This window comes from Paenibacillus yonginensis, assembly GCF_001685395.1.
Taxonomy (GTDB): Bacteria; Bacillota; Bacilli; order Paenibacillales; family Paenibacillaceae; genus Fontibacillus; species Fontibacillus yonginensis.
The window spans coordinates 2,300,176-2,415,518 of record NZ_CP014167.1; the positions used below are offsets into that span (position 1 = coordinate 2,300,176).

A 115,343-nucleotide genomic window follows, 5' to 3' on the forward strand; every position below is an offset into this window, starting at 1 on the left:
CACGATGTCGCTGCTGTCAAAATGACGCAGGACAGCGTCGTACATATTTTGTGCGGATTGAACGCGCTCCAGCTCGATGCCTTTTCCGGCAGGCGGCTGAACCTGCGTGCTTCCGGCGATCAGCACCACCTCGGCGCCGAGCTCGCGGGCGGCCTCCGCCAGGGCGAAGCCCATTTTTCCGGAAGAGTCATTGGTGATATAACGAACAGGGTCGATTCGCTCAACGGTCCCTCCTGCGGTGACGACCACCTTTTTCCCCGTTAACGGACCTGCTGCCCTTGCCTCTTCCCGAGCAAAAAACTGCTCCACAACCGCAACTATCTCTTCCGGCTCTTCCAGGCGGCCCTTGCCGACATATCCGCAGGCCAGCAGACCGCTGCCAGGCTCGACAAACAGGACCCCCTGCTGCACCAGCTCATTCATATTGCGAACCACCGCGGGATGCTGATACATATGTACATTCATCGCGGGAGCCACCATAATCGGCGCTTCGGTAGCCAGCAAGGTTGTAGATAACATATCATCCGCCAGCCCGGCGGCCATTTTCCCGATCATATTTGCAGTTGCCGGAGCCACCAGCACCAAATCAGCCCAATCGGCCAGATCAATATGCGCGATCACCGAAGGATCTTTTTCATCAAACGTATCCGAGTACACCGGTGCTTTCGACAGAGCCAAAAAAGTAAGCTCACCAATAAATTTTTTGGCCGACTCCGTCATAATGACCCGCACTTCGGCCCCCTGCTTGACAAGCTTGCTGCACAGGGAAGCGGCCTTAAAGGCCGCGATGCCCCCTGTAACGCCCAGCACGATTTTTTTGCCGTTCAACATCCTTATTCCCCCCGCTTTCAAACTGCCTTTCCGGTACGCTTCAAGCCCCTACAGCAGGAAGAAACGCCGCACTCGGCTTAACCGGAGTTACCGCGTTTCCTTCTAGGGGATTTAACCTTTTAAAAAAATAACAACCTTGCGGTTGTCATTATCAGCTACGCTGCAAATTATTCCTTTTCGTTCCCATCTTCGTCCGAAAATTCCCGGCCGTCCCGTTTGATTTTGACAAAATCGCCGTAGATCTCTTCCAGGGCAACACCGACCTGCTTATGGGATTTAGGTCCTTTAAGCTCGGACTTTTCGCCTTCTCTAAGCTGTCTTGCTCTGCGGGATGCCGCAACAACCAGCGAATATTTGCTGTCAACTTTCTCGAGCATTTTATCAATAGATGGATACAGCACTCTCTACACCTCTTCTTCGGGCAGCGCCTTCCGCCCTTTTATTTATGCACTCTACAATGTTCGGCGACAATGATGCTTTCTATTCGCTTGCATGCCAAATCAATTTGATCGTTAACTACAGCATAATCATAATACTCAAGCAGACCCATTTCATCAACCGCCACTGACAAACGGTGATCGATCGTCGCCTGATTCTCCGTTCCGCGGCCTACGATCCGATCTTTCAGCTCCTCCATGGATGGAGGAAGCAGGAACACAAATACGCCTTCCGGAAATTTCTCTTTCACTTTGAGCGCACCCTGCACTTCAATTTCAAGAATGATATCTTTGCCGCTGCCTATGGTCTGCTCCACGAAATCACGCGGAGTCCCATAATAGTTGTCCACATAACGGGCATGCTCCAGCAGCTGATCGTTGTCGATCATGGCTTGGAACTCCTCATGGGTCTTGAAGAAGTAGTTCACGCCGTGTTCTTCGCCCGCCCGCGGCTGACGGGTAGTCGCCGAGACGGAGTATACGAGCTCAGGCATGCGCTGTCTCAATTCTTTGCATACGGTACCTTTCCCGACACCCGAAGGACCGGATAATACAATCAATAAACCTTTAGACATTGTTCTCTCCATTTTACTCGTCATTGTCATCGTCTTTGGTAGATAAACGATGCGCCACCGTTTCCGGCTGAACAGCTGACAAAATGACATGGTCGCTGTCCGTAATAATTACCGCCCGCGTTCTCCGGCCATATGTAGCATCAATCAGCATATGCCGGTCTCTCGCCTCCTGAATAATCCGTTTAATCGGCGCGGATTCAGGACTTACGATGGAAATGATACGATTGGCTGACACAATATTGCCGAAGCCAATATTAATAAGTTTGATTGCCATGTACAGGTTGTTCCCCCTAATTTAGTGCCGTGAGCCTCAGAGCTACTCCAGATTCGCCGCTTGTTCGCGGATCTTCTCAAGTTCGGCTTTCATCTCAACGACAAGGTTAACGATTGCGAGATGATTGGCTTTGGAACCAATCGTATTCACTTCCCGGTTCATTTCCTGGATCAGGAAATCAAGCTTTCTTCCGGCAGGCTCGCTCCCGGACAGCAGTCCCTGGCATTGGGCCAAATGACTGCTCAGCCTTGTCAGTTCTTCGTCAATGTTGGATTTATCGGCAAACACCGCTACCTCCATGTTAAACCTCTGCTCGTCGAAAGAGCCGTCCAGCAGCTCGGCAAGCCGGTTTCTAAGCCGGACGCGGTATTCCTCCACCACATGGGGAGCAAGCTTGACCAACTCGGCATGCAAAGCCCCCAGATGTCCGAACCGCTGCAATAAATCCTCCGCCAGATGATTCCCTTCTTTAAGGCGCATAGCGGAAAGCCCATCCAGCGCTTGTCCAAGCACCTGACGAAGAACGGCTTCCCATTCCTCCTGACTGCCGGCATCATGAGCTTCGGCCTGTTCGGCCGGCATCATAACGCCTGGCATCGTCAAAAGCTGGGCAGCCGTCGGCATGCCCTCTAATCCGAAGGCTTCCATTAATTCTTTCGCGGATTGTACAAAATCCCGGGCCGCAGAAAGATTGAGCTTCTGAGCTCCAGAGCCCTCATCTTCCCTTTCCTTGCTAATAAAAACATCAATTCGTCCCCGTTTGACCCGGCTCTGCACCAGCCGCCGCAATCCGTCTTCATAACAGGTCCACTCTCTCGGCATGCGGAATACAATTTCACAGTACCGGTGGTTGACAGATTTGACTTCACATTGGATCACATAACCGCCAAAACGCAGAACGGATTGACCGAATCCGGTCATACTAAATGACATCGGCATCACATCCGTTACACTATTGTAATTGAAAATTAAGAGTGAAACAAGTAGGAGGCGCGCTCTTTCGACTTCTCCTGCACATATTTCGCCAGAGCCACGCTCATTTCGTAGAATAAAAACGGCGTCATCAAATAGATTCCGTTAAAATGCTCCATGGCCGCGTCCAGCAGCTCTTTGGCAATTTCTACACCCTCCAGCCTGCCTGCTTCCCCGGAAAGTCCGCTCATCCGCGCCCGGATCGATTCAGGCAGCTCGATGCCCGGCACCTCGTTGTGCAGATACTCCGCATTTTTCCCGCTGGCCAGCGGCATGATCCCAATAAAGATCGGGATATCGAGATGCGCGGTCGCTTCCTTGATTCTTACGATCAGCTCGGGATCATAAACCGGCTGCGTCATGACGTAATCGGCGCCCGAAGCCATCTTCTTCTCCAGCCGCTGAACGGCCTTGTCCAGATGCTTGACGTTCGGGTTGAAAGCCGCTCCGACAACAAACTTAGCTTTATGCTTCAGAGGTTTGCCCGAAAAAGCGATCCCCTCGTTAAGCTGCTTGATCATCTTGATGATCTGGAACGAGGTCAGGTCATAAACCGAACTAGCGTCCGGCAGATCGCCGAACCGCGAAGGATCGCCCGTAACGGCGAGTACATGGTTGATTCCCAAAGCGTCAAACCCCATCATATGCGACTGGGTGCCGATCAGATTGCGGTCGCGGCAGGCGATATGCGCCAGCGTGCGCAGTCCGATCCGCTCCTGCACCAAATGGCCCAGCGCCATGTTGCTCATCCGCGCCACGGCGAGGGAATTGTCGGCCATCGTGACGGCGTCCACGCCGGCTTCCTTCAAAGCCGCCGCCCCCTCCATAAATTTGGTGATGTCCAGATCCCGCGGAGGATCAAGCTCAACAATCAGGGTAGGACGCTGTTTGACAAGATCCACAAGCGTCGGAGCCTCAGTCCCCTCCGTTCCCCCGGCTGACGGCTCTCCTGCTTTGCCGTTAAGCTGACGGATAACGGAAACGGTTTCACGCGGCAGCTTCGGCGCAGCCGCAAGCGGCTGCGGGACGTAATCCGCCAGCGCCTTGGCCATCTCGGCTATATGCTCCGGTGTGGTTCCGCAGCAGCCGCCAAGCAGCCGCACCCCCACCGCCGCAAAATCCTTCGCCCGTTCGCCGAAATAAGCAGGCGTCGCACGGTATACATATTTCCCATCCACAAAGCTGGCCAAACCTGCGTTCGGATAAACGGACAAAGGAATCTCAAGCGGGACAGGCAACTGCTGCTGAATAACGCTCATGATGCCCTGTGGACCGGAATGACAGTTGAAGCCGACTACGTCCACGCCTTCCTGCTTCAGAATGCTGAACGCGTCTGTAATCGCGTAACCGTCCAGCGTCCGTCCTACCTGATCGACGGCAAACTGCGAAATGATCGGAACATTTGCGCGTTCCCTGATGCACTTAACCGCAATCTCCATTTCCTCGAGATCAAAAAAGGTCTCCAGCAAAATGCCGTCCACGCCTTCCTCCAGCAGCGCGTCAATTTGCTGGCCGAAATACAGGCCGAGCTCCCGCGCCGAAACGTTGATCCGGCGCCCGCTGCGGATCGAGCCTACCGCCCCGATGACATAAGCCGAAGTACCCGCAGCTGCTTCCCTGGCGATCCGCACGCCTGCCCGGTTGATTTCAGCCGTCTTGGACTCCAGTCCGAATTTGGACAATTTATAAGCATTCGCTGAAAACGTATTGGTTTCAATGACGCTTGCTCCTGCCTGAATATATTGGGTATGCACCTCGCGGATGGCTTCCGGGGAAACCAGGTTCAATTCATCATAGGATATGCCGACGGGATGGCCTAATTGAGACAAATAGGTTCCCATAGCCCCGTCGCCAATCAAGATTTTGCTCTCAAGTGCCTTGCGCAGATCCGTCATAAACTCCCCTCTTTCTTCCGGGCTGAAATTTTATTTAATGTACCATACATTTCATAGAAAAATAAGAGATTCTTTCAGCTCTAAACAAAAACGTTCGGCAAGCAGGTTTCCCTGTCCGCCGAACGTTCAGTTAAAATGCCTCTTAAACAGCCAGCTCGCCCCGGTAAACGGTCTCCGCCGGTCCTGTCATATAAACGTGATTATCCTCCGCGTTCCATTCGATGAACAGGTCGCCTCCGGCAAGGCCGACCCAGGCGCTGCGCCCTGTCAGCCCGTTCAGCACGGATGAAACCAGCGTCGCGCAGGCGCCGGTGCCACAGGCGAGAGTCGGGCCGGCGCCGCGTTCCCAGACGCGCATTTCGATGCGCTCCGGACCGGTAACGGTCGCGAATTCTACATTGGTTCTCCGCGGGAACAGCGGATGCTTCTCCAGCTTCGGCCCCCAGGTATGAACATCGTACATGGGAGCATCCTCCACATAAATCACCGCATGGGGATTTCCCATAGAGACGCCTGTGAACCGGAAGGTTTCGCCCTCTACCTCTACAGGACGGTCAATGATTTCGCTGCCGTCAAGCGTCGTCGGAATCAGCCGTCCCTCCAGAATCGGAGCACCCATATCCACTCTGACCGTCTTCACCTTGCCGTTCTCCACGGCGAGTGTTACCGGCTGCACGCCGGCTCCCAGCGTTTCTATCGTAATGTCCGTACGGTTTATATGCCCGTTATCATAAACGTATTTGGCCGCGCAGCGAATCGCATTGCCGCATTGCTCCGCTTCGGTGCCGTCCGAGTTGATGATGACCATCCGGAAATCCGCCGTTTCGGACGGAAGAATGAACACCAGGCCATCAGCTCCGACCCCAAAATGCCTGTCGCAATATCGAACGGCCAGCTCGGCGGCCTGCCCCAGAAGCTGCTTCATCCCGTAAAAGACGAGAAAATCGTTGCCAAGTCCGTGCATTTTCGTAAATTCCATCCGCTTACACTCCTCAAAGCATGTACTGTTACCTTCATTGTAACGAATAGTGTATGCTTTGCAAACCCGGATGGCTATTCACTTTATGCACGAATATTTGTACTATTCACCGCAGCAGGACGGCCGTTTGTTCCCGCAGGGCGGCGGCGGTTGCCGGACCAGACGCTGCCAGCGCCCATCAGGAAGGTCGGGATGCCTGCCGCTACTAAGGAAATGGCCCATTCGCGGAAGCCGAGCGGAACCGTCTTGAAGATCGGTTGCAGCGGTTCGATGTACATCACAGCCAGCGTCATAAGAACCGAAGACAAGACGGCAAACACCAGAAACTTGTTCTGCAGCATATTGCGGTGAAAGATCGAACGCGAGCTGCGGCAGTCAAACACATGGATAAGCTGAGCCATTACCAGCGTAACAAAAGCAACGGACTGAGCCTTCATCAGCTGTCCCGGGTCATCCGGCGAAATTTGCAGCGTCAGCCAGAAGGCGCCCAGTGTACAAACGCCGATCAAAATGCCCCGGCTCATGATTTTCCAGCCTAACCGGCGGGCAAAAATATTTTCCTTGGCGCCGCGCGGCTTATGCTCCATCAGATCCTTCTCCGGCTGATCGACGCCAAGCGCCATAGCCGGCAGGCCATCGGTTACCAGATTGACCCACAGAATCTGAATCGGCAGCAGCGGCAGCGGCAGACCGGCCAGCATGGCAAAAAACATCGTCAAAATTTCGCCGACATTGGAGGCCAGCAGATAACGGATAAATTTGCGGATATTTTCATAAATATTTCGGCCCTCTTCGATGGCGGACACGATGGTCGAGAAATTGTCGTCGCTCAGGATCAGCGAAGAGGCTTCTTTGGAGACGTCCGTGCCGGTGATGCCCATCGCAATGCCGATGTCAGCCGCCTTGATCGCGGGAGCGTCATTGACGCCATCGCCGGTCATGGCCACCACATGCCCTCTGCGCTGCAAAGACTTGACAATCCGCAGCTTATGTTCGGGCGATACCCGGGAATAGACAAAAACTTCGTCGCTGACCTTATCCAGCTCATCGTCGCTTAAAGAAGCAAGCTGCTGGCCGCTCATTACCCTGCCGCCCCGCGGGATAATGCCCAGATCATGGGCGATGGCTTCCGCTGTAAGGCCGTGGTCGCCCGTAATCATGACCGTTTTGATGCCGGCCTTGCGGCATACGGCAATCGCGTCGCGCGCTTCGCGGCGCGGCGGATCAATCATGCCGGTCAGCCCTGCAAAGATCAGCTGGGACTCGGCGGAATCCTCATCTTTAACCTGGTCATGCGGCCGCACCTCGCGATAAGCCAGACCCAGGACGCGCAGCGCTCCCCGCGCCATCGATTCATTGGCAGCGCCAACCTTCTGGCGCAGCGTGCCGGTCAGCGGGACAACCTTGCCGTCCCACAAAATATGGGAGCAGCGGTCCAGCAGCATATCCGGTGCGCCTTTAACGAACAGCAAACGTCCACCTTGATGAGAGACAAGAACCGACATCCGTTTGCGTTTGGCGTCAAACGGAAACTCTGTTTCTTTGGTATACAAAGCAGACAGCGTGGCGGGCGAATGATCCATTTTCGATGCGAGAGCGACCAGCGCGCCTTCTGTCGGATCCCCCTTCAGCACCCATCTGGAGTCCTTCTGTTCGTTCCCCGAACGTTTGCGGTTTGGCGTTTCTTCCTCGGTTGTTTCGACGATCTCGGCGTTGCTGCACAATGCGCTAATCTGCAGGATGCGCCGCAGTCCCTGCTCCTTGCGCAAATCAACCGGCCGGCCGCCGTCCCAAATATCGCCGCGAGGCTCGTAGCCTTCGCCTGTGACTTTAAATTCCCGGCCTTCGGCCCAAACTTTGGTCACCGTCATTTTATTCTGGGTCAGCGTCCCCGTCTTGTCCGAGCAAATAACGGACGCGCAGCCCAAGGTTTCAACGGACGGCAGCTTGCGCACAATCGCCTTGCGTTTGATCATCCGCTGAACGCCCAGCGCCAGCGCAATGGTAACAATCGCCGGAAGGCCTTCCGGAATGGCGGCCACAGCCAGGCTGACACCGGCGAAGAACATATTGCCCGGAGGCTGTCCATGCAAAATGCCGGCCAAAACGACAACCACCGTCAAAGCCAGCGCCACAACGATCAGAATTTTGCCTAACTGCTCAAGTCTGCGCTGCAGCGGCGTCTCCTGACTTTCCGTATTTTGAATCAGGTCGGCGATTTTGCCCATTTCCGTATCCATGCCGGTGCGGATGACAATCCCCTTGCCGCTGCCGCGGGTAACCATGGTGCCCATGAAGCCGATATTCTTCTGGTCGCCCAGCGGCACATCCTCCTCCGGAATAGCTTGAGCAAATTTTCCCACCGGATGGGATTCACCCGTCAAAGCGGATTCCTCTACATCGCAGCCGGTCGTCTCCAGCCAGCGGATATCGGCCGGGATCCGGTCCCCGCTCTCCAGCAGCACAATGTCACCCGGAACGATCTCCTTTGCGGGAATGACGATTTCCTTGCCCCCGCGCAGCACCTTCGCGCTGGGAGCCGACAGCTGCTTAAGCGCCCGCAGCGACCGTTCCGCCCGGAATTCCTGAATAAAACCCAGAAATCCGTTCAGCACGATAATCGCCACGATCGTAATGGCATCCAGATATTCGCCGAGCAGGCCCGAGATGAGCGTGGCACCCATCAGCACCAGCATCATAAAGTCTTTAAATTGATTCAAAAACAGCAGCAGCGGCGATACCCTCTTGGCTTCCTGCAGCTCGTTCCAGCCAGCCGTCTCCCGCCACTTGTCCGCCTCTTCGGAGGACAGCCCTTGATCCCGCTTCACCTGAAACCATTCCAGCAGCTCTTTCGGTTCAAGGCGGTGCCAACTATTTTGTTCCATGCTCCTTCTTCCCTCCCGTAATTTCTGCGTTCTTGACCGCGTGAAGGCTTTTCCACCTAGGGTAAATGTATTCAGGCCCGTCCCGAAATATCACAGGCACTTAAGTTTTTGCTCCAAGTATGGCATCATAGGGGAAGAAGACATTAGGAAGACAATACATGGATACTAGGAGAATCATTAACTATGGCACTTGACGGCATTGTAACCCGCGCTATCGTGCAGGAGCTTCAGGCCTGCATCGGCGCACGCATTAATAAAATTCACCAGCCCTCCGATAACGATATTGTCATGCATTTAAGAACGAGAAACGGCAATCAGCGTCTGCTGCTGTCGGCCAATCCGACCTATCCGCGGGTGCATTTCACTGAAGCTTCATTCATGAATCCGCAGGAGGCCCCGATGTTCTGCATGCTGCTGCGCAAACACTGCGAAGGCGGCGTAATCGAGCAGGTTAGCCAGGTTGGCATGGAGCGGATTATCCACCTGGATCTCAGACAGAGGGACGAGCTTGGCGACACCTCTCGAAAAAGAATCATCATAGAGCTGATGGGCAGACACAGCAACCTGATTCTGGTCGATCCCGCTACAGGCACGCAGCTGGACGGCATTCACCACGTCACCCCGTCGATCAGCAGCTACCGCGTGGTCATGCCCGGCTTCGCGTATACCGAGCCGCCCCAGCAGAACAAACTGAACCCGCTGGAAACGGACAAAACCCGGTTTCTGGAGCTGCTTCAAAGCGCAGCTGAACCTGCGGAGCCTCAGTGGCTGGTCGAGGCATTCAGCGGCTTAAGCCCGCTGCTAGCCCAGGAGCTTCTCATCCGGGCCGCGCAGGCTCGACAGGCTGATCCCGGAGGAAGCGAAGCGGCAGATGCGTTTGAGCAGAGCTTGTGGAACGCTTTTTCAGAGGTGATGGAACAGATTCGGAGCGGCCGATTCGAGCCGACTTCGGGGGATAATGCCAAAGGCAAAAGCATCTTCTCGGCTGTGGACCTCACGATCATCAAGCCGGACACGAAACGCAGCTACGAAACGATCAGCCTTTGCATGGAGGATTATTACGGCGACAAGGCCGAGCGGGACACGGTCAAGCAGAAGGTCGGCGACCTGCTGCGGTTCCTGCAGAACGAGCGGAGCAAAAACATCAAAAAGCTGTCCAATCTGCAGAAGGACCTGGATGATGCCGAGGATGCCGAGAAATACAAAGTCTGGGGCGAGCTGCTGCTGCCTTCGCTGCATTTGATTACCAAAGGCCAAACCGAGGTCGAGCTCGTCAATTATTACGATGAAGAACAGGGAATGATCCGCGTTCCGCTGGATCCCCTCCTGACGCCTTCGGAGAATGCGCAGCGTTATTTCAAGAAGTACAACAAGTTCAAGAACAGTCTCGCCGTCATCGACGAGCAGCTCAAGAAAACCCATGAGGAAATCGCTTATATGGACGAGCTGCTGCAGCAGCTGGCTTTTGCCAGCATGAATGATATTGAAGAAATTCGCGAGGAGCTGACCACCCAAGGTTATTTGCGTGATCGGGGGCGGAAGAACGGGAAGAAGAAGAAAAAGGATCATCGGCCGACCCTGCATGTCTATACTTCTTCCGAAGGCATCGAAATGGTCGTCGGCAAAAACAATCTGCAGAACGAATACATCACCAACCGGCTGGGAACGCCGAACGACACCTGGCTCCATACCAAGGATATCCCCGGCTCCCATGTGCTGATCCGCGCGCACTCCTTCTCGGACGCCACGCTGGAGGAAGCTGCGCAGCTTGCGGCTTATTTCAGCCAGGCCAAAGAGTCCAGCAGCGTCCCGGTTGACTGCACGCTGATTCGTCACGTCAGAAAACCCAGCGGCGCCAAACCAGGTTTCGTCATTTACGACCATCAGCGCACCCTGTTTGTTACGCCGGATGAGCAGCTTGTCAAATCTCTGCCAAACACGATTAAATAACCCGACAAACTAAAAGTCTTCTGAAAATAAACGAGAGCAGCCGCTGCCGGTCCCCCGGCTTTCGGCTGCTCTTTCCGTTGTTAGGTTCAGGTTTCGGCAATCAAACCTTTGTCCATGCTGTCTTTGAACATTTGCTCCATAGCCGCGCGGTTTAACGGACGGCTGTAATAATAACCCTGAATAAGGTCACAGCCGCTGCCGGCCAGAAATTCCAGCTGGGACTTCGACTCTACGCCTTCGGCCAGCACGGTGAGGCCAAACGATTTGCCAAGCTGGATGATTGATACCAGCAGCGTGCTGTCCTGGGCCGACAGCGGCGTCTCTTGAACAAACGACTTGTCAATTTTTAAGATGTCGACGGGCAGCGTTTTTAAATAATGGATAGAGGAATAACCGGTCCCAAAATCGTCGATGGAGATTTTTATCCCCAGGCTTCTAAGCCTCTCCAGCTTCTCTTTGATCACGACCGGATCATTCAGCATCGTCTCCGTCACTTCCAGCTCCAGGTAACACGGTTCCAGTCCGGAATCCCGCAACGCGTTCTCCACAACGTCTATGAACTGCGGATGTCTGAACTGCACGGCTGACACGTTCACAGAAATCGTGACCTTCGGATAACCTTCATCCTGCCACTGCTTGGCTACCCGGCAGCTTTCCCGAAGCACCCATTCCCCGAGTCTTATAATAAAACCATTCTCTTCCGCTATCGGAATAAACTCCATCGGCGGCACCATCCCCTGATCCGGGTCGTTCCATCGCAGCAGCACTTCCAGACCCGCCAAAGAAGGGGTTGAACGGATGCTGCCTTTAGGCTGAAAATATAATTCAAATTCTTGGTGTTCTAATGCTTTGGGTAATTTCTTCTCGATTTCAATGCGTTTATGTATTTCATCCAGCAGGGAATATTGGAACCATTGAGGTTCGCCCACGCCTGCCTGCTTGCTTTTCTTCAGGGCCAGATCGGCATAATTCAGCAGCATTGGCCCTTCCTCCCCATGCTCCGGATACATGCTGATGCCAGAGCTGAAGCTGAGGCGGACTTCTTCATTTCTTATAAAATAAGGCTTGTGCAGCCCTTCTGCCAGCATAAGCGCCTGATTATGAATCGTGTAACGGGAGCAGTCCTGCGATTTCAACAGCACGATAAAATCATCCGCGAAGCTTCTGCACAAAATGCCGTCATCACCGATCAGCCGTTTCATCCGCTCTGCGGCTTCCAGCAGCAGGCTGTCACCTGCTTTGTCCCCGTAGCTTTCATTCAGGTACCGGAAACGGTCGATATTGATGCGAATAATGGCACAGTGATGCCCTTCCTGCAATTCACGCTCCAGCTCCAATTTAAAGCGGCTCATGTTCAGAAGTCCGGTCAGCGGGTCAAAAAAAGCCAGTTCCCGCATACGCAAGGAAGACTTCTCCCGCTCTTCAACCTCCTGAGTCATATCAAACTGCAGACCGATAAAATAAAGCAGTTCTCCGGATTCTCCGAACACCGGACTGATCGTTAATTGATTCCAGAAATAGCTTCCATCCTTGCGGTAATTCTTGAGCGTGACCGTCTCGGCCCGCTGTTCAAGCTGTGCTTGCTTAACAATTTTTAGCGCCTCTTCATTGGTGTCGGGCCCTTGAAGGCAGCGGCAGTTGCGCATCAGTATTTCTTCCGCTTCGAACCCCGTCATACGGGTGAATCCCTGATTGACGTAAATAACCGGATTATCAGGGAGGTTGGGATTCGTAATAATCAAGCCGATCCCCATTCTTTCTAGGGCTTTCATAAATTCCGAAGCCGTCAGAATAGCCCCGGGATCCTCAAGATGCAAATGATCGTCCAACGCTACACCTCCTTTAATAATTGAACAACTCGCATGGATACGGTCCGGCTGCCGAGCTCCCCGTGAAAGGCAGTCCCATTCCGGCTGCCGTGGAAATCGGAGCCCCCAGTCGGAATAAGGCCATAATGAGCTGCCCATTCCCCGTATCTGCGTTCATCCTCCGGTGAATGATCCGAATGGAAAACTTCGATTCCGGAAGGTCTTCCGCTCTCCAAAATGGATTGAACCAGGGCATCCTGGCCGTAAATGCCGGGGTGCGCAATCACCGGAGCACCTCCTGCTTCCCGAATCCAAGCAAAAGCCTCCTGCGGCGTAATTCTCGGCACGTTGGCATAAGCCGCGGCACCTTCCGCCAGATAACGGTCGAAAGCGTCGCGGATGTCCGCTGCATAACCTTTGGCTACCAAAGCTGCGGCCAGATGAGGACGCCCCAGGCTTTCCCCTTCCTGAAGCTTCCGTCCCAGCCCCTGCAAAACCTCCTTCAGGCTGAGAGGGATGCCAAGTTGGTTCAACTTCTCCAGAATCGCCTCATTCCGCCGCTCCCTTGCGTTCCGGAGTTCTCTCAGACGCCGCTTCAGCACCGGATCCTGATGATTCAGAAAATACCCCAGCACATGAATGTCCGTGTCCTCCGCCCCGGTACTGATCTCTATGCCCGGAACCACCATAATCCCCAGCTTCTCCCCGGCTTCCAGAGCTTCATCTACTCCGGCCACCGTATCGTGGTCTGTAATGGCGATAGCGGATAATCCTTTGTCCCTGGCCATTTGGACATTGTCCGCGGGCGAATTCAGCCCGTCAGAAGCAGTAGTGTGTGTATGCAGATCTGCTTGTCCCAGCTGGTGATTCATTTAGGCTCCTCCTTGATCCTCAGCCATAGGCTGTTTTATAAAGTTTAGAAAAGTTACGGCCGAAATTGGCAGCAAGGTTGACTTCAAATGGATGGAGAAGAACCTCCGCTTGAACGAAGCGTTTCGGATCGGAATCATCCGCAGCAGCCCTAAAGCAAGCTCATGTTTGATCGAGGACGGCGACAGCATCGTAATGCCAAATCCCGCCTCTACCGCTGATTTTACCGCACCGGTGCTGCCGAGTTCCATCACTACGTTTAAATCTGCGGCTCCTACTCCCCGCCGATGCAATTCCTCCTCCATCACCTGCCGGGTGCCCGAGCCTTTTTCACGCAGTACAAATGGATATTTGACCACCTGCTCCAAGTCGACCCCCTCCTGAACATCCAGCTTATGCCCAGCCGGAACGACCAGCTTCAATTCGTCCTCCATGACCGGCTCGATTTGAATATCAGGATGGTCGACCGGAGCCTCAACCAGGCCGAACATAAGCTGGTGCTGCAGAATATAATCTACAATTTGCGAAGTATTCATAACCTTCAGCATAATTTGAATATGCGGATATTGATGGCCAAAAGGACCCAGCAGCCGTGGAAGCACATATTCGCCGATCGTCAAGCTGGCGCCAAGCTGCAGCCGTCCTTCCAGCTGATGAGTAAAGCGGGACATTGCATCTTCGGTCTCCCTCATCAATTCCAGGCTGCGAACCGCAAAAGGCAGCAGCGTCTGCCCAGCTTCCGTCAGCTCAATGCCCCTCGTTGAACGAATGAGCAGCTTGCATCCGAAGTGATCCTCCAATGACTGCATCTGCATCGTAACCGCCGGCTGGGTCATGTGGAGCGCCTGCGCGGCCGCAGAGAAGCTTCCAAGCTTGGCCACATTATAAAAAATATGAAGCTGATGATAGTTAAGCGCCATTCCCCATCAATTCCTTCCTCTCCCTTACAATACCATGATGTGGCAGCCCTTTAAAACCGTTCTTTACCATTTTGGCGCAGCCGGAGCCCGTCTCCCTCCATAACTCCGCTACCAAAAAAAAGCATGCTCCGGCTTCACCGGGGCATGCTGGAATAATCCGAACCTCTATTTCCGTTTGCGGCCGTTCTTTAACAGCGTCGTTCTCCTGGAGTGCCGCAGCCAGGAATAATAGGTTTTCAAATCTCTCAGTTCCATCGTCTCCGACATTCTGCCCAGGAAGGTAACCAGGATCATTTTATAAAGCGGCTGGCCGAGCAAATCCGTCTCTCCCTGCAGCCCGGTAAATTCCGCAACGAATACCAGATCCTGATCAATCAGGTATACATCCTCTTCATTGCGGTAATATTTCGTAATCCGCCCCTGCTTCAGGCATTCCCACAAAAAAGTCGCAATCGCATCCGTTTGCAAAACAGCCGAACTTACCCGTTCCTTGTAACGTAGTGCCGCATGATGGGTAACCACAATATCGGCAACCTTGTAATCGCCAAGGGCAATATAGAAAGATTCATACGTATTCCAACGCTGGGTAGCTCTATCCTTCACGGCCATCCTCCCTTCCTGGAGTTTCCCGATCTAGTTCTTTTTGACTGAGTATTTATTCCCATAATAGTATAATATCCCGTTTTGATGCGCAAGTCTTATGCAGCTCTCTCTTTGTCTGAAATCTATTAACCAATTTGTCGGAATATTCCTTCTGGCTGAAGGGAAAATAAAAAAAGAAGGAGCGGCACAAAGCCACCCCTTCCTTAACAAGATAGAACAAACTTATACGTGAGAGACGCTACAGCCCGTAATACTGGGTCTTGTCTGGCACGTTTTTGTTGTATTCGGTTTTGATCTCGTTGCGATAAGATCGTTCGATCTTGCGTACGTAGGATAACTTGCGGACATTCTTCATAATATCCTCCGCACGATCGGCATTAACATACATGACGACATAATGCATTCTTCTGGACAAATACAAAACATTGCCGTATTTATCCAGATTTCTGGCCGCCTTCAAATCACTGACCCAAATAATAAATCCTGTCCGTTCCGGAAACATGTCCGCCGCTTCCCCCGCTTTCTGATATAATCCGTACGATCCTTAGCCGCCGCAGCCGCAAGAACTGCCTCCGCCACAGCCGCCCTTCGGATTTGCGTCGTTGCTCGGCACCTTGATGGTTTGAGAGACGGAGTAAGCAATCATCTCCGACATCTCATGCAGCATATCGTCCAGTTCTTTCTCGGAAAGCTTGAATCTTCTTACCGCCTCGAACTGTTCCAGCTCCCTCTCTACTTCAGCCACCTTGTCTTTGGCTTCATGATAGTTGGGATGGAAATGACCGAAACGCTGGGTCTCCTCGAACAGCTCTTTTTTGGAAGCCAGCTTGCGAACGCAGCTTTGAATTTCCGCGTCGTTCTCGATCATCCGTTTCCAGTATAAGTAGTCGGTCACACAAACCGAATGGTTGATCATATCGCCCAATTCATAGGCGTATGTCAGCAGCTGGGCCATATCGACCGTTCGCAATTCAGATACGCTCATGAACATTCATCTCTATTCTCTAGAAGTTCCACCTTTGTTATTTCCATTGGTAGACTTTTTCATCATAACATAAACATGCCCCGAGCAGAAGATCAAATCAACTTTTGGGTCTGCTGGAGGGAGCTTACAGGTGAAACTCCGGAGCAGCCAGGCTTGCAGAGGCTTGCAGATGTCACCTTAATTTTCAGTTGGAAGTACGATTCGAATTCCTTTAATATCCGCAGCGGTGAGCTCCCTGTAGATACCTGCCCGGCATGCCTTCTCATCGCTGGGATCCAGCGCCAAATCCGCTCCAGCCCTCCACTCTCCGCTGCCTTTGATCCATTTGGGCAGAGCCGTGCAGATACCGTTATCCAGCCGCAGCTCTACCCCCGCTTTCCAGGCCAAAGCCTGCTGAAGCAGCAATTTCACCGTGGAGGCATGATAAGCTCTGAGCTCGCTTGTCCAGGAAGCCGGAACATGACGCAAACCCGGAAACAGCTCCTCCAAATTAGGGATACGCGCATCGGACGGGTAAAGTCGGAACGGTTTGCCTGCATAAATCCAGGCTTCGGGAACACAGGTTTCTTGAGGCCGTCCTTCCACTGCCTGTTCAACCAGACTGATGCGGGGGTAACCGGCCTTGCGGGCCGCTGTTTCTCCAAGCTGATCCGGAGGAACCAGCCCAAGCCGCTCCAGCATTTGATAAACAGGCTTTAAATGGGTATCCTCCACGATAAAGTGACGAGATCCGACCCGCTCCAGCGCCCCTTCAACAGCCGGCTCTGCGGCAATCCGGTCCGCGGTCTGCTCATCGGGGCAATGCAGCAGCGTTGCCGGTAGCAGAGAAGTGCGTCCGGCGCCCGCCCCCCATTCACGCACCGCAAGGCTTACGGCTGCGGGCACCCCCGATAAAGCATGACGCTCGAGAAAAGTGAGGATCTCATCCAGCTTGCGGCCGCCGTTCATCGCCTTCTCGACCGATTCGCGGGTCAGCCGGTAAGTGGTCATAATATCGGCCGAAATCAATTCGCAGCAAAGCTCCAGCTCCCAGCGGATCGTATAGGACGTATTCGGAGGAACCAAAATTTCATAATCTGGCTGGACAAAAAAAGCGCCCTCCGAAGCCGACATCAACGGTTTCCTGTGATCGGTCCCGTCGGTGACCTGCGGATTCCCTTCCCTTCTGTCCGGTTTATCCTCTATTCCAGGCTGAATCCAAGTCTCATGAAACCCGCCGACGCCGATGCCTATCGCCTCAAGATCGGGTTTGCGGAGCCAGCGGATCATAAGTCCGGCAGGATTAGTGAGCTGATCCACCAGAGGTTCCTCGGTGGCTGGCCAAACGGTAAGCGGCTGCGGAATCCCTTTCCCTGGTTCGTCGGCATACCCCAGCTCAAGCCAGCCAAATCCGCACAGCGCCTTCAGCCAGGATAACAACCAGAACCCGGTTGTGTCCGCTTCCTCCTCGGCGCCCTCTGCCTGCTCCGGGTCAGCTGAAGGCGATACCCTAAGAATGCCTTTGGCGCGGAGCTGCCTGAGAATCCCTTCCACACTGCCCCATTTCCCTGGCGAAAAAGCCGGATGAAGCAGCGCACAAGCCGCATGCTGGAGGAAAGGACGAGCAGGGACATAACGTTTAAGCAGCTCGGCCATCAGCAGACCTTCCATGACCGGCTCAGGGTGTCTCAGCCAGCGGCTGAGCTCGTGTTCCTTTACAGCCCAGGCTTGTTCGGTTCTGCGAGCCAGACCGAGTGCAAGCGCCATATCCAGCAGAACAGCCGCAACGGGCGGATAATGCTCCTGCTCGGGATAATGGAGCTGCAAGCCGGCCAAATCCTCCTCCTGCAGACTGAACAGCCCGGTGAACCTGGCAATCGCCCGCTGCTGAACCCTGCCTTTGGCGGTCAAGGGAAGATCCCCTTGGGCAATGGCGGACAAAGCCCGCAGCAAATCATGGGCGAGTCCCCGTTTCGCTTCCCGCACCAGCTTGACGCAGCCCTGCAACTTTTCATTCCGGCTCCAGTCCGCCTCGAGCAGCAAAAAAGACTTGTGCTGAATCTCAAAATAAACGCTAAGCGGAAGCGCATAAAGCGGTTCTCCCCAGCCTCTGCTGACCGTGTTCACCAGGCCGGCCTGCCGAAGCAGATGAAGGCCATAAACGAGCTCGGCGGCCGGGTAATAAGCCGTTGCCTGGCCTTCCAGCTGCTCAAGCGAAAACGGCTGTGCGGCAAACCGGGTAAACAGGATATCCAGCACTTTTCTCGCAAGCTTGTCGTTTCTTCCGAATAACGGAACCCTCGGTATTCCTCCATCATCATTCTGCAAGAAGGATCCTTTCAATATTTAAGCCTCCTCCAACGTTTGCTCCCACCCATCTGCAAGTTCCCGATCCTCCATGCTCAGGATGGTATATTCATATCCCTGCTCAGCTAGAAACAGCTGCCGTCTTCTCGCAAATTCTTCTTCCCGGGTTTGTGCGGAGACGAGACTGTAGAAAAAAGCCCTGTTGTCACCCTGTTTCGGCCTCAGAATTCGGCCCAGCCGCTGCGCTTCCTCCTGTCTTGAGCCATAGCTTCCGGAAATTTGAATAGCGACGGAGGCATCGGGGAGATCAACCGCAAAGTTTGCCACTTTGGAAACGGCCAGCACGCGGATATCCCCTGCCCGGAACGCAGCATAAAGATCGCTCCGCTGCTGCTGGGAAGTCGCCCCGGTGATCAGCGGAAGGCCCAGCTCCGAGGCTAAATGGCCCAGCTGCTCCACATACTGGCCAATAATCAGAACCTGCCGCTCTCCGTGCTCATTTAGCAGCTGCCGGACGGCAGCCGTCTTATTCGGATTCTCCGCAGCCGTCCGGTACTGCTCTTTTTTACCAAGCTGATCGTAATGCCTGCGGAGTTCCTCAGGCAGCGGTATCCGGATCTCCCGGCAATCAACCTCCGCTATCCAGCCCTGCCCCTCCAGCTCTTTCCAGCCAACCTCCTTCTGTTTAGGGCCAATCAGTGAGAAAACGTCCTGCTCGCGGCCGTCCTCCCTGACAAGCGTTGCTGTCAGTCCCAGCCTTCTAGTCGCCTGGATGTCCGCTGTTGCCCGGAACACCGGAGCAGGGAGCAGGTGGACTTCATCATAAATGATCAGTCCCCAATCCCGGCCGCTCAGCAGCGGCAGATGCCTGAACCCTTCTTCCTTGCGGGTCCGGTGAGTCAGAATCTGATAGGTAGAAACCGTTACGGGCCGGACCTCCTTCCGCTCTCCCGAGTATTCGCCGATTTGTTCAGGTGCCAGCGTTGTTTTATGCTGCAGCTCCTGAATCCACTGCCTCACGGAGGTAATATTGGAGGTCAAAATCAGCGTTTCGCATTGAAGCCGCTCCATAGCCCCTAGTCCGATAACCGTTTTCCCTGCACCGCACGGCAGCACAAGCACTCCGCTTCCCGCTATATCCTGACCGGCTTCCCGGCTTCCGGCGAACGCCTCCACGCACGCCTGCTGATAGGCTCTCAGCCGGAAGGGCCTGCCCCCCGGCAGGGCGGTCCTCAGCTCGAAGTTGAGCGCCGTTCCCTTTCGGTAGCCGGCTTTATCGAGCACAGGATAGCCCAGTCTGGTCAGCTCCTGTTTGAGCAGCCCCCGGCAAGCTGCAGGGACACGGACCTTGCCCTGGCTCGCCGGGGGCAAATTCAGCCCCTTCAGGTTTGGGTTTTGCAGAATCTGCTCCAGCACTGCTTCTTCCCCATGCTCCGCCTCCAATAACAGCATTCCGGTTTCGCCAGGCAGGGCCTTCAATTTCAATTGACCGTATCTTCCGATCCAGGTCTTTATATTTTCTTCGACTTTGGCTGGAACCGACCAACGAGACAAGCGCTTAAGCTTCTCAATTACACCTGCCGCCGTTTCACCTGAAGCAGCCGCATGCCAAAGCGACAACGGCGTAAGCCGGTAGATGTGAAACACGGCCGGTGTCTTGACCAGCTCGGCGATCTGCCCGAGTGTTTGACGGGCCGCTTCATATTCAGCATGCGCCGTCTCCAGCAGAATCGTATGATCGTTTTGCACCATGCATGGACCTTGTCCTGTCATCCCTTATGCCTCCTCAGCTTTCCTGCCGGTTTGCAGCAAATGCTGGAACAAAGAAAAAAGCCCGCCGCAAATAGCGGGGGCTTTCGTGCTCCACGTTCTGCCGTTAACCGTCCAGATCTCTCACGAAAATCAAGTAGGCCCTGATTAGTAGAGTTTCCCAATTTCTCGGCAGTCATGCATAAAATCGTTTATTTCTGTTTCCCATCGTTCATATAGTTCTCGGCTAACGAAATCAGAATCCTCGCTGCGTGCTCCATTGCCGCCTCATCCAGATCAAATCTTGGATGGTGGTGCGGGTATTCCGCACCTTTCTGCGGATTCCCGGCGCCAACCAGAATAAAACAGCCCGGCACCTGCTGCAGATAATAGGCGAAATCCTCGGCAGGCATAATCGGCTGAGTCCATTCCGTCTTGATTCCTTCCAGCTGTCCGGCCACTTTGAAGAAACGTTCCGTCTCCGCTTCATCATTCACCAGCGTAGGATAGCCCGGGATATACTCCAGCTCCACTTCCGCCTCGTAGGATTGAGCCGTAAGCTCTGCAACCGAAGCGATCCGTTTCCGAATCAGCTGTCTGGTCGCTTCATTGAAGCAGCGGACCGTCCCGGCCAGCCGCGCTCGTTCGGCGATCACATTCTGTACGGTTCCTGCCTGGAACGAACCGATTGTAACCACAGCCGGATCAAGCGGGTTCACCGACCGGCTGACGATGCTTTGCAGCTGCATCACAATCGCGGATCCGACAACTACGCTGTCGACGGTCTTATGAGGCATGCCACCATGACCGCCGCGTCCATGAATGTTCACGAAGAATTCGTCGGTCGAAGCCATCATCGGTCCGGGAACCGATGCCGCCGTCCCGACCGGAATGGGCGTCCATAAATGAACGCCGTAAATGACGTCCACCCCATCCAGCGCACCGTCCTTGATCATCGGAAGGGCTCCGCCCGGGCAAACCTCTTCCGCCGGCTGAAACAGCAGACGAATCTCGCCTTGAATCTGCTCCCTGCGGGAGGCAAAATATTCGGCGATTCCGAGCAGAACGGCCGTATGTCCGTCATGGCCGCACGCATGCATCACGCCGGGAACCTCGGATTTGTATTCGACTTCCTTCTCGTCCTGAATCGGCAGGGCATCCATATCTGCCCTTAATGCAACTACCGGCCCCGGCCTGGTTCCCTTAATAAAACCGATTACTCCATTGCCGCCCACCTGCGTCTTGTGCTCGATGCCGGCTTTGCTTAACACACCCGCTATATAGGCCGAAGTGGCCTGTTCCTGATAAGATAATTCGGGATGACGATGCAAATAACGTCTTCGCTCTACCATCGCCGGATACAACTGCTCGATTTCTCCCCGTCCCATAGCTTGATACCTCCGCCTGCCGGCCGGCCGCTCTGGGCCCGGCCTTTTCTCATATTGTAACAGATATCCGCCCTATTAGGATACGATAGCCAAATTCCGCTCTGCAGTGGGGAAAAAGCCGCTTCATCCTGCCCGCTCCCTGCTTGCGCAAGCCTTGCAAACATACTATCATGGTAATTAATGAAAACTTATGGCATTTGCTAGTTTAATAGTTAGGAGGATGTTCATGCACGTGGATAACGGGAACGGAGATTCAGGCCAAAACGCAACTTACCGCATCAGCTCTGCCGATCCGCTGCGCGGCTCAAATTCCGGCCGATTGATTAATAATGAACATTCCGGAAGCAAGTCCGGCAGGTGGACAAACGAATGAGACGAACAAATGGAAATAACGATACCAGAAAGCAGGCTGAGCAGCCTAATGAAGCTAAACGGGGGACCCCCGATTTCCAGCTGCTGGTCTTGACTTTGCTGCTGGTCGGATTCGGTTTGGTCATGGTGTTCAGTTCGAGCTCCAGTATCGCCGTTATTAACAGTGATTTTCATAATGACTCGATGTATTTTGTGAAGAAACAGCTGTTATTCGCCATTGGCGGTGTAATATGTATGTTTATTACGATGAACATCCCGTTCCAGAAGTATAAAAAGCTGTTTGTGCCTGCCTTTATTCTGGTCGTGATCATCTTGCTGCTCATGCCGTTTATCGGTTCCCTTCGCAACGGTTCCCGAAGCTGGCTGATTCTCGGACCGATCAGCATTCAGCCTACCGAGTTCGCTAAAATCACCATTATTTTGTATCTGGCGGCGCTGATTACGAAGAAAGGGGAACGGTTCCGGGATCTGCGGACTGGCTACATCCCCGTGACGATGATCGTAGGTTTTGTGGCAGGGCTGATTATGCTGCAGCCCGATTTCGGTTCATGCCTGATCCTCGTAGCGACTTCGGGTTTGATCATATTTGCGGGCGGCGCCAACCTCAAACATATCCTGGCTTCGCTGGTGCTGCTTGCCATCGGCGCCGGACTTGTGCTTGGCGCCAAAGCGCTCATCGACGGGCTGCACTCCTCCGGAGCGGCCGATTCCATCGCCTCCGGTTATAAAGCCGGCCGTTTCCAGGCCTACATCAATCCTTTTCAAGATCCGAAAGGCTACGGCTGGAACCTGCTCCAATCCTTGACGGCCATCGGTCATGGCGGAATAACCGGAACCGGGTTTGGACAAAGCATCCAGAAGCTGCATTACCTGCCGAATCCTTATAATGATTTTATTTTCTCGGTCATCGGCGAGGAATTCGGTTTTATTGGAACCCTGTTGTTCCTGATTGTATATGTTTATTTCATTTGGCGGGGGCTGCTGGTTTCGCTGCGGTGCCAGGATACGTTCGGAACTTTGGTTGGAGTCGGCATTATGGGGCTTATCGCCATTCAGGCTTTTGTTAATATCGGAGGGGTAACTCGAACAATTCCGATTACCGGGGTTACACTGCCGTTTATCAGTTATGGCGGCTCTTCTCTGCTCGTAATGATGGCCAGCATGGGGATCGTGCTAAGCATATCCAGGGCATCGGTTATGATCCAAAAACGCGAAGTAACCAAATCCGTTGTGGTTCGGGAAGATGAAGTAAACGGACGGCGGCGACGGTACGGGCGTTATGAGACCCGTTGAATCTTGCCAAAAGCAATGACAGCAAAAAGTCCGGCACCAGATATTCTGGCCGGACTTTTTGCTGTCCCCTCTTAAAGAAAATTCTCATGCGGGCTTTGCAGCGCAGAGCAGAAAAGAGGTTATGTAATTCGGGCTGCATGCCCGTCTTGCCAGGTTTTAAAGTTCGTCGTTCTTGAACGCAACGCCTTCTACCTTCACGTTCACTTCAACGACCTTAAGTCCTGTCATGCTTTCCACGGCTACCCGTACATTCTGCTGGAGCATCCGGCAGACCTCATGGATCGGGGTTTCGTACAGAACCAGAATGCGCAAGTCGATGGCGGCTTCAAGCTGACCAACCTCGACGGTTACACCCTTTTGAACATTTTTGCCGCTGAGCCGCTTAGCCCATCCTTCGGAAAGACCTCCGGACATTGCAGCAATTCCGGGTGTTTCAAGGGCAGCCATTCCTGCTATCTTGGCAACCACGTCATCCGCGATTCGAATTGCGCCCGTTTCGAGCCCCAGTTGCTCGGTCATGGCTATTCCTCCCTACTTTGCTGACGACACTTTTTGCAAAGCATCCGTCACAAGCTCATTTATTTACAATTGTAAATGCAACCGCGCAGGAAAGCAAATGTAGACCTGCTCTAAAATATTCGTTTATAATTTTCCTCATAATGGTTATATTGAATTTGTATTGTTTTGTCGGAGGGTGGATCTGACCGGCATTTAATCCAAAAAAAGAGGTGTCTTTCATTGAAAAAATGGTGGTTTCCCGCAGTACTCTTTATCAGCTTTATTCTCAGCGCAATCGGACATTATGCCGGATTCCCCTACACGCTGGAGTTTATCATTTCAGCGATTTCGGTTATTTTTGTAGCCGGATTTCTGGGTAAAGCAACGGAGAGCGTAGCGCATCATGCCGGGCAGCGGCTCGGAGGTTTTCTGAATGCGACATTTGGCAACGCAGCCGAGCTGATTATCGGCATTCTGCTGGTCAAAGAGGGGCATTTCGAGATGGTCAAAGCCAGCATCACCGGCTCTATTATTGGCAATCTTCTGCTCGTGCTTGGTCTCAGCGTGCTCGCCGGCGGTATCAAATACAAAATCCAGAACTATAACGTCTCCCTGGCGGGACTGAATGGCTCATTGATGATTCTGGCGATTATTGCCTTGTTTGTACCGGCAATATTTCTTAATACCAAAGCGATTGAACCAGCGGATACCAATTTGCTTAGTTTGATCGTCTCCGGTGTTCTTATTGCGGCTTACCTGCTATGGCTTGTGTTCTCCATGATTACGCATAAAGATTATCTGGCCGACGTATCCGACGGCGGACCTGCAGATGCCAATCATGAAGAAGCCGCCTGGTCCAAAGGGCGTTCGATTCTGTATCTGATCATCGCTACTGTTATGGTCGCTTTTGTGAGTGAATGGCTGGTTGACACCCTTGATCCGATGACGGAAAAATTCGGTCTCTCCGAAATCTTTGTCGGCGCGTTTGTGGTTGCCATTGTCGGTAACGCTGCCGAACATTCAGCAGCCGTTATACTGGCACTAAAGAACAAGATCGGAGCAGCGGTAGAAATTGCCGTGGGCAGCAGCCTGCAGATTGCCTTGTTTGTAGCTCCCGTGCTGGTTTTTATCAGCCATCTGTTCGCCTCGGGGCCGATGGATATCGTCTTTACCGTTATTGAACTGGCTGCTATAGGCGTCGCGGTATTTATCGCCAAATCGATCACCCAGGACGGCTCCACCAACTGGTATGAAGGTTTGCTGCTGCTTGCCGTATACGTCATTCTTGGCGTATCCTTTTATCTTGTTTAAAACCACGATATACAAAAAAGGGGACGGACCTGGGTCATTTATAATGACCGGGTCCGTCCCCTTCAATTTGGCTATCTATAGAGTTCCGTCTTCGGACTGATTCGCCTTTTGGTTCAGTGCTTCGTAGAGAAGAGCCAGATTCCGCTCCAATTTACTAAGAATCTGCTTACCGACCAGTTCGTTGACAAGGCCGGCTCTTACGGCAAAATCAACTTCCTTGGAAAATCCGAACATTTGCGTATCCAGCACTTCCTCATAGAGTGGGCAGTAACGTGTTGCCAAATTCTCCATCTGCACTTCAATTAATTTCTCTATTTTATAAGCGTCTTCCTGCAGCAGATTCAACGCTTTTAAATTCAGCTGTTCCTGCAAATCAGATGAAGTCATGTATCTTCTCCCCCTCTCTGTATCAGTGACCCAAGTCCACCTATTTACCTTTAATATTAGTCTATAATGCTTCGCAATACAAGACTTCGCTGAAATAACCCCGAAAACTCCAGAGCTTGGAACAGGCGGTATTTCGGACTTATTAAAACCCGGAATTTCTATCTCGGCTTTCTGTACAGGAGTCTATTTAAAAGCACCCCCTCCGTACGGAGAGGGCGCTTTGTTGTACCATTACTCAGAAACAAGATTTACATGAAGTCCATGTTTCTCAAAGACCTCTGTCATTGCGGCCTTCGCTGCATCAGCGTCCGGTCCATGCACATGAAGTTCGTAACTGTGGCCGCTTACCAATGTTGTGAATAGGCCCAGGATGCTCTTCACATCGATGTACTTGTTCTCGGCTTGCAGTACGATGGAAGATGAAAATTTCGATGCCGTTTGGGCAATCTCCACAACCGCCTGATTGTTCGTAGCCATTAAAAATCCCTCCGAATTCAGCTATGAATTGACGTTTTAATCATACAATGAATCCGCTTTCCTAGCAAGAGCATTTGGCGGACTATTTCAAGTTCTCCGGGTTCAAAGGCTCAAGCTCCGGCAGGACAAAAACCCCGTCTTTACGGATCAATACGTCGTCGAAATAGATCTCCCCGCCGCCGTAGTCCGGACGCTGGATCAGCACCAGATCCCAGTGGATCGAAGAACGGTTGCCGTTATCGGCGATTTCATAGGCTTGCCCTGGCGTGAAATGCAGGCTGCCGGCGATTTTTTCATCGAACAAAATATCTTTCATGGGATGCAGGATATATGGATTAAAGCCGATTGCGAACTCGCCGATATAACGCGCCCCTTCGTCCGAATCCAGAATTTCGTTGATGCGTTCATTGTTGTTGCTGGTCGCCTTGACGATTTTGCCGTTCTCAAAGTGGAACACCACGTTCTCGAACGTCACGCCGTTATATAGGGAAGCCGCGTTATAGCTGATTACCCCGTTTACGGAATCGCGAACCGGAGCCGTATAGACTTCCCCGTCCGGAATATTCGCCTGGCCGGAACATTTAATGGCGTCGATGCCTTTAATGGAGAACTGAAGGTCGGTTCCCGGTCCTGTAATGCGAACCTTATCGGTACGCTTCATTAAGTCGGCCAAAGCGTCCTGTGCGCGGTCCATTTTGGCATAATCCAGGTTGCAGACGTTAAAGTAGAAATCTTCAAACGCTTCCGTACTTGTATTCGCCAGCTGTGCCATACTTGCATTCGGGTAACGAAGCACAACCCATTTTGTATGTTTGACACGCTGTTCGCTATGTACAGGATGATTGTATAAGACATTGTACAATTTCATATTTTTCTCCGACACATCTGCCAGATCATTGATGTTCTCTCCGGCCCGTATGCCGATGTAGGCCTGCATTTGCTTCATACGGTTCAAATCGATGTCTGCCCAGGTTCTGATCTGCTCTTCTGTAGCATTCATGAGCATGGCACGCTGCGTCGTTTTGTCTGTCAGCTGTACAAACGGATGCCCGCCTGCTTTAGCTACTTCTTCCACAATCGCGTTGATCAGATCGCGCTCGCTGCCGATCATTTCAATCAGTACGTTCTCCCCCGGCTGGACGTTGACGGAATAACCGACCAGATTTTGCGCCAGCTTTTGAATTCTTGGATCTTTCATGGTTCCTTACTCCTCCTTATGCTGAGCTGCCTTTACAAAAAAACGGTCAAGCAGAAACGGTCAGGCAGCGCTTTAGAAAGCAAATTCCTGTCCCATTGTAGCACGCCACGTAAATAAAGTCAGCGCCATAGAAGGTTTCTTCCTTTATCCCGGTGGCCTTCTATCTATAATTTGCAAAATGAGCGTCATTCCAAAGCGACTCGGTTCTCGTCTTCCCGTTGGATGACGTATAAGTGATTCGGGTCTCTGAAGTGAGCCTTACGGGTAAATTGGACTGCTTGCTGATCGTCAAATGGTACACCGTATTTACTTTTGCGGTGCTTAACAGCTTGATCAGCTGCTGCTTGCTGCCGGAGATGAGCCTATTTCCTTCCTTAACGGCTTCCGCTTTAAGATTCCCTTGCTGCCCCGCCATTTGTTTTCTCCAAAGAGCCTGGGTCCGGTCCATTTCCGACACCAGTTCATTTTTCAGGCGGAGCAGCTCCTGTTCAGAATCCGGTTCTATCCGCAGCACCAGCGTCCCCCTGGCGGCACCATGCTCCAGGCGGACATTTTTTTTCATTTCCCGGAGTCCCTCAATGATCGCAAGTGGATTCACCCTTCCCGCTGCGGCCGAAGTCCAGGCGGTAACCGGTTTATCCTCCTGCAGCATTACCCAGCGGCTGCCATCCTGAAGGGTAAGCACCGCCGGTTTCCCGGGTTCTGCAGCCGTATAAGTCCCAACCCCGGACAACGTCTGCTGGCCCGGGACTGCCTTAACGGATAATTCCGTATGATGATTTAATTCGGCCTCATAAGCGAAGGTCTGCGGGGCCTGGGCCCGGGACGAATCCAGCGCCGCCACCTCGGCCTGCCCCTTAATGTGAAAAGCATCTACGCCGGCCAGACCGGTCCAGGTTAAATCAAACCACTCCTGCGGCGTCCTTTGCGGCTGGCAGCCGGCCAGCAGTCCAAGCAGCAAAACCAATCCAACAAGCAGACTCCCGCATCCCTTGCATCCCTTTATGAACAAGCCCTTCATCTAAAAGCAACCTCCTTAATTTAGAGGCTTCTAACACGCTTATGATCCAGCAGCTTCTTCATGGAAGAATGTATATCAGAAAGGAGCGGCTCCCACAAGCGGGCCTCACCTTTAGATTTTCCTTTATGCAACTCCTTATTCAAAAGTTGATCAACGCCAAGAAAGACGCCCGCTGGAGCGCCTTTCTGGTTTGGACCTTGCAGCTTGCTTAAGGTGTCAAACGTTCTGAAGTGCCGTCGAAGCCGCCGACCTCCGTCCGGTTCCGGCCGCCGTTCTTGGCCCGGTACAGCGCCATGTCCGCCGTAAAAAACAAGGACTCGACGCTGATCCGGTCCTGATCACTCCGCCAGCCGCCAACCCCGCAGGAAACAGTCACTTTGGGATCCGTTTCGGCTTTCACCCGTTCGCGGATGCGCTCTGCCACTTTAAGACAATCCTCGGCCGTCATATAAGGAAAATAAATCGCCAGCTCTTCCCCGCCCCACCGCGCCGCAATATCATCGCTGCGGATCGAGCTTTTGATAATGTCGCATACCTGCTTCAGAATCCGGTCCCCCACCTGATGCCCGTAACTGTCATTGATCTGCTTAAATTTATCGATATCCACGACAAGAAGGGAGCCAACCGAATCGGTTGACAGCCGCTTCTGAACACAGCTGTTGAGATAATGCCGGGCATACAGACCGGTGAGCATGTCCCGGTTCGCCATATGCTGAACGGCTTCATAAAGGGAGGCGTTTGCGATCGCAAGCCCGATATGGGTAGCCAGCACCTGGAGCAGCTTATAATTCTCATAGGAAAAATAATGCGGCTCCCGGTGGGTCAAGAGAATGGTCCCCCTGACTTCGCCACGCAGCTTCACAGGAGCCGCGATCAGCGACCTTGAATTCGTAGAGTCCATAATTTTGGATCGCACGCCTTTGAAGGTATGATAATCCGAAAGAATCAAAGGCTCCTTCGTATTGTGCACCAGTCCGCAAATGCCGTAATTCACCGGGAAAGGCTCCTTGTCCAGCGTCTCTAGATTGGTGGACATGATTCTGAACTGGTCTCCTTCATGAGTCAGCTCCGAGATGCAGCAATAATCCGCTTTAAAAATTTCAAGCAGTTCTTTTGTGGCAAACTCGAACACCTCGGAGGGCTGCAGGCTTTGGCTCAGCTCCCTGGACAATTCATTAATCAGCCTTAGTTCATGAATTAGAAGGTTGGACTGCTCGTACAGCTTGGCGTTCTCAAAAGCATTGCCTGCCGTATCAGCCAGCATGCCCACCAGCTGGAGATCCATATCCTTGCCAAGTTCACCGGGAATCTGAAAGTGAAATACCCCGTATACGCCCTGTTTGCCGCTGAGCGGAACCGCAATTTCAAGGGTGCGCGCCCCTTTTTCCGAAACCTTCTCCCTTGAAAGCATGATATTCTCCGTATACGCGCGGATGCAGAGCTTGTCCTCTCCCGTTGCCGCGTTCATATGAAGCGGCTTCACCCGCAAATTGCTGCTTTGATAATCCTGGGTCATAAGCAGTTCAAGATGGGCTCCGGGATAAATATCGCTCATGCTTTCAAATACTTCATTTAAGACTCCGCTGACGTCGATTTTGTCATGAATCCGCTTGACGATCTGGAGCAAAGCCGTCCAACGAGCCGCCTCGCGTTCATTTTGTGTACGCAAATTATACAAGTCGCTGAGGAAGACATGGTTAAGCTCATGATAGAAGCAGGTTCCAAAGTGTTTGGCTGTCTGAACGGTTAAAGCCAGCTGGGCCTCTACCGGGTCCGAGTCCGCGGTACTCACCATGACTGCATAAACATGCCCCTGCTGACGGGTTTTTACCGGCGCAGCCGCAAGGCTGTAGTCTCCTCCGGCAATCGTCCCCGGCTCCCCGAGCATCAGCATCTGCCGGGCAGCAGCCGATGCGGCTTCTCTTTCCGCATGAGGTCTGTCCAACGCCTCGGCCAGTATTTTTCCTGCATGATCAATTAAATACCAGCTTACTTCCTCCAGGCCAAAGAGGGGAAGGTTTTCTTCCGACCAAACGGAAAAAGCTCTTTGCAGCAGCCCCTCTATATAAGGGAAGTCATTTGGGGTAATGTCAATGTCGTTCAGCCACGCTGCTTGTACGGCAGCCTGCGGATTACCTGCTTTCAACCAAGCGTTTATGTAATGTTCTGTTTGATTCTCCCTTAGATATTCAGCCATAGAAAGCTCCTTTTGCCGTTCATCCTTCGGCTTATGATCTCCGCATTCTCTGCTAAATCCAATTATTTTCGGCCAGTAGTTAAATTGATATCGTTTATTCTACTATTTCTATAACCAATTTGCACTAGAAATTACCTATTTCAAGTTGGTTTTTTTAGTTCGAAAGACCTATCGACAATTTTCTACGTTTTCTTCAAAATCCCTCCACTTGACTTTATGTTATCAGTTCTATATCATTTAGAGTTGAAAAAGACTGGATAGAGTCTTATTTGGGCGTAATGAATTGTGTCACCCTCACGGCTTTGTTGCTGGCAGGACAGCGGCTGAACTTTCCTGACAGTAGAGCGGAATTTCTTCTATCCCTTCCGCCCGTCAATACAAAGCCGGCGCAAATAGTGTAGCCCCCTAACTAAATTTTCTTTAAAGGAGTCTACTTATACAATGGCACGTTACACTGGTCCTAAATTTAAACTCAGCCGCCGTCTTGGAATTTCCCTGAGCGGTACTGGCAAAGAATTGAAACGCCCTTTCCCACCGGGACAACATGGTCCTAACCAACGCAGAAAGATCAGCAACTACGGTATGCAGCTTCAAGAGAAACAAAAACTGCGTCACATGTACGGTTTGGGAGAGAAGCAGTTCCGCACTCTGTTCTCCAGAGCGCACAAAATGTCCGGTATTGCGGGCGAGAACTTCATGTTCCTGCTTGAAAGCCGTCTGGACAACCTCGTTTACCGTCTTGGTTTCGCCAACTCCCGTGCAGGCGCCCGTCAATTGGTAGCCCACGGCCATGTTACTGTAAACGGTAAAAAAGTCGACATCGCTTCTTACCAAGTGAACATCGGCGACGTTATCGGTTTGCGTGAAAGAAGCCGTTCCTTGACTTCCGTTAAAGAAGCTCTTGAGAACCGCACTCACCTTCCAGCTTACCTGGAATACAACGACAGCGCTGTAGAAGGCAAGTACATTCGTCTTCCAGAGCGTTCCGAGTTGTCCCAAGACATCGACGAGAAACAAATCGTCGAATTCTACAACCGTTAAGATTAGCTCAGCAGAAAAGCCCCTCCTCGGAGGGGCTTTTTGCTTTTGCTTTTCTTTTTGCTGCTCACCTGGCAGCCTATTCTTATTTCACGATGAGTTTGGCAAATTTGCGTTTGCCGACCTGGACAATGTCGCCAGTCTGCAAAGCTGCTTCGCCGTTGAAATCCGTCAGCTTCTCCTCATTAATCTTTAAGGAGCCTTGCTGGATGCTGCGTTTCGCTTCGCCGTTGGAAGCTGCAAAACCAAGCAATGTAAGCAGTTTGATCAGCCGGATTTTTCCATCCGTAAATTCAGCCGAATCAATCTCGACCTCCGGAATATCGTCCGGAAGCGCACGCTGCTGGAAGACCGTTACGAAATGCTCCTGCCCCGCCTCGGCTGCCTCTTCGCCATGATACATGCGCACCAGCGTGTAAGCAAGCTTCATTTTGGCATCGCGCGGATGCAGCGTTTCTTCCTTCAGCCCCTGCTTCAGCACGTCCAGCTCTTCGTTCGTCAGGTCCGTTACCAGCTCATAATACTTCACCATCAGCTCGTCCGGCACTGACATGGCTTTGCCGTAAATTTCATTTGGTTCTTCGTCGATGCCGATGTAGTTGTTAAGGCTTTTGCTCATCTTCTTCTCGCCGTCCAGACCTTCAAGCAGCGGCGTCATCATGATGACCTGCGGCTCCTGCCCGTATTCCTTCTGTAGAGTGCGGCCCATCAGCAGGTTAAACTTCTGGTCCGTTCCGCCAAGCTCGATGTCGCATTTCAGCGCCACGGAATCCATACCCTGCATCAGGGGATAGAAAAATTCATGAATGCTGATCGGCTGGCCGCTCTGATAACGTTTCGTAAAATCATCGCGCTCCAGCATCCGGGCAACCGTCACTTTAGCCGCAAGCTTGACTACATCTTCAAACGTCATCGGACCCAGCCACTCGGAGTTAAAGAAGACCTGCGTTTTGTCCGGATCCAGAATTTTAAAAATTTGTTTCTTGTACGTTTCCGCATTGCGCAGCACATCTTCTTTTGTAAGCTGCTTGCGGGTCTCCGATTTGCCTGTCGGATCGCCGATCATCCCCGTGAAATCACCGATAATCAGCTGAACCTGGTGGCCAAGCTCCTGGAACTGGCGCAGCTTCTGCATGACCACGGTATGGCCGATATGGATGTCCGGAGCGGATGGATCAAGCCCCAGCTTGACCTTCAGCGGCGCATGGGTCGCCACCGATTTCATGATTTTCTGCTTTAAATCTTCTTCAGGAACGGTCTCTACAACACCTCTGCCTAAAATGGCCAGCTGGCGTTCTACCTCTTCACGCTGTGGCAGCGTCAATTCATCCCACTTCACTTGCCTTCCTCCTTAAAAATAGTTATTGTCCGGCTAAACGGGTACACTAGCCCATAGCCTCAACATGCAAGTCGCTTTGCTTTGAAATGGCGTTAGCGAGTTAGCGAGCTCCACCTTCCGGTTCACCTGCAGAGGCCCAAGAACACAAAAAAGCTCCTTCTCATCCCAAGGGACGAGAAGGAGCGCTCGCGTTACCACCCTAATTAAAACCGATGACTTCACGCCAACTTCCTGCCTGCGGCATCGGTTTTCACTTCATTTCCATAACGGTTCCCCGGCACCGGACTACTCGCATGTATGCTTTCCCCCGGACAGCTCCAGACTGTAATTCAAAGGGGCCTGCTTTCCCGGTTCGCACCAACCACCGTTTCTCTGAGCAGCAGATTATCCGCCTTTTACTGTTGTCCTTCCCAGCTTTTCAAATATGCAACTTTAAGCTAGTTTATAACACAGAATAATTCGGCAAGTCAAGAAAGAGATCACCAAACCGCCTTCATCCCTGGGCATTCGGTCGAAATGAGGGTTCAAAGCCCACAATTTGTGCTATAATGTTGCTTGTTAAAAGGAGGATGCTCATGGCTTTAGATAAAGACAACAGTCCGGAACAGCAAGTCCCCCCGCCCAAACGAAGAAGGGTTGGGCGAATCATTCTTAACCTGATTATAGGGTTGTTTCTTGCAGGTTTGGCCGGCGTGCTGTTTACCTTTGGCGCAGCATTCGGGTATGTGTCCGCCATCGTCAAGGACGATCCGGTCCGATCACGCGCCGATATTGAAGCGCAGATCAATCATAATGACATGACGACCTTTGCTTATTTCAGGGATGGCTCGGGAATTGGGCAGCTCCGTTCTGAAGAGGACAGACGGCCTGTGGAATTCAAGGAAATCCCCTCTTCGGTCATCGATGCTGTCATTTCTATTGAAGACAACAATTTTTACGAGCATAAAGGTGTCGATCTGAACGGAACCCTCCGCGCTGTTAAGCAGCGGGTTCTCAAGGAAGACGTCCAGACCGGCGGGAGTACGCTGACTCAGCAGCTCGCAAGACGTGTGTTTCTGAGCCTTGATCGTACAGAAGACCGCAAGTTTAAAGAGATTCTGCTCGCGCTCCGTTTGGAACGTTTCTTGTCCAAGCAGGAGATTCTGACCGCTTACCTGAACAAGGTTCCTTTCGGAAACGGTTCGAGCGGCTACAATTTGTATGGTATTAAGGCCGCTGCCAGAGGCATCTTTAATATCAGCGACCTGAGCAAGCTGAACATCGCCGAATCCGCTTATCTGGCTGGACTGCCGCAGCTGCCGAGTTCTTATTCGGCCTTCAACGGCAAAGGCGAATTTAATCCAGGCAATTTCAGCCGCGCGATCAAGCGGCAGCATCTTGTGCTTCAACGCATGCTGGAGGAAGGCAAAATCAACCAGACCGAATACAACGAAGCGCTTAATTTCGATATAAAGTCAGCCCTTGCCCCAACGACCAAAAAAGCATACGACACTTATCCTTACCTCATGCTGGAAACGGAGCGGCAGGGCGCACAGATTATGGCTATGCTGAAAGACCCAACCTTAACCCAAGAGGCCTTATCCCGTAAAGAGAACGCCCAGGCGCTTGAGGACGGCAGGCAGCAGCTGATGACCGGCGGCTACCGGATTTACACGACGATCGACAAGAAAGTGTACAGTGCGATGCACAAGGTGTCCGACAACAAGGACAACTTCTCGCCGGAGAGCAAAACCAAAGGGCTTGAGCAGGTGGCCGGCATGATGATCGACCATAAAACGGGAGCGATCCTGGGTATGATCGAAGGCCGCGATTTCTACACGGAGCAAATGAACTATGCTACGCAAATGGTTCGCCAGCCCGGCTCCACGATGAAACCTTTGGCCGCTTATCTTCCCGCTTTGGAGGAAGGGCTGATTCAACCGGCCAGCATCATTGACGATTCGCCGATTATTCTGAAGGACTACCAGAAGGGCTATCATATCCCGGTGAACTCCAGCGGTGGTTATAAGGGTCTCGTTACCGCCCGCACCGCGCTTAATGAATCCAGGAATGTTCCCGCCTTGAAGCTCTTCAATAACGTCGTAGGCATTGATAAAGCCTGGGCGTTTGTTAAGAATCTCGGCATCACCACCATCGAGGATTCGGACTACCAGGCAACGACCGGCGTACTCGGCGGTTTGGCGCATGGCGTAAGCGTGGAGCAACTGACCAACGCCTACGGTGCGATCGCCAACCAGGGTATTTTTAACGACGCTTATATGATTGAAAGAATCGAGGATTCCAAAGGAAATATCGTCTACCAGCACAAAGCTGAACCTAGACGTGTATTCTCGGCACAAACGGCCTTTCTGATGACGGATATGCTGCGTACCGTTATTTCGGCCAGCGGATCGACAGGTCACTCGGTGGCAAGCGATTTCAAGCAATACGGCAAAATTCCTATTGTCGGCAAAACGGGCACCACCCAGAACTACGCGGATGTCTGGTTTGAAGGATATTCACCTGACGTTACGCTCGGCATCTGGGTCGGTTATTCCGAACCTGCGAACACGTTGTCCGACGCCGGCAAGTCACGGGCTCGCAAAATTTGGGCCAAGGTCATGAACGAAGTGACGGAGGCCAAACCGGAGCTGTTCAAAACCAAGGAGTTTGTTAAGCCGGACGGCATCGTCAAGAAGACCGTCTCCGGATACAGCGGCCTGCTGCCTACAGCTTTGACCGAACAGGCAGGCAAAACGAACACGGATTTCTTCAACGAGAAATATGTACCGACCAAACCGGATGACGTTCTGGTTCGGGCCAAATATATTACTTACAACAACGTCAACTATATTCCGCAAGAGGGAACACCAGCGGATATGCTGCAGGAGAAGGTGGTCCTGAAACGTGATCCGCCGATCTCCGAGCTGATCAAACAGCTGGAGAACGCTTTTGCGAATATGAAAGGCAGCCATAAACCGCTGGAGTATTACATGCCGAAGGACGCAGGAGAAGATGCACCGTACGAGGTGGATCCCCGCAAGGATGACGGTGCTCCGCCAGCTGCCCCTCAGGGCGTTGCTGCCGGCTCCGTGACCGGGCAAGCGGCCATTTCCTTTAACAACAACAGCGAAGCTGATGTTGTCGGATACCGCCTGTACAAGTCGGTTAACGGTGGTGCGTTTGCTTATGATCAATCCAAGCTGCTGGGGGCAGGCACTCAGTTTACCGTACCGGTCTCTTCGCTTGAAAGCTATGCCTTCTATGTGACCGCAGTTGACGTGGCCGGCCATGAGTCTGCGCCAAGCAGCATCGTTGCAGCGAACGGCGTATTCGGCGGCACTGGATTGCCGGGTGATCCTTTAGGCGGCGGAGATCCAAGCAACCCTGCTGGAGATCCTGCCGATGGAGTTGCTCCATCGGCTCCGGCCCAACCTCAAGGAGCGATCACGCCTACCGGCGTGACGATCAACTGGAGTGCTAACCCGGCCGAGGAACAGGTAAGCAGCTACAATATTTATTTCTCGGACCAGCCCAATGGCAATTACGTGCTTGTTGGATCAACCGATCAACCTCAATTTGATTACCAAGGCAAAACGATCAGCGGCTATGTCCGGATCACGGCCGTGAACGGCAGCGGAGAATCTCCGCCTTCCAGTTCGCTGCGGGTTGAGCGGAAATAGCATAGTGTTAGTAACAACAAACAGCCCCTCCGGCTTTCGCTGGAGGGGCTGTTTGTTGATTACAGATTTATAACGCTTTTGCTTTTGACTTTAACCGCTACTTTTCCTTGTGTCTTGGGCTTCTTGCCGATCAATCTTCAATCGTGGATAAATCACCGGCCGGCAGATGAAGCTCCCACGCCTTGAGCACACGCCGCATGATTTTTCCGGATCTGGTCTTAGGCAGTTTATCTTTAAACTCGATTTCACGCGGAGCCGCATGGGCGGATAACCCCTCTTTGACAAACCGGGCAATCTCCGCCTTCAGCTCCTCCGTCGGCTCATAGCCGTCACGCAGCGCCACAAAAGCTTTGATGATCTCGCCGCGTACGGCATCCGGTTTGCCAATGACGCCTGCCTCTGCTACCGCCGGATGCTCCACGAGCTTGCTTTCCACCTCAAACGGCCCAATCCGTTCGCCGGAGGAGTTGATGACATCATCAATCCGGCCCTGGAACCAGAAATAACCGTCTTCATCCTGATAGGCGGAATCACCAGACACGTACCAGCCCGGAATCCGGAAATATTCTGCATATTTCGATTCGTTATTCCAAATGGTTCTCATCATGGACGGCCACGGCGTCCGGATCGCTAAATTCCCCATCCGGTTCGGCGGAAGCACATTTCCTTGGTCATCCAGGATAGCGGCTTCGATCCCCGGCAGCGGTTTGCCCATCGAACCCGGCTTGATGGCCATGGACGGGTAATTGCAAATCAGCTGGCCGCCTGTTTCCGTCATCCACCACGTATCGTGGATCCGTCTTTTGTAGACGGCAAGTCCCCAGCGCACAACCTCCGGGTTAAGTGGCTCGCCCACGGAAAGCACGTGCCGCAGGCTGGACAGGTCATATTTTCCCGCGGCTTCCTCCCCCGCACCCATCAGCATGCGGAAAGCCGTTGGCGCGCTGTACCAGACAGTCACTTTATATTTCTCAATCGCCGAATACCAGGCTCCCGGGTCAAAACGTCCACCCAATACGAGGTTGCAAACCCCGTTCAGCCATGGGGCAAAAATCCCGTAAGAAGTTCCTGTTACCCAGCCTGGATCAGCGGTACACCAGTAAATGTCATCTTCTTTCAAATCCAGTACCATCTTGCCAGTAAAATAGTGCTGAATCATGGCATTATGCACATGGTATACGCCTTTAGGTTTCCCCGTTGAACCGGAGGTATAGTGAAGAATCAGCCCGTCTTCCAGCTCCACCCATTCAATTGCGTTATCCGCAGAGACCGAAACCACTTCCTGTTCGAAAGGATATATGCCTGCTCCTTCAGCTTCCGCTTGCTCCGGGGTGGCTCCGACAACAAAAATTGCCCGCAGCTCCGGCAGCTCCTCGCGTTTCACACGTTTTAACAGCGCAGGTGTTGTCACCAGAACAGAAGCACCGCTGTCTTCAAGACGGTCCTTCACGGCCGTCTCCATAAAGGCTTCAAACAAAGGACCGACAACGGCGCCAGCCTTAATGGCTCCCAATATACTAATGTAAAGTTCCGGAGAACGCGGCATAAAAACAAAAACCCGGTCTCCTTTCGTTATGCCATGTTTGCGCAGCACATTGGCAAATCGGGCCGACCAGGATTGCAGCTCTGCAAACGTATAGCTTTCTTCCCGTTCGGCATCCGAATAGATCAATGCGGTTTTGTCGCCCCGCCCTTCCTCCACATGCCGGTCGATAGCCTCATAGGCCAGGTTAATAAAGCCGGTCCGGTGCCAGCTGAACTGCTGTTCCACTTCGTCCCATTGAAAGGATTGGCGGGCCGTTTCATAGTCCCCCAAATTTGTGTTCGCTTGCGTTGCCGGTATAAGTTCTCCCTGCATGGAATTCATCTTTTCATCCTCCCCAATTGTTCATTACACAAGGCAATCGTCCAAATGAAAACGGATTCAATACAAAAGGATATGTTAATCATATAGCTGGTCTACGTCCTTATTCGAAAAAACGGCAGCCGCTGTATGACAAGCATCTATTTGATCAAAAATTATTTTGCAAGGAGAAATTCTGACCCTCCAGGGCGCATTCGGGATTTAATCGGTGATGAGTGGTTGGAATAAACGGCGGTTAACATCTACATAGAGCCAAAGCGGGTTTAGGATAACAAGAGGTTATTGGAACTCACCCAAATATTGTGAATTTTTTATGTCAAAAGCATTATAGCATACCCAAAATGTAAGCGCTACAACTTTTCAAAAATTAGATTTTCTGTTATAAGTGAGTCAAAGGAAGGGGGACGCTGCAACATGATCCATTACAAAATTCATGTTCATCATGAGCTGCCATTAAGCATCCAAGATCAGTCCGGTGGAACAGAAGGAATCACACCTATCGTGGTGGAGGGCCCGGTGCCTCCGGAGCAGCTCCGGAAGTTCGCCATGCACCCTGATCTGGACGCTTTTCGCCCCCCTTCCGAGCAGCTTGCTGCTTTGATCGAAATCGCCGGATTGCCGGAAGGACGAGTTATTGCAGCCAGGCAGGACAACGTGATCCTCGGCTATGTCACTTTTCATTATCCCGATGTTATGGAACGATGGTCGGAAGGCGGCATGGAAGATCTGCTTGAGCTTGGCGCAATTGAGGTGGCGGATGAATACCGTGGCTGCGGACTGGGCTCCTCCATGCTGCGGACTGCCTTCGAGCAGGAACAGCTGGAATCCTATATCGTGTTTACAACGGAATATTATTGGCATTGGGATTTGAAAAAAAGCGGACTTTCCGTCTGGGAATACCGGCGGATGATGGAGAAATTGATGCAGACCGTAAACATGGTCTGGTATGCTACGGATGATCCGGAGATTTGCTCCCATCCGGCCAACTGTCTGATGGTCCGGATGGGCCGGGACGTGCCGCTGTCCTCGCAGGAACAGTTCGATCGCATCCGCTTTCACCAGCGGTTTATGTATTAGAGGCTGGCGATCATTTCATTCAGGATGGCATAAGAACGGTTCGCTGCCTCGACCGTAAATTCGGCAAAATTCACATGAGCCGAGCCGTCCGCTTTATCGCTCATCGAACGAAGCACTACATAAGGCACCCGGTTCATATAACATACCTGGGCAACGGCGGCTCCCTCCATCTCGACACAGGCACCATGCATGTTCTCGTACAAATCCTGAACCACATCGCGATCCGCCACAAACCGATCCCCCGATAACACCCGTCCCACAAGGAACTGATGGTCCTGGCATATCTTCTCGCATGCCCGCATGGCAAGCTTCACCAAGGCATCATCCGCAGGGAAATCCGAAATTTCCTGGTACGGGATGATTCCCCGCGCATAACCTAACGGGGTTACATCCATGTCATGCTGCTGGCACGAAGACGAAATGACGATGTCGCCAATCTGCAGTTCCGGATTCACCGCGCCGGCGACGCCCGTGAACAACACGGAGGAAACGTTGAAGCGGTCGATCATGAGCTGGGTGGTTGCCGCAGCGTTCACCTTCCCTACGCCTGATTTGCTGACCACAACGTTTCGACCGAGCAGCCTTCCAGTCGTGAATGGAATTCCCGCCTGAATTTGTGTGTCCTTCCCTTCCATCTGTCGAAGCAAAAGGGCGATTTCTTCATCCATCGCTCCCAATATTCCGATATAAGGCATGTTCTTGCCGCCCCCTTTTTATTTGTAAATACAAACATTCAGTGCTTTCCGCTCTCAAAAAAAAGCCCCTTTAGCAGGAGCTTTCTTCCGATTATGATCGATTCAACTGTTAGTAGCTGAATTACAAATGACTTACGGACAAGCGGAGAATCGTTTCATGCGGCAAAATAACCCGCATATTCTCAACGTTCTCTTTCTTCATCAGTTTGGTGAGAAGACGCATCGCTACAGCGCCCAAGTCGTACATCGGCTGTGCAACCGTTGTCAGCTGAGGACGCACCATGGAGGCCATGCGGGTGTTATCTACACTGATGATCGAGAAATCATCCGGTACTTTCAATCCCTCGTCCTGAATGCTGTGAATCGCGCCAATCGCCATCTCATCCGTAGCCGCAAAGATCGCCGTTGGGCGTTTCTTCAAGCCGATGAAATATTTCATCGCTTCCACGCCGGATTCATAGCGGTAGTTGCCGATCCGCACAAGGTCTTCCTGGTACTGGATGCCGGCTTTCTCGAGCGCTTTCTTGTACCCCTGGAAGCGGGCGAAGCCGTTAGCAGGGTCCTGCAGGGTTCCGCTGATCATCGCAATCTCGCGGTGTCCGTGACGGATCAAGGTGCTTACAGCGTCAAACGCAGCAGCTTCATGATCAATGTCAACGGAAGGAATCAGACCGTTCTCATCGCTTGTTGCGCAAAGCACGATAGGAACTGCAGACGTTTGGAAAGCCTGAATATGCTCTTCCGTAACCGTTCCGCCCATAAAGAGGAGCCCGTCCACTTGTTTTTCAAGCAGCGTGTTGATGACACGGATTTCCTTCTCTTTCTTCTTATCGGCGTTACACAAAATAATGTTGTAGTGGTACATGTTCGCAATATCCTCAATCCCGCGCGCGATTTCCGCAAAAATCGAGTTCGAGATATCCGGAATAACGACACCTACCGTTGTTGTCTTCTTGCTCGCCAGACCACGCGCAACCGCATTTGGACGGTAACCCAAACGTTCAATTGCTTCATAAACTTTCTTGCGGGTCTGCGGCTTTACATTCGGATTGTTGTTGACCACCCGGGAAACCGTGGCCATCGAGACTCCTGCTTCGCGTGCCACATCATAAATGGTAACCGTCACATTCTTCTCTCCATTGCCAATAAATTTTCATTCGTTCTTCGGGTTTCGTAAGGAGTTTAATTAGGTTTTATGATACGACAAAAATCATCAATCCGCAATGATAACGCTTCACTTTTGGAGAATTTCCTTCAATACGTCAGCCGTAATTCCGGAGTGAGAGGTGTTCCAGACCGCTCTTCCATCCTCAACCAGAATCGCCTGAGGAGATTCATGTTTCACCTGCAGCAAATCGGCGGCTTTCAATGAAACCGGACGATCCTCAACAACATGAATCAAACCGTAGGTTACGTTTTCATTAGGCTGGTCGCCCAAATATTTCAACACTTCCTGATTTGCACGTGCGCTGATCGGACAGCGTGTACTGTGTTTAAACAACAAAACAGGTCGGTCAGAAGAAGAAGTCAAAACATGTTGAAGTTGTTCGGTAGAAGTGATTTTTGTCAATGCAGACATAGAATTGAACCCCTTTCCGAAAAATAAAACGAATAAATAAACGAACTTTCAAATTATTTTATCAAAAAGAAAAGAAAAAAGCCAATTTTCATGAAAATTTTTCACGAATGTTCAAAATCTTTTGTAGGAGTATACAGATCAAACGTTGTCTATGCCGGAAAAAGGGAGGTTATGTAGTTTCCGCCGGCGTGAAAGTCAGCTGGGACAGGCGTGTCATCAACTGCTTCATCCATTTATGATCTTCGTTCTGTTTGGCATACCCGTAAACATCAAGCAGCAGGTTAATCCGTTCTTTACAGCGGCTTTCCACTTCCATTAAATAAACTTCGGCGTTGTTCTCTTGGAAACGGGTTTCCTTATAAACCTCATACATGACCGCCGCCAATTCATTATATTCACTAAATGAAACACTTGCCTTATTCTCCTCTTTCAACTCGGCAAGCAGTTCACACACATCCTGCTTGATGCATGGAAACAGCTCATAAAGGCCGCATTGCTCACATTCCCAGACGGGAACACCTTTAATTTTTATCGTTTTACCGTGAATAATCGTTCTGAAACCCAAACTTTTGATTTGTCCGCAGTTGCAAGGGGTGTCCACCGTACCCACCTCATCCTTTGTGTCAGTTCTAGTCTTGTCGATACCATTAAATAATCGAAACCGGCTTTCGTCAATAGATAAATTATACAGGTGGATTCAAATTTGGAGTTAACTGGTAATAGCAGGGAAGCATCAGGGCGTCCTTCAGCAGGTTCAGACGGTTATGAAAAGGGAAAAAGTACATCGGCAAAAATGCGGTTCCCGTTTTGTCCGACAGGCCCTGGGAGGAAGGATATACCAGAAGCGACGAAAGATTTCCGTTTTCCGCAATCAGAAATTTCGACAAAATTCGTTATTATTCGAAGGTTTTTGTGCTTGGGGTGCCTGTTTCAAGGCCCGAATGGATTGGACAAAATCCCCAGTCCAGCTTGCCAAAAAAAGGCTGCCACCTTATGAGTGGCAGACCTTTTGTTTTAGATATAGGACTTCAGTTCTCAAAATGAGTCCGCGAGGACAGCAGCTCCTCGATTTCAGTTGCCGTTCGGCAAGCAAAGCAGCTGCGGCCCACGTCCGCTTCCTCTTCAGCCGATACATTTAGAATCGAATGTTTTACGCGAAGCAATGCCTGCGGGGACATGCTCAGGTGGTTGACGCCCAGATAAGACCAGATCGGGAGCGACCGTTCGTCCCCGGCCATCTCGCCGCAGACGCTGACCTGGATATGATGGGACTGCGCAGCATCGACGGTCATCTTCAGCATACGCAGCACTGCCGGATGGAAAGGCCGGTAGAGATGGGCGATCTTCTCGTTCATCCGGTCCACAGCCAGCACATATTGCACCAGGTCGTTGGTGCCAATGCTGAAGAAATCGCATTCTTCAGCCAGCAGTTCGGCAGAAGCCGCCGCCGCCGGCACCTCAATCATGATTCCGACAGGAATCTCTTTGTCGTACGGAATGCCCCGCTTATCCAGCTCGGACATGGCTTCCGCGAGAATACGGTTGGCGCTGCGGATTTCTTCCACCGATGTAATCATCGGGTACATAATTTTTACGCTGCCGTGAGCGCTGGCCCTCAGAATGGCGGTTAGCTGCGTCTTGAACAGATCATGCCGGTCAAGGCTGATCCGGATGGCACGATAGCCGAGAAAAGGGTTCTCCTCTTCAGGCAGCGGAAAATATTCCAGCTGCTTGTCGCCGCCAATATCCAATGTTCTTATCACCACAGGATGGAGGCCCGCATGCTCCACAACTCGGCGGTAAATTTCATATTGTTCATCTTCCGTAGGCAGCTCTATCCGATCCATATAAATAAATTCCGTCCTGAACAATCCCACGCCTTCGGCGCCGTGTTTGACGGCCAGTTCAAATTCTTTATAAGAGCTGATATTGCTGGCGAGATGAAAATGCACGCCATCCAGCGTAACCGCGTCCTCCGCAGCCAGAAGCTGGAGCTGCTCTTTCCTGCGCTTCTGCTTCTCGGCCACCAGGGTATGCCGCTCAATAATTTCCGAAGCCGGATTAATGTATAAAGCCCCGCTGCTGCCATCCAGCACAAGCAGGTCGCCTGTCTGGATCATGGAATCCAGCAGATTCTCAAACCCGGAGACAAGCGGGATTCCCAGCGCTCTTGCCATAATAGCCGAATGCGAGGACTTCCCCCCGACCATCGTCACCATACCCAGCACGTGGCTGGGATTCAAATGCACCAGCTGGGAAGGGGAAAGCTCATGCGCTACCAATATGTAAGGCTCATTATTTTTGGGCAGGGTGACTTCAGGCGTCCCTAATAAATGCTTAAGCAGACGATTGCCGACATCTTTGATGTCCAAAGCCCGTTCTTTCATATATTCATCATCCAGCAGATCAAACATGGTTACAAAATGGTCGATGGCTTCCTTGACGGCAACTTCAGCCGCTTTGTACTGCCGCTCTATAATGCCGCGAATCTCGCTCATAAATACCGGATCTTCCAGAATCGCCAGATGCGCATCAAAAATCGTCGACTCTTCTTTCCCCACCATCTGCTGAATTTCGTTGCGAATCTCTTCAATTTCATGTTTGGAGGTCACAATGCCTTCCTGCAGCCGGTCGAACTCCCTGCCGAGATCAATCGTTTCCAATTGCCGGTCCTGAATATCCATTTCCCATGCAGGCAGCACAAAAGCCCTGCCGATGGCTACGCCCGCAGCAGCGCCGATTCCTTGTATCATCATGCACTCAGACCCCTTCAACTTTGCAGTTGTTAGATGTTTTATCTCTTTCTACCCTAGTTATGGTAACTTTGGACCTGTTAATTGTCAAAGGAAAAAGTAACGGAGATTGTAACTAGTTTATCCATCGTCCCCGGAAAAAAGTCCAAAAAAAAGAACCCCTGAGGGTTCTGAAAGTAACAGGGAACAGGAAACATCAGATCAAATCGGATCATTTCTTGTTCTGGCGTTCCGGCTTCAAAACGGCGTCTTCGACCTTGATGCAGCGGTCCATGATCACGTTCAAGCCGGCTTCGGCGGCAATCTCCGCCGCCTGCTCATTGACGATTCCCTGCTGAAGCCATAAGGTGGTTGCTCCTACCTCGACGGCTTCTTTGGCAATGTCCGGCGTAAATTCGCTGCGGCGGAACACGTTCACGATGTCGATCGGCTGCTCGATGTCCTTTAACGAAGCGTAACACCGCTCGCCCAAAATCTCTCCCTGCACAGAAGGATTCACCGGTACGATCCGGTATCCCCGCCCCTGCATGGCCCGGGCCACCATGTAGGATGTCCGGTCCGTCTTATCGGATAATCCGACCACCGCAATCGTGTCCGCCTGCTCCAAAATAGCTTTGATCTGCTCTCGATCCGGATTTGCAAAGGCCATTCGTGATCCCGCCTTTCCTGATTTGTAGACATAGGTTTAAGCCATCTATCTTTTATTCTTTTACCCATTCCACGGACCCGCCAAGCGCGGCAATATGATCAAAAAATTGCGGATAAGACTTCGCCACATGATGGGCGTCCTTGATCACAATCGGGTTGCGGGCGCGGAGGCCGACAACCGTTAAGGCCATAATCACCCTGTGATCATAGTGAGCGTCAATCGTCGCCCCGCCTTCCACGCCAAACGGCTTGCCGTGAACGATGATTTCGTCCCGCTTCTCTTCCACGTCGGCCCCAGCTTTTCTCAGCTCCGTGACGAAATCGGTGATCCGGTCGCATTCCTTGTAGCGAAGATTCTCCACATTGTAAAAACGTGAGGTGCCTTCCGCAAATACGGCTGCCGCCACCATGGCCAGTACCGCATCCGTAGCCGCGTCCCCGTCAAATTCAACGGCTCGCAGCTGATGGTTGCCTTGTACGCGAACGCTGCCGTTTTCGTGGCGCAGCGGCGTGTTCATCATCTGCAGCACGTCTACGACAGCCCGTTCGCCCTGCTTGCTGCGTTCCTCCAGACGATGAACCGTCACGTCGGAACGGGTAACCGCAGCCGCAGCCAGAATGGCCGCCGAACCCGGATAATCCCCTTGGACCACGTAGGTACGGGCCTGGTACTTCTGCTTGCCCGGAACTTTAAACAAGGTGTAATCCGGTGCGGCTTCCACCTGAATGCCCGCCTGCTCCAGCACCTCCAGCGTTTGACCGACGACAACCTTCGATTTCAGATCGCCGGTTACCGTAATTTCGCTGTCTTCCTCAAGCAGCGGCGTCAGGAACAGCAGCGCGCTGAGATACTGGGAGCTGACTTCGCCGGAAACGGTGATGCTCCCGCCTTTAGGTTTGCCCCCGCGAATCGTGATCGGCAGGCGCCCGTTTTGATGTTCGACCTGGACTCCCATCTGCTCCAGCGCTGTGATCAGATCGTCATGCGGACGTTTGCCGAGGGAGTCTGGATAAGTGTTCACAAACGTGATTTCTGGCGATAAGGCGGCGATGGCCATCAGAAAACGAAGCACGGCTCCCGCGTTGCCGACGTTCAGCTCCTTCACCGGGCTCAGCTTGCCGCCAAAGCCGGTGATGACGATTTGATCGTCGGTCTCCTCCAAAGCGGCCCCCAAATCAGCAATACAGCGCCGCATCGCGTCGCTGTCCTGACTGTGCGCCGGATAACGGACCACGCTTGTCCCTTCCGCCAGCGCTGCCGCCAGCAGGTATCTGGTCGTATAATTTTTGGATGAGAGCGCCTGTATTTCCCCTTTAAGCTCCGGGGTTGGCCTTACGATAATATCCATAATAAAAAAGCCCCTTCCACCAATTTGATTAAACGCGTTGAAGCATTAAAATGTGAGCCGCCACTTGTTCAGGCTCCAAAGCGGATGTATCGACTGTGCAGTGGGCAAAGTCGTACGCCTTCTTGCGTTCCTCCAGCAAGCGGAGAATTCTCTCCTTGGCTCCACCGGCCAGCAGCGGACGATTGCTGTCCTCGCCTACCCGCTTCAAGATCGTGTCGGCGTCAGCCTTGAGCGCCACCACCCAGCCTTTGTCAAGCATCAGCCTGCAGTTGTCCGGGTTCAGCACCGCTCCTCCGCCTGTGGCGAGGATGAGCGGTTTGTCCTCCAATAGACGGGCAAGCACGACGGACTCCAGTTCACGGAATACGGCTTCTCCCTGCCGTTCAAAAATTTCGGGAATCGGGCAGCCTGCAGCTTTGACGATTTCCGCGTCGAGATCGACCAGCCTTTTGCCGGTCTTATGCGCAAGCAGCTCCGCCACCGTAGATTTGCCGGTTCCCATCATACCGATAAGAATCCAATTCTCCTGCTCCGGCAATATGACGCACCTACCTTCTGCTGTTAACATTTTTCATATCATATCACATGTCTTGAAAGCTGGCATCCTTTTGCTGACAGAGTCTGCCGGAGTGGCTGCCAGGCTTGTCCCTCCTGCAGAGGAACATTCTTGGTCGGCTGAACTAAAAAAGCGCCGGAAACGGCCTGCGGCCGTCCCTGACGCTTGTCCCGCCGCGCTGTAAAGCCGGCGTTAAACTTGTCATGCATGCAAGGCAATCAGAACCACTGATGGTGGAAGACGCCTTCCTTGTCTACTCTCTTGAACGTATGCGCGCCAAAATAGTCGCGCTGCGCCTGCAGCAGGTTGGCTGGCAGACGTTCCGTACGGTAGCTGTCATAATAGGACAAAGCGCTGGAGAAGCCAGGTACAGGAATACCGTAGGAAACTGCTGTGCCGACTACTTTGCGCCAAGCCTCCTGATAACTTTCCACGACGTTCTTGAAATAGGAGTCAAGCAGCAGGTTCTTGAGCTGCGGGTCACGGTCGTAAGCGTCTTTGATGTTCTGCAGGAACTGCGAACGGATGATGCAGCCGCCGCGGAAGATCATTGCGATGTTGCCGTATTTCAGATCCCAGCCGTATTCGTCGGAAGCGCTGCGCATTTGGGCGAAACCTTGGGCATAGGAGACGATTTTACTTGCAAACAAGGCTTTGCGCACGTTCTCGATAAATTCGGCTTTGTCACCGTCGAAGGATTTCGCAGCTGGTCCGCTCAGAATTTTGCTGGCGGCAACACGTTCCTCCTTCATCGCAGACAAGAAACGGGAGAACACGGACTCGGTAATCATGGACAGAGGCACGCCCAGGTCCAAAGCGCTTTGGCTTGTCCATTTGCCGGTGCCTTTCTGTCCGGCGGCGTCCAGAATAACGTCCACCATCGGTTTGCCGGTTTCTTCATCATATTTGGAGAAGATATCCGCAGTGATTTCGATCAGATAGCTGTCGAGTTCACCTTTGTTCCATTCGGAGAACGTTTCGTGCAGTTCCTTGGCGTCCAGGCCAAGCACGTCCTTGAGCAGGTGATAAGCTTCACCGATCAGCTGCATGTCGCCGTACTCGATGCCGTTGTGTACCATTTTTACGTAATGGCCGGCACCATCAGGACCGATATAGGTGCAGCATGGATCGCCGTTTACTTTCGCAGAAATCGCCGTCAGGATCGGCTCGACCAGCTTATAGGCGCTTTCCTGGCCGCCAGGCATGATGGCAGGGCCGTGCAGCGCGCCTTCTTCGCCGCCGGATACGCCGGTTCCGATAAAGCGAAGGCCTTTGGCTTCCAGCTCTTTGCTGCGGCGCTGGGTATCCGGGAAAAAGGCGTTGCCGCCGTCTATGATAATATCGCCTTGATCCAGATGCGGAACAAGCTGTTCAATCGTAGCATCCGTAGCCGGACCAGCTTGTACCATAATCAGAATTTTACGCGGAGTTTCCAGGGATGCAACAAACTCTTCAATCGAGAAAGTGCCGACCAGGTTTTTGCCTTTGGCTTCTTCGAGCAGGTCGTGTGTCTTCTGCGGGGAACGGTTAAATACCGACACGGTGAACCCTTTGCTTTCGATATTGAGCGCAAGGTTTTTACCCATTACGGCTAGTCCGACAACGCCAATTTGCTGTTTAGACATTTTTTCTCCATCCTTTGCAAACAAAATTTGGATTCCAATTCGATTCCAATATATCATCTTCAAATGGCAATATCCACTTGGCGGACCAGGCTTCATCAAATCAACATAAACACCCCTGGAATTTTACATTTCCGAGGTGTTTATGCTTGCAATTCTCGACATTTTCCCCTTTAACCGGCCAAACGGTCTTATTTCCACTCCAGCTCAAGCAGATTGCGGCGAATGCGCTCCAATACTTTCTTGATCGCTTCCGCTTCTTCCGTATTGCCGGACTCCAGCGCTAGATGGAGTTTCTCCAGCTGTTCATCCAGCGCCGCAAGCAGCTCTTCCGTCCGTTCCTCCGACTGTCTGGAATGGAACATCCGGTTCATCTTGGCGAGACTGGGCTGCGGTTCCTTCTGGTAGAGCACCTTATGCTCCATTCCGGAGATTTCCACCTGACGGATCACCTCGCCGAACAGAATATTTTCAATCAGAATTTGTCTGTCCTTAATCCGTTTGACAACGGCATGCCCCCGCAGATCTCCGATCAGCTTCTCCAGCCATTCTGCCAATTTAGCATCTTTAATGACATAGTCCCCGACTAGCTTGTAGCCCTGGCCTACCCGTTCGAAACGAAGTTTGGTCAGCTTGCGGCCGGTTCTTACGGAAATGATAAAAATCGAATCGTTTTCGCTCCAATACAGCGAATATCCGTCCTGAATCAGGTCGCGGATCAACTGCTGCAGGTGCCGGCGCTCGAAACGCAGATCCAGATTGCAGTACTCGACCTCGTAGCTCTTGTTCACGGCACGCCCTCCTCTGGCGTTTTGCATCCACGCAAAACTTGGTTTCCTCACAGCCTTAACAGGTTTTTACAATATCTTATACTCCATCCTATGTGATGGTAACTTGGATTAATGATTATTTTTACCCGGTATAAGGCCCCTATGACGCAAGCAACCCGGATTCATTCAAGCTGATCGGCTTGGGCAGATTCAAAACGGCTGTCCCATTCTGTCTCCCGGGCCCGGGCTCCGGTGTGGGTCGTTCTTCCCTGGGCATGTGTTATAATCAGGATAAGCTCACTTTATGACGAGTTGATTTTTACGCAATCAGGAGGCTTGTCTCATGTCAATAGCAGGTTTTACGACGCAGGATTTTGATACCATGGCCATTCCCGGGCTGGAGCCCCGCATGGAAGGTTTAATTGCCCATGTACGTCCCAAGCTGGAAGAGATCGGAACCGAGATTCAGCCGTTTCTGTCCGCGCTGACCGGAGACGAAATGTTCCCGCATGTCGCCAAACACGCACGAAGAACCATTAATCCGCCCAACGATACCTGGGTCGCCTGGAGCAGCAGCAAACGCGGCTACAAAGCGCTGCCGCATTTTCAGGTCGGCCTGTTCTCCACCCATTTGTTCATCGTGATGGCCGTCATCTATGAAAGCCCCAACAAAGAGATTATCGGCCGGTATCTGGAGCAGCACGCTTCCGAGGTGCAAAAGAAGCTTCCCGGCGACTACTATTGGTCGATGGATCATATGACGCCAGGCGGGAAACGGAACAGCGAAATCACCGCACAGGAGCTGGCCGAGATGGGCCGCAAGCTGCTGAAGGTGAAGAAATCAGAAATATTGTGTGGCCTCAGCCTGCCGCGCACTTCCGACCAGCTGCAGGATGGCGAAGGCCTTGCCGAGCTCATCCGCAGCACCTTTGAAACGCTTCTGCCGCTGTATAAAATCTCCTTTTGATCCCATTTAACGAAGTCGGGCTTTGGACCCGCTTCTGTCGTTCAAGGGCCTGCCGGCCGTCTTCTGACGGATGGCGGGCCCTTGGCGGGTTCTGCGGCCGGGTCTGGAAATCCAGAGATGAATAAGCAGCAGCGTGCCCATCGAGCCTGCACTGACCAGAAACGGTGCAGACGGGCCAAAGAGATCCCACAGCTTGCCGGAAATGACCGGGCCAATCACCATGCCGCAGCCCTGAATCGTCAGGAAAAAGCCCCACACGGTCCCTTTCTCGCCTTCCGGAAGCTGCTTGGCGATCATCGTATCCCAGGTCGGCAGGATAAATGCATAGCTGGCTCCTATGCAGACCACAAGAATCCAGATCATAGTCATCTCCCGGAACAAGGCCAACCCCAATACAGACAGGAAAGCCAGCAGAAACCCGGTGTTCAGGAATATCCGGGTCCCGTATTTATCCGCAAGTTTGCCGACCGGAATCAGTCCCAGCACCGTCACTGCGCCTCCGGTTACAAGCAGAATGCTGAACATCGCAGGGGACAACAGAAGCACCGTGCGAATATAAAGCGTAATGACGGGGGTTAACACACCGATCGCAAAAGACTGCAGGAATAAAGCAGGGTACAGGAGCCGGCTGACCTGCAGGTTCATCCGGATCTCCGTGAACGTCCGCTTTAAATTAGCCCCCAGCTTCCGCAGCCCTCCGGCCATTAAGACGGGCGATGCCGAAGAAGGCCGGCCGGCGGCTTCAGGCAGCGTTTCGGCCGTCTTGTTCAGGGCCGCTTCGAGAACCGGCTTTGATTGGGGCTTGAGCGGCGTCGTCTCTGCCGGCAATCCCGCCTGTTTTCTCTGCCGCTCCTGACGGATTCCCGGCAGCAGAAAGGCCAGCAGCAGGGCAAGCGTAAGGCAGCCGAGCAGAATCCAGAACACACCTTCATAGGATCTGTGGATAAACAGGTTGATGACGACAGGACCGACGCCGGTGCCGCCCAGCGTAGACATTTGAATAATGCCCATCGCTGTGCCGAAGTTTTGTTTGCCCTCAGTCATTTCAGTAATGCCCATCAGCACGCACGGCCATAAAGGAGCCGTCCCCACACCCAGCAGTGTGCAGCCCAGGCCGATGATCAAAGACCGCTCTCCCCAGGCAATCAGTGCAACAGCGCCCAAAGACAGGATCAGACCGGCCAGCATCGTAAGCCGGAATCCCACCCGCTCAACCAGCCAGCCGGCTGGACTGCGGAAGAAATTATCTCCTATATACTGCAGAGAAAGGGAAACGCCGATCGCGAAAGCCGAAAGCCCCAGCACGCTTCCCATATAAACCGGCAAAATTGTGACCAGAAGAGCGCTTTTAACCACTTCGATCAGGAACATAATCAGCCATAAACAAATGAATGTCGGTGTCAGAACTTTTTTCTCAAAACCTTTGACCTTCATTTTCATCTTCTGTCCAACTCCCGCTGCGTAAAATAAAAGGGCCATCCTGCTATACAGTCTGCCCTTCCGGCAAGGAATTTTAACCCATATTTACACAAAAGAGCCCCCGCCGCTTAATGGTAGACAAGCTTATGCTTGCATTCCCGACTCTTTTTGTTATACTCAACTTTGTTTATATTTCATTTTAGAAAGGCAGTGACGGCCACAATGGATCACAACCGCACGCCGCTCTTCACCGCATTGAAAGCCCATGCGGCCGGCAATCCCGTACAATTTCACATTCCGGGACATAAAAAAGGACTCGGAATGGACGAAGAATTCCGTGAATTTATCGGCGATAACGCCTTGTCCATCGACTTGATCAACATCGCTCCCCTGGATGACCTTCATCAGCCTACGGGTGTAATTGAAGAAGCTCAAAAACTTGCCGCCGATGCGTTCGGCGCTACGCATACTTTTTTCTCCGTACAGGGGACAAGCGGTGCGATTATGACGATGATTATGTCTGTTTGTTCTCCCGGAGACAAAATCATTGTGCCGCGGAACATCCATAAATCCATTATGTCCGCTATTATTTTTGCAGGGGCCAAGCCGGTGTTTGTCTCCCCTGCCCAAGACCACAATCTGGGCATTGACCACGGCATTACGACTTCCTCTGTCGCCCGTGCGCTCAAACGCCATCCGGACGCCAAAGCGGTTGTAGTTATCAATCCTACCTACTTTGGAGTGGTAGCCCATCTGGAAGAAATCGTAGAGCTGGCTCACAGCCACAACATTCCGGTGCTTGTGGATGAAGCGCACGGCGTACACATCCATTTCCACGAGGATTTGCCGGTATCAGCGATGCAGGCCGGCGCGGATATGGCCGCCACCAGCGTACACAAGCTCGGGGGCTCCATGACCCAAAGTTCCGTGCTGAATATCAATGCCAAGAACGGACTGATTAACCCGCAGCGGGTTCAAACGATCATCAGCATGCTGACGACGACCTCTACGTCATATCCTTTGCTCGCTTCCCTGGATGCGGCACGGCGCAATTTGGCTCTAAACGGCCATGATTTGCTGACGGAAGCGATTAAGCTTGCCGATTATCTGCGGGACGAAGTGAACAAAATCGAAGGTCTTTATTCGTTTGGCAAGGAAATTCTGGGCAGCGAAGCCGCTTATGACATGGATCCGACCAAGGTGACCATCCATGTCCGCCACCTCGGCATTACCGGCTACGAAACGGAGAACTGGCTCCGCGAGCATTACAATATCGAAGTCGAGCTTTCGGATATGTACAACATTTTGTGCCTGGTCACAGCCGGGGACTCGCGCGAAACGATCGATACCCTGCTTCGTGCGCTGCGTGATTTGTCTGAGGCCTATCATCAGAAAGGCGAAGTCAAAGAGCTTATCGTGAAGACGCCGGAAATTCCGCAGCTGTCCCTCATTCCGCGCAACGCTTTCTATGCCGATACGGAAGTGGTGCCGTTTAAGGAATCCGCAGGCCGGATTATCGCCGAGTTTATTTACGTCTACCCGCCGGGCATTCCGATTCTGCTGCCAGGGGAAGTCATTACCCAGGAGAACATCGATTATATCGTGGATCACGTCGAGGTCGGACTGCCGGTGAAAGGACCGGAGGATCGTTACATTAACAATGTCAAAGTCATTATTGAAGCCGATCCGATCTTCTAATGGCTGCGCTGCGTTTCAGCGCGGCGCTTCGATCCTGCGCTACATCAAACTCTAACCAACATATAAAAACGCACAAAAGGCTCCCCATCGGGGAGCCTTTCTCATTGTTGTAAATGAAGTTAGCGTGGCTTGGAATTATCCTTCGTCCTGTGCAGATACAAGCTCGTTGTAAGCTTCTTCAACACGGGCCCATTCTTCTTCGTCTTCGATGTTGGTCAACACCATTTCTTCATCTTGCTCTTCAAGACGCAGAATAATGCCGTCGGCTTCAGGGTTGTTGCGCTCAAGCAGCAAGGCGTAAACATTGTCGGCTACGTCAAAGGTTTCAACCAACACCATTTCAACGTCGTTGCCCTCTTCGTCAGTCAAAGTTAACACGAACTCTTCATGCTCGTGGTCGTGATCATGATCGCAGTTCTCGCCGTGTACATGATTGTGATCGCTCATGGATTCTACCTACTTTCGGTCATTTGATAAACAGTCTATGGTTTACCATCGTATCGTAACATTTTCCAACATTAAGGTCAATTTTGCCGCGGATTAACTGCCTATGGCTGTTATGACCTTTTGGGAGATCAGGGTATAGTCGTCGTCCCCGGTTCCTTTCATATAAAAGCCGACCGAATATTTCCCCGCAGAGTTAAACTCGTAAGTAAAATCCGCTGTGCGGAACCAGAAGTTATCTTTCTGGTCTTTGCCGATCTCCTGGGACTGAATGGATTTAACCGAGCCGTCCGGCGCTGTAATTGCCACCTTCACCGAACTGATGTCGGCGGTCAAGCTGTCGATCTGGCAGAAGACATTAAACTTCAATTTCCCGACATTGACGTTGCCGAAAGGGGTATCCCCTTTAAATAGAAAAATATGCACATTCGGTTTGTTGAATTTAACCGTTTTGGAATCGTCATTGTAGTTCACCATTCCGCCAAGTTCGCGGATAGGCACATAGGTTTTGCCGTCAATGATGTAAGCCCCGTCGGACAGTTCACGGCTGTTAAACAGAACCTTGATCTTCTGCGAGGTGCCGTCCGCATACAAAAGCGTGCTGCTCGCCAGGGAAAACAAAAGCAAAAAAGCCGCCGTTCTTTTCCAACCCATACCGTCATCCTCCTATCTATCTTCGCTGCTGCTTAATTATACGAGACCAAGAGGATGCGAGTTGCGGTGCTTACGGGAAAAGTTCTCCATTTTTTCAGCCTATTCAGCTGTTCACCCGAGTCTGGCCCCACCATCCGGGAAAACTACCTTTAATAGGGAGCTAGAAAGCTTACAGACCAGGAGAAGTATGCAGGCTGCAGAACATTCAAACCGCCGATTTGCAGCTACATCCGCTCTGGTGCGGGAAGCCCCAAGCTGTCCAGCACCTCCTTCAGCACGCTATTGAAGCAGCTGGTCAGCCACAAACGGAATTCCTTCGTTCCCGAAGCCGCTTTGATAATCGGACATGCGCCGTAAAAATTGTTGAACAGCGAACACAGCTCATAGCCGTACCCGCAGATCATATGAGGCGCCAGACTACTGCAGGCCGTCTGCAGCACATCGGGCCATGCGGCAATCTGCCGTAGCAGGGCATGCTCGGCCGGCTCCAGGGAATCAGGCCAATTCATCGGAGCAGCGGGCTGAAAGGACGGTCCATGTCCGCAAGCATCTCCCTGAATCGAATCCGGCCTTGCCCCTGTCTTTGCTGCGCGGCTCTGCTCCGCTCCTTTATTCAGCACGCTGAGCGAACGTGAATAAGTGTACAGCAGGTACACGCCGGTGTTGCCGGAAATTTCGGTGGCCTGCTGCAGATCAAACACGACTTCCGTCTGCAAATTAAAGCGGAGCAGATAATAACGGATAGCTGCCGCCGCTATCACACGGCTGGGCAGTCCGTCCTGATCCGGACGGCTGTCAGCGATCACCTGCTCCATCCGGTCCAGCAAGGCGGAAATTTTCATGCCGATCCCCTGTCTGCCGGACATCGCATAAGAGGATTTACCGTCCGTGACGTCCATCCCCAGCTCCAACGCGGCATTTCGGCTGAGCGACACGACGCCGTAGCTGACATGAAGCAGGTTGGCGGCCTGCTCTTCATACCCCATCAGCTCCAGCGACTGGCGGACCATCGCCTGCGGGTATTCCTGCCTGCGGTCAATCACGTTGATGACCTTGTCAGCATGACCGAAGACGCCGTCCGTGCCTTGTCTGGCTGTTGACCAGACTCCCTCCGCAAAAGGCGTATACCGGAACTGCCTGCCCAGCAGCCCGAACTTCCATAAATGGTAAGCGATATCTTTGGCTGTATAGGTCAAAATTCCGTTAGAACGTACAAGCACCTTATCTTGGTTATGATCGGATTCCGGATCCGGAACGGTTTCTCCTTCCGCTTCGGAAACCTCCTCCTGCTGTTTCACTCCTGCTTCGCTTGGCTGCGCCTGAGGCTTCAGCACCCAGCAGCCGGCCAGCTTGCCTGATGTCTCCCGGACAAAATTCGGTGTCTGCTGAAGACGCTGGAAAGCGGCGTCCCAGAAGCCCTCGCGAACAATGCTGCTCTCCCAGACCAGCAGGTCATAGCCGATGCCAAACTCCCGCATCTCCTCCAGATGTTCCCGCACAATCTGGGAGGCTGTAATGAACCCGAGCCAGGCCAGATTCCCGGTTCCCTGCTCAAGGCCATGCAGCACTTTGGTGCGCTCTGCAGTCAGCTCCGGGCTGTCCTCCCCTTGCTTGTGCAAGCCTGAATACACATCCCAGCAAAAGTCGCCAAATCTCTTATAATCGCCGCTTGCCGGGGTATGCAGCAGGCCGACCACTGTATCCGCAAGCTGATTCCCGAGATCATCGATATAATTGTGCACCTCGACTTCGGCCCCGCTTTTTCTAAGCATTCTGACCAGCGTGTCCCCGATGCAGGAGTTGCGCAGGTGGCCGATATGCGCGGATTTGTTGGGGTTAATAGAGGTGTGCTCAACGACGATTTTCAGGGGAGACGGCGGATTGGCCGGCTGCCCCCGCTTTGCCCATTGCCCCCAGTTCACGAACAAATTGATAAAACCCGGAGCCGCGACCTCCACTTTGGCGATCAGCCCTTCGGCTCGGGTCGACAGCTCATCGCCAATTTGCTCCGCGATCAACATCGGCGGACGTCTCAAGAGCTTTGCCAGCTGCATCGCAATATTGGTAGAGAAGTCGCCGTGCTCAAGCTTGGACGGCTGTTCGATCTGCACTTTCCAGAAATGTTCCTCCCGGCCTTCCTCGCCGTGGGCATGAAGCACCTTTTCTACCCCTGACTCCACGAATTGCTGTACCCATGTGTTTAACATAACAAATCCCCTTTCCGTTTGATTAAAAACGCAAAAATCCCCGTCTCTTGTTAAGAGACGAGGACAGGGACTCGCGGTGCCACTCTTGTTGCCTGAACCGGACAGCATGACAAGGGAACCCCCTTCAGGCCGGTCAGGCCGCTTGAACAAATAACGGTTTGCGCCGGGGCAGCCTACATGATGCGCTTTCGGCAGCCCGTCTCCCGGGTCCGCTTCGCCAAATCCCTCTGTACCGGCTTCCACCCTCCCGGCTCGCTAAAACATGGGTAATTCGGTTACTCTCCCGTTCCATGACTTTTTGAAATATTTCAGATCATTATAAGGAGAAGCGAGGTAAAAAGCAAGCTTAAATTTCCAATTATAAAAGGCATTTCCGCGTTCTGCGAAAATGCCTCTTTCTTTTTGAGAGGAACAAAGTCAAAGTCGTTGCAAATTCCGCAAGATTTAGAAACCCGGCAGCGCATCCAGATTGTTGGTCGGATCACCGTCGGCGTCCCCGCGGATATAAAACTCGCCATCCCGGCCTTTAAAGGTGTTCACACCGGCAATAGCGCCTGCCTGTACCTCTCGAAGCGCCTCTTCATAATTCAGCACGCGGCCGCTGGACGTTTTGAAAGCCGTCAGATCGCCGTCTCCGTTCTTCTGAACCGCAATAAAGGTCTCTCTTGTAGGCAATGCCATCATCCTCTCTCCTTGATGTGGAATTTCCTTATAGGAAGGATGACCTTATTCTGTCCTCGGGCTGGCAGTTTATGCGGAGAGTTACAGCTTTTTCTCCATCCGGTGATGCAGAATGCCAGCATCGTCAAACGGCTCCTTGCTGATGATGGCATAACCCAGCTTCTCATAGAAAGGCACAGCATGAAGCTGCCCGTCAAGCACCGCCTTCTCGAAGCCCAGCTCGCGGGCCAGCTCCTCAAGGCCAATCATCAGCACTTTGCCGATGCCTTTGGAGCGGAAAGCTTTGCGAACGGCAACCCGCTGAATTTTGGCAGCATTATCTTTATAATAAGTGATCCGGCCTGTCGCCGCATATTGTCCGTCCTGTTCAATCAGCAGATGATGGGCGTCGCCGGCGATATGATCAAATTCATCGATCTCCAGGGAAACCGGTACCTTTTGTTCTTCTACAAAAACTTCTTGTCGAATGTCCAGGCAGTTCTGCAGCTGGTCTTCGGACTTAACGGGAATAATAACAGCAGCCATGATGACAACAAGCCTCCTAAAAAATAGTTCTTCCCAAGCAAAATCAGCACTATGCCGACCCGTAATAAGGTACGCCACGCGCTTCAGCTTAAGTCGAATTATTATACATAAAAACGTATACTTTGTACACCGGTCTGTCCGGTTTAAGGAAGCTTTAACTGATCCGCACCATAGACATCTTCATGCACCGACTGATGGTAGACATCTTCAATGACGGGCAGATCAGCGTTCTCCCCATCGTCCTGCAAATCATATTCCGTCTGTCTGAGCAGCGTTTCCTGATTGGGAACCATCGGCTCGCAGCCCGTTAATGGCAGACTAAGAAGCACCAAGCCGAGCAGCAGCCTGCAGGCAAGCCGTCCCGGTTCAAAGGCTCCAGAGTTTATCTTCTTCAGGTTCATAACTCTCCCTCCGTTTCTGGTATTTTCAGTGTTTGCTGGAGGGAGAGGGTTTATACACGGTAAATGCGGCATTGACATACGGTTATTACGGTTAAGCTAACCGGGGATGGAAATAGAATGTCATCCCTTTCGGGGGGCTGTGGACTCCAGTGGTTTGTCCATGAAAGTCCCGACTACCTGGTCATCTGCGGAGCCCAAGCTGGCTTGGATAAACGAATGAACAAAAGGCAGCTTCCTAACGAGACTGTTCCATTTTCGGACAAGCTGCGAGGGCGCGGTCCGGGGAAGGAGGTTAAAGACAACAAAAACCCTTGAAGCCTGTCGCTTCAAGGGTTTCCTTCAAATAGGACGGATGGGGATCGAACCCATGACCCCTACCCTGTCAAGGTAGTGCTCTCCCGCTGAGCTACCGTCCTTCAGTGAGATTTATAATATCACATCAATCTCACACCTGGCAAGACAATTTATTTAGCATCATGCTAGTTTCTTTCTCTACTCTACTCTTAAGCGTATTTCTCTTCCATCCGGGCATATTCCTCTTCGACATAACGGATGGCTTCAACGACATCCAGCCAAATCGGATGATGCTCGAGTCCGGCTTTGAACACCAGATGTTTGACTTCAAAATAAAGCCTTTTGACATCCCCGAGCTTTGCTTCGACCGTTAATTTGTCTTCCACCTCAAAATAAAACTCTAAAGCATTTATGCGTTTAATCAGTTTATAAAATTTAGCCGCCCTTTCTACATCCGGGAACAGATTTTCTCTGCTCAGCCGGGGGAATAACCGGCCCGTTTGCTCCGCTTTAGCGCCCGCTTCTTCTACGGTACCCACCCTGGGGGAAGAAATCTCATCCCCGGTCTCTTCCAAAGGGTTTCCCGCCAAATGCGGTGCCAGCCTTCCTTTCCTTCTAAACCGGAGTAAGTCGTCCCGCACATCCTGAAGCAGCCGGATCACTTCCGAGAATCCGATAATCAGACAACCCGGTATCATATAAGAAGCCCACACCGATAAAGCGGCGGTAAATTTAAAATCAGAATCCTCACCTGCCGTTAGACTGCCTGCTACAAAACCGCTTACAAAACCAAAAGCTAATATCACAATACCGATCCAGAACAGTATCCTGCTGGTCAGATTCCGGTTATTTGGCATAACTGATTCAGCTCCTTTATTTCTAACCTCGTCAGAATAATGCTTACTCTCTATATATTCAACTTCCCCGCCTTCGTCTCCTGTTTCCTAAAATCGAAAAAAAGCAGCCCTGGGGACTGCTTTCCTTTCCTTTCCATTTCCTTTCCTTACCTGACCAGGATACACCTTAACCTAATCCGATTTCTTGCCTCTACTGCAAATGCTGCTCGGAAATGTCGCTGAGCGCGTCGCCGGCATTGTCGGCGAAGATGTGCTCAACGGCCATGTCCCCAAGGGAAACAACCCCGATCAGGCGGTCGCCTTCCGTGACCGGCAAGCGGCGGACCTGCTGCTTTGCCATTAATTCAGCGGCCTTGTCCACGGACATATCAGCTGTCGCCGTCTGGAGATTTTTGGTCATGACCTTCTCCACCGCCGTCGAACCGGAATGTTTCTCCGCATACCCGCGAATGACCAGATCTCGGTCCGTTACTGCTCCGATCAAACGATCGCTTCCTTCGCTTTCCACAACCGGTATGAATCCGGTATCATGTTCCTTCATCTTGACCGCGATCTCATAAATATTATCCTGCAGAGTAACCGTAACCGGACTTTGAGTCATAATCTCTTGTACCTTCTTCATCCTTGCACCTCCTTCCTCCCTAACCTTTCCTTTTTTCTTGTTTTACATGCAATGGAGAGCCGACTCAGGCTCTTGCACCTGATAAATGTCCCCACAAAATTTCTTCCATATGGGACAAACGAACAAGACATTACTCCAATTCGCAAATATACTGCATCAAATCCAATGATTAAGGAGCTGAATTTTCATTATGAATAAATTTTGCTGCCCTCCTGCAAGCCCAATTGTGCTGGATCCAATCGTTTCCGTACAAAACTTCTACCATCCTCAGGTGGTTCCTGTTATCCAGCCGATCGAAGTTGTTCAGAAACATCACTGTGTACCTGTGTACCAGCAATGTTATACCTACAACACCACTGAGGTAGGACCCGAATATGGCCATGAGCCTGGCCACGGCCTGGTGGGACCACGCGCGGGCATTTCCAAATCCAAATCTCGCGGCACAAAAAACCGCAAGAAAAAATAACCTCCGGTTTCCCAAATATGTTATGCACATTGAGAGTGGGCAGACGCATAGATTGTAATATCTAGCGAATAAGTCTCTGGAGGTTATCTGTGATGTCAGCCCAACTCAATCGGTCATCTGTGATTTACGAGCTTCATCCCGACACGGTGAACTCCATGAAGGGGGTCCGTGAGCAGCTTCATCAGTGCTGCGGGAAATATTTGAACCATGATGTCAGCGTGCGGACGATGGACGGCCATGTTTTTGAAGGAAATATTACGGCTTTAGATGGTGGACATTTGTATTTAAGTGTCGCTGCACAGCCTTCAACTCAGGGGCCGTCCCCCGACAAAAGAGCCCTGTATTATGGCCATCCACGTCCTCCGTTTTACCCTTACCCCTACCCCTATTATAATCCCGGCCGTGTGATCCTTCCGCTTGTGCTTTATGAGCTGCTTGCCGTCAGCCTGCTGTAACCGAAACAACCCGGATCGTAGGATCCGGGTTGTTTGTTCTTATGGGGTGAACTCTAAGTTCAGTTCATCGGCAAACTATGATGGTTGTTCATTTGCTCATTAACGAATTTGGCAAGGTCGCTTTCGCATTGGACAAGCACCAGAAAACGCCCTTTGGCCACCTCATCATGGTAATGTCGGGCATCTTCTTCCGGAACCCCGGCTCCGATTAGCGGGACTGCAAGATGGTCCCCGGTTTCCCAAAGCTCGGATCCGGCTGCCTTCTTGGCGGCCGGACCTACTGCCTTGGCTTCACCTCTGGCTCCTTCCAATACCTCAGACACGCCTCTCAGAACCCCAAAAATGCTGTTATCCGCCGTTCCGCTGTCCGGTGTCTTTAATCCAGTATCTGCCGAAATACGATCCAACTCCTTGTAATCTTTCGCAATAACAGATATGTCTCTTTCTTTAATTCCTTTCTCCTGCAGATCGGCAATCAACAGGGACACATCTTGTCTGGCCGTAAAAAGACCCGCTACAAGCTTAGGCATATCATTCGCTCCTTCTGCATCTGCATCTTGCATCTGCTTCTGCTTCACTCTTCTTTGCTATTACCTAATTAAACCTCCTTCATCCTTGGGAAACGGAGAGCTAAAATCATAAATTTTAATTAATTTCGATAGGTGTGATATTTATCACTTATAATAAAGACATAAGAGATGATCATCTTACAAAAGATAAGAAAGTGAAGAAAATAACAATCAACCAAAATAGACTCTACCAAAGGAGAGATTGATATGTTTAACAACTGGCTGAGAACCAATAAAGTGGCCATGTGGCTGCTGACCGTAGTACGGATTTACCTGGGATACCAATGGATGACACACGGCTTTGAGAAATTGACAGGCGGCTTTGACGCCGGAGGTTTCCTGCAAGGGGCCATCGCCAAAAGCACCGGCGAAAATCCTGTCGTTCAAGGCTGGTGGGCCGCATTCCTGGAACACGCCGCTCTGCCGGGCGTAAACTTCTTCAACGTTCTGATCCCGCTAGGTGAATTTCTGGTAGGCCTCGGGCTGATCCTTGGTACCTTCACCACCTTCGCCGCTCTGATGGCGGTTGTGATGAATACCGCGTTCCTCTTCTCGGGTACGGTAAGCACCAACGCGCAAATGCTGATTCTTGAAATCTTCATCGTAGTCGCTGCCGCCAATGCCGGTAAAATCGGTCTGGACCACTGGGTCATGCCTTACCTGCGGAACCTGTTCAAACATAACGGCAAACACAAAGGCACAGAAACACCAGCTCCTCAAGGCAGAAAAAAAATAGCTTAAATAACAAGACAAAAAACGCCTCTGGAAAACCAAACTTCCTGGTGAGATTCCATAACCAGCCAGAAGTGAGGTCAAAGCCGGAGGCGTTGTTCTATGACTAGAACTAATCTATTAACCTTTCCATTCCCAGGTCAAGCCCGATAAACCTGCTGCTTGGGTACTCATCTTCTGCAGCAGCGTGATAGGTTCTTCAGCCACATGGATAGAGCTTAAGGTAGCAGGAGCAGTAAAACCTTCTGTTACACTATGCTCCACAAAAGAAATAAGCGGATCATAATATCCTCTTATATTGAGCAGTCCGACCGGTTTGCTGTAAATGCCGATTTGAGACCAGCACAGCACTTCGAACAGCTCTTCAAATGTTCCGACCCCGCCTGGAAGAGCGATAAAACCGTCGGCAAGTTCGCCCATTTTGGCTTTTCTGGCATGCATCCCGTCCACTTCAATTAATTCCTTCAGCTCACGGTGCACAATTTCAGGCTTGAACAGCCCCGTCGGCATAACGCCAACCACTTGGCCCCCTCCTGCCAGAACTTCATTTGCCGTACAGCCCATAAGGCCATTCCGCGAACCGCCATAGATCAGTTTGATGCCGGATTCAGCCAAAGCTTTTCCTAAACTGACAGCTGCAGCCGTGTATTCCGGGGCGGCTCCCGGACGACTGCCAGCAAACACACAAATGGATTGCATGACCTTCATCTCCATTCTTTCATCAGATTAACCTTTAAAAACTAATATATCTATATTTTACTAAATAGCTGCTTCCTTATGTTAACTGCCTCGCTAAAAGATCCTTAATACACAAAGGTTGAGATTTGTCCGCTTCCCTTCAAATGCCCGAACGAAACCAAACCCGTGAACGTACTTTATAACATATTATTTTCTCATTCCTGATGCACCAATCTGAAAGTTTTAAGGAGGGGGACACACTTGAAACAAGTCCGTGTTCGAAGCGTTAACCAGTCAGCATCCACCGAAATCGAAAGAATTGACCGTCTTGCCATAATTGCTTCTATCTTGACCCTGATTGCAGCGATCATCGGGACCTATATCGCCTTTAAGAACCTCACTCTCGATACTGCCACGACCGTTGTCGCTGTTTAGCTTTGTTTAGGCGTACTGGTCGATTCACGGATCGTCAGACCGGGGAGAACGCCGTAATAGATCCGTTCCCGTTTGCTTCCGGCTTCTGACAGAAGCAGCTCAACCGCTGCTTCTGTCATTGCTTTCTTGGCAACACGCATTGTAGTTAAGGAGGGTGCGGCTGCAGCAGACAATGTAATGTCATCAAATCCAATAATGGATACTTCGCTCGGCACTGAATAATTCCGTTCCCTAAGAAGTTCATTGAGGATTAAAGCGATTCTGTCGTTGCTGCAGAAGAAAGCGGTGGGCATGCTGCCCTGATGCCGATCCAGAAAGGCAGAAATCTCTTCACGCGTAGACCGATATCCGTCCGAATAAACGAGACAATCGTCCAGGTTCGGATAGATGCCCTGATCCGCCATAGCTTTCCAGTAACCGAACCAGCGGTCTTCATGACTGGTTGTCAAATTGGACGGGCCCATAAAGCCGATCCGTTTATGTCCCAGCTCAAACAGATAGCTGACCGCAGCATGGGCTCCTTCGAGATTGGAAGATGCCGCTACTGCGCATGGCAGATCCCTATAGTAAGAGTCGATCATCACCAGCGGACTTTTCAGCTCCCATACCTTGCGCGCGTAGTTCTTATCCATAATGCCAAATAAAATGACACCGGCATGATCAATATCAAAAATCCCCGGGAGCAAGCCCTTCCGCTCCATCTCGATATCAATTTTGGCGATCACCGCATTATAGCCTTCTTTCCGGATCGCCGCCTCGAGTCCCCAAAGCATATCATGATAGAAATGAAAATGCTCGTTATCCTCATAACTCATGACTCTCTCCGGCACCAGCACCAGAATATTGGAGCTGCCCCGCTGGGTTTTGCCTTGCATGCTGTAGCCCAAATCCTTTGCGCGCTGCTTCACTTCATTCCGTACCTGTTCGCTGACGCCTTTTTTCCCGGATAAAGCCAGAGATACGGCATTTTTAGAAATCTTTAAATCGTCCGCGATCGTCTGCATAGAGATCTTCTTTGGTCTCGCCATCTTTGCTATCCTCCCAAAACATGCTACACTAAAATCAATACTACTTTACATAAAATAATTCCGTCAAGTTTTGTAAAGTTGAGTTGATCATCTTAAGCAACGTATTTTTTAAAAGGAGATTGATTATACCCATGAATGAACCCATTTTTCTGAACCCCGTTTTCCAGGATCGGATCTGGGGCGGAACAAAACTTAAAACGTTGTTTGGATACGAAATTCCAAGCGATCACACCGGCGAATGCTGGGCCGTATCCGCACACCCTAATGGACAAAGCACTGTGAAAAATGGTCCGTTCGCCGGCCAAAAGCTAGGCGATTTGTGGGCCAGCCATCAGGAGTTATTCCATTCCAACTCCAAGGTGTTCCCGCTGCTGACCAAGCTGCTGGATGCCTCGGATGACTTGTCCGTGCAAGTTCACCCGGACGATGCTTATGCCGGCGAACACGAGAACGGCGAGCTGGGCAAAACCGAATGCTGGTACATTGTAGACGCAGAACCCGGTGCTGAAATTGTTTACGGTCACGAGGCGACCAGCAAGGAACAGCTCGTACAATACATCGAAGAAGGCAAATGGGACGAGCTTCTGACCAAAATCCCGGTTAAAGCTGGCGACTTCTTCTATGTGCCAAGCGGTACGATTCACGCACTAGGCAAAGGGATTGTTGTACTTGAAACGCAGCAAAGCTCCGACACAACCTACCGGGTTTATGATTATGACCGCAAGGACAGCGCCGGCAATACCCGCGAGCTTCATCTGGAGAAAGCTATTGATGTAACGACTATTCCGCAGCGTTATGTCCCGACTCAGCACGAAACAACCCGTCAGGGAGAAACCGAAATAACCACCTTCGTCTCCAATGATTTCTTTACGGTTCAAAAATGGGACGTCAGCGGGACCTCCGTCTTCGAAGCCAGCGATAAATATCGCTTATTCAGCGCTTTGGACGGAGAAGGCGAGCTGAAGGTCGGCAGCCTGGTTTATCCGGTTCGTAAAGGCGACCACTTCATTTTACCGGTAGGATTCGGTCCTTATGAATTGACAGGCAAACTACAGTTTATTGTTTCCTGGGAATAACACTCAGGTCTACAATCAAGTAATTTAGGAGACCACAAAAGGGCAGCACCCCTTTCTCAAAGGGTGCTGCCCTTTCTCCAGCTTCTATATTCTTACTGGGCCGATGCTCAGCTCTTGGCTTCCCGGCTTTAATCCTCCCAAAGCTCGTCCATCAGCTTCTTCATTCGGTCCGATCGCTCTGAAGTCGCTTCCGGATCTACCATCCACTTCGCGCCATCCCACTTCAGCACGTCTCCTTCTTTCGCTTTGGGCTCTACCAGCCTGCGTTCAATATCCCGGGTCTGACCGTCAATTTCGATGATCGCATAGCTGCCTTCAAATCCTTCCAGAACCGCTAATTCCATTGCGTTCACCTCTCCGTCCGAATCGACAAATTCCTGCCATCCGAGTCCACTTCAATCGTCCCCTGAGTATCATTCCGGTATACTTCTACACCTTGCTTTTTGAGCCTCTGTAGAACCGTTGGGGTAGGATGACCATAGTTATTGTCTTTCCCAACCTGAATAATGCCGTAACGGGGCTCTACAGCCTTCAGAAAAGCGAGCGTGGTGGAGGACTTAGAGCCGTGATGCCCCACCAAAAGAACATCAGCGCGAAGGTCAGCGCCGGAAGCCATCATATCCTTTTCGCTTTGTGACTCTGCATCTCCAGTCAGCAAAAAAGAATGGCTCCCATAAGTCACTTTAACGACGGCGCTCATATTGTTGCTGTCGCTATAACTCTTAACCGGAGCTACCATCTTGACTCTAACCCCTTCGCCCATATCAAACTGTACCCCGGCCTTGGCAGTTTTAACCTTAAGCCCTTTGCGCTGGATCGACTTCAGCAGCGACTCAAATGTTTTGGTATTGGAACTCGCTTTGGGCAGATAAATATCGCCTATCGCCGTTCCATCAATAACTTTATCCAAGCCGCCGATATGGTCCGCATCCGGGTGAGTACCGATAACCTTATCCAATCTGGTAATGCCATACTTGCGAAGATAGTCCAGCATCGTTTGTTCTTTATCGTTATTTCCTGCATCGATCAGCAGCGTTTGACCGGAAGGGGCTATAAGCAGCTGTGAAGCTCCTTGTCCAACATCCAGGAAAATCACCCGCAGAGTGGCCTCTTTCTGTAAGGGCTCTACAGAATGATCATTCAGCAGCTCCGAACCGATAGAGCATCCGGATAGAGCCGCGATCAACACGATCAGAAGGAACCCTTTTGCTGCCAGCCTTCTAAGAGATCCCTTCCGTTCGAAACGCACCGGCATTTGGTTGGGTCTGCCCGCCTTCTTAAGTAAATTCATTGATGTAATCCCCTTATGTATACCGCCCTAATAACAAGAACGTTTGTTCTTGTTAAATTGTACTACATTCAGCTCTTTTAGGCAACAATAACCGATTAATCAAAAATAATCTGCTCCTGCTGCTGTTCCAAATAACCGGGCCGGTTAGGGGCATAAAAGGACAGAAAAAGCCCGCTTCTTACGGAGCGGGCTTCTGTTTAGCGTTACTTGACCGAAACCGAAATGCTTACGGTTTTACCGCCATATGTTGCTTTGATCGTTGCTGTGCCTTTGGCCACCGCTTCAATCTTGCCGGCGGTTACTTTGGCTACATTCGGTTTGTTGGTTGTCCAAACGGCACTTCCGGCAACGGAGGCTGTTGCTCCTGTATCATACAGGGCGGTCAGCGCAACCGAGTGGCTGCTTCCCGGAGCGAGAACAAACCGTTTTTCGCTTGGCGTCAGCTTAGTTAGCTTAGGTACTACATTTACATTAACCGTATAGGTTTTGCCTTGATAGGTTCCCGTCAGCGTCGCTTTGCCTTCTGCGGTTGCTTTAACGCTTGATCCACTTACGGTAACCACCGAAACATCGGAGGATACCCAGTTCATTTTTGTGGACAGCGTTGCGTATTTACCGTCGGCATAAAACCCTTTTACCTTGATGCTCTTGGATTTATTGATATTCAGTTCCAGCGACGGCGGGTCGATGATCATCGTTACAACTTCCGCTTCAACCGAGACCGGAATTTTGACCGTTTTGTTCAGATAAGTACCAGTCAAGGATACGTTTCCCTTGGATAATCCCTTCATCGTCTTATCCTTAATCACGGCAGAAGTGCCGGAAAGGGTCCATTTCATGTCGGCCGTAACGTCCAGCTCATCTCCGTTCTCCAGAACGGCCGTTACATTCGGAAGATCAGCGGTTTTGCCGATGATCAGCTGCACGTTCTCGGAGTCCGGCATTAACACGAGCACCTTCTCCGAAACTTTTACGTTAACCGAACCTACTGTTGCTGAACCAATTGTTGCTGTCAGAACGGCGGAACCGGTCTCGCCGGCTTTAAACTTGCCGGAATCTACGGCAACTACATCCTCATTGCTGGATTCCCAAGTCACAAGCTTAGTGAAGTCCTGCTCAGATTCATCCAGTAGCGTTCCAGTCACTTTAGGGAATTCCTTGGAATCATCCTTCAGGATTTCAATATCCGAAGTATCCATATCAAACTTGGTGATCGTCGGATAAACCGTTAAGTTAAAACTTCTGCTTACGCCCAGATAAGAAACCGTAATCGTAGTAGTGCCGGTCGATTTAGGCGTGATCTGCCCTCCGCTTACGCTTGCCACCAGCAGGTTGGAGGATTTCCATTCAGCGGTGTTTGTTACATACTCAAAGTTTCCGTTAGAAGCAATAACTTTAGCCTTTACATCCTTGCTAGCTTCGTTCAAGAACAAAACAGCGTTTTTAACGAAACTGGAGTCTTCCAGAATAATTGCTTCATAAGGATTCCGGACATAAACGTCTTTCTGAATCGAGCTTCCCAGATAGGAGGCTGTGATGGTTGCTTTACCAAGCTTCAGCGGGGTTACTTTGCCGTCTTCGACTTTGGCAATCGTTGCATCCGAGGTGCTCCATTCCACTTTATCCGTGACGTCCACCGGGGCGTCATCTTTGTCCGAATCTTTGGTTAATACCTTGAGCTGCGAAGTTCCGGACCCAACCACCATCTCCAGATCATCATCATCGGAGAATTCAAGCGCCGCAAATGGCGCCACGACTTTGATTTTCACTTTGGTTGTCAAGCCTTTATAAGCAGCCGTAATCGTGACGGTACCTTTGGATAGAAGGGTCAACTCGCCTTTATCCACCTTGACGATACTGGTATCAGAGCTTGTCCAGGTCGCGTCTTCGCTGACATCCGTACCGTCTGCCAAAGCTTTGATGGAGACATCTTCGGTGCCCAGTTTGAATTCGGTGTTGTCTGTCGTATTTAAGGTCAATGCATTATAGGCATTTTTGACCGTTACCGCTTTAGTTGCAATGGCATTTTTATATTTGGCGGTGATGGTAGCCGTACCTTTGGCCACCGGCGTCAACAAACCGCCGTCCACTCTGACAATCTTCGAATCCGAAGTGGACCAGGTCACATCGTTGGTGACGTCCTTCTCGGATGCTCCTTCGATCGTTGCGATGATTCGAAGCTGTTCGGTGTTCTCATCAACGGTGAGCACAATTTCCTTGTCGCTGTCAAAACGGATCGAATTGACGTCTCCGGTTGCTGCGAACACGTTTACCGGGAGAATCGCCGACACCAGCAGCACGAGGGCGAGAAACCACCTCATCACTTTCCTGTTTCCAGTCATTTCTGTCTCTCCTTTGTCTTTCTGGACTACGGTCCGGTATCCAAACCTATGTATGTTTATCGACAACTGGAAGTTGTTTCGTTACCTTTTTCCACTATTCTCCTTTAAAAATAGACAAAAAGACCTAATTTCCGCGGATAACCCGAACGATAAAACGGTGTTCCAGCTTGGACAGCTTTTCGCCGGACCGCAGTGTTACCTCTTTCTCATCGTGGGCCGATATCAGCGTACGGTAATGGACGATTCGGTCCCCCTTCCAGATCATAACCGGCGAACGGAATTGAATCGCATTGTCAAACTGTACATTCTCTTTCATGATATAACCGACCGAATGAGGCCTGGCGGCCAGACCGGCTGCGGTCCCTCTTCGAAAAGGGCCGGGTTCGGCCGGCATAATTTTCACGATTTCACTGAGCGGAATATAAACCGGCTTTGGCCCAAGCAGGACCCGTTCTTTTTCATGATCCCAGGCTTCGATTCTGGCCGAATAAGTCCGTTCGTCATTCAGACGAGTAATGGCCGCATACCGGCCGATCCATTTTGAAAGATCCACTGGTCTATACCTCCTACAATTCCAAATCACTTTCACGAATACGCCAATCGATCGGCGTTCTGCCGTGGCTGCTCAGGAACGCATTGCATCTTGAAAAAGGTCTGCTGCCAAAAAATCCGTGCCGCGCGGACAACGGACTAGGATGAGCCGAAGCGATGATCTCGTGACGCCTTGCGTCAATGATCGCTCCTTTTTTCCGCGCATAGTTGCCCCACAGCATAAACACTACGGGCTGCGGACCTTCATTCAGCTTGGAAATCACCGCGTCCGTAAAGCGTTCCCACCCCTTCCCCTGATGCGAGTTGGGAATCCCCTCCCGCACCGTCAATATGGAGTTAAGCAGCAGAACGCCCTCCTCCGCCCACGGCGTAAGCGTGCCGGTAAGGGGAACAGGAATATCCAGATCGGCGGACATTTCTTTATAAATGTTATGAAGGGAAGGGGGAATCCGAACGCCAGGCAGCACGGAGAAACTCAAGCCGTGAGCTTGTCCCAGTTGGTGGTACGGGTCCTGCCCCACAATCACCGCCTTCACCTCATGAAAAGGAGTCAGTTCAAACGCCTGAAACAAAAAAGAACGCGGCGGAAACACCACATGCTCCGCATATTCATGGTTCAGCCATTCCATCAATTCCTGAAAATAAGGCTGCCCCATTTCCTCCCGCAAAACTTCATCCCAATCATTTCCGAACATGCTACATCTCTCCAGTCCCGAATTATGTCTAAGATTCTTTACCCAAAAGGTCGGAACTCGTCACTTGGGAGCCTGATGAATTCATATTCGGTTCCCTTGCCATCTGATCTAATCAGTCTGAAAAAATGCCCCTTATTTCCGGCCGTAATCGGCTTTGATCTCGCCCCAATGTTTAGTCTGCCATTTGAGGACAGGAGTCGAATAAGTGTTGGTGTTCAGCCAGCTGACTGCCCGGTCGATCAGCCCCCAGATTTCAGCGGTTGAGCTGTTGCGGGGAAGCGTTGTCGCCACCTGTTTCTTTTTGACCCAATTAATCGCGTTGACGGAATCGGAATAGACCACTTTATTGCTGCCGGTCTGCTTGATCAATGCCAGGGCGTGTACAATCGCCAGAAACTCACCGATATTGTTGGTGCCATTCGGAATCGGGCCTACGGCAAAAATCACCTCTCCCGTAGCCGTGTCCACCCCTTTGTATTCAACCGGTCCCGGATTGCCCCTAGTCCCGACATCCACAGAGATGCTGTTGTAGTTAATTTCCCCTATTTCCTCCGGAGTTGCTGTTGTCCGGCTTCTGCCCGCTGCTCCCGACGCAGACGGGCCGGCCCCGCTGCCCCAGTTGCCTTTCCAACCCGCCTTATAGGCTGCCTCAGCCTCTGCACGGCTTGCATAAGATTTATATTTCGCTCCTGTATAACCGTTTGTCTGCTTCTGGCAGTCCGCCCAGGAATCGTAGACGCCCGGCTTCTTGCCTTCCCAAACCACGTAAAACTTCTGCCCTGCCAATAAATTCAGCCCCTTGATCCTCTGTGATAAAAAAATCCCCTTTCACCTCATTCCACACCATAGCGCAGAAACCGTAAAAGAGGACCGTTGTATGCACAAAAACACCGCTTGTACATGTGTATTCCTAGCTTACTTGAAAGCGACATGGGCGTCAATGCCGGAGGCACTAGGAGAGAACCGCCCGATCAGCAATGCACAGTCCCAGCCGTATTAAAAGGACCTTCCTCCACATTACCTGTTGTATAATAGAAAAATACTCCCATAAAGGACGGACTTTTCTTATGCTTCAAACCTTGAATCGCCGGCTTAACCGGATGATGCCGCTTATTACGCCTGCCAGTATTATCGCTGGCGTCTTGTGCGGAGGACTGCTCTCCTCCTATACGTTCCTATCCCCGTGGCTGTTTGCGTTTATGACTTTTGCCGGAAGCATCAGCCTCAGCTTCAGAGACTTCTTCAGCGTGCTCAAGAAACCGCTCCCGCTGGTCGCCTGCTTGCTGGTGCTGCACTTGATTATGCCGCTTGTTGCGCTGGGATCGGGGCATCTCGTCTTCTCGGGCGATGCTTATACCATCACCGGGCTTGTGCTTGCAGCCGCCATCCCGACAGGGGTCAGCAGCTTTGTGTGGGTCAGCCTGTACCGGGGCAGCATAGCCCTGACCTTGTCCATAATTCTTATAGACACCCTTCTTGCTCCTTTTGTTGTTCCGGGCATCCTGTCCCTGCTTATCGGGGCAAACGTTCATCTGGATATCCTGCCGATGATGAGCAGCCTGTTCTGGATGATCGTCTTCCCTTCGCTGCTCGGCATGGCGCTCAATGAGTGGACGAAAGGCGCTGTGGTACCGGTTTGGGGACCGCGGCTAAATCCTTTTTCCAAAATAGCCATGGCGGTGGTCATCGCGATTAACGGCTCTGTCGTCGCCCCTTATCTAGCCGATTTCAGCTTAAAGCTGGCCGGGTTGGCCGTCATGATCATTGCTTTGGCCGGTGCCGGTTACCTGCTCAGCTTCCTGATTTCATCTCTTATGGGCTGGAGCGAACCCGACCAGGTCGCGCTTGTATTTAATGGGGGCATGCGGAACATCAGCGCCGGAGCGGTGCTTGCCGTTGCTTATTTTCCCGCCCCCGTGGCCGTTCCGGTTGTGCTCGGCATGGTGTTTCAGCAGATGATGGCTTCGCTGGTCGGCTTCCTGCTCGGGCGCCGTTCCCGGTGGCGGGAATTAAAGGGGCCCAGCGGAACTTCACCCCCCGCTTAACGATACCCCCGACTCATATTCCTAGTAAGGCTGCCAAGTTTTTTGTGTTAGAGTTTCATCCTATAACTGCTATTGAACTTATATATTAGACCTATATCCACCTTCTCCTTTATGATAATCCTAAATACCATGAAGGAGGCGGATAGATTTGATGATCTATGATTTTGTAGCCCATTCGGTTGATGGAGTCCCTGTCGGTTTGTCCAAATACGAAGGCAAAGTGCTCCTCATTGTCAATACTGCCAGCAAATGCAGCTATTCCCGGCAGTTTGCCGGTCTTCAGGAGCTGTATGACGCCTATCGGGACAAAGGGTTGGAGATTCTCGGGTTCCCCTGCAACCAATTCAATCAGAAAGAGCCAGGGACAGGAGCGGAAGCGGAAGCTCACTGCCGGCACAGCTATGGGGTTACATTTCCGATCTTTGAGAAAGTAGAGGTTCGCGGGTCATCCGCCCATCCCTTGTTTCTCCATCTGACCCGGCAAGCCCCGTTTCAAGGCTATGATACCGAAACACCGGAGGGCAAGTGGATGAAGGATTTTCTGTTGGAAAAATATCCGGAGTTTTATGCCGGAGACGAAATCAAATGGAATTTCACAAAATTCCTGATTGGGCGCAGCGGCGAAACCATCCAAAGATTTGAAACCACGGTAGAGCCCGCTGCCCTTGCCGCGGCTGTTCAAGCGCTCCTTTGAGCGAAGGAAGTCAGGTAGAAGGAGATCAGCAGAGGAAATTTAGTTCCCTCTGCTTTTTTGTTTCTGCTTCAGCCAGAAATCCGGTTCGACATAGGGAATCAAAGCATCATCCAGTTCATCTCCGGGGGCCGTTGTCAGCTGTACGAGGAGCATTTCTTTTTTATTGGAAGGGTGAAGATCAGCGGTGGTGATAGTTATAACTTCTACTCCGTTTCTTTTTGGCTTGCCAGCTACGACGACTTGGTTCCCTAGGGTATAAACTTTATTAACCGAGGTTTGGAATACTACCATATATAAATCAAGCTTTGTGTCGTGCTGGAAAAAGGGAAACGTGATGCCTACATCCCCCTGAAAAGTATATTGCTCCGAAAGCCCTATATCATAGGCGGGAAACAATCTGTGCAGGGCATAATACATTCGGAGCGGGATATAACTCCATCTGCCTCCCGAATAGGTGCTGTGCCACCTTTTATCGTAGACGGGTCTTACGTACTCCGGATCTTCTTTGATGACTTTAAAAGGGATGGATGTTCCCTTCCTGATTATTTCAGCTGGATGGATCCTATCCGAAGGATAAAACTTCTCCATCTCCACCCTAGAAGGAAGATCGTTCATTTGGATCGGCTCAGCTGGCTCTAAACGTGCCAAACGCTCTTGAAGCTCTTTGGATTGATTGGCAGGGGCTAACCTTTTGTTATTGGAATCGGGGGCAAAAGATTGAACAGCCCATGAAGGCAAGCCAAATAAAGAATCCAGTATCACACCTGTTAAAATAACGAGGACTGTTTTAAATGTCCCTTGTGCCCATTTATAGTTCCGCAATTTACATCACCGCTAAATAGTCTGGTTCTTAGAGAAAAAAATATGTGGTGCTCCCTTTAAGCCATATTCCAAGCAAAATAAAAATTCCCTCAATCCACACAAAACACGCTATATGAACGGCTACCTCACGCCACTCGCTCGCCAACTACACGGGGACCTCATCATTCATTTATCGGGATGTTTCCCTTTGGCGCCCAATCCATTGCGCTTTCCGGGTGTCCCAACGATATTTTAAGAACTGGAGTGCTACGATAAAAATGCAGTCGAAAAACACCCTCGTATGAAATAAAATGAAAGCTAATGAGGGGATGAGCGAGAATGAATCGGTACGACAAAGCATTCAAAGAAGAAGCGGTAAGGTTAAGCGATGAGATCGGGCCCAAGAAAGCGGCCGAGCAGTTAGGCGTAGCCTACCACACCTTGCAGGACTGGAGGAAACGAAGAACCCTGCACGGTGATGGAGCGCATATCGGAAGTGGTCGCGCTTATGCATCTGCCAATAAGACTACGCGTGAAATCGAATTAGAAAGAGAAAACAGCGAGTTGCGTCGTGCGAATGAAATTCTCAAGGACGCACTTGGTTTTTTCGCAAAAGACCGGAAGCGCTAAAAGCATGCCAGCTCTATGGTTACATCCGTGAACGACGGGATCGATGGACCGTCAAAGAGATGTGCAAAGTACTTGCTGTCAGCGAATCAGGCTATTACCGCAGCTTGAAGCCCACACCCAAACGAGAGCGGCAAGAACGCCTTCTGGTCAAAATCAAAGAAATCATCGAAGAATATGAAGACAACAGCAATTACGGTGCCCAGCGGATTAGGCTGGCTCTAGCGCAAAAAGAGATCGTGACCAGCTACAGCACCGTCTATCGCATCATGAAGAAGCACGGTCTGCTGAAGAAAGTGAGGCGTCATCCAAACGGCATTACACGTGAGGATGCGGCAGCTCAAAAGAGCGAGAACCTGATCCAGAGAGACTTCAGCGCCTCAGCCCCCAACCAGAAGTGGCTATCGGATATCACAGAAGTGCCTTGTTTAGACGGTAAGCTGTATGTGTCCGCCGTATTGGACTGTTTCAATGGGGAGATCGTGGGTCTGGCCATGGATGACAACATGCGTAAGGAACTCTGCATCCAAGCTTTTGAGAATGCCTGCAGGGCCAGAAATGCTCGTGGAATGATTTATCACAGCGACCGAGGCAGCCAGTTCACGAGCCACGCATTCCGAGCGTGTCTGGCTAAACGAGATGTCGTTCAAAGCATGAGCGGCACAGGGCGCTGCTATGACAACGCAAGAATGGAAAGCTTCTTTGCTACGCTAAAGAAAGAAAAGCTATATAAGATCAAAACCGAGCAATACCCGATGGCCTATATGAAATCGATTATCTTCCGATACATCATGGTCTATTACAACAGACAGAGGGTTTACACCTCTAATCCAGGGGGATGGCCCCCAGCTATTTATCGCGAAAGAATGCTGTCACAGGCAGCTTAATCATGGGGTTCTCATGAGTGTGTTTTCAAACTGCACTTTTTTTGACAACTCCAAACTTAGCAATGTATATCAATTGGTCTCTGACATGAACAAAAAAAAGAGCGCAGCCCTACGGAGATTAATCCGCTAAGATTACGCTAAATTGACGTTTATGTTATTTAAAAGTACCTAAATCGAAGTTTATGTACTCAGCTCCGCCGAAGTCAAACATATTGTCACGCATAGCGAGTACCGCAGAGGTTACCTCTGCAGGGACTTTAAAGATTACACTTTTGGTCAACTTAAGACCAAAATTGATCTTATCATACATAAAAATTGGATCTCCGTCCCAGCTCAAGGAGTCATCAGGCGCAAACTCGCGGTTGCTGCCATCTAACAATTTAAAGTAACTACTGTCTACATTAATTGGAGCGTTCCCGTTGTTCTCCACTTCGATCGTAACCTTTACCGACAATGCTCCGTCATCATTTGTAGTGGCGGTCACTTTGTTAACGGTGACACCGTAGTCACCAAACGAAGCACTTTGCCCAACTTGGTATACAGTCGCACTCTCGGATGCACTAGGTTCTGGGGAGGTAGTTGTCGCTGCGGCACTCGTAGAGGTGGAGATATAACGCGTGGTACTCAAGGATGAAGACGATTCGTTATTTGCGAATTTTACGATGAACCCGATAACCGTAAGCATAATGGCAAAACCTACGACAAATCTGACAATCAGTTCGGCTGGGCTCGGTTTACCCAAATTAAACTTTTCACCGGGAATCTTATCATTTGGCAAAAAGATGACCTCCGTAAAATCAGAATAGCGACTCACTTACAGTATTTATATGACAGAATACAGCTGCTAATCGCAATTATTTTACAGATCAATTCTGGCGGAAGTACCTTTACAAAAAATAACTCCCGTAGTTTATTTTTCAGCGCGAGTTTTATAGGGGTTAGAAAAGGGGCCTCATGTTGTTGGCCTTGAGGACCCGTGACGACAGTCTGCAATTATTCAAGCGTATACATTACGCCACTATACAGGATTGGCAATCCTTTCGGATCACTGACGCCGCAAACCTGCGCCCCTCCGCCATTCCCCGTTTCCTATCGCCCCCGCACGTTTGTGCACCGTTTATATAAACGACATTAAAACTACACCATTACGCGATTCTTATTTATCCATATCGTTACATTATGCAGCCGTTAATCAGCATCACCCCATGAGTTTTTCGGAGAGTCTTCCGACCCCACGTGTCGGTTGGGAAACGAGACGCGATAGGCCCCAGTTATAACCCGCTCAAATGCCGCCTCATCGCCAATTTCCGCCTCTTTACACGATGCCTAACGCCGTGTCCAGTAACTCCCGTATAATCTTCGGCGTCTTCTGCCGCATCCAATCGCGCATCTCCATAAACTCCGTCACGCCATGTCATACGCATACCTGCGTTTACATCAATATTCCGTAATCTGGACAAAACAAAAACGCCTCCAATCGTTTTGTTAACGATGAGGCGCTCCGTTAGTCCTGTGTACCTGCGCGTGTGTCCGTTACAGCTACACAGGACCTCCCGCCATTTGACGGGCATTTAACGTTGATTTGACCGTAATTTTCGCGTTATGCCGAGGACCGGGATCGAACCGGTACGGTAGTCACCTACCGCAGGATTTTAAGTCCTGTGCGTCTGCCAATTCCGCCACCCCGGCAGGGATGAAAGGTGTTACCAAACAACTTGCAGCAAGTTTTAATTGATAACAGCGACATTGAAGATAATATCACGCGGACTCCTTGCTTGTCAACCAGCAATTCCAGGTTAAATCCCCAGCCCTTCTTTTTTGGGAAATGCCATGTATGCAAAAGAAGTCCGGTTCACATAATAAGATGGTTATTTTCTCAAAGGAAGGAGACTCCCAAACGGTGAAGATGAAGCTATGGGCTGCTGTCCTTATGGGGATCTTGCTGGTGGCCGTTCAAACTCAAACATCAGCTGCTGCGTCCCCCACCGGGCTGAAAGGACGGGAATATTACGAAGCCCGCGGTGAAATTGTGTGGGAAGTGCCTACAAGCGACAAGGTTGTGGCGCTTACCTTCGATGACGGGCCCGATCCCGTAACTACACCTGCCATCCTCAAGCTGCTGAAGCAATACGATGCGAAAGCGACGTTTTTTGTAGTGGGCCGCCGTGTGGACCAATTTCCGGAAATTTTGCTTGAAGAGAACAAAGACGGGCATGAAATCGGCAATCACACCTACAAGCATACGTATTTTAATTTGAAGAGCAACGTGCCGTCCATGACCGAGGAAATCAGCAAAACAGAGAATTCCGTGCTTGCGCTGACCGGAAAAAGAACAACTTTATTCCGTCCGCCGGGCGGTTACTACAACAGCCAGCTGATCGACTATACCACAACCCACGGCTATCTGGCCGTGTTATGGTCGTGGCACCAGGATACCCGCGACTGGGCCAAGCCGGGAATCTGGAGGATTACCGACAAGGTGCTCAAGAATCTGCACAGCGGCGATATTATCCTGATGCATGATCACGTTGAGAACAGCGTTCAGACGGTCGAAGCGCTGAAGGTCATTTTACCGGAGATCAAAAAACGGGGATACCAGTGTGTGACGGTTACCGAGCTGCTGAAGCACCAGCGGAACGCTGAACCGGTCAAACATGACAACAGCAAAAAAGCGGGGCCTTAAAGGCCTGCCGCTTTTTTGAAGTACCCGTTCATTTGAACCGACTAGCTTTTTATTATAAAAAGAAGGAACGAGTAATGATGACCAACAAGATAAAGAGTACCAGGATAGTCCCTGTAGAAGTCCAGAATGCTCCTGGTCCAACGGGTCCGCAACCTGCTCCGCCTACAACGCCGCCCATTTGAATTCCTCCTTTGATTTGTGGATATACCACACCATATGCCTTGAGCGGAGAAGCCGATTGGGTGAATGCCCGCCGTTCTTTAAAAAATCACTGCACAGGCCAAAGGACCGTAAGAAAAGAAGCGAAGATCGCTTCCGTTCTTCCGTCCCTTTCCTGATGAACGTTTCAAGAGCCGCCGCAGCGGTTACCGTAACAATAATCCCCCACCCCACACTCTAAAGAAAGCGAGGAGATGCAGCATGGCTAAATCCAAACCGCTCCAAGACCGTGAACCGGGCTTTAACTCCCTTCCTCCCGTTGACTCCGACCGGCAGGCCCCTACCGATCAGATCGACGACATTGTCGGAGGGATCATGGATGAAATCCAGAAAGACGCTACCGGTACTAAACCGGGAGAGACGGATGCGGCAAACGGCACACAAGACAAGCCGGATACAAATGCAGCCGATTAATCCCCAGAATCTGAATCTGATCCGAATCTGAATCCATATAATATCACGATCGAGTAGGAGGGGGTGACTAACCCCCGTCCTCTCACACCACCGTACATGCGGGTCCGCATACGGCGGTTCCAAAAGGTTAACAAAGCTCCAAATAACGAGAAAGCAAACTTTTCAGCCCTTTCGCTTCCCAGTAGGAAGTCGGAAGGGCGTTGTTTGTGTTTCGGGACATTTCCCATGCACCTCGTCTAGAGTTGCCCATCGCAAAGCAAGCCCACTCTGGAACGCCTAGATTTCGCAGTTCGCGGATTCGGGTTCCCACCCGTTTCCACTGTTTCCAGAGGCACATGCGTAATCTCCTGCGAATCCATTGGTCGAATCTTTCACAGTGGCTCTTCGCCGATGCGATTCGGAAATATCCAATCCAGCCGATGAGGTAGCGGTTTAATTGCATAATCCTGTTTTCCATGGACATCGACCGCGTTCGGCTCGTCAGCTCCCGTACCTTCTCCTTGAATCGCGAGATGGTTTGTGGGGCTAAACAAATTGTCGCTTTCTTGTCCCTCAGGAAACTAAAGCCGAGGAACTTTCGGTTCCACGGGCGGTCTACCGCACTTTTCTCTCGATTCACTTTCAGTTTCAGCTTTCCTTCTACAAAGCGTGTTACCGACTCCATGACGCGTTCGCCCGCACGTTTGCTGGCGACGAAGATGTTGCAGTCGTCCGCATAGCGGACAAATCGCAGTCCTCGTTCCATTAGCTCCTTGTCCAAGTCATCCAGCAATATGTTCGCTAAAAGCGGACTCAGGGGCCCACCCTGCGGCGTTCCTTCTCGGCTGCGCTCCAGCTTTCCATCTACCATCACTCCAGCGTTCAGGTAGGCACGGATCAGTGTCAGCACTCTTTTGTCCTCCACTTTCCGCGCCACTCTTGCCATCAGTATGTCGTGGTTTACCCGGTCAAAGAATTTCTCCAGATCGAGATCCACGACCCATCTCAGGCCGCTTTGGATATATCTTTGGGCTTGTTTCACGGCGTCGTGGGCACTCTTTCCCGGTCGAAAGCCATAGCTATACCACGAGAATTGCGTGTCAAAGATCGGGTTCATGACTTGTAAAAGGGCTTGCTGGAGAAAGCGGTCCATCACGGTCGGGATGCCTAACAGCCGTACACCGCCTCCGGGTTTGGGGATTTCCACCCGTTTGACTGGCGCAGGTCTGTAGGTACCTGCTAGAAGTTTAGCTTTCGCCGATTCCCAGTGTGTTTTCAAGTAAGCTTGTAGATTCGCTACCGTTACTTGGTCCACACCGGGCGCTCCTCCGTTCTCTACCACTCGTTTATAGGCGAGCCGAAGGTTATCTCCTTCGAGCATTCGCTCCAGCAAGTTGTTCTTTGCTTCGCGAGAGGAAGGGGCGACTTGTGCCGACAAAGAACTCCGCGCTCCGGCATACCCTGGCGGCTTCACCGCTTCTCTTTGCCGCAAGCTCTCTGGCGAGATATTCTGCTGTCGTTGCTCTTCGTACGAACGCATCGGTTTCCTCTCTCCTTTCGGTTCAGCCCTTCCGTAGGCTGTTGCAACAGCTTACGTACTATGGCCTCTGCTGACTCCTGCCGGTTCAGCGTAGCCTCTCGGCTACGGTTACAAGTTTTTTTTTCTTGCCTATCCGGCAGGCCTCCCCAGATAAGAACGTCATCTTTCCGCCCGCAACCACTGGAGTCTACAGGATTAGCCCTTGGCGGCTTTGGATTTCGTTGTGTATGGGCAACTCATCCGACTGCTCCTGCCTCAAATCCAGTTCGTGTACCTTGGCTCGTGCTTTTGCCTCCGGCTTCCTTCAGATTCCACCTCACGATGGACACCCTTGCCCTTGGCTAATGGTAGGCGCTCGCCAGCCCCCATTCGGGACTTTCACCCTAAAGATGACGCCCATGCTGGGCGTACCACAAAAATAGCTGCGGAGCCCCAGCTCCGCAGCTATTTTATAGGTTTATTTATCCAAATGGAACGGCACGGTCGTTACAATGACTTCTTTGTTGCGGATAAAGAAAGCACGCATCATGATACTGGTTTGGTTGTGAAGCACGTTCTCCCACCAATGCTTCGTAATAAACTGCGGAATCAGGATTGTGACATGATCCTCCGCCGCCATTTTCCACTCCACCGTTTGAATGAATTTATACAGCGGACGCATGATGCTGCGGTATCTGGACTTCAGGACAATCAGCCGGATGCCCGGGTCCCACTCCGCCCATTTCTGCTCCATCTTCGCAATCGATTCATCGTCAAAGCCGATGTAAACGGCTACTACGTTATTGGACAACGTTTTGGCATAGCTGACGGTATTGAGCACAACCCGGGTGATGCCGGAAATCGGAATAATAACCGTATTCCCTTTCGTGATCGGCTTATCCTTGGCCAAATCGATCCGCAGCTGATCCGCCGTGTTGTCATAGTGACTTCTGATTTTATAGAACAAATAAACGACAAAAGGAAGAAAAATAAAGGCCATCCATACCTGATGGAATTTGGTAAAGATAAAGATCAGCGTAATGGAAAGCGTCACCAGCATCCCGACGGTGTTGATAAACAGCTTGACAAGCCAGCCGCTTGGTTTAAGACGGATCCATCTGACCATCATCCCGGCTTGGGAGAGCGTAAAAGGAATAAACACGCCGACTGCATAAAGCGGAATCAAGGATTCGGTGTCTCCATGAAAGGCCATAACCAGCACAGCCGAAAGCACGCTGAGGAACAAAATCCCGTTCGAGAACCCTAACCGGTCACCACGCACCATAAACATATGCGGCATAAATTTATCTTTGGCCAGCATAAACGCCAGCAGCGGGAACGCCGAATAAGCCGTATTCGCAGCCAGAAACAGAATAACCGCGGTAACGCCCTGGATAATAAAATAAATGGCGCCGCGGCCGAATGTCGCTTCAGCAATCTGCGAAACAACCGTTGATTTAGCTTCCGGCGCAATACCGAACCAATAAGCAAGCAGCGTAATTCCAGTAAACATCGAGCCCAAAATAAGTCCCATCATCATGAGCGTTTTGGCCGCATTTTTAGGTGCCGGATCTCTGAAGTTTGGAATGGCATTGGATACAGCTTCAACGCCGGTCAAAGCCGAACAGCCTGAACAGAAAGCTTTCAGCAGCAGGAACAAACTGACATTCGAAACGGCCGAGCCAAATTCGGCATGGGCAACCGGAGCCCCCACCGTAAAATATTTGATGATTCCGCATATAATCAACGCGAAGATCGCCACGACAAACAGATAGATGGGCACCGCCAAAATAGAAGCGGATTCGGTAACCCCGCGAAGATTCAGAATCGTCAGGAACACAATCATAATCAAAGCAATGGTAACCCGGTATTCGTGTAAGGATGGGAAAGCTGATGTTATGGCATCCGTTCCCGCCGAGGCACTTACGGCCACCGTCAAAATATAATCGACCAGAAGCGATCCGCCCGCAAGCAGACTCGGAGCTTTGCCCAAATTGTCTTTGGCAACGATATAAGCTCCCCCGCCGCTTGGATAAGCGAAGATGGTCTGGCGGTAAGAAGTAATCAAAATGGCAAGCAGCGCGAGCACCGCCACGGCTATCGGAAGCGAATACCAGAGGGCCATAAACCCGGCCGCCACCAGCACCAGCAGAATTTGCTCAGTACCATACGCGACGGAAGACAGCGCATCAGAGGATAAAATCGCGAGCGCTTTAAGTTTGCTTAACTTCTCACCCTCAAGCTCTGCTGACTTCATAGGTCTGCCGATCAAAAGCCGCTTTACTTTCCCAAACATAATTTAATCATCATCCTTTACACTACGAGTGACATACATAAATTGAAGCAATTGATATTATTGCTTAATTCATTTCCGTTTTCAACTGTTTTTGCAAATATTTCATGAACCTTATTATTCCCGTAAAGCTGTTACTTTCTTCACAGCCAGCCCAGCAAAAAAAGCCTAACCTCTATACAGAGGCAAGGCTTCTTAAAATCCGTTTTAATTTTCGTATTAATGAATGCTTTTCTTGGCAAAATTGCCGCCTGAAACGTCCGATACATGCTCAACCGCCAAGAACGCGTTGCGGTCAATTTCGGTCACAATCGCTTTCAGTTTGGCCAGCTCCAGACGGGAAACTACACAATATACGACCTGAGTATCTTCTTTTGTATAACCGCCTCGGGCATACATAAAAGTGGTGCTCCGGCCGAGCCTGTCCATAATCGCCTGGGAAATTTCTTCGTATTCCTTGGAGATGATCGTCACCGATTTGGATTCGTCCAGGCCTTCTACAACAATGTCCATCACTTTGGAGGCAATATAATACGTAAAGATCGAATACATCGCGGAATCCCAGCCGAGATAGAACCCGGCGACAATAAAGATGAGCACGTTCGTGATCAAAATAATCTGGCCAACCGGCATATTGGTTTTCTTGGAAACCAGAATCGCCAATATTTCCGCTCCGTCCGTAGAACCCGAGAAACGAAGGACCAGGCCTACGCCAAGACCCAGCAGCAGACCGCCGAACAGCACCGCCAAAATGGTTTCTTGCGTGAATGCTTCAACATGATGCAGAAACGTTGTCGTCAAGGACAAAACAACAATCCCGTACAGGGAAGAGAATGCGAACGTTTTTCCTACCTGTTTGTACCCGATAATCAGAAACGGAAGATTCAGCACAAATAGGAACAGACCAAGCGGCAGTTCGGTCAGCTGGTTGAGCATGATGGAAATACCCGTAATCCCGCCGTCAATAATGTTGTTCGGAACCAAAAATATTTCAAGCGCCACACCCGCGAGGATCGCACCTGCCGTAATAAAGATAAACCGTACGATAATCTCTTTCAAAGATAATTTTCTGTGTTTTCCTGGCATCCTTGCAACCCCTTTTTAATCATTTCAAGCTCTCTTACTAACTATTTTATAGCAAATATCCCTCAAGCTCAAATAAACGGCCGATTTTTTTCTCGAAAAATAAAGAAAAAGTTGTCCCGGCAGCTCCTGCTGCGCTTGGACAACTTTTTTCCACTAATACCTCTCTTCGTTTTTAGCGGGCTGCTGCCCGTTCGAAGCTCACTCCGGACTTAATGTTTCCAGTGCTCATTAATAAACTCATCACGGCCGGACTTCTCCCGGTCTTCTTTGTAATGCTTTGTGTTCTTCTTATGATAATCCTGATGGTAGTCCTCTGCCGCATAGAAAGGGGCAGCCGCCAGAATTTCCGTCACGATTGGTTTATCAAAACGGCCGCTGGCCGCCACCGCCGCTTTGGAAACCTCTGCCAGCTCTTTTTGCTTCTGATTATGATAAAAAATAGCCGTCCGGTATTGAGAACCCCGGTCATGAAATTGTCCGCCGTCATCCGTCGGGTCGATCTGCTGCCAGAACAGCTCAAGCAGCCGTTCATAAGGGAACAGTTCGGGATCAAACGTAATCTGGACGACTTCATAATGTCCCGTGTCGCCTTTCTTCACCTGCTCATAGGTCGGATTCTCTACGCTGCCGCCTGAATATCCTGATATAATGCCATGAATCCCCGGAAGCTCGTCAAACGGCGTCACCATACACCAGAAGCAGCCTCCGGCGAAAGTCGCTTTCTCCATGCCTTTCATCTCCTTCAACAATTACACCTAACAAGGGCTACTGCATAAACTGTTATATCCTCAGTGTCCTCAGCGTAAGCCCATAATATCACATCCCCGAACCAGGGGTCTATATAAGGAGTTCTCCTATGCCTAATTACCGAATTATCGTCGATTTGTCCGATCACATGCTTTACCTGCTTGATAACGATACCGTCGTCCGGGGATTTCCGGTCGCCACAGGCGCCATGCTTACGCAAACGCCCTACGGGGATTATACGATTGTAAACAAACAATCCAATCCCGGCGGCCCCTTCGGGGTGCTCTGGATGGGACTGTCCAAACCCCATTACGGCATTCACGGTACTAACGATCCTTCCTCCATCGGCAAGTCTGTCTCCCACGGGTGTATCCGCATGTACAACGAAGATGTATTGCAGCTGTCCGAACTGGTGCCTGTAGGCACCAGGGTCTCCATCCGCCCATGATTAGCGTGCCCAAGGGCAAAGCAAGGGGAATGCAATAAAGCAAACACCGCCGGCTGAAGCCGGCTAGCGCCAGCGCCGGAACGCCTTCTCTTTTTAAGCAACCTGCATTATGTTAAACTGGCTTAAAAAGATGAAGGAGTTCTGTCCCCTTATGTACATACTTCTGATCGTAATTATCATTTGGGCTGTTTATATGATTATGCAAAAAAGAAAGAAGTAGGCGGCCTCGGCCGCCTTCCCTGCTTCTAAACCAGCCCCGGATTAAGCTTTGAACAGCGTTAAAGCAAACAAACTGCCTTCCTGCGTCGAACGGATCAGTTCAAGCTCTCCGCCCATCGCCTCCGCGAGCAGACGGCTGTAGGTCAAACCAAGGCCCAGTCCCCTTGGACGAGCCGTCCGCTTTTCCCCCCGGTAGAACCGCTCAAAGATATTCGGCAGATCCTCCCGGCTCACTCCAATCCCGTTGTCCTGCACGGCGATCCGGATTTGCTCCGGCTCGGCCCTTGCAAGCGTAACATTGACGACAAGCCTGCGTTCCTGATGGGCCGCCTGAAAGCTGTTGTTCAGCAAATTGATCACGATCTGCCGGATGCGCAGCGCGTCCCCAATGACATGAATTTCTTCTTCTGGAAGCTTAAGATTCAAGTCCGCAGCCTGATGTCCGTCCAATAACCTCCACTGACGGGCTACCTCGGCAAGCAGCTCCTTCAGCTCAACCCGGTCGCTCCGGACGCTGACATTCCCAGCAGCCAGCGCATTATAATCCAGCAGGTCTGCTACCATGCGCTCCAATCGGCCCGTTTCCTTCAGCGCCAGCTCCAGGAATTCCTCCGCTTCCTCTCCGTCCACCACCTTGTCTTTGACGGCGTGGATCAATCCCTTAATGGAGGTCACCGGCGTTTTGAGCTCATGGCTGACGCCTGCGAGCGACAGCATTCTCCATTCTTCCAGCTGCTTTAGCCGAAATGCCATTTCGCGGAACGAACCGACCAGCTCCGAAATTTCCCGTTCCTGACTATTCATTTGCAAATGGCCGATTTCATAGTTTCCATTGCGGATGCGGCCTGCAGCCATGGTAATTTGCTTGAGCGGACGGGAAAGGCGGCTGGAAAGCAAATAAATCGTCAGCCAGCCCGACAACCCGAACGTCACCAGCAGGATGACAATTACAACGATAACAGATTTGCTTGTCGTCAAAGATTTGACCGACTGAAGGAGCGCAACCCGGCCAACCTCCTGGCCGCCGCTCATAATAGGAACCGACACCGAGGTATATTCCGAATGGCGGGATTCCCATGTATCGGGGTTCCATTTCTCTTCCATCTGCTGCTGCGTAATCTTCGGCATGCTGTACACGAGCTTGTCGTCCTGATCCAGAACCATCAAACAGAAATCCCGGTCCAGCTTGAAGAAACGCAGCCTGTTCTCCACCAGCTCATCGAGCTTCGGCGGAATTTCCAGTCCTTCCTTCCCCGTAACCCGGTCCGCAACATCCATCACAAACAACCCCGATGTTTGCAGCCGGTTGTCCCGGGCCGTTTCCCGGATCCAATAAATAGACACCAAAGCAATAATCGTGCAGCCTATAAACAAGATCAGAAGATACCTCAGCGACCAGTAGGATAAAATCGAGACCTGCTTGCCCTCAGCCTTCAGCTTTCTATGCAAAATGAATACCCGCTTCCCCTTAATGTCCGGATTTCCCCCTGTTCCGGCGGCCATCCGGCCAGCAGCTTGCGCAGCCGTTTAATCGACAAATCCACAGCCCGGTCGCTCCCTTCATAGTCGAAGCCCCAGACTTCTTCGATCAGCTGCTCCCGGGTAAACACCCGGTTCGGTCTGGACGACAGAAAGAGCAGCACATCAAGATCCCGAGGACTAAGCGCCAGCTCCTGTCCCCGCAGAAACACCCGTTTGGCCCTGCTGTCAATCAACAGGTGCCCGAAATGCTGCCGTCCGGTCCGATCATCGTCATAGACCGGACGCCGCCGCAGGACGGCCTTGACCCTTGCCACCACCTCGTCCGGGACAAAAGGTTTGATCATATAATCATCGGCTCCGCTGTTCAGTCCCTCCAGCCTGTCGTCCATCAAATCGCGGGCCGTCAGCATAATAACCGGACAAGCGCTGATCTCCCGAATCCGTCCGAGCAGCTCAAAGCCATCGATTCCCGGAAGCATAATGTCCAGCAATACCAAATCAAACGTGTCCCCTTGAAAGGTTTGCAGCGCGGTTATACCGTCCATGCAGCTTATAACGTCAAACCCGGCTTTCTTCAAGTAGGATCCCAGCACCCGGGCAATCGCTTCCTCGTCCTCGACGATCAACAGTTTCTGCAAACCCGCCTCACCTCTCCTCTGACCAGCCGCTTAACTTCTTTCTTTCATTCTTAAGCAAGTTAGGCTTTATTTTACACATTTAGCGGAGCAGGGCAAGCCCGGACTGTCCGACACATTCCCGACATATTTCCTTGATACAATTCAGAAATCAAATCCTGATCCCTACGGAAAGAAAGGAGAGGAACCAGAGATGAATAAAAGAAGCTGGATGGTCCTGACAGGCGCGTTGGTCTTTGTAATCCTGGCTGGAGGTTTCACGTTTCTAAAATCGTATATGGGCAATAACGTAGATATCAGCAGCGTCATTCCGGCAGAAGCCGCCTCGGTTGACGGTGAAAATGCAGCGGCAACAGCCGGAAGCGGCGAGGTGGTCGATGCGAAGCAATTAAATGGGGAATGGTCGATTTCGGACGGTTCCAAAATTTATTTATCCGTTACCACCTCTCGGGAGACCGTTAACTTCGTTAACGAGAAAATAAGCGGCAGCTGGAAGGTTGCGTTGGACAACCCGGACGCCATGACCGCGATCGGCACCCTTGACATGACGGCCAACGATTCCGGCAACAAAATGCGGGATGATCATATTCGCGGAGCTGAGTTTTTTGATGCCGGCCAATACCCGGAAGCTTCCTTTGCCGCCAAGTCCTTTGACGGCCTGCCGAAAGAATGGACAGACGGGACCGCCGTTCCGTTCACCATGACCGGGACCCTTACGGTTCGTGGGATGGAGAAAGAAGTCACCTTTGATGCCCAGGCTTTGTACAAAGGCGGACAGCTGTTATTATCCGGAACTACCATGGTCACCTTCAGCGATTTTGGCATGACCAACCCGCACACAGTTGTACTGAGCACCGAAAATGACATCAAGGTCCAATTGGAGCTTGTTTTGACCAAATCTGAATAACAGCTCCACCTCAGCTGCAAAGGCCGGCAGTTGTCCATACGCCCACATACCATGAAGCCGGGGGAATATTCCCCCGGCTTTCGACTATCCTCTGAACCAAACGGATTAAGCTTTAAACTCATGCTCTAACATAGACATCCGGATCATATCATGATATTTCCCGTCCTGATACAGCGCATCACGCTCGACGCCTTCATGCTTGAAGCCGATCTTCTCATAAACGTGGAGAGCCCTGGGATTAAAGGAATAAACGCCAAGATGAATCCGGTGCAAGCCAAGCTCACGAAATCCGTATTCCACCATCCGTCTCATGGCTTCCTGCCCATAACCCTTGCCGCGGGCTTGCGCTTGGCCAATCGCGATCCGGATGTTGGCACTGGAGTTGTCCCAATCGATGTCATTCAGCACAACTTCGCCAATCAACCGGCCGCTGTCCTTCGGAACGATCATGAAATCAACGCGATCCTTGCCGGGCTGAGCAATCCGCTCAAGCCAGGCCGCATTTTGTTCAGGCGTAAAGGATACCGCAGTCGACCCGGTCAAATACAGCATTTCTTTATCCTCAAGGAAAGCTGTATAATCGGCCAAATCCTCCTGCTTCGCATAGCGGAGGAGGATACGATCTCCGACAATTTCGGTTTTTTCAATCTTTTTGCTGCTGTTCATTTATCATCTGCTCCCTGCTCTTAATCAGATAAGGCCCCTATTTAAGCCTATTTGTTTTTCTGCGCCGCTTCCTGATGCTTCAGCGCGAATTCTTCAGGTGTCACGGCTTTGCCGAACAAAGCTTGAATCATGTTTAGATGAACCTGAGCGGCGTCCGGCTTCATTTGCACGTCGGCAAACAATGTAATATTGCTGGCTTTGTTCAGCTCGCCAAGCAAATCGACATACATTTGCGGCAAATCCATGCTGGAGGGGTCCACTTTGGTTGCCGGAATCACGCCGGCATCCGTAACCGATTGCTCCCCCCATTTGGCTACGAAATAAGATACAAATTTCTTCGCTTCCTCTTTCAGCTTGGAGTTCTCCGCTATGAACAGCCCGGCACCCGGCCCGCCTACCCAGCTGTTGATGTCTCCTTTGCCGCCCTCTACGGTAGGGAATTTGAAGAAACCTACCTTGTCTTTGAATTCCTGCGGAACATCCGGGTTTGTCGTGAAATTGGGGATTTCCCAGGTCCCCATCAGACACATCGCCGCTTTGCCGTCCATAAACTCTTGTTTGCCTTCTTCATTGGACAAGCCGTTGAAACCTCTATTAAAGGCGTTCATATCCACCAGATTCTGTATCTCCCTGGCCGCTTGGATAAGACCCGCGTCCTCAAACGTGCCGGTAGCGTCAATAGCTTTGGCCAGTGTGTCGCTGCCTGCGATCCGGTCGGCCAGGTACATGTACCACAGCGAACCTGTCCAGCGGTCTTTGTTGCCGAGGGCAATAGGCGCTACGCCGTGCTCGGCCAGCGTTTTCACCACCTGCTTGAATTCATCGTAGGTTGTAGGAACCTGCAGGTTATATTGGGCAAATATTTCTTTGTTGTAATAAACGGGTGTTATATTCAGCTCAATCGGCAGCGCGTAGGTTTTACCTTCGACGGAATAGGCCTCTACCGTACCCGGGAAAAATTTATTTTTTAATTCGGGGCCGTTCAGCACGTCATCCAGGCTGGCAAATAAGCCGCCCTTCACATAGGGGTCCATAAATCCTGCAGCCCAGGTAATCCCTACATCGGGAAGTTCGTTGGAGGCAGACAACACTTTTAATTTGTTTTTGTACTGCTCATTCTCAAATACTTCCTGTTCAATGGTGACATTCGGATTATCCTGCTCGTATTGCTTAATAATTTGGCTGACCAGTTTATATTGCTGGGCTGAGCTGCTTTCCGGCCAAATATGCATCATCTTCAGCGTAATCGGCTTCACGCCGTCTTCGCCTGACGGAGAAATACCATTGCCTGTATCGGCACGATTTGAGCTGTTCTCGCATCCGGACAAGACGAGCAGTACGGTCAGGACCAGCAGCAGGCCGGAAACCACCTTTCTCCTAAACACCATGGATCCCCCCAATTGATTGATGCCAGCTACAAAACCTCTTTATTATTGAAGAGCGGCCATCTCATTCCGGTAACGGCTCGGGCTGATTTGTTCAAGCTGCTTGAACACTTTAATAAAATATTTATCCGTGTTGTAGCCCACCTGCTCAGCGATTTCCCCGACGGACAGCCGGGTTTGCGTCAGCAGCTCCTTGGCACGTTGGATGCGTCTGCGGGTCACGTATTCACTGAACGTTATGCCGGCCTGTTCCTTAAAGAGAACACTGAAATAACTGGCATTCAAATGCACCTTAGCCGCCATGTCTGCCATCGTTAGATGCTCCTGCAAATGTTCATCCACATAAGCCATCACTTCGCCCACCGGGCCGTTTGGCCGGAGAACCTCCTCTTCCATGGCAAACAGCTTTGGGTCCACCAGCTTTGCCAGCTTCTCCGCCCGGTGCCGCTCTTCCTCCTGCTTCAGCGCACGCTCGGTGATCTCCAGCAGCTCATCCTTGTCAATCGGCTTGAGCAAATAACCTACCGTTCCGAAACGCAAAGCGGTCTGCACATATTCAAATTCCGCATACCCCGATATCACAACCGATGCCGGGCGATCCGGCCTGTCTTCAAGCGAGCGGATCAAATCCAGGCCGCTGATCTCCGGCATCCGTACATCCGTGATCAGCAGATGGGCGGTATTATGCGCCAGCCACTCCGCCGCTTCCACCCCGTTAGCGACGCTTTCAATCCGGTAGCGTCCGTCCGCCCAAAGCTCAAGTGTCTTCCGAATGCCCTGACGGGTTCCCGGTTCATCATCTACGATCAATATCGTCCGGACCACCACTTATTCCTCCCTTTCTCTTGAAAACTGACCGTCTAACGGAATAATAAAGGATACCGTTGTTCCTTGGGCTGCAGCACTATCGATTTGAAGGCCTCCGCCGTCATGATTCCCGCTGTTATAATATAATTTCAACCGGCGCTCCACGTTGACAAGCCCTACCCCCGTGCTGTTCGAAGCCAGGGAGGTGCCCGTCCGAATGGCCTCGCGCAGCGCGGACAACTCTTCGCCGCTCATTCCCTGACCGTCATCGGCCACTTCAATTTTCACCTGGCTATCAGCCATACTCCCTTTAACACGAACCCTTCCTTTGCCGATTTTACTCTCCACACCGTAACGGATCGCATTCTCTACGATCGGCTGAACCAGCAGCTTTGGAATAGGCACCCGGGCTGCCTCGGGGGCAAGGTCGATTTCCCATTCCAGCCTTTCGCCAAGCCGCATGGACATAATTTTGAGATAACGCTCCACATGCTCAAATTCATCTGCGACGCTCACCCATTCATCTTTCTCCGGATTGCTGATGATGTACCGGAACAGCCGGGACATGGCGACGACCAGACTGGCCAGCTCCTCTTCCCCTTTATCCACCAGCGACCAGTTGAAAGCCTCCAGCGTATTAAACAGGAAATGCGGGTTAATCTGGGCCTGCAGCGCCTTGAGTTCGGTTCGGCTCTGCAGCGTTTCCTTCTCGTATACGACCCGGATAAGCCGGTTGATATGATGGACCATCTCATTGTAAGAATAGTTGAGTTCCCGCATCTCCATCGTCGTGGAGACAGGCTCGGGGTTTGGCATCAATACCCCTCCCAGCCGCGACTTGCGCATCGCCCTGATCAAATGAATAATCGGTCTGGTCAGCATCGTCGACAGAACGAAAGACAAAATCAAAAAGCCTAGCGCGCCCAATCCTCCCGCTGCAAGCAGAACCGTCCGCAGCACCGACAGCCCTTTCGTCACATACTGCACGGGGGTCAAAATCAGGATCGTCCAGTTCGCCGCTTCCGAATATTGCTTGACCAGTACATAATCCTCTCCCTGAAAGGTGACCGTCTGTTCCCGGGTATTCAGCAGCGGAGTCAAATCCGTCCCCGAAGCTGTATCCCCGATACCGAGAAGTTCACCCCTGTCATTGGCGAGCAGGATCGATTCCCCGCTGTCGTCCACGGAGGTCCGTTCATTCAGCTGGAAATACCCCCGCTGGATTCTGGCAATCAGGTATCCGCCTGACGAGAACCAGCGTTCAAACAAATTGACCCGGCGGATGGCCAAGACGGACTGGCTGTTCTCCGGATCAATCCCGATCCAGACCAGGCGGCCTTTTTGTTTGTCAGCTTCCTCGATATAACGGGGATCCACGCGGATATCCAGCTGTCCCTCTTTCAATGGAAACAGCAGCTTGCCGGTGTTGGTGTACAATTCAAGCGACTCGCCTCCCGGCGAATAGGCCTGATAGCTGTTGGCAACCTGAAGCAGCGACTGCCGCTGGCTAAAGGTCGCGGCCCGCCCGTCCACTTCATCGAGAAGCAGCTGCTGTACGAAAGGATTCCCGGCCACCTGGGCAGTCAAGCTGTCTACCTGCGTCATTAAAGCATCCAGACGGCCGCTGGCCTGAACCGCAGTTTGTTTGATATGTTTTTCCGCGTTGTTTTTGAGAAGGGAGGAAACCTTGCTGTACGTAAAGCCGCCCGCAATGCCGAGAATAATCAGCATAGCCAGAAAAAAAGCGATAAAAATCTGGTTGCGAAGCGTATTGAACGGCTGCAGTCTTCCGGCTATCTTTTTTGCTTTTTTCATCTGCTCGCCCCTTTAGATATGCACCCTGGCTCTGAATTTCCCCGGCGACTCCCCGGTCCAACGTTTGAATTGACGGCTGAAATGCGCGATGTCCGCATACCCCAGCCGGCAGGAAATCTGCTCAATGGACAGCTCTGGCTGCATCAGCAGAAGTTTGGCTTTCTTCAGCTTTAACCGGGATAGGTAACGCCGCGGGGAGATGCCGTAGATTTCCTGAAACATTCTCGTGCAGGCCGAAGGGCTGTAGCCAAGGCCGGTTATGGCGGAAGCCACCGTCTCTTTAAGCTCCCCTTCGTCTAAAGCGAACCCCGATTGCTCGGCCGTTCGTTCTACCGACCGTTCCAGAAAAGCGGCAATTTCCTCGGCAATTCGGCTCGACCGGAGATCTCCGGAGCGGATCTCCTGAGGATGTGCAAATCCTTCGGTTAATGCGGCAAACAAACCAAACATAGCTGAAAGCGTGTTCATTTTAATCTGCAGCCGCTTGTATTCTCCGTTCCCCGGTGTGTCGTCCGCTCCAGCAAACTCCATGAGACGGTTCAAGCTGGGACGGGCGTTTCGGGCCAGCAGGCTGTCGGAGGAGAAATGTCGCCGGCTTCCCCTGCACAGCAGCTCCCTCAGTTCCCGTTCGTCCGTATCGAAATGAATACAGTAATAAGTCATGTCTGAACCGCCGTCATTCCGGCTTTCATGAAGATCTTCAGGTCTAAAGATCAGCAAATCACCCGGCTGCTGCTGGTAATCCTGCCCGTTTACCCTGATCAGCTGCCGGCCTTCCAGCAGCAGATTGATTTCAAAGAGCGGATGACTGTGGAGCGGATAAGTCCAGCCGGAGCTGACGGTTCGCAAATGTGCTGCAAAAACGCGAAAAGTAGACTCCAAATCGGGCATCATTACCTCTCTGATCCCGAAATCCCCTTGTCCGTCCAGCAGTTGCGCCGGCCGCTGCTGTTCATTTGCCATCAGCAGTCCCTCCCGGTTCTTGTTGTCGATTTTGGATAAAACCTATCCTATTCTGGGCATAGAAAGCGCTTAAATTCCTTGCTAATATCAACATACCATATAACCCCACATTTAGAATAGGAGGCATTTTTTTGGATAACAAACTTTTTTTCAACGCCCACCACTCCCCCATAGGCGCTTTCTCCAGCTTTACACTGGGATTCCCCGGCCGCAGCGGCGGCCTGGATCTGGAACAAGGCCGCCCGCCGGAGCAAAATATTTATATCGGCCTTCAGGATCTGAACGCCTCACATCCCACGGTAGCAGGCCAGAAAGCTGTTCCAGAAGCAACGTATCAGGCCTTGCCTTTCTTTGAGACCATAGCCGATGATTCCGCACGCTACACGGGAGAGAGTGCCGCCACCAACGGCGAGAACGGCAGTTCTTCAGCTTCTTCTTCAGCCGCGGCTTCTTTAACGGAACAGGCTCCCGCCCCGCTTATCCGCCCTTTTCCAATGGAAGAAATCGAACGGACCTTTGGCGCGGCTGCTGACCAATGGCGGGCCGGAGATTTAACCGTTACTTTATATTCGCCTTTTGCTTCTGTTCCCGATCCGGAGACTGCCAGCGAGGAAGAGCTTAAATTCGTCCTGGTCCCGGCCGTTTGGGCAGAAATTACGGTGGACAACACCAAAGGAACAACCCCTCGCCGAGCGTTCTTTGGTTTCCAGGGAACAGACCCCTACACGGCGATCCGGCGGCTGGAAGACACAACGGACGGCGAGATTTGCGGGGTTGGCCAAGGCCGCCACCTCGCTATAGCGGCGCTCCGCCATCCGCAGATTCGCAGCGCCGGCCATTTTACCATGGAGAACATCCTTCAGCCGGTTTCGGAAGACAATCTGCTGTTCGGCCTCGGTCCGGTCGGCGCGCTGCTGATGGATACGCCTGCCGGTGAACAAGCCACTTATCGGTTGGCGGTTTGCTTCTACCGCGGAGGTGTGGTGACAACCGGACTGGATGCTTCTTATATGTACAGCCGGTATTTCGGCAATATCGAAGAGGTTGCCGCTTATGCGCTGCAGCAATTCGACCGCAAGCTGGAGCTTAGCCGCGAGAACGACCGGATGATCAGCGAATCTGCCTTGACGGACCATCAGCAGTTTATGCTGGCTCATGCCATACGCAGCTACTATGGCTGCACGGAATTCCTCGATCAGGAAGGCAAGCCGCTTTGGGTAGTGAACGAAGGGGAATACCGGATGATCAACACGTTTGATTTAACGGTAGACCAGCTGTTTTTCGAGATAAGAATGAACCCTTGGACCGTAAGAAACGAGCTGGACTGGTTTGCCGGCCGCTACCGGTATGAAGACACCGTACGTTTCCCTGGGGACCCGACTCCTTATCCCGGCGGTGTCAGCTTCACTCACGACATGGGTGTGGCCAACACCTTTTCCCGGCCCGGCTATTCCTCTTACGAACAGCATGCCTTAACCGGCTGCTTCTCGCATATGACGCAGGAGCAGCTGGTCAACTGGGTGCTTACCGCTGCCGTTTATTACCGGCAGACTGGAGATGAACGCTGGATGAACGGCAAGCTGGATTTGCTAGAGTCCTGCCTGTCCAGCATGGTCAACCGCGACCATCCTGAAGATGACAAACGCAATGGACTGATGGGGCTGGACAGCTCCCGCACCCAGGGCGGGGCGGAAATTACAACCTATGACAGCCTTGATGTTTCGCTGGGTCAGGCCCGCAACAATATTTATCTGGGCGGCAAGAGCTGGGCCGCTTATGTAGCTCTGGAATCCATCTTCGAGCAGTCGGGAAGAACCGATGCTGCCCGGCTGGCCGGCCTTCAGGCTGAACGGAGCGCTTCCACCATCGCCGCCCATATCACGGTCGAAGGCTATATTCCCGCCGTTATTCAGGAGGACAACGATTCACGCATTATTCCAGCGATTGAAGGCCTGATCTTCCCTCTTTATACTGGCGATCAGCAGGCGCTTGATCCGGAAGGACGTTTCGGCGGGTATATACAGGCTTTGAAACGCCATTTCTACACCGTATTAAAACCAGGGGTCTGCCTGTTTCCGGACGGCGGCTGGAAGCTGTCCTCCAGCAGCGATAATTCCTGGCTGAGCAAAATTTATCTCTGCCAATTCATCGCCAGAACCGTATTCGGTCTGCAGCAGGACGAAGCGCTGGACCGCGCAGACGCCGCTCACGCCGCTTGGCTGACCAGCCCCGTTAACGCCATCTGGAGCTGGAGCGATCAAATGGTAGCTGGTGTCATTCACGGCAGCCGCTACTACCCGCGCGGAGTGACAGCTATTTTGTGGCTGGATGAACAGCTTGCGGCGAACAGAGCAGGCAGAGCCGGAAGAACAGGAAGCGAAACGCCCGTTTCTTAAGCAATCGCAGCACAAACAAGCCGGGGGATCCCCGGCTTGTCCTCTTTTGCCTATTAGCTCCTGCTGTTCATTCACTTAAGGGGCTTTGGGAAGACTCAATTCCCACGTCAGGCCTCTGCGGTCCTTGACCACTCCGTATTTAGCTATATTTCCCCTCCTGCCCCTTAAAGGCTTCAATTCCGTCGGACGGCTGGACATTGCGGATTTCCCCGCCAAATATCCGCCGGTATTCCTCCAAAGCTTCACGGCAATTTTCCAGAAAAACATGGGAACGTAAAGTAATCATTTCTAAACTCCTTTAACCGGTGTTTTTTTTCTTCTGATATCTGCTCTATTTTTTACAAGCAGCATACCATATAAACCCAAATGTCGACACAAGCAACCAAATTCCTTCCGCTGCTTGGCCTTCTAATTGTAAAATCATTTGCCTGTCTTTTATAAATTAAGCTTGCTTGTATCAGCATTTTTTCGCCTTTTCCCCTCCTTTATCAAAACGTTTTTGTAAAATTATATCCCCCGCCATGAAACGACAGCTTTCCAATTCGAAGTCTAGTATTTTAAGAATATTGAGGCTTGTAAAGGCACAAAAGGACTAATTTTGCCATTTTTTACTATTCCGAATAAGGGGTTTGAACAGGGCATGCTGCTGGAAAAATTATTACTTAACGTTCTTATCGTCTTATCTCCGATTCTTGTCTACACCGCGTTTGGCGACCGGATCAAAAAAGCTTTATCTCCGTTTTCCATCGGGCTGGTGCAAGGCGCCGCCTCCTCACTTTGTCTGATCTTCTCCTACGAGGCGCTTAATCTGTATTGGGATTTGAGATATGTACCGCTTGTGATTACAACTGTTTATGCCGGTCCTGTAGCCGGTGTAATCAACTATCTTTTTATCTTGGGAACCCGGACATACCTGAATGGCAACGCGCTGCACTTCGGTTATATCAGCATTACGTTGACCTTCCTCGGCACTTTATATTTATCCCGGTTCACCAAAAATCGCAGCGGCCGCGACAGGCTCAGGCGGGTCGTCCTGATTTCTGTCGTTCCTTCCCTGATTATGTTGATCATCATGCTCAGCTATACGTTAATTAACGATGTGAAGAGCCCAGCCCATTTTAATCCGTTTGTAGCCGTCTTGTTTTTTGGAGCGCTTGAAACGCTGGGAACCTGGCTCCCCGCCATGCTGCTTGAATTCAATAATGAAAGATCTTCAATGAAAGAAGAAATCCTTCGCGCTGAGAAACTTAAGACGCTGGGCGGAGTGGCCGCCTCGATGGCCCACGAAATCCGGAACCCGTTAACGGCGGTTCAGGGGTTCCTGCAGCTGATTCGGGCCAATAATTACGACCGCAAAACCCGGGATTATCTGCAGATTGCTCTCGATGAGCTGGAACGGGCAGAATCGGTCATAAACGATTATTTAAGTTTTTCGAAGCCTAAGCTGACCCATTTCGAAAGTTTTTGTCTCGTTGAGCTGATCCGTAATATAATTACGATGCTGACCCCGGTTTCGAGCTGCAAGGGCATTGAATTTCAATGCAGGTTCAAAGGCCCCCTGTACATCTATACCGACCGCGGACAATTGCAGCAGGCCCTTACAAACGTCATTAAAAACGCGGTAGAAGCCTCCTCAGAAAATTCCGTTGTGCAAATCAGCTTGTCCCTGCAAGGCAGCCAGGTCGAGCTCAAAATCATCGACAGCGGCAAAGGAATGACCAAAGAAGAAATCCAGCGAATCGGCACCTTGTTTTATACCACCAAAGAAAAAGGCACCGGGCTCGGCACCTCTGTCGCCGTCAGGATCATTGAAGCGATGAAAGGCAATATTTTATACGAAAGTGAAAAAGGGAAAGGAACCGTCTGTATCATCTCTTTGCCGCTGGAGGCAGAGCAGCTTGCAAACACCAACTGACACGGCCTCCTAGCACATGACCGATGTGGGCGAACGAATCCGATTGAAACGCCAGGCCTGCCGTCAGAACCCCTAATCCAATCATGGCAATGCTTGTTCTCACCCAAGCCAGAAACGTGCGCTCGTTAGCCAAATGCTGTTGAATTGATTTCACATCCTCAACTTGTTCAGGCAACCCAAACGCCTCCAACAGGTATGATTTGATAATTTCAATTACCCGCATATCATGCGCTGTTAAAGCTACGTCGATTGAAATATAGAACCAGTCCTGCGGACAAGCCGCCGACTGGTTCCTGAACTTATTTATTTTTTTCCCATTTTCGCAGAGCAGCAGCGGTATCAGCTTCAAGCAGCCCCAAATTTTTAAGCATTTGCAGCGCAATAAAGCTCGGAACGCTTTTATCGGTAATGGAACTGATCGCCTTTACCGCCAGCCCCGCCTCCGCCGCAGATACGGCCCAACCGGGAACCGGCTCTTTGCCGGACATGTTCAGCTTTTTCTCCATAGCAGCGAGACGGCGGTTCAGTTCCTCCAGCTTTTCGGCATCCGGATCCTGAACGTTCTGCGAAGCATTATCATAGGTCTTCAGATGGTTGGCTGTTAGAATCTGAATCAGTTTGGCCGCATAATTGGGGTCGGAGGCATAACCGCATAAATAAAGGGCCTGACATTGCTCCTCAGGCGTTTGCGCCAGCCGAACCCTTTCATAGCGGGCACTTTGAAACAAAAGGTCCTGATCTTTATAGAAAGCATAGATGCTGGAATAAGCCCGCCAATTGGCGCTGACCGTCGTTTCAGTCCCGTTCACATATTCCCGGGTAGCCGTGCTGACGCTCGTTCCGTCCCAATAGGGAGTTGGCTTGCCTCCTCCTACTTTATAGCCGCCCAGATTGTTCCAGTCCGGAATCACTCCCCCGGTTTCCAGCCAGCTTTGAGCCAGCCTGACCGAAGGGAAAATCGGGCTTCCTTCCTGTCTGACACGCTGTACAACCGGCACCAGCAGCTCCAGAAATGCCTCGAAACGATATGTGGTCGCCAAATCCTGTCACCTCCCTAGAACAGGTTATGAAGTTGCCTGCTAAGACGTTTGGATTCTGGTGCAGAAGCTTGGAAATAGGGGATTTCAGACACACCAAAAAAGCCGGCGGATTTACGCCGGCTCTTTTGCTTTACGTCTCATTTTCGTACCAAGGATTCAAATGCACCATCACTTCTTTAACCAAAGGATTGGCGTCCCTGATCGACTGCTTGATTTTTTTGGCGATATCGTGACCTTCCTGGATCGTGAGCTGACCCGGAATGCCGACCCGGACATCGACAATAATGTAATGACCGTGTTCTCTGGCCCGGATCCGGTCGATTCTTTTGACTTCAGGCACGGACTGGACAAGCTGCACAATGGGTTCCATTTGAGTGTCGTCAATATTTTTCTCCATCAACACATCCACGGATGTCCGCCCCATATGAATGGCCAGCTTCAAGACAAGGAAAGCAACCAGGATGCCGGCAATCGGATCGCCGTAGGTCAGAATCCGAATGTCATAATGATCGCCGATCATCGCCAGACCGATCCCGGCTACTGCCGCCAAAGAAGCATAAACGTCAGCCAGATGATCATAAGCGGTGGCGACCAGCCCGCTGCTGTTATTCCGTTTGCCAACTTTCATCGTGTAGAAATACAACCACAGCTTCCAAATCAGCGAGATAAAGGCGGCCAGCAGCACCAGCACACCGGCTTTATGCGGCGGCTCCGTCAAAGCCACCACCGAATGATAACCCATATAAAAGCCGGCCAGCACCAGGACAATAGCGATAATGCCTGCTCCGATAACTTCCGCTTTACCGTGTCCATACGGATGGTCTTCGTCCGGGGGCCGCTTGGAAATTACCATGGAGACAAGAGCTGCTGCCGTGGCAAACACATCCCCCGCATTATGTACACCATCCGCAATCAGAACCTGGCTGCCGAATATAAGGCCAACGGCCAGCTTCATCACCGTCAATACGATGTTGCTAACCAGACTGATCCAAATGGCAAAAGATGATTGTTTCTCCGCTGCTGCATTCGCCGACTCCAAAATGTCTTCCCCCAACCTTTACTTTATTTCCATTATAACCAAAACCTAACGATTTCTTCGAAAAGGCACCGTGTCATTATATAAAACATCTTTTATGTAAGTCCAGAGAAAAAGAATTGCCCCGATCTGGATTTATTGGACGCTCGCAAGAGCGTTTGTAAAAGTTAACTTTGTGGCTAAGAGGCAAGAATGCCCGCAATTCTTCTCACGCGTTTGTATTTCTTCCAGCTGCTCTGCTAATATAAACACTATGGTTACTTCATGCCAAAGGAGCGTTGAATGATGAGGGGCAACAAGTTTGTTATCGGGCTGATCATCGGCATCGTGCTGTTGATTGCCTTGTTCTTCACTGGATTTATGCTTTTATATTTTAACGTTTTTAAACAGAGTTAAGAGAAAAATGCTGCGCTAGCAGCCTTTTTTATTTCTGCTGTACTCCCCCCCAAATCACCTTCCCTATCCCCCCTTTATGTCTCCAACCGGCATCGCCAAACATACCTTATCTTAAAGACTGAAATCTTCCGGCCAATCGAATTCGCTTGAATCGGGGATTGTTAAGGGAGGCGTTCCATGAAGGCTGTCACCTGGAATCTTGTTGTTCTTGCTCTGCTGCTGTCCTCTTCAGGATTTATAAGAACCCAAATGAAGGCCAGAAAAAAACGGTAGCTGGTTCTCTCGGCACAGCTCTATACTCCATTAACGGAAACCACTACTCTATTCTGCAGAGGATTTGGAATTGTTGCAGGCCTCGTTGTGTGATTTGCGGGCATTTTCTCATAGTAGTAAGAAATTAAACGATTGCAGCCATGATGGCAGAATCTCCGAATACCCGCAGAGATGGTAAAAATAAAAGGCCGCCTTGAAAGCAAGGCAGCCTTTTATTTTTAACTTTGTCGTATATTCTGCGGCAAGAACTAATCTATGGACTCCCCGCTTTACTGATAAGCTCCAATATTTGTTCGGCCGCATGTCCGGTATCGATGGCCCGCATGTTGTCCTCATAGAAACTCCGATTGTTATAGACCTTTTCAACGGATCTCAAAAAGGCAGGCACGTTCATTTTCTCTTCCAGAAGCAGTTCGGCATATCCTTTGTTCCAAAAATGCTGGGCGTTTCGAATTTGTCCCATACGCGAACCGCCGCTGGAGTGGGGAATCAGCAGCATCGGCTTGTGCAGCGATAGACATTCATGAATGGCGCCGGACCCTGCCCGCGAAACAATAACATCCGACATGGCCAGGATATCGGCCAATTCCTGCTGAACAAACTCAAACTGCTTATAACCTTCGTAATAACTGTAGGACAGGTCCATCTTTCCTTTGCCGCAAATATGAACCACCTGAAAACGTTCAAGCAATCCCGGAAGCGCGGCCCTTGTCAGACGGTTGATCCGCTCCGCCCCCTGGCTGCCCCCCATCACCAGGAGCACGGGTTGTTCAGCGGTAAAGCCGCACAAATCAAGTCCGCGTTCCCGGGTGCCCTTGTTCAGGTCCTCCCTGACGACTGGTCCGATAAATTTCATTTTAGCTGCGGCACGTTTGTTATCTATCTTCGTTTCCTCAAAGGTAGTACAAAACGTTTGGGCATATCGGACGGAAATTCGGTTCGCCAAACCCGGATGCAGATCAGGCTCAAGAATCAGTGCGGGGATATTCCGCCAGCCAGCCCCGATCACGACCGGTACGGATACGAAACCTCCGAGTGAAAAAACAACCCCCGGCTTAATCCGAAACAGCAGTCCGTAAGCTTGAAAAATACCTAAGATCAATCTGAATATATCGGTCAGATTCTGCCAAGACCAATACCTGCGGAGCTTGCCTGTAGCGACGGCATGATAGCGGACCTGCTCCAGCTCGCCGACAAGCCTGCGTTCTATTCCGTTTTTTGAACCGATATAATGAATCTCCCAGCCCTCCTGCAGCAGTTTGGATATCAGCACCAGATTGGCGGTAACATGACCGGCAGAGCCGCCCCCCGTAAAAACAACGACCTGCTTCATTCGAGAAAACCGCCTTCGCTCAGCATCGATTCTATTTCCGTTTTGGAGATTGTAAACAACTCTGAAGAATAAGCATGTGCGCTGCTGCCGCCCTCTGTCAGCTTGTCCTCCGTTTGATCGCTATTTGTAACACTCTGCTTGAGCACCAAAAAATCGCCTTGGTCAATTACATAACCGCGGTCCTTATCGGAGATTAACACTTCGTGAAGCCGTTCGCCGGGGCGGATGCCGATATAACGGATTCCAGCAGCCGGATTCCCGGCATGCTCCACGAGAACCTCAGCCAGATCGGTGATTTGGCACGCCGGCGATTTCGCGACAAAAATTTCGCCGCCCTCCATTTGCTCGGCGGCCGTCAGCAAAAGCTTTACGGCTTTGTTTACCGTAAGGAAAAAGCGGGTCATTCGTGCATCGGTAATACTTAGCGGCAGACCTTCTTTAAGCTGCTGCTGGAATAACGGAAGAACGCTGCCCTGCGACCCCAAAATGTTGCCGCTTCTCAGGCAGACAAACCGGGTGTCTGTATACTCATTGGCGTGTAAAATCAGCTTTTCTGCAACCGCTTTGGTCATCCCATAGGTATTGGAGGGATTGGCGGCTTTATCCGTCGATAGGTAAATCACCTTTTGCACGCCTTGCCCGGCGGCGGCTTCAATCACATTTTATGTTCCATAAATATTGGTCTTAAGCGCGCAATCAGGCTGTTCTTCACAAACCGGCACGTGTTTGAGGGCCTCCAATTGAAACACATAGTCAACCTCCTTGCAGGCCGTTTCAAGCTCCCATTTGTCTCTGATATCGCCTATGATGAAGGTTAACCGGGGATCATGAATCGTCTGCTTCATTTGCGCCTGCAGGGATTCGTTTCGTGAAAAGATGCGGATTTCTTTGGGCGACAGCTTCAGCAGCTGCCGGACTAATTCCTTCCCCCATGAACCTGTCCCGCCTGTGATCAAAATGGTTTTGTTGTTCATTGTTCCATCTCCATTAACTTAGTAACTGTGTCGCTTCCAAGCTTAGGACATGTCTGTTACACCATTGTGACGTTTATCGATAGGATTATTTTTCGTGAAAAGGGGAATCTTAGGGGATGCGAAAGCGATTTGACTGATTTCCACACAAAACCATGTTGAAGAAAGGCTGACAAGAACCTATGAAATGGGTTTATTTTAATCGATTGTATTCTTCAAAATTCCAGGCGGGCTGTTTGGCAAGACGACTAGAGCACGACGGCTGGGTGTACGGTTTCCGTGAAATGCGCGAAATTGAAGTGTTCCGGTCTAAAAAGGGCCGATACGGCGTAAGGTTCCTGCCCTAAACTTAAGGCTTGACGCCCTGGCAAAAGATCGGGTATATTAATATATGTCGCTATTTACTGACGCGGGGTGGAGCAGCCCGGTAGCTCGTCGGGCTCATAACCCGAAGGCCGCAGGTTCAAATCCTGCCCCCGCAATACTTTTACATAGGGGCCCTTAGCTCAGTTGGTTAGAGCGGTCGGCTCATAACCGATTGGTCACAGGTTCGAGTCCTGTAGGGCCCATTGCGACTGAAACCTTTGCTTAGGCAAAGGTTTTTTGGTTTATTTATCCCCGCACCCTCTGGAACCTTTTGTAAAATAAAGCGTATAATCCTTTAAGGGGCTGGTTGAAATGATAGGTATGGCTATTTTTTATATGATTCTAGGCGTTATTATTCTCGGGCTCGGAATCTTGATGATTGTTAAACCTGCATTAGGCTGGTACCAGCAGCAGTGGAAGTTCGAGGAAGACCTTTCAGAACCAAGCGATATGTATATTTCGTTAAGGAAACTTTTAGGCATCATCATCCTTTTTGTCGGGCTGATCTTTATAGCCGGGGGCATTATGAACTGCTTTTGAATATGGAAACAGCCGCCAGGTTCATAAGACCTTGGCGGCTGTTGCTATTTTTATAACCTTGGTACGATTTTAACCTTTGACTCCGGCTGCTGCTCCGTTATCCTGCGGTACAAACGGTGTACCGTCTTCCTGGAACATCGTTTTCGGATTGTTTTTGATCGCCTGCAGCATCGTGTTGCCTTTCTGCTGCCATTCTTTTAACGCTTCAGCTGGCGTCTTTTTGTTATCCAGCACCTCTTTGAAATACTTTTGTCCAATCGAAGTGACGGAGGACAGACCCGGCTTCTCGGCATAAAGCTTATCATCCGAATTGTTTGTCGGGGAAACCGGCTTCAGGGCATAGAACGCCTGCACATTGTAATCGAGCCCATCCTTTGGTTTAATGTAGGATTTGCGCGCTACCATTTCGTAAGAGCTTCGGGATTTGATCTTCGCCCACTCTTCACTGTTTTGGAATTTCACGAAATCCCAAGCCGTATCGGCGTTTGGCGCACTACTGTTAATCGCAAAGGCATTGCTCAGATAAGCATTGCCCCCAACGCCCGGTTTCTCGGGATGTGTAGGCATGGTAGCCACGTCCCAATCGATAGCTTTAAAATTTTTGATCTTCGAGGCATTGTTATTGGCATCGGTCACGTCATTCACATAACTGTTATAGCCAACCACCATCGCAACCTTGCCGGATAGGAACAAATCTTGACTCAAAGGACCCGTCGCAACAGCACCGCCTTGATTCATTCCATTCATCATCTCATTGCCGTCAGGAATTACCTTATCCATATACAGCTTGCTCATTGTGCTCCAAATCTTCTCCCATTGCGGGGTATCCACGGTCATCGTTTCGGCTTTGTCATCAAAGTAACGAAGCTGCAGCGAATTCGTGTAGTTCTGAATATCCCAATAAGGATCGGAACCCATATAAGTGCTGAAGGACAATCCATACACCCGGTTTTTGCCTTCTCCCTTGCTGACCCGGCGGGCCAGATCAAACACTTCGTCCCAGGTCATGCCGTCATGCGGCGGTTCTACCCCAGCTTCTTGGAACAGATTTTTATTATAGAATAGAGCGGATGAACTAAAGGTCGGAGCCAAGGCATACAAATTGCCTTCGCCAATATCTTTCAGCCCATCAATAACAGTTGGCACAAAATCCGATGTATCGAATTTGTCTTCCTGAATCAGCGGATCAAGCTGCTTAAGCATATTTTCCTGCACGAGCTGCTTCAGGGTGCCCGTATCGGCCACAACGACATCAACGGGATTGCTGCCGGTCATGATTTTTTTCATGCTTTCCAGCACATCGGGCTGTTCGATCTGCTGTGAACCGTCGTTGTAACGGTAAATGCTCTGGTCGATGGCCGGAACAATTTCAATATCGACATTGCCGTGCGTCAGTTCATAAGCATCCGTATACTGCTGCCGGAAATACGTATCGTCGTACCCGCCGTACAGCATGCCTACGCGAAGCACTTTTTTTTCATTATCCGAAGCTTTGGAACCACTGCAGCCGGATAAGACGGAGAAGGCCAGCGCAAGAACCAACCCTGCACCCGCCAGCTTCCTGACCGTTTTGCCGTTAAAGCCGAATTTGGCTTGAATCCGCTTGTTCATTGTGAATCCCCCTCTAATGATTTTGGTGCCGTAATAATAATTTTCTCCCCGTCGAACTCCATGCTGGCCCGTCCGCTGATCCCTACCGATTCCAGATATTCTTTGGGGACCTGGAGCCGTCCGGCCCGGTCAACCACTACAAAAGCTTCGTGAACATCCTGGAGTCCTCCCTCTTGCGAGGAGAAACCAGCCGCATTCCCGTCAAGGCTCGGATTCCGTTTCAGAAACTCCGTGCTCGTCAAGCCGTCCCGGATGGCTACCACCCGGTCCACTTTCCCCGCCAGCGCCAGATCATGGGTGACAATGACGATGGTAATGCCCAGCTCTTGATTGACCTTGCGAAAAATACTCATAATCTGGTCAGACGTAGCCGTATCGACCGATCCCGTAGGTTCGTCTGCCAGCAGCATGGCCGGACGGTTCGCCAGCGCAATGGCGATCGCCACCCGCTGCTGTTCGCCGCCGGACAGCTGGGTCAGTCTGCTGCGCATGCGGTCCTTAAGGCCCACCCACTCGAGCAGCTGTTTGGCATATTCCCGATCAACCTTGCCGCCCAGCGTCATGGGCAGCTCGACATTTTCCAGTGCCGACAAGTAAGGAAGCAGGTTCCGGGCATTGTTCTGCCAGACGAATCCCACCGTCTTTCGTTTGTATTCCACAAGCTGTTCCTCTTTGATCTTCAGCAGGTCCCAGCCGCCTACATGGACCTGCCCGGCGGAAGGGCGGTCAAGACCGCCGAGAATGTTCAGCAGGGTTGACTTGCCGCTGCCGCTGTTGCCGATGATCGCCATCATTTCGCCCTGCTCGACGGTCAAATTCAGCCCTTGCAGCGCTACAACCTCAATGTCTTCGGATTTAAAAATTTTGACGAGTCCTTCACAGTTAATCACCTTTACCGCTCCTCTCCCAGCTTGACGGCCTGGTGAACCTTCAGCCTCCGAATTTGCCACAGCAGCAGGGCCGCGCCAAGCAGCAGCATCACCAGCACTACGCCATAAAGCTGCAGCGTATCACCGGAATTAAACACAATCCGGAAAGGCGGTATCTGCGAAGTGACATTGTCCGCGGTTTGCAGGAAAGGCAAATACAGCTTGCCTGCCCATTTGCCGATAGCGATGCCCAGCAGGATGGATAAGCCGGCCGTTAATATCTGCTCGGCCAGCAGCATCAGGGTCAATTGGCGCCGGGATAAACCCATCGCCCGCAGGATGCCGAACTGCACCACCCGGCTGGACAGGTTGAAGATCCAGTACAGCACGTATCCGATCAGTGAAACGATAACCGACAGCAGGAAGCCGAGACTCAAAATGCCGAAGACGCCTCCTCTTGTCGGCAGCTTGCTTTGCAGTGCAAGTTCGCTGCGTACATCCTTGACCGAGGACAGCTCGATGCCCTGGCCGGCCAGCGCCGTAATCAGAGGAGCCACCTTGGCTTCCGGCTTCATCTTAAGCCAAACCTCGTAAGGGATCAGTGGAACCTGATCATAAATGTAATCGAGATTGGCGATGACAAACGGCGTCTTATCGGGATATTCGGTTGGCCAATAAGGGATGATGCCGTAAACAACAAAATCCACCAGCTGATCCTGAAGGGAAACCGAAAGGATGTCGCCCGGCTTGAGCTGATATTTCTCCGCCAGATTAGACGGTATGAGCGCCGCGCTTTCATTCATGCCAAGAAAATTCAAATAATTATAGGGATGAATCGGGAACAAATCGCTCCGGAACCAGGCGACCTTGGCGAAATCGACGTTGTCAATCCCCATGACGCTGCCTTGGCCCGCCGATTTGCCGGATACCACGATATTCCCTTTCGTCTGCAGCACCCGGGCCGCCGCCTCGACGCCCTCCAGTTGCCGAAACGTCTCAAACGGCGGCTCGGAATAAACCACTTTGGCCGGGGCTGCCGGCTGGCCTCCCGGTCCGCCGGGACCGCCAGGTGCTCCTCCCGGCCCCCCTGCTCCTCCGCCGGGACCGGCACCCGGGGAACCTGCTCCTGCACCCGGGCTGCCTCCTCCGGAATTGCCGGAACCTTGCGAGACCTCCGGCGTCCCTTCCCATACCGTTTGCATCACTACGTCAGCTCCGTATTGATAAAGCGTCCGCTCTGTTGAATTCAGATCAATCGTCCGGGCCGCCGACGCATTGTAGATGCCGAGACCTAAAGTCAGCACCAGCAGAATCATTAGCGGATAATAGGAGGCTGCAGACCTGGACAGCTGGGTCAAGGTCAGATAATACGGGACAGGCAGCCATCGTTTGCCCAGCCAGCTCAGCAGCCGGAGCAGCCAAGGGAACAGGCGAAGGAAGAACAACCCCCCCGCAAATATCGCAATGGCCGGCACAAAAAAACAGAAACGGCTGAACCTGCAGCTCGTCGGTCGTCATGCCGGTCTGGAACGTAAGCATCTGCCGGTCATAGAACAAATAATAACCGTAACCGGCCAGCCCCAGCAGCAGCACGTCGATAAACCATCTCTGCCAGGCAGGGCTGCGATCCTTGCGGGCCTGCTTCCGTTTCGTATTCACAATGGAGGAACGGGCATAAGCGATCGCCGGAATCAGCGTCGATAAGATGGCGATGACGACTGCCGCCCCTCCCAGGGCAAGTGCATCCCGGTTGAATCCGACCGGCAGCGACTTGCGGTCTACAAATGTCAGGAACCCGTCTGCCGAGCCAATCGATTTGGCCATAAACCAGCCAAGTAAAGGACCGGCAATCATGGCGATCAAACCCAAAATGACGCTTTCCAGCAAATAAATCAAAATGATCTGCTTCGTGGAGGCGCCTCGGCTGCGCAGCACGGCAATATCGCTTTGCTGTTTATCCAGCGCCTGGCGGGAATTCATGACAATATAATAGAACACCATAGCAATCATCGGCGCCGCCAGCGTAAACAGCAGGGTCTGCAGCTGCAGGCTCTGCCTGCGGAATTCCGTCAGCAAATCGCCGAAGGAGATGTCCACCTTGGTATCTTTTAATTTCTGGTACAGCTCAATATCGAGGCGTTCCAGCGTACTCGACAGGGCCGGCAGCTGTCCGGTTTTGATCTCCCTCAGGTCAAAAGCGTAATACCACTGTGCCCCGTGAAGCGGAACCTGCTTGGCCAGCAATTGCTGATCAAAGGCATCCCCGCTGATGTAAAAGCTGTTCATCATCCCTTCCAGCCCCTGTACCCAATAAGGATCGGTATCGCTGACAGGTTTGATGGTCCCGACAATCTTCACTCTGAGCGTCAAATCCAGACCGCTGTGTACCGGATATTCCATGATATCCCCCACATGGAGGTCATTGCGGTACATGCCGTCCTCCAGCATCACCGCCTCGATCACCCCGTCTGCACGGCCGGCGTCATCCTCCGCATACATCCTGCCGTTTGTTACTTCGGCATGCTCCGGAAGTCCGGACATCGTCAGAATCGACATCGTGCGGGTCCGGCTGGCGTCCACCTTCGTCGGGTCCTCCGGAGATACCTCCGTACTTCTAATGGAACGGGTGCTGAAATAAACCTGATGCGGGAAGCCGATTTCCTTCGGCACCTCCTCGCGGATGTAATCATCCACCGCGTTGAACCCGGCCGGGTCCGTCTTCGTGCCGCCTGCCGCCTGATAACTCATCAACAGTGAACCGGCCGGCAGCCCCTCGCTCTGCTCCTCCAGCGATTTGGCGACAACCCGTTTGAGCGCCCCGTCCGCATACATCGGAATGCTGACCGTGAAGGAAACAGCCACAATGAGTCCCAGCAGCGTGCTAAGCGTCATCCATTTGGTGTTCCACATTTTTCGAAACAAAAAAATCAACAGCGGCATCCCCATCAGCGGCCCACTACTTTCTGCCCGGGCTCAAGCCCCTTTAGAATTTCCACGTCCGTCGAGGTCTGTTTGCCAACCTCTACATCGACTTCCCGTTTGCTGCCGTCTTCCTCAACGACCTGTACATAAGTCCGGGAACCGATGGAGCGCAGCGCCGAGATAGGAATCAGGATTGCATTCTCCTTGCGTTCGGTCACGATTTTGACGCTTAAAGGCGTACCCCGGTTGAGTCCTGACGGCATCTTGTCAAGCTGCACGATCAAATACTTGTCCAGGGAGTCCTTGACCGGCGTAGTGCCGTTCCCGCCAGGAGCACCCCCCCCGCCATTCCCGTTTGAACCGCTGGTATCGCTATCCGCTGAAGGCATCACCTTGACCTTCCCCTCAAACACACCGGCCGCATTAATGTCGACGGATGCTTTCATGCCCACTGCGACCTTCTCCAGATCTTCTTTGGCGAAAGAAGCCGCCACGACCAGGTCGGACGTATCCGCGATCACCGCAACCGGCTCGTAGGCCTTCACCGTATCTCCCTTAGCCGCACTGACCGAAAGCACAGTCCCCGAAAATGGGGCCGTAAGCACACCCTTGGCAATCTCCGCCTCCAGATCGCTTAATTCCGTCCGGGCCTCCTCGAACACGATGGACGCCTCCTCAAATTCGATCGGGTCCATCTCGTCCCTTTTCCGCAGCGTTTCTTTCATCGCGACCTCCTGCTTGCGGAACTCCAGCTTTTTCTTCCGGAGCTGCTTCTGCAGGTCTTCAACATCAAGAGAAGCGATCACAGCTCCGGCCGCCACCTTGTCCCCGGGCTTGATGTTGATCTCTTTAATATGTAAGCCTTCCGACGTAAAATAGACCGGTTCCTCGCGCCGGCTTTTTAAACTTCCCACTGCACTAACCGCAGTTTCCAGCGTTTCGCTCCGCACCGTATATTCCGGTTTCTTGGAAATGGTCGGCGGCGTAATGACCGGCAGGACCTCTTCCTCCTCTTCCTTGGGAAGCAGGCTGCAGCCCGCCGTGGCCGCAAGCACCAGAGCCAATGCCATTACAGTCGCTGTTCGCCGCTTAAGCCGTTTGATCCTCTCCCTCCTATACGAATCTTCCGTCCACCATCTCGTAAACATGGTCCGCTACCTCCAAAATCGTAGGATCGTGTGTCGTCATGCAAATCGTCATGCCTTCGGTTTCGATGATGCTGCGGAATACCGCCATCACCTGAGCGCCCATTTGCGAGTCCAGATTGGCCGTCGGCTCATCCGCCAGCAGCAGGCGGGGACGGTGTGCAATCGCCTTCGCAATCGCTACCCGCTGCTGCTCGCCTCCGGACAATTCGCCGGGTCTGTGGTCCATTCGTTTGCCCAACCCGACCAGCTCCAGGCAATAAGCCACCCTGCTTTTCCATTCTGCCGAAGGCACCCCGGCCATCCGCAGGGACAGCTCGACATTTTCCCGTGCGGAGAGCAGCGGCAGCAAAGCATAGGCCTGAAAAATGAAGCCGATTTGCTTGCGCCGCAGCTCGGTCCGTTTTGCGTCATTCCATCCGTGCAGAGGCTGATCCAGAAACCAGATTTCGCCGGCTGTAGGCTGATCCAGTCCGCCCAGCATGTTCAGCAGCGTCGTTTTCCCCGAGCCTGAACGTCCCTTCAGCATCACCAGCTGCCGTTCCGGCACCTCCATGTCTATGCCCTTCAGCACCTGGAGCGTAGAACCTCCGACCGGGAACGATCTTTGCACCCCTGCTACTTTCATAAGGACAGCACGTCCCGTTTCGCTGCGGACATCGTCCGCCGATGAATGTGAATGCCCAGCCTGTTCATCTTCGGAGACGTTCACTCCTTCATCCTCCCGAAGCAGCTCGTTCTCTCCGCCTGTCTCTCGCTTATGCTCTTCCCGAATCTCCGCCAATCCCTCCATTTCCTGCGGCTGCTGCCGCTCCGTCAAATTCCCTTCTTGTCCTTGTAAGTCCCCTTTGGCAGCCGGTCGCAAAGCTTTCTCTTCGCCGCCGCCGGGTCGTTTCCGAAACAAATGTTTCATGTACGCCCCCCTGTATTGACTATGTATGGCCTATGCATCGGATGTCTGCATTATAAACGAAACGAGTTACCAAAAAGTTACAATCTCTTTCCACTTTGTCTTTAATTTTGTTAACAAGTCCAAAAAGCAGTAAAGATAAGTCTATAGTCCCAAGTGCGTCCAGCTGAAAAAGAAAGAGGCATTCCCGAAAGCAGCAGCTGCCCAGGGAATGCCTGATATCTTTTTAACCTAAATAATCCTCAGCGATCGCTATAAAAAGTTTCGCCGCCTGCAGCATAGCGCGCTCGTCAAAATCAAACATGGGGTGATGATGCGGGTACTGCGTTCCCACGTCATCGGTACTTGATCCGACCTTGATGAAGTTCCCCGGTTTATGCTCCAGATAATACGCAAAGTCCTCGGCCCCCATGGCCGCCTCAAGCTCGACCAGCGTTTCGCGGCCGAAGCGCCGGGCGATCAGCCCTCTCATCCTCTCGGTTTCTGCAGCCGGGTTCACCAGCGGAGGATAACCGTTCAAATAATCGATTTCGGCCCGGGCGCCGGATGCTTCGCACAAACCGTTAACGATCCTGCGGAGCTCCTGCTCCACTTGCGTTCTAACCTCCGGATTGAAGGTGCGGACCGTTCCCTGCAGCTCGGCTTTATCCGCGATGACGTTAAAGGCCGTTCCGGAAATGAATTGACCTACCGTTACAACGGCAGAGTCGACGGGGTTCACCCGGCGGCTGACGATGTGCTGAAGCGCTCCGACGATTTGCGAAGCAACAACCAGGGCATCGATTGTCTGATGCGGTCTCGCGCCATGTCCGCCTTTGCCATGGATCCTAAGGGTAAAAGCATCCACCGCGGCCATCGAAGGGCCGGCCTTCACCCCAAAGGTACCCAGCGGCAGCTCAGAAGCCAAATGAATGCCGTAGACGGCGTCCACTCCTTCCAGGCAGCCGTCTTCAATCATGGCGATCGCCCCGCCCGGCGGTTTCTCTTCCGCGTGCTGGAAGATCAGCACTACTTCCCCTTTCAGCTGCTCGCGATGTTCCTGCAGTGTCCGGGCAACCCCAAGCAGAATCGAAGTGTGCCCATCATGACCGCAGGCGTGCATCACGCCGGGAACGGTCGATTTATAGGGAACCTCCTTCTCATCCTGGATCGGCAGCGCGTCAAAATCAGCGCGAAAAGCGATACGCGGCCCCGGACTCCCCCCGCGGATTACGCCGACAATGCCGTTGCCTCCTACGCCCGTACGAATTTCTATGCCAAACGAACGGAGCTGCTCCGCGATAAACAAGGCTGTATGTTTCTCCTGAAAAGAAAGCTCCGGATGCTGATGCAAATATCTCCGCCATTCAATCAGCTGCTGCTCCTGCTCGGCAAGCCGTGCCGCCAATGTTTCGTACATATCGATTGTCCTCTCCTTCTGCCTGTTTCAAATTCTCGTATTTCAAATTATAACATAGAATTTAGCTTTGAAAGATCGGAATTATAATCCGCAGCTTCTGTATAAAACAAACACCCGGCCATTCGGCCGGGTGCCTATTTATAGATCTGTCCCTGAGCGTTATTTTCCAAAGGAAGCCGGGTCTTCGCGCCATGCTTTCAGCAGCTCCAGGTCCTCTTGTTTGATGCTGCCCAGTTCCACGGCTTTCTCTGTCAAAGCTGTGTAGTTGGACAAGGTTTGCAGCGAAATATCCGCTTCGGCAAATGCCGTTGTCGCTTTCTCCAGCTGATAGCTGAAAATCGCCAGCACGGCCAAAGGTACTGCTCCCGCCTCTTTTACAGCCAAAGCCGCTTTCAGCGAGCTTCCGCCCGTGGAAATCAGATCCTCGATCACAATGACCTTCTGCCCTGGCTTGATCAGGCCTTCAATCATATTTTCTTTGCCGTGGCCTTTGGCTTTATCGCGGATGTACGCCATCGGCAGGCCCAGCTTCTGCGATACAAAGGCGGCATGCGGAATGCCAGCTGTCGCCGTTCCGGCAATCACCTCGGCATCCGAATACTGCTTACGGATGATGGCGGCAAAAGATTCCGCGATCAAGTCGCGGACCTCCGGATAAGACATCGTTAAGCGGTTATCGCAATAAATCGGAGATTTAATGCCTGAGGTCCAGGTGAAAGGCTGATGCGGGCGCAAAGCTACCGCTCCGATATCCAGCAGCGAGCCGGCGATTTGTCCTGCTATTTGATCCAGATTAGGCATGCGAGTTCATCTCCTCAATGATTTGCAGCGCGGCTTCTCTCGGATCTGCCGCTGCCGTGATCGGACGGCCTACCACGATGTAGTCCGTCCCTTGTTCCATAGCTTGTCCAGGCGTCAAAACGCGGGACTGGTCGCCGGCTTCGCTGCCCGCCGGGCGGATGCCCGGTGTGACCGTTACAAAACCTGCTCCGCAGGCGGCTTTGATCGCCTGCACTTCCAGCGGCGAGGCGACCACGCCGTGTAATCCCGCCTGCTTTGCCAGTGCAGCATAGTTCAGCACGGCCTGCTCCACGCTGCCGGCGATGCCGATTTCATGGTTCAGCGTCGTTTGATCCGTGCTGGTCAGCTGCGTGACCGCAATGATCTGCGGCAGGCGCAGCCCGCTGACCTCCTGTACGGCGGCCGCTGCGCCTTCATGGGCGGCCTGCATCATTTTGACGCCGCCCGCGGCATGCACGTTAAACATATCCACACCAAGGCGGGTGATGCTGTCCGCGCCACCCTTGACCGTGTTGGGGATATCGTGCATTTTCAGATCCAGGAACACAGAATATCCTTTGTCCTTCAGCTCCCGGACGAACTCCGGACCGGCCGCATAATAAAGCTGCATGCCGACCTTCATATAACAGGGAATGCCCTCCAGACGCTGAATCAGCGTCCGGGCATCCCCCGCGGTTTTAAAATCCAGCGCGACCATCAAACGGTTCGCTGCTTTCCCATCCAAACTCATACGTTCTCCCCCTTTTTGGATCAGCCCATGACCTTCATGCGGTTATGCCATGGGCTCTTGCTTCAACCGAAACCTTACTTGATGCTGCCCACCGGCAGAGAAGGCATTGCCTGGGAAGAGAAGTTGATCGACTGCAGCATGCTGAGCAGAGCTGCTGCCGTATCGAGAGAGGTCATACAGAATACGCCGTTCTCCACCGCTTCGCGGCGGATGCGGAAGCCGTCTCTGGCCGGCTCTTTGCCTTTGGTCAGCGTATTGATCACAAAGTGGGCCTGACCGGTACGAATCATATCCAGAATGTTTGGCGTTCCTTCGCTCAGCTTGTGAACTGTTGTCACATGCAGCCCTTGCTCCTCCAGCGCTCCGGCTGTGCCGCCTGTGGCAATGATTTTGTAACCGAGATTATAGAAGCCTTTAAGCATCTCAATCGCTTCCGCTTTGTCTTTATCCGCCACCGTTGCAATGATTGCGCCGGTCGTAGGAATCTTCATGCCTGCGCCGATCAATCCTTTGTAGAGCGCTTTGGCGTATTGAGGATCGCGGCCCATCACTTCGCCGGTCGACTTCATTTCAGGCCCCAGCGTCGTGTCAACGCGGCGCAGCTTGGCGAAGGAGAACACCGGCACTTTAACCGAGACATAGTCCGGTTCAGGCCATAAGCCTTCGGTATAACCTTGGCTTGCCAGCGAGGTTCCGAGAATCGCTTTGGTTGCCAGATTAGCCATCGGAATGTTCGTTACCTTGCTCAGGAACGGCACCGTCCGGGAAGAACGCGGGTTGACTTCGATCACATACACTTCATTTTTGTAGATGACGAACTGGATGTTGACCAGACCGACCGTCTTCAGTTCTTTGGCTATTTTAATGGTGATTTCTACAATTTTATCTTTCAAATGCTGCTCCAGATGCTGAGGCGGATACACGGCAATCGAGTCGCCGGAGTGAACACCCGCGCGTTCGACATGCTCCATGATGCCCGGGATCAGAACCGTCTCACCATCGCAGATCGCATCGACCTCCACCTCTTTGCCCATCATGTAGCGGTCGATCAGCACCGGATGCTCCGGATTGATCTGCACCGCTTCTTCCATGTACTGCAGCAGCTCTTCATCCGAGTAGACGATCTGCATGGCCCGTCCGCCAAGGACATAAGACGGGCGGACGAGCA

At 51.7% G+C, this 115,343-nt stretch carries 104 protein-coding genes, 4 tRNA genes, 2 pseudogenes and 2 other annotated features (2 of these 112 only partly in view); of the genes and pseudogenes, 27 read left to right on the plus strand and 83 right to left on the minus strand.

Going from position 1 to position 115,343, the window contains the following annotated elements:
* The 8 genes from coaBC to AWM70_RS10630 form a co-directional block, all read right to left on the minus strand.
* Window positions 1–831, minus strand: partial view of a bifunctional phosphopantothenoylcysteine decarboxylase/phosphopantothenate--cysteine ligase CoaBC gene (gene coaBC, locus AWM70_RS10595; protein WP_068696212.1) — the 5' portion only. 396 nt of this gene lie to the left of the window's left edge; only the first 831 of its 1,227 coding nucleotides appear in the window; it begins with the start codon at window positions 829–831; its stop codon lies beyond the left edge, outside the window.
* A gap of 167 nt (window positions 832–998) precedes the next feature.
* Window positions 999–1,232: a DNA-directed RNA polymerase subunit omega gene (gene rpoZ / locus AWM70_RS10600; protein ID WP_068696214.1), complete on the minus strand. Its 234-nt coding sequence runs from the start codon at window positions 1,230–1,232 to the stop codon at window positions 999–1,001.
* A gap of 38 nt (window positions 1,233–1,270) precedes the next feature.
* Complete coding sequence (gene gmk, locus AWM70_RS10605; RefSeq protein WP_068696216.1) at window positions 1,271–1,843, minus strand: guanylate kinase; 573 nt, start codon at window positions 1,841–1,843, stop codon at window positions 1,271–1,273.
* 13 nt (window positions 1,844–1,856) lie between these two features.
* Window positions 1,857–2,117 carry an extracellular matrix/biofilm regulator RemA gene (gene remA / locus AWM70_RS10610; protein WP_005548256.1) on the minus strand — a complete coding sequence of 87 codons (261 nt, stop codon included), beginning with the start codon at window positions 2,115–2,117 and terminating at the stop codon, window positions 1,857–1,859.
* 42 nt (window positions 2,118–2,159) lie between these two features.
* Window positions 2,160–3,050 carry a YicC/YloC family endoribonuclease gene (locus tag AWM70_RS10615; protein WP_068696218.1) on the minus strand — a complete coding sequence of 297 codons (891 nt, stop codon included), beginning with the start codon at window positions 3,048–3,050 and terminating at the stop codon, window positions 2,160–2,162.
* Between the two features lie 35 nt (window positions 3,051–3,085).
* On the minus strand, window positions 3,086–4,984 hold the full coding sequence (locus AWM70_RS10620; RefSeq protein ID WP_068696220.1) for a bifunctional homocysteine S-methyltransferase/methylenetetrahydrofolate reductase: 1,899 nt from the start codon (window positions 4,982–4,984) through the stop codon (window positions 3,086–3,088).
* Between the two features lie 142 nt (window positions 4,985–5,126).
* Window positions 5,127–5,963 (minus strand): diaminopimelate epimerase, encoded by an 837-nt coding sequence (dapF, locus tag AWM70_RS10625; protein ID WP_068696222.1) that lies wholly within the window; start codon window positions 5,961–5,963, stop codon window positions 5,127–5,129.
* Between the two features lie 83 nt (window positions 5,964–6,046).
* Complete coding sequence (locus AWM70_RS10630) at window positions 6,047–8,848, minus strand: calcium-translocating P-type ATPase, SERCA-type (RefSeq protein ID WP_068696224.1); 2,802 nt, start codon at window positions 8,846–8,848, stop codon at window positions 6,047–6,049.
* Between the two features lie 183 nt (window positions 8,849–9,031).
* On the opposite strand from AWM70_RS10630, the gene AWM70_RS10635 reads away from it, so the two are divergent.
* Entirely contained in the window at window positions 9,032–10,798 is a 1,767-nt protein-coding gene (locus AWM70_RS10635; RefSeq protein ID WP_068696226.1) for an Rqc2 family fibronectin-binding protein, read from the plus strand.
* Between the two features lie 86 nt (window positions 10,799–10,884).
* On the opposite strand, the gene AWM70_RS10640 is transcribed toward AWM70_RS10635, so the two are convergent.
* The 9 genes from AWM70_RS10640 to AWM70_RS10680 all read right to left on the minus strand — a co-directional run bounded on the left by AWM70_RS10640 (window position 10,885) and on the right by AWM70_RS10680 (window position 21,407).
* Window positions 10,885–12,627, minus strand: a complete 1,743-nt coding sequence (locus AWM70_RS10640) for a putative bifunctional diguanylate cyclase/phosphodiesterase (protein ID WP_237167881.1) — start codon at window positions 12,625–12,627, stop codon at window positions 10,885–10,887.
* Window positions 12,628–12,629: 2 nt separating this feature from the next.
* Window positions 12,630–13,478 carry a PHP domain-containing protein gene (locus AWM70_RS23100; RefSeq protein WP_068696231.1) on the minus strand — a complete coding sequence of 283 codons (849 nt, stop codon included), beginning with the start codon at window positions 13,476–13,478 and terminating at the stop codon, window positions 12,630–12,632.
* Window positions 13,479–14,396 carry a selenium metabolism-associated LysR family transcriptional regulator gene (locus tag AWM70_RS23105; RefSeq protein WP_068696233.1) on the minus strand — a complete coding sequence of 306 codons (918 nt, stop codon included), beginning with the start codon at window positions 14,394–14,396 and terminating at the stop codon, window positions 13,479–13,481.
* Window positions 14,397–14,561: 165 nt separating this feature from the next.
* Window positions 14,562–14,999 carry a hypothetical protein gene (locus tag AWM70_RS10655; RefSeq protein ID WP_068700568.1) on the minus strand — a complete coding sequence of 146 codons (438 nt, stop codon included), beginning with the start codon at window positions 14,997–14,999 and terminating at the stop codon, window positions 14,562–14,564.
* Between the two features lie 238 nt (window positions 15,000–15,237).
* Entirely contained in the window at window positions 15,238–15,501 is a 264-nt protein-coding gene (locus tag AWM70_RS10660) for a YlbG family protein (RefSeq protein WP_068696234.1), read from the minus strand.
* 42 nt (window positions 15,502–15,543) lie between these two features.
* Window positions 15,544–15,984 carry a YlbF/YmcA family competence regulator gene (locus tag AWM70_RS10665; protein ID WP_068696236.1) on the minus strand — a complete coding sequence of 147 codons (441 nt, stop codon included), beginning with the start codon at window positions 15,982–15,984 and terminating at the stop codon, window positions 15,544–15,546.
* Window positions 15,985–16,161: 177 nt separating this feature from the next.
* Window positions 16,162–18,306, minus strand: coding sequence for a helicase-associated domain-containing protein (locus tag AWM70_RS10670; RefSeq protein ID WP_068696238.1), 2,145 nt, complete (start codon window positions 18,304–18,306; stop codon window positions 16,162–16,164).
* 3 nt (window positions 18,307–18,309) lie between these two features.
* Window positions 18,310–20,043, minus strand: a complete 1,734-nt coding sequence (locus AWM70_RS10675) for a DNA repair helicase XPB (RefSeq protein WP_068696240.1) — start codon at window positions 20,041–20,043, stop codon at window positions 18,310–18,312.
* Between the two features lie 188 nt (window positions 20,044–20,231).
* A complete protein-coding gene (locus AWM70_RS10680) occupies window positions 20,232–21,407 on the minus strand; it encodes a M20 family metallopeptidase (RefSeq protein WP_068696245.1) in 1,176 nt (391 codons plus the stop codon).
* A gap of 226 nt (window positions 21,408–21,633) precedes the next feature.
* Between AWM70_RS10680 and AWM70_RS23455 the strand changes: the two genes are divergently transcribed.
* Together AWM70_RS23455 and ftsW are read left to right on the plus strand one after the other, a co-directional pair.
* On the plus strand, window positions 21,634–21,780 hold the full coding sequence (locus AWM70_RS23455) for a hypothetical protein (RefSeq protein ID WP_169823428.1): 147 nt from the start codon (window positions 21,634–21,636) through the stop codon (window positions 21,778–21,780).
* Window positions 21,777–23,072 (plus strand): putative lipid II flippase FtsW, encoded by a 1,296-nt coding sequence (ftsW, locus tag AWM70_RS10685; RefSeq protein WP_068696247.1) that lies wholly within the window; start codon window positions 21,777–21,779, stop codon window positions 23,070–23,072. Before AWM70_RS23455 ends, ftsW begins: the two co-directional genes overlap by 4 nt.
* 156 nt (window positions 23,073–23,228) lie before the next feature.
* On the opposite strand, the gene AWM70_RS10690 is transcribed toward ftsW, so the two are convergent.
* Entirely contained in the window at window positions 23,229–23,591 is a 363-nt protein-coding gene (locus tag AWM70_RS10690; protein WP_068696249.1) for an Asp23/Gls24 family envelope stress response protein, read from the minus strand.
* A gap of 219 nt (window positions 23,592–23,810) precedes the next feature.
* On the opposite strand from AWM70_RS10690, the gene cax reads away from it, so the two are divergent.
* Entirely contained in the window at window positions 23,811–24,881 is a 1,071-nt protein-coding gene (cax, locus tag AWM70_RS10695) for a calcium/proton exchanger (RefSeq protein ID WP_068696250.1), read from the plus strand.
* Window positions 24,882–24,956: 75 nt separating this feature from the next.
* Here the strand turns inward: cax and AWM70_RS10700 are convergent, their stop codons facing one another.
* From AWM70_RS10700 to AWM70_RS10720, 5 genes are all read right to left on the minus strand, one after another.
* Window positions 24,957–25,268: an Fpa/YlaN family protein gene (locus AWM70_RS10700; RefSeq protein WP_068696252.1), complete on the minus strand. Its 312-nt coding sequence runs from the start codon at window positions 25,266–25,268 to the stop codon at window positions 24,957–24,959.
* Window positions 25,269–25,499: 231 nt separating this feature from the next.
* Window positions 25,500–25,745, minus strand: coding sequence for an HPr family phosphocarrier protein (locus AWM70_RS10705; protein WP_068696253.1), 246 nt, complete (start codon window positions 25,743–25,745; stop codon window positions 25,500–25,502).
* Between the two features lie 82 nt (window positions 25,746–25,827).
* Entirely contained in the window at window positions 25,828–26,943 is a 1,116-nt protein-coding gene (locus AWM70_RS10710) for an aminopeptidase (protein ID WP_068696255.1), read from the minus strand.
* Window positions 26,944–27,103: 160 nt separating this feature from the next.
* Window positions 27,104–27,964, minus strand: a complete 861-nt coding sequence (locus AWM70_RS10715; protein ID WP_068696257.1) for a hypothetical protein — start codon at window positions 27,962–27,964, stop codon at window positions 27,104–27,106.
* A gap of 208 nt (window positions 27,965–28,172) precedes the next feature.
* Window positions 28,173–30,110, minus strand: coding sequence for a sensor domain-containing diguanylate cyclase (locus AWM70_RS10720; RefSeq protein WP_237167882.1), 1,938 nt, complete (start codon window positions 30,108–30,110; stop codon window positions 28,173–28,175).
* 492 nt (window positions 30,111–30,602) lie between these two features.
* Here AWM70_RS10720 and rpsD point away from each other — a divergent pair, with 492 nt between their 5' ends.
* A complete protein-coding gene (gene rpsD, locus AWM70_RS10725; RefSeq protein WP_068696263.1) occupies window positions 30,603–31,202 on the plus strand; it encodes a 30S ribosomal protein S4 in 600 nt (199 codons plus the stop codon).
* An 82-nt stretch (window positions 31,203–31,284) separates the two neighbouring features.
* On the opposite strand, the gene tyrS is transcribed toward rpsD, so the two are convergent.
* Entirely contained in the window at window positions 31,285–32,538 is a 1,254-nt protein-coding gene (gene tyrS, locus AWM70_RS10730) for a tyrosine--tRNA ligase (RefSeq protein WP_068696264.1), read from the minus strand.
* A gap of 165 nt (window positions 32,539–32,703) precedes the next feature.
* Window positions 32,704–32,959, minus strand: a binding site (T-box leader).
* A gap of 154 nt (window positions 32,960–33,113) precedes the next feature.
* Between tyrS and AWM70_RS10735 the strand changes: the two genes are divergently transcribed.
* Window positions 33,114–36,200, plus strand: a complete 3,087-nt coding sequence (locus tag AWM70_RS10735; RefSeq protein WP_068696266.1) for a transglycosylase domain-containing protein — start codon at window positions 33,114–33,116, stop codon at window positions 36,198–36,200.
* A 130-nt stretch (window positions 36,201–36,330) separates the two neighbouring features.
* Here AWM70_RS10735 and acsA read toward each other — a convergent pair whose 3' ends face one another.
* Entirely contained in the window at window positions 36,331–38,067 is a 1,737-nt protein-coding gene (acsA, locus tag AWM70_RS10740) for an acetate--CoA ligase (protein WP_068696272.1), read from the minus strand.
* Between the two features lie 411 nt (window positions 38,068–38,478).
* Between acsA and AWM70_RS10745 the strand changes: the two genes are divergently transcribed.
* Entirely contained in the window at window positions 38,479–39,141 is a 663-nt protein-coding gene (locus AWM70_RS10745) for a GNAT family N-acetyltransferase (RefSeq protein ID WP_083180236.1), read from the plus strand.
* Here AWM70_RS10745 and AWM70_RS10750 read toward each other — a convergent pair.
* The 10 genes from AWM70_RS10750 to AWM70_RS10805 form a co-directional block, all read right to left on the minus strand.
* Window positions 39,138–39,836 (minus strand): 5'-methylthioadenosine/adenosylhomocysteine nucleosidase, encoded by a 699-nt coding sequence (locus AWM70_RS10750; protein ID WP_068696274.1) that lies wholly within the window; start codon window positions 39,834–39,836, stop codon window positions 39,138–39,140. The two genes, AWM70_RS10745 and AWM70_RS10750, sit on opposite strands and share 4 nt — an antisense overlap.
* A 121-nt stretch (window positions 39,837–39,957) precedes the next feature.
* Window positions 39,958–40,962 (minus strand): catabolite control protein A, encoded by a 1,005-nt coding sequence (ccpA, locus tag AWM70_RS10755; RefSeq protein ID WP_068696276.1) that lies wholly within the window; start codon window positions 40,960–40,962, stop codon window positions 39,958–39,960.
* A gap of 108 nt (window positions 40,963–41,070) precedes the next feature.
* Window positions 41,071–41,415 (minus strand): bacillithiol system redox-active protein YtxJ, encoded by a 345-nt coding sequence (ytxJ, locus tag AWM70_RS10760; protein ID WP_068696280.1) that lies wholly within the window; start codon window positions 41,413–41,415, stop codon window positions 41,071–41,073.
* A gap of 169 nt (window positions 41,416–41,584) precedes the next feature.
* Complete coding sequence (locus AWM70_RS10765; RefSeq protein WP_169823429.1) at window positions 41,585–42,016, minus strand: YgiT-type zinc finger protein; 432 nt, start codon at window positions 42,014–42,016, stop codon at window positions 41,585–41,587.
* 427 nt (window positions 42,017–42,443) lie between these two features.
* Window positions 42,444–44,168 (minus strand): phosphoenolpyruvate--protein phosphotransferase, encoded by a 1,725-nt coding sequence (gene ptsP, locus AWM70_RS10775; RefSeq protein WP_068700572.1) that lies wholly within the window; start codon window positions 44,166–44,168, stop codon window positions 42,444–42,446.
* Between the two features lie 211 nt (window positions 44,169–44,379).
* Window positions 44,380–44,817 carry a CoA-binding protein gene (locus AWM70_RS10780; RefSeq protein WP_068696289.1) on the minus strand — a complete coding sequence of 146 codons (438 nt, stop codon included), beginning with the start codon at window positions 44,815–44,817 and terminating at the stop codon, window positions 44,380–44,382.
* 52 nt (window positions 44,818–44,869) lie between these two features.
* Complete coding sequence (gene aroA, locus AWM70_RS10785) at window positions 44,870–46,165, minus strand: 3-phosphoshikimate 1-carboxyvinyltransferase (protein WP_068696291.1); 1,296 nt, start codon at window positions 46,163–46,165, stop codon at window positions 44,870–44,872.
* Between the two features lie 28 nt (window positions 46,166–46,193).
* Window positions 46,194–46,733: a shikimate kinase gene (locus tag AWM70_RS10790; protein WP_068696293.1), complete on the minus strand. Its 540-nt coding sequence runs from the start codon at window positions 46,731–46,733 to the stop codon at window positions 46,194–46,196.
* A gap of 206 nt (window positions 46,734–46,939) precedes the next feature.
* A complete protein-coding gene (gndA, locus tag AWM70_RS10800; protein WP_068696298.1) occupies window positions 46,940–48,346 on the minus strand; it encodes an NADP-dependent phosphogluconate dehydrogenase in 1,407 nt (468 codons plus the stop codon).
* Between the two features lie 188 nt (window positions 48,347–48,534).
* Window positions 48,535–49,134 carry a hypothetical protein gene (locus tag AWM70_RS10805; RefSeq protein WP_068696300.1) on the minus strand — a complete coding sequence of 200 codons (600 nt, stop codon included), beginning with the start codon at window positions 49,132–49,134 and terminating at the stop codon, window positions 48,535–48,537.
* 322 nt (window positions 49,135–49,456) lie between these two features.
* Here AWM70_RS10805 and AWM70_RS10810 point away from each other — a divergent pair, with 322 nt between their 5' ends.
* A complete protein-coding gene (locus AWM70_RS10810) occupies window positions 49,457–50,080 on the plus strand; it encodes a DUF1054 domain-containing protein (RefSeq protein WP_068696301.1) in 624 nt (207 codons plus the stop codon).
* Between the two features lie 6 nt (window positions 50,081–50,086).
* Here AWM70_RS10810 and AWM70_RS10815 read toward each other — a convergent pair whose 3' ends face one another.
* Complete coding sequence (locus AWM70_RS10815) at window positions 50,087–51,520, minus strand: MFS transporter (protein WP_068696302.1); 1,434 nt, start codon at window positions 51,518–51,520, stop codon at window positions 50,087–50,089.
* Between the two features lie 201 nt (window positions 51,521–51,721).
* Between AWM70_RS10815 and AWM70_RS10820 the strand changes: the two genes are divergently transcribed.
* Window positions 51,722–53,197, plus strand: coding sequence for an aminotransferase class I/II-fold pyridoxal phosphate-dependent enzyme (locus AWM70_RS10820; protein WP_068696304.1), 1,476 nt, complete (start codon window positions 51,722–51,724; stop codon window positions 53,195–53,197).
* A gap of 135 nt (window positions 53,198–53,332) precedes the next feature.
* On the opposite strand, the gene AWM70_RS10825 is transcribed toward AWM70_RS10820, so the two are convergent.
* The 9 genes from AWM70_RS10825 to AWM70_RS10870 all read right to left on the minus strand — a co-directional run bounded on the left by AWM70_RS10825 (window position 53,333) and on the right by AWM70_RS10870 (window position 59,882).
* Window positions 53,333–53,644: a DUF1292 domain-containing protein gene (locus AWM70_RS10825; RefSeq protein ID WP_068696305.1), complete on the minus strand. Its 312-nt coding sequence runs from the start codon at window positions 53,642–53,644 to the stop codon at window positions 53,333–53,335.
* Between the two features lie 93 nt (window positions 53,645–53,737).
* Window positions 53,738–54,295, minus strand: coding sequence for a stalk domain-containing protein (locus AWM70_RS10830; protein WP_068696306.1), 558 nt, complete (start codon window positions 54,293–54,295; stop codon window positions 53,738–53,740).
* Window positions 54,296–54,519: 224 nt separating this feature from the next.
* Window positions 54,520–56,502: an arginine--tRNA ligase gene (locus AWM70_RS10835; protein WP_068700573.1), complete on the minus strand. Its 1,983-nt coding sequence runs from the start codon at window positions 56,500–56,502 to the stop codon at window positions 54,520–54,522.
* 50 nt (window positions 56,503–56,552) lie between these two features.
* Window positions 56,553–56,802, minus strand: a binding site (T-box leader).
* 144 nt (window positions 56,803–56,946) lie between these two features.
* Window positions 56,947–57,183, minus strand: coding sequence for a DUF3892 domain-containing protein (locus AWM70_RS10840; RefSeq protein ID WP_068696307.1), 237 nt, complete (start codon window positions 57,181–57,183; stop codon window positions 56,947–56,949).
* A gap of 81 nt (window positions 57,184–57,264) precedes the next feature.
* Window positions 57,265–57,708, minus strand: a complete 444-nt coding sequence (locus AWM70_RS10845) for a GNAT family N-acetyltransferase (protein WP_068696309.1) — start codon at window positions 57,706–57,708, stop codon at window positions 57,265–57,267.
* 143 nt (window positions 57,709–57,851) lie between these two features.
* Window positions 57,852–58,109, minus strand: a complete 258-nt coding sequence (locus tag AWM70_RS10850; RefSeq protein ID WP_068696311.1) for a hypothetical protein — start codon at window positions 58,107–58,109, stop codon at window positions 57,852–57,854.
* Between the two features lie 344 nt (window positions 58,110–58,453).
* Window positions 58,454–58,525, minus strand: a tRNA-Val gene (locus AWM70_RS10860).
* An 87-nt stretch (window positions 58,526–58,612) separates the two neighbouring features.
* Window positions 58,613–59,260 carry a hypothetical protein gene (locus tag AWM70_RS10865; RefSeq protein WP_068696316.1) on the minus strand — a complete coding sequence of 216 codons (648 nt, stop codon included), beginning with the start codon at window positions 59,258–59,260 and terminating at the stop codon, window positions 58,613–58,615.
* Window positions 59,261–59,450: 190 nt separating this feature from the next.
* A complete protein-coding gene (locus tag AWM70_RS10870) occupies window positions 59,451–59,882 on the minus strand; it encodes a CBS domain-containing protein (protein ID WP_068696317.1) in 432 nt (143 codons plus the stop codon).
* 190 nt (window positions 59,883–60,072) lie between these two features.
* Between AWM70_RS10870 and AWM70_RS10875 the strand changes: the two genes are divergently transcribed.
* Window positions 60,073–60,348 carry a hypothetical protein gene (locus AWM70_RS10875; RefSeq protein ID WP_068696318.1) on the plus strand — a complete coding sequence of 92 codons (276 nt, stop codon included), beginning with the start codon at window positions 60,073–60,075 and terminating at the stop codon, window positions 60,346–60,348.
* A gap of 92 nt (window positions 60,349–60,440) precedes the next feature.
* Complete coding sequence (locus AWM70_RS10880) at window positions 60,441–60,803, plus strand: hypothetical protein (RefSeq protein ID WP_068696321.1); 363 nt, start codon at window positions 60,441–60,443, stop codon at window positions 60,801–60,803.
* A gap of 59 nt (window positions 60,804–60,862) precedes the next feature.
* Here the strand turns inward: AWM70_RS10880 and AWM70_RS10885 are convergent, their stop codons facing one another.
* On the minus strand, window positions 60,863–61,333 hold the full coding sequence (locus tag AWM70_RS10885) for a general stress protein (RefSeq protein ID WP_169823430.1): 471 nt from the start codon (window positions 61,331–61,333) through the stop codon (window positions 60,863–60,865).
* 246 nt (window positions 61,334–61,579) lie between these two features.
* Here AWM70_RS10885 and AWM70_RS10890 point away from each other — a divergent pair, with 246 nt between their 5' ends.
* The gene (locus AWM70_RS10890; RefSeq protein ID WP_068696323.1) at window positions 61,580–62,113 is read left to right on the plus strand and encodes a DoxX family protein; all 534 of its coding nucleotides are present in this window, start codon (window positions 61,580–61,582) and stop codon (window positions 62,111–62,113) included.
* A gap of 111 nt (window positions 62,114–62,224) precedes the next feature.
* On the opposite strand, the gene AWM70_RS10895 is transcribed toward AWM70_RS10890, so the two are convergent.
* Window positions 62,225–62,803: an LOG family protein gene (locus tag AWM70_RS10895; RefSeq protein WP_068696324.1), complete on the minus strand. Its 579-nt coding sequence runs from the start codon at window positions 62,801–62,803 to the stop codon at window positions 62,225–62,227.
* A 240-nt stretch (window positions 62,804–63,043) separates the two neighbouring features.
* On the opposite strand from AWM70_RS10895, the gene AWM70_RS23460 reads away from it, so the two are divergent.
* Window positions 63,044–63,217, plus strand: coding sequence for a hypothetical protein (locus AWM70_RS23460; protein WP_169823431.1), 174 nt, complete (start codon window positions 63,044–63,046; stop codon window positions 63,215–63,217).
* On the opposite strand, the gene AWM70_RS10900 is transcribed toward AWM70_RS23460, so the two are convergent.
* The gene (locus tag AWM70_RS10900) at window positions 63,214–64,245 is read right to left on the minus strand and encodes a LacI family DNA-binding transcriptional regulator (protein ID WP_068696325.1); all 1,032 of its coding nucleotides are present in this window, start codon (window positions 64,243–64,245) and stop codon (window positions 63,214–63,216) included. The two genes, AWM70_RS23460 and AWM70_RS10900, sit on opposite strands and share 4 nt — an antisense overlap.
* 131 nt (window positions 64,246–64,376) lie before the next feature.
* Between AWM70_RS10900 and manA the strand changes: the two genes are divergently transcribed.
* Window positions 64,377–65,321: a mannose-6-phosphate isomerase, class I gene (gene manA / locus AWM70_RS10905; protein ID WP_068696327.1), complete on the plus strand. Its 945-nt coding sequence runs from the start codon at window positions 64,377–64,379 to the stop codon at window positions 65,319–65,321.
* Window positions 65,322–65,449: 128 nt separating this feature from the next.
* Here the strand turns inward: manA and AWM70_RS10910 are convergent, their stop codons facing one another.
* From AWM70_RS10910 to rnhA, 6 genes are all read right to left on the minus strand, one after another.
* Window positions 65,450–65,665, minus strand: coding sequence for a DUF3006 domain-containing protein (locus AWM70_RS10910; RefSeq protein ID WP_068696329.1), 216 nt, complete (start codon window positions 65,663–65,665; stop codon window positions 65,450–65,452).
* A 5-nt stretch (window positions 65,666–65,670) separates the two neighbouring features.
* Window positions 65,671–66,612, minus strand: coding sequence for a ComEC/Rec2 family competence protein (locus AWM70_RS10915; RefSeq protein WP_237167883.1), 942 nt, complete (start codon window positions 66,610–66,612; stop codon window positions 65,671–65,673).
* 203 nt (window positions 66,613–66,815) lie between these two features.
* Window positions 66,816–68,954, minus strand: coding sequence for an Ig-like domain-containing protein (locus AWM70_RS10920; protein ID WP_068696331.1), 2,139 nt, complete (start codon window positions 68,952–68,954; stop codon window positions 66,816–66,818).
* A 124-nt stretch (window positions 68,955–69,078) separates the two neighbouring features.
* The gene (locus AWM70_RS10925) at window positions 69,079–69,507 is read right to left on the minus strand and encodes a hypothetical protein (RefSeq protein ID WP_068696333.1); all 429 of its coding nucleotides are present in this window, start codon (window positions 69,505–69,507) and stop codon (window positions 69,079–69,081) included.
* A gap of 13 nt (window positions 69,508–69,520) precedes the next feature.
* Window positions 69,521–70,201 (minus strand): uracil-DNA glycosylase, encoded by a 681-nt coding sequence (ung, locus tag AWM70_RS10930; protein WP_068696335.1) that lies wholly within the window; start codon window positions 70,199–70,201, stop codon window positions 69,521–69,523.
* Window positions 70,202–70,333: 132 nt separating this feature from the next.
* Window positions 70,334–70,987: a ribonuclease H gene (gene rnhA, locus AWM70_RS10935; protein WP_068696337.1), complete on the minus strand. Its 654-nt coding sequence runs from the start codon at window positions 70,985–70,987 to the stop codon at window positions 70,334–70,336.
* A gap of 281 nt (window positions 70,988–71,268) precedes the next feature.
* Between rnhA and AWM70_RS10940 the strand changes: the two genes are divergently transcribed.
* Together AWM70_RS10940 and AWM70_RS10945 are read left to right on the plus strand one after the other, a co-directional pair.
* On the plus strand, window positions 71,269–72,246 hold the full coding sequence (locus AWM70_RS10940; RefSeq protein ID WP_068696342.1) for a bile acid:sodium symporter family protein: 978 nt from the start codon (window positions 71,269–71,271) through the stop codon (window positions 72,244–72,246).
* 148 nt (window positions 72,247–72,394) lie between these two features.
* Window positions 72,395–72,940: a glutathione peroxidase gene (locus tag AWM70_RS10945; protein ID WP_068696344.1), complete on the plus strand. Its 546-nt coding sequence runs from the start codon at window positions 72,395–72,397 to the stop codon at window positions 72,938–72,940.
* A gap of 39 nt (window positions 72,941–72,979) precedes the next feature.
* Here the strand turns inward: AWM70_RS10945 and AWM70_RS10950 are convergent, their stop codons facing one another.
* On the minus strand, window positions 72,980–73,762 hold the full coding sequence (locus tag AWM70_RS10950) for a hypothetical protein (RefSeq protein ID WP_237167884.1): 783 nt from the start codon (window positions 73,760–73,762) through the stop codon (window positions 72,980–72,982).
* Between the two features lie 318 nt (window positions 73,763–74,080).
* Between AWM70_RS10950 and AWM70_RS10955 the strand changes: the two genes are divergently transcribed.
* Both AWM70_RS10955 and AWM70_RS10960 read left to right on the plus strand, forming a co-directional pair.
* Window positions 74,081–74,371 (plus strand): transposase, encoded by a 291-nt coding sequence (locus AWM70_RS10955; RefSeq protein WP_068693238.1) that lies wholly within the window; start codon window positions 74,081–74,083, stop codon window positions 74,369–74,371.
* Window positions 74,372–74,394: 23 nt separating this feature from the next.
* Entirely contained in the window at window positions 74,395–75,255 is an 861-nt protein-coding gene (locus AWM70_RS10960; protein WP_151208713.1) for an IS3 family transposase, read from the plus strand.
* Window positions 75,256–75,409: 154 nt separating this feature from the next.
* On the opposite strand, the gene AWM70_RS10965 is transcribed toward AWM70_RS10960, so the two are convergent.
* A complete protein-coding gene (locus tag AWM70_RS10965; protein ID WP_068696347.1) occupies window positions 75,410–76,033 on the minus strand; it encodes a DUF4352 domain-containing protein in 624 nt (207 codons plus the stop codon).
* A gap of 825 nt (window positions 76,034–76,858) precedes the next feature.
* A tRNA-Leu gene (locus AWM70_RS10970) sits at window positions 76,859–76,944 on the minus strand.
* 217 nt (window positions 76,945–77,161) lie between these two features.
* On the opposite strand from AWM70_RS10970, the gene AWM70_RS10975 reads away from it, so the two are divergent.
* Both AWM70_RS10975 and AWM70_RS10980 read left to right on the plus strand, forming a co-directional pair.
* Window positions 77,162–77,938: a polysaccharide deacetylase family protein gene (locus AWM70_RS10975; protein WP_068700579.1), complete on the plus strand. Its 777-nt coding sequence runs from the start codon at window positions 77,162–77,164 to the stop codon at window positions 77,936–77,938.
* A 420-nt stretch (window positions 77,939–78,358) separates the two neighbouring features.
* Complete coding sequence (locus tag AWM70_RS10980; RefSeq protein ID WP_068696349.1) at window positions 78,359–78,571, plus strand: hypothetical protein; 213 nt, start codon at window positions 78,359–78,361, stop codon at window positions 78,569–78,571.
* Between the two features lie 127 nt (window positions 78,572–78,698).
* Here the strand turns inward: AWM70_RS10980 and ltrA are convergent, their stop codons facing one another.
* From ltrA to msrA, 4 genes are all read right to left on the minus strand, one after another.
* Window positions 78,699–80,090, minus strand: a complete 1,392-nt coding sequence (ltrA, locus tag AWM70_RS10985) for a group II intron reverse transcriptase/maturase (RefSeq protein WP_068696350.1) — start codon at window positions 80,088–80,090, stop codon at window positions 78,699–78,701.
* A gap of 457 nt (window positions 80,091–80,547) precedes the next feature.
* Window positions 80,548–82,365, minus strand: coding sequence for an APC family permease (locus tag AWM70_RS10990; protein WP_068696351.1), 1,818 nt, complete (start codon window positions 82,363–82,365; stop codon window positions 80,548–80,550).
* 216 nt (window positions 82,366–82,581) lie between these two features.
* Window positions 82,582–83,448, minus strand: a complete 867-nt coding sequence (locus tag AWM70_RS10995; RefSeq protein WP_068696352.1) for a YitT family protein — start codon at window positions 83,446–83,448, stop codon at window positions 82,582–82,584.
* 209 nt (window positions 83,449–83,657) lie between these two features.
* Window positions 83,658–84,176, minus strand: a complete 519-nt coding sequence (gene msrA, locus AWM70_RS11000) for a peptide-methionine (S)-S-oxide reductase MsrA (protein ID WP_068696353.1) — start codon at window positions 84,174–84,176, stop codon at window positions 83,658–83,660.
* A gap of 128 nt (window positions 84,177–84,304) precedes the next feature.
* On the opposite strand from msrA, the gene AWM70_RS11005 reads away from it, so the two are divergent.
* Complete coding sequence (locus tag AWM70_RS11005) at window positions 84,305–84,643, plus strand: L,D-transpeptidase (protein WP_068696354.1); 339 nt, start codon at window positions 84,305–84,307, stop codon at window positions 84,641–84,643.
* A 261-nt stretch (window positions 84,644–84,904) separates the two neighbouring features.
* On the opposite strand, the gene AWM70_RS11010 is transcribed toward AWM70_RS11005, so the two are convergent.
* Both AWM70_RS11010 and AWM70_RS11015 read right to left on the minus strand, forming a co-directional pair.
* Window positions 84,905–86,311, minus strand: a complete 1,407-nt coding sequence (locus tag AWM70_RS11010) for a HAMP domain-containing sensor histidine kinase (RefSeq protein ID WP_068696355.1) — start codon at window positions 86,309–86,311, stop codon at window positions 84,905–84,907.
* The gene (locus AWM70_RS11015) at window positions 86,296–86,982 is read right to left on the minus strand and encodes a response regulator transcription factor (protein WP_068696356.1); all 687 of its coding nucleotides are present in this window, start codon (window positions 86,980–86,982) and stop codon (window positions 86,296–86,298) included. The genes AWM70_RS11010 and AWM70_RS11015 overlap by 16 nt, the downstream gene beginning before the upstream one ends.
* Window positions 86,983–87,172: 190 nt before the next feature.
* Between AWM70_RS11015 and AWM70_RS11020 the strand changes: the two genes are divergently transcribed.
* Window positions 87,173–87,886, plus strand: a complete 714-nt coding sequence (locus AWM70_RS11020) for a YceI family protein (RefSeq protein ID WP_068696358.1) — start codon at window positions 87,173–87,175, stop codon at window positions 87,884–87,886.
* Window positions 87,887–87,991: 105 nt separating this feature from the next.
* On the opposite strand, the gene AWM70_RS11025 is transcribed toward AWM70_RS11020, so the two are convergent.
* The 5 genes from AWM70_RS11025 to AWM70_RS11045 are packed head-to-tail and all read right to left on the minus strand — an operon-like array spanning window position 87,992 to window position 93,522.
* Entirely contained in the window at window positions 87,992–88,552 is a 561-nt protein-coding gene (locus AWM70_RS11025) for a GNAT family N-acetyltransferase (protein ID WP_068696359.1), read from the minus strand.
* A gap of 47 nt (window positions 88,553–88,599) precedes the next feature.
* A complete protein-coding gene (locus AWM70_RS11030; protein WP_068696361.1) occupies window positions 88,600–89,940 on the minus strand; it encodes an extracellular solute-binding protein in 1,341 nt (446 codons plus the stop codon).
* 42 nt (window positions 89,941–89,982) lie between these two features.
* On the minus strand, window positions 89,983–90,762 hold the full coding sequence (locus tag AWM70_RS11035) for a response regulator transcription factor (RefSeq protein WP_237167885.1): 780 nt from the start codon (window positions 90,760–90,762) through the stop codon (window positions 89,983–89,985).
* A gap of 3 nt (window positions 90,763–90,765) precedes the next feature.
* Window positions 90,766–92,559: a cache domain-containing sensor histidine kinase gene (locus AWM70_RS11040; protein ID WP_068696365.1), complete on the minus strand. Its 1,794-nt coding sequence runs from the start codon at window positions 92,557–92,559 to the stop codon at window positions 90,766–90,768.
* A 12-nt stretch (window positions 92,560–92,571) separates the two neighbouring features.
* Window positions 92,572–93,522, minus strand: coding sequence for an AraC family transcriptional regulator (locus AWM70_RS11045; protein ID WP_083180241.1), 951 nt, complete (start codon window positions 93,520–93,522; stop codon window positions 92,572–92,574).
* A gap of 131 nt (window positions 93,523–93,653) precedes the next feature.
* On the opposite strand from AWM70_RS11045, the gene AWM70_RS11050 reads away from it, so the two are divergent.
* Entirely contained in the window at window positions 93,654–95,918 is a 2,265-nt protein-coding gene (locus tag AWM70_RS11050) for a glycoside hydrolase family 52 protein (protein WP_068696372.1), read from the plus strand.
* Window positions 95,919–96,057: 139 nt separating this feature from the next.
* Here AWM70_RS11050 and AWM70_RS22730 read toward each other — a convergent pair whose 3' ends face one another.
* Complete coding sequence (locus tag AWM70_RS22730) at window positions 96,058–96,204, minus strand: VOC family protein (protein ID WP_237167886.1); 147 nt, start codon at window positions 96,202–96,204, stop codon at window positions 96,058–96,060.
* Between the two features lie 354 nt (window positions 96,205–96,558).
* On the opposite strand from AWM70_RS22730, the gene AWM70_RS11055 reads away from it, so the two are divergent.
* Window positions 96,559–97,833, plus strand: coding sequence for a sensor histidine kinase (locus AWM70_RS11055; RefSeq protein WP_068696374.1), 1,275 nt, complete (start codon window positions 96,559–96,561; stop codon window positions 97,831–97,833).
* Here AWM70_RS11055 and AWM70_RS24290 read toward each other — a convergent pair.
* The 5 genes and pseudogenes from AWM70_RS24290 to AWM70_RS11075 form a co-directional block, all read right to left on the minus strand.
* The gene (locus tag AWM70_RS24290) at window positions 97,787–98,182 is read right to left on the minus strand and encodes a YidH family protein (protein WP_418303206.1); all 396 of its coding nucleotides are present in this window, start codon (window positions 98,180–98,182) and stop codon (window positions 97,787–97,789) included. The two genes, AWM70_RS11055 and AWM70_RS24290, sit on opposite strands and share 47 nt — an antisense overlap.
* The gene (locus tag AWM70_RS11060) at window positions 98,133–98,873 is read right to left on the minus strand and encodes a glycoside hydrolase family 73 protein (protein WP_068696377.1); all 741 of its coding nucleotides are present in this window, start codon (window positions 98,871–98,873) and stop codon (window positions 98,133–98,135) included. Before AWM70_RS11060 ends, AWM70_RS24290 begins: the two co-directional genes overlap by 50 nt.
* Window positions 98,874–99,003: 130 nt before the next feature.
* Window positions 99,004–99,828: a cation diffusion facilitator family transporter gene (locus AWM70_RS11065; protein WP_099093147.1), complete on the minus strand. Its 825-nt coding sequence runs from the start codon at window positions 99,826–99,828 to the stop codon at window positions 99,004–99,006.
* 1,003 nt (window positions 99,829–100,831) lie between these two features.
* On the minus strand, window positions 100,832–101,911 hold the full coding sequence (locus tag AWM70_RS11070) for an undecaprenyldiphospho-muramoylpentapeptide beta-N-acetylglucosaminyltransferase (RefSeq protein ID WP_068696378.1): 1,080 nt from the start codon (window positions 101,909–101,911) through the stop codon (window positions 100,832–100,834).
* Window positions 101,908–102,885: pseudogene (locus AWM70_RS11075) on the minus strand (polysaccharide biosynthesis protein). The gene AWM70_RS11070 and the pseudogene AWM70_RS11075 overlap by 4 nt, the downstream one beginning before the upstream one ends.
* A gap of 405 nt (window positions 102,886–103,290) precedes the next feature.
* Here AWM70_RS11075 and AWM70_RS11080 point away from each other — a divergent pair.
* The 3 genes from AWM70_RS11080 (at window position 103,291) to AWM70_RS11090 (ending at window position 103,788) form a co-directional block, all read left to right on the plus strand.
* Window positions 103,291–103,364: transfer RNA gene (locus AWM70_RS11080), tRNA-Met, on the plus strand.
* 13 nt (window positions 103,365–103,377) lie between these two features.
* Window positions 103,378–103,451 (plus strand) — tRNA-Ile (locus AWM70_RS11085).
* Between the two features lie 109 nt (window positions 103,452–103,560).
* Complete coding sequence (locus tag AWM70_RS11090; RefSeq protein ID WP_068696380.1) at window positions 103,561–103,788, plus strand: DUF6199 family natural product biosynthesis protein; 228 nt, start codon at window positions 103,561–103,563, stop codon at window positions 103,786–103,788.
* Between the two features lie 69 nt (window positions 103,789–103,857).
* Here the strand turns inward: AWM70_RS11090 and AWM70_RS11095 are convergent, their stop codons facing one another.
* From AWM70_RS11095 to carB, 9 genes and pseudogenes are all read right to left on the minus strand, one after another.
* A complete protein-coding gene (locus tag AWM70_RS11095) occupies window positions 103,858–105,399 on the minus strand; it encodes an ABC transporter substrate-binding protein (protein ID WP_068696381.1) in 1,542 nt (513 codons plus the stop codon).
* Complete coding sequence (locus AWM70_RS11100) at window positions 105,396–106,289, minus strand: ABC transporter ATP-binding protein (RefSeq protein ID WP_068696382.1); 894 nt, start codon at window positions 106,287–106,289, stop codon at window positions 105,396–105,398. The genes AWM70_RS11095 and AWM70_RS11100 overlap by 4 nt, the downstream gene beginning before the upstream one ends.
* A 2-nt stretch (window positions 106,290–106,291) precedes the next feature.
* Window positions 106,292–109,214 (minus strand): annotated as a pseudogene (locus AWM70_RS11105) (ABC transporter permease).
* Window positions 109,214–110,338, minus strand: a complete 1,125-nt coding sequence (locus tag AWM70_RS11110) for an efflux RND transporter periplasmic adaptor subunit (protein ID WP_068696383.1) — start codon at window positions 110,336–110,338, stop codon at window positions 109,214–109,216. Before AWM70_RS11110 ends, AWM70_RS11105 begins: the two are co-directional and overlap by 1 nt.
* Window positions 110,304–111,248, minus strand: a complete 945-nt coding sequence (locus tag AWM70_RS11115; protein ID WP_237167887.1) for an ABC transporter ATP-binding protein — start codon at window positions 111,246–111,248, stop codon at window positions 110,304–110,306. Before AWM70_RS11115 ends, AWM70_RS11110 begins: the two co-directional genes overlap by 35 nt.
* Window positions 111,249–111,471: 223 nt before the next feature.
* Complete coding sequence (locus AWM70_RS11120; protein ID WP_068696385.1) at window positions 111,472–112,644, minus strand: M20 metallopeptidase family protein; 1,173 nt, start codon at window positions 112,642–112,644, stop codon at window positions 111,472–111,474.
* Between the two features lie 159 nt (window positions 112,645–112,803).
* Window positions 112,804–113,445, minus strand: coding sequence for an orotate phosphoribosyltransferase (pyrE, locus tag AWM70_RS11125; protein ID WP_068696389.1), 642 nt, complete (start codon window positions 113,443–113,445; stop codon window positions 112,804–112,806).
* Window positions 113,438–114,175, minus strand: a complete 738-nt coding sequence (pyrF, locus tag AWM70_RS11130; protein ID WP_068696392.1) for an orotidine-5'-phosphate decarboxylase — start codon at window positions 114,173–114,175, stop codon at window positions 113,438–113,440. Before pyrF ends, pyrE begins: the two co-directional genes overlap by 8 nt.
* A gap of 74 nt (window positions 114,176–114,249) precedes the next feature.
* A protein-coding gene (carB, locus tag AWM70_RS11135) for a carbamoyl-phosphate synthase large subunit (RefSeq protein WP_068696393.1) crosses the window boundary here: on the minus strand, window positions 114,250–115,343 show its 3' portion. It continues 2,134 nt past the right edge of the window; only the last 1,094 of its 3,228 coding nucleotides appear in the window; the start codon falls outside the window, past its right edge; the stop codon is at window positions 114,250–114,252.

What these genes read in the sequence shown, in the direction of transcription:
- AWM70_RS11005 (WP_068696354.1), top strand. Translation starts at nt 84,305, where the DNA reads ATGCCTAATTACCGAATTATCGTCGATTTGTCCGATCACATGCTTTAC.
- AWM70_RS10910 (WP_068696329.1), bottom strand. Translation starts at nt 65,665, where the DNA reads ATGGAATTAGCGGTTCTGGAAGGATTTGAAGGCAGCTATGCGATCATC.
- AWM70_RS10895 (WP_068696324.1), bottom strand. Translation starts at nt 62,803, where the DNA reads ATGCAATCCATTTGTGTGTTTGCTGGCAGTCGTCCGGGAGCCGCCCCG.
- AWM70_RS10835 (WP_068700573.1), bottom strand. Translation starts at nt 56,502, where the DNA reads ATGTTAAACACATGGGTACAGCAATTCGTGGAGTCAGGGGTAGAAAAG.
- AWM70_RS10915 (WP_237167883.1), bottom strand. Translation starts at nt 66,612, where the DNA reads ATGAATTTACTTAAGAAGGCGGGCAGACCCAACCAAATGCCGGTGCGT.
- pyrF (WP_068696392.1), bottom strand. Translation starts at nt 114,175, where the DNA reads ATGAGTTTGGATGGGAAAGCAGCGAACCGTTTGATGGTCGCGCTGGAT.
- dapF (WP_068696222.1), bottom strand. Translation starts at nt 5,963, where the DNA reads ATGGAATTTACGAAAATGCACGGACTTGGCAACGATTTTCTCGTCTTT.
- gndA (WP_068696298.1), bottom strand. Translation starts at nt 48,346, where the DNA reads ATGTCTAAACAGCAAATTGGCGTTGTCGGACTAGCCGTAATGGGTAAA.
- AWM70_RS10750 (WP_068696274.1), bottom strand. Translation starts at nt 39,836, where the DNA reads ATGCCTTATATCGGAATATTGGGAGCGATGGATGAAGAAATCGCCCTT.
- AWM70_RS10845 (WP_068696309.1), bottom strand. Translation starts at nt 57,708, where the DNA reads ATGGCTGCTGTTATTATTCCCGTTAAGTCCGAAGACCAGCTGCAGAAC.
- AWM70_RS10700 (WP_068696252.1), bottom strand. Translation starts at nt 25,268, where the DNA reads ATGACTTCATCTGATTTGCAGGAACAGCTGAATTTAAAAGCGTTGAAT.
- AWM70_RS10995 (WP_068696352.1), bottom strand. Translation starts at nt 83,448, where the DNA reads ATGCCAGGAAAACACAGAAAATTATCTTTGAAAGAGATTATCGTACGG.
- AWM70_RS10810 (WP_068696301.1), top strand. Translation starts at nt 49,457, where the DNA reads ATGTCAATAGCAGGTTTTACGACGCAGGATTTTGATACCATGGCCATT.
- AWM70_RS10890 (WP_068696323.1), top strand. Translation starts at nt 61,580, where the DNA reads ATGTTTAACAACTGGCTGAGAACCAATAAAGTGGCCATGTGGCTGCTG.
- AWM70_RS11095 (WP_068696381.1), bottom strand. Translation starts at nt 105,399, where the DNA reads ATGAACAAGCGGATTCAAGCCAAATTCGGCTTTAACGGCAAAACGGTC.
- AWM70_RS10745 (WP_083180236.1), top strand. Translation starts at nt 38,479, where the DNA reads ATGATCCATTACAAAATTCATGTTCATCATGAGCTGCCATTAAGCATC.
- AWM70_RS10840 (WP_068696307.1), bottom strand. Translation starts at nt 57,183, where the DNA reads ATGGCATTGCCTACAAGAGAGACCTTTATTGCGGTTCAGAAGAACGGA.
- AWM70_RS10955 (WP_068693238.1), top strand. Translation starts at nt 74,081, where the DNA reads ATGAATCGGTACGACAAAGCATTCAAAGAAGAAGCGGTAAGGTTAAGC.
- AWM70_RS10885 (WP_169823430.1), bottom strand. Translation starts at nt 61,333, where the DNA reads ATGCCTAAGCTTGTAGCGGGTCTTTTTACGGCCAGACAAGATGTGTCC.
- ltrA (WP_068696350.1), bottom strand. Translation starts at nt 80,090, where the DNA reads ATGCGTTCGTACGAAGAGCAACGACAGCAGAATATCTCGCCAGAGAGC.
- AWM70_RS10690 (WP_068696249.1), bottom strand. Translation starts at nt 23,591, where the DNA reads ATGACCGAGCAACTGGGGCTCGAAACGGGCGCAATTCGAATCGCGGAT.
- AWM70_RS11020 (WP_068696358.1), top strand. Translation starts at nt 87,173, where the DNA reads ATGAATAAAAGAAGCTGGATGGTCCTGACAGGCGCGTTGGTCTTTGTA.
- remA (WP_005548256.1), bottom strand. Translation starts at nt 2,117, where the DNA reads ATGGCAATCAAACTTATTAATATTGGCTTCGGCAATATTGTGTCAGCC.
- AWM70_RS10660 (WP_068696234.1), bottom strand. Translation starts at nt 15,501, where the DNA reads ATGTTTCCGGAACGGACAGGATTTATTATTTGGGTCAGTGATTTGAAG.
- AWM70_RS10815 (WP_068696302.1), bottom strand. Translation starts at nt 51,520, where the DNA reads ATGAAAATGAAGGTCAAAGGTTTTGAGAAAAAAGTTCTGACACCGACA.
- AWM70_RS10780 (WP_068696289.1), bottom strand. Translation starts at nt 44,817, where the DNA reads ATGGCCTTTGCAAATCCGGATCGAGAGCAGATCAAAGCTATTTTGGAG.
- AWM70_RS10900 (WP_068696325.1), bottom strand. Translation starts at nt 64,245, where the DNA reads ATGGCGAGACCAAAGAAGATCTCTATGCAGACGATCGCGGACGATTTA.
- AWM70_RS11070 (WP_068696378.1), bottom strand. Translation starts at nt 101,911, where the DNA reads ATGAAGCAGGTCGTTGTTTTTACGGGGGGCGGCTCTGCCGGTCATGTT.
- AWM70_RS10865 (WP_068696316.1), bottom strand. Translation starts at nt 59,260, where the DNA reads ATGCCAAATAACCGGAATCTGACCAGCAGGATACTGTTCTGGATCGGT.
- AWM70_RS10940 (WP_068696342.1), top strand. Translation starts at nt 71,269, where the DNA reads ATGCTTCAAACCTTGAATCGCCGGCTTAACCGGATGATGCCGCTTATT.
- AWM70_RS10635 (WP_068696226.1), top strand. Translation starts at nt 9,032, where the DNA reads ATGGCACTTGACGGCATTGTAACCCGCGCTATCGTGCAGGAGCTTCAG.
- AWM70_RS23100 (WP_068696231.1), bottom strand. Translation starts at nt 13,478, where the DNA reads ATGAATCACCAGCTGGGACAAGCAGATCTGCATACACACACTACTGCT.
- AWM70_RS10820 (WP_068696304.1), top strand. Translation starts at nt 51,722, where the DNA reads ATGGATCACAACCGCACGCCGCTCTTCACCGCATTGAAAGCCCATGCG.
- AWM70_RS10850 (WP_068696311.1), bottom strand. Translation starts at nt 58,109, where the DNA reads ATGAACCTGAAGAAGATAAACTCTGGAGCCTTTGAACCGGGACGGCTT.
- AWM70_RS11040 (WP_068696365.1), bottom strand. Translation starts at nt 92,559, where the DNA reads ATGAAAAAAGCAAAAAAGATAGCCGGAAGACTGCAGCCGTTCAATACG.
- ytxJ (WP_068696280.1), bottom strand. Translation starts at nt 41,415, where the DNA reads ATGTCTGCATTGACAAAAATCACTTCTACCGAACAACTTCAACATGTT.
- pyrE (WP_068696389.1), bottom strand. Translation starts at nt 113,445, where the DNA reads ATGCCTAATCTGGATCAAATAGCAGGACAAATCGCCGGCTCGCTGCTG.
- AWM70_RS23105 (WP_068696233.1), bottom strand. Translation starts at nt 14,396, where the DNA reads ATGGCGCTTAACTATCATCAGCTTCATATTTTTTATAATGTGGCCAAG.
- AWM70_RS11045 (WP_083180241.1), bottom strand. Translation starts at nt 93,522, where the DNA reads ATGGCAAATGAACAGCAGCGGCCGGCGCAACTGCTGGACGGACAAGGG.
- AWM70_RS10825 (WP_068696305.1), bottom strand. Translation starts at nt 53,644, where the DNA reads ATGAGCGATCACAATCATGTACACGGCGAGAACTGCGATCATGATCAC.
- AWM70_RS11090 (WP_068696380.1), top strand. Translation starts at nt 103,561, where the DNA reads ATGATAGGTATGGCTATTTTTTATATGATTCTAGGCGTTATTATTCTC.
- AWM70_RS10875 (WP_068696318.1), top strand. Translation starts at nt 60,073, where the DNA reads ATGAATAAATTTTGCTGCCCTCCTGCAAGCCCAATTGTGCTGGATCCA.
- AWM70_RS11115 (WP_237167887.1), bottom strand. Translation starts at nt 111,248, where the DNA reads ATGAAACATTTGTTTCGGAAACGACCCGGCGGCGGCGAAGAGAAAGCT.
- AWM70_RS10710 (WP_068696255.1), bottom strand. Translation starts at nt 26,943, where the DNA reads ATGAAAGATCCAAGAATTCAAAAGCTGGCGCAAAATCTGGTCGGTTAT.
- AWM70_RS10830 (WP_068696306.1), bottom strand. Translation starts at nt 54,295, where the DNA reads ATGGGTTGGAAAAGAACGGCGGCTTTTTTGCTTTTGTTTTCCCTGGCG.
- AWM70_RS10735 (WP_068696266.1), top strand. Translation starts at nt 33,114, where the DNA reads ATGGCTTTAGATAAAGACAACAGTCCGGAACAGCAAGTCCCCCCGCCC.
- AWM70_RS10675 (WP_068696240.1), bottom strand. Translation starts at nt 20,043, where the DNA reads ATGACAGGACAAGGTCCATGCATGGTGCAAAACGATCATACGATTCTG.
- ftsW (WP_068696247.1), top strand. Translation starts at nt 21,777, where the DNA reads ATGAGACGAACAAATGGAAATAACGATACCAGAAAGCAGGCTGAGCAG.
- AWM70_RS10975 (WP_068700579.1), top strand. Translation starts at nt 77,162, where the DNA reads ATGAAGCTATGGGCTGCTGTCCTTATGGGGATCTTGCTGGTGGCCGTT.
- ung (WP_068696335.1), bottom strand. Translation starts at nt 70,201, where the DNA reads ATGTTCGGAAATGATTGGGATGAAGTTTTGCGGGAGGAAATGGGGCAG.
- AWM70_RS11055 (WP_068696374.1), top strand. Translation starts at nt 96,559, where the DNA reads ATGCTGCTGGAAAAATTATTACTTAACGTTCTTATCGTCTTATCTCCG.
- acsA (WP_068696272.1), bottom strand. Translation starts at nt 38,067, where the DNA reads ATGAATTCCATGCAGGGAGAACTTATACCGGCAACGCAAGCGAACACA.
- AWM70_RS10790 (WP_068696293.1), bottom strand. Translation starts at nt 46,733, where the DNA reads ATGTTAACAGCAGAAGGTAGGTGCGTCATATTGCCGGAGCAGGAGAAT.
- AWM70_RS10615 (WP_068696218.1), bottom strand. Translation starts at nt 3,050, where the DNA reads ATGTCATTTAGTATGACCGGATTCGGTCAATCCGTTCTGCGTTTTGGC.
- AWM70_RS23455 (WP_169823428.1), top strand. Translation starts at nt 21,634, where the DNA reads ATGCACGTGGATAACGGGAACGGAGATTCAGGCCAAAACGCAACTTAC.
- AWM70_RS10680 (WP_068696245.1), bottom strand. Translation starts at nt 21,407, where the DNA reads ATGGGACGGGGAGAAATCGAGCAGTTGTATCCGGCGATGGTAGAGCGA.
- AWM70_RS10880 (WP_068696321.1), top strand. Translation starts at nt 60,441, where the DNA reads ATGTCAGCCCAACTCAATCGGTCATCTGTGATTTACGAGCTTCATCCC.
- AWM70_RS10705 (WP_068696253.1), bottom strand. Translation starts at nt 25,745, where the DNA reads ATGGCTACGAACAATCAGGCGGTTGTGGAGATTGCCCAAACGGCATCG.
- AWM70_RS11110 (WP_068696383.1), bottom strand. Translation starts at nt 110,338, where the DNA reads ATGTTTACGAGATGGTGGACGGAAGATTCGTATAGGAGGGAGAGGATC.
- AWM70_RS22730 (WP_237167886.1), bottom strand. Translation starts at nt 96,204, where the DNA reads ATGATTACTTTACGTTCCCATGTTTTTCTGGAAAATTGCCGTGAAGCT.
- manA (WP_068696327.1), top strand. Translation starts at nt 64,377, where the DNA reads ATGAATGAACCCATTTTTCTGAACCCCGTTTTCCAGGATCGGATCTGG.
- AWM70_RS11120 (WP_068696385.1), bottom strand. Translation starts at nt 112,644, where the DNA reads ATGTACGAAACATTGGCGGCACGGCTTGCCGAGCAGGAGCAGCAGCTG.
- aroA (WP_068696291.1), bottom strand. Translation starts at nt 46,165, where the DNA reads ATGGATATTATCGTAAGGCCAACCCCGGAGCTTAAAGGGGAAATACAG.
- AWM70_RS10990 (WP_068696351.1), bottom strand. Translation starts at nt 82,365, where the DNA reads ATGTTTGGGAAAGTAAAGCGGCTTTTGATCGGCAGACCTATGAAGTCA.
- AWM70_RS10630 (WP_068696224.1), bottom strand. Translation starts at nt 8,848, where the DNA reads ATGGAACAAAATAGTTGGCACCGCCTTGAACCGAAAGAGCTGCTGGAA.
- rpsD (WP_068696263.1), top strand. Translation starts at nt 30,603, where the DNA reads ATGGCACGTTACACTGGTCCTAAATTTAAACTCAGCCGCCGTCTTGGA.
- AWM70_RS11065 (WP_099093147.1), bottom strand. Translation starts at nt 99,828, where the DNA reads ATGAAGCTGGCCGTTGGCCTTATATTCGGCAGCCAGGTTCTGATTGCG.
- gmk (WP_068696216.1), bottom strand. Translation starts at nt 1,843, where the DNA reads ATGTCTAAAGGTTTATTGATTGTATTATCCGGTCCTTCGGGTGTCGGG.
- AWM70_RS10665 (WP_068696236.1), bottom strand. Translation starts at nt 15,984, where the DNA reads ATGAGCGTATCTGAATTGCGAACGGTCGATATGGCCCAGCTGCTGACA.
- AWM70_RS10870 (WP_068696317.1), bottom strand. Translation starts at nt 59,882, where the DNA reads ATGAAGAAGGTACAAGAGATTATGACTCAAAGTCCGGTTACGGTTACT.
- AWM70_RS11025 (WP_068696359.1), bottom strand. Translation starts at nt 88,552, where the DNA reads ATGAACAGCAGCAAAAAGATTGAAAAAACCGAAATTGTCGGAGATCGT.
- AWM70_RS10715 (WP_068696257.1), bottom strand. Translation starts at nt 27,964, where the DNA reads ATGAAGGGCTTGTTCATAAAGGGATGCAAGGGATGCGGGAGTCTGCTT.
- AWM70_RS11030 (WP_068696361.1), bottom strand. Translation starts at nt 89,940, where the DNA reads ATGGTGTTTAGGAGAAAGGTGGTTTCCGGCCTGCTGCTGGTCCTGACC.
- AWM70_RS10920 (WP_068696331.1), bottom strand. Translation starts at nt 68,954, where the DNA reads ATGACTGGAAACAGGAAAGTGATGAGGTGGTTTCTCGCCCTCGTGCTG.
- AWM70_RS10980 (WP_068696349.1), top strand. Translation starts at nt 78,359, where the DNA reads ATGGCTAAATCCAAACCGCTCCAAGACCGTGAACCGGGCTTTAACTCC.
- ptsP (WP_068700572.1), bottom strand. Translation starts at nt 44,168, where the DNA reads ATGATACAAGGAATCGGCGCTGCTGCGGGCGTAGCCATCGGCAGGGCT.
- msrA (WP_068696353.1), bottom strand. Translation starts at nt 84,176, where the DNA reads ATGGAGAAAGCGACTTTCGCCGGAGGCTGCTTCTGGTGTATGGTGACG.
- AWM70_RS10620 (WP_068696220.1), bottom strand. Translation starts at nt 4,984, where the DNA reads ATGACGGATCTGCGCAAGGCACTTGAGAGCAAAATCTTGATTGGCGAC.